Source organism: Rhizobium sp. WSM1328 (genome assembly GCF_057653715.1).
Genome location: NZ_JBYGKO010000005.1, coordinates 283,789 through 395,835 on the forward strand (window position 1 = coordinate 283,789; position 112,047 = coordinate 395,835).

Below are 112,047 nucleotides of genomic sequence, written 5' to 3' on the forward strand. Positions count from 1 at the left end.
CCGTCGTTCGTCCATCGAAGTACTTCGAGGATTTCGCCCAGTAAAACGCACCCGGTACCAAACTTGCTGCAACCATCACGCCTACTCCACTGACTCGTGGACAATAACAGAAATCCGGGAAATGAGAATGCCTAGGAACGTTCACGTCGTCATCTGGTGGATAAGGATCACCCGTCAACCCGGCCGGCTTCCAATTTCGCATCTTCGCCTGTCGACCCTCCGGCTCAGAGACGGTACGGCTACGAAGGCGTGACCGCTGTGGATCGGGAGCTTGCAGCCATCCTTCCCACCGATGTCGCCGGCTTCAGCCGCCTCAGGGCGCTGGACGAGGAGCGCACGGTCCGTGCACTCAATTTGTGCCACGGTCGGATTGCCGAGTTGGTGCGCGAGCACGGTGGCCGTATCTTCGGGCAGCACGAGTGACGGCCTTGTCGCGGAGTTCCGAGCGCTGTCCAGGCGGTCCGGTGCGCGATTGGAGTCCAGCGCGGCGTTGTCAGCCTCTCGCAAGACCTCCCGATCGATCGGCGCTTGAAATCTCGCATCGGCGTTAATCTTGGTGACGTGGTTGTGGCGACCATTCGCTAGGCGATGGCGTCAACATCGCGGTGCGCCTGGCCGCCTCGTCAGGTATCTGCATATACGGATCGGCACGCGAACATCTCGACGACTTACGCGTGGTCGAAGGGACGGTTCGCCGGGGAAGGGATCGGCTGCGTATCTGCGTGCGACTGGTCGATGCCGAGATACGGACCCAGCTTTGGCCCGAGCGCTATGATGGCGCGACTGAGGACATCTTCGACTTCCAGGACAGGATCGCGGCGCATCTCGCGGGCGCAATCCATTTCGACTCCGCCTACGACAGCCATCCGGCCATTGCGTGGCGGGCTAGGTCGTGAAGAGCCAGATCATGAAGTCGGTGAGGGGGATTTTCGTCGCAGACATGCCACGTTCCTTCCTTCGAGATTAGAGGCCGCTTGCCACCAAATGGCATGGCGTCGGCACACATGCGCCGACGAGTTGTGACTGCAGCGGATTCGTGCCCTCGCTGATCCACTGTTAATTCGCTTGACCGCCCTGCGGACCTGGCTTCAGTGCATCGACCTTGGTTACGACACGCTCCTTAACGGCATCGTGGGCATCTGAGGCGATCGAAGCGGCCTCTTCGTAGACCTCCGTCGCCACCTCTTTGCCTTGGTCGACAACGTCGAGGGCTTGAGCGCTGAGCTTGTCTGTGGTCGCGTCGGAAGCCTCGCCGAACACCTCGTCTTCAGTGTCGGTGTGCGGCAACGCTGCGCCGATAGCGGCTCCGACGGCGAAAGCCAGAGCGCCCCCAACCAGCGGCTGATCGCGGAACTGCGTGAGGATTATCTCGTTGAGCTTGCTGGTTTGCTCTTGGAGACTTGTCGCCGCTGAAGACGATTGGGTAGACAGCGAGCTCGCGGCCGCGGACGCACGCGCACTCATCCCGCTTGCGGCGCTTTTTGCCTGCTCCCATCTCTCCGCCGCCCAGCCAGTCGCCGCGTCGAACATCGCACCCGTCTCGTCGGTGATCTGATCGACGTGTCTGCCGGTGGCATCCGCGAACCCGCGATAAGTCTTACCTGCTTCATCGACGAAGTGACCCGCACGGTGTCCGCTTTCATCGGTCAGTGCCTTAAGCCTCTTGCCAGAGCTGTCTGCGAAGTGACTGTAGCGGGATCCGTTCTGGGTCTCGGGTGGGCCAAGACGACGGACCGTGCCGCTCGCCGGATATAGCGGATACTCAGGTTCGGGCTGATGGCTGGCAGCCGGGCTTGCGGGGGTCCCCTTGGCCATGAGCCACGCAAGGCTCACACCCATCAATGCGACGGGCAGTGGATTTGCCTTCAGCGCTTGGCCGAGGTTGCTAACATACTCTCCCCCGCCGCTGCCCTTTGCGTAGGCAAGGACCTCATCGACCAACTGGCCTGGCGACATCCGTTCTTGAATGGCGTCGATGCGATCTCCAATGCGCTGGCGATCCCGATCGATCTCTCGCTGAAGATCGGCGGATGTTTTTTCGGTTGAAGTTTCCATCAGATCTTTTCCTTCACAACGTCGACGTCGCGGCGAAGCGAGGTCGCGGTTCGATCCAGTTTCATGTTGCTTCGACGAAGTGCGGTGAGGCCTCGAGAGACCATCGCCCACGCGATGAGGGCGATGAACACGCCGACGATAAGGGAGGCGAGCGCACCGGCGCTTGTTTCGGTCAAACCCTGAGTGACCAGGAAGGCCGCAACCCCGGCAACCAGGGCGCTCAGCAGGACGCCCACGGCCCCCACCGCCAGGACAAGGCCGAACATGACCACTTCTACGCCGTTGAGCGCTTGCGAGAACTTTTCGGACACCTCGGTCTTCGCGAGATCGATTTCCTTGCGCAACAGACCCGTGACATCGGCGACGAGACCGCCAATCAGTTCTGAAAGGGGAGCAGTCTCGGGAGATTTAGCCATTGGTGTAGCCTCCCGTCGTAGATGATCCCGTAGGCGTCGCCGGGGATGTCCGCCTCTTTGCTTGTGATGGCGCTCGCTTGGCGGAAGCCGTCAAAAATCTGCTTGCGCTCAATCCCGCAAGTGCTGCAATGCCAAGAAACGCTAGCGGCTGCTTGCGGCCGAATTCCTCAGCCATCGCCGCGATTTCGCCGATGTCTTTGTCCTGCATCTGGGTCGCGAAGCCTTGGAAGCTTCGTCCGATCTGCTTGGCATAGCGTCCGACCTCCGGTTGATCGGATGCTTCAAGTTCAGCGCCAACTTTCTCAAGCGCCTTTGCCACGCCGCCAACCTGGCGGGCGGCGAATGTCGTTTGATCGGAAACCACCTCTTTGACCTTCTCGACCGCGGTTTCGGCGCCTTCTTTTATGGTGTTCTTGGCGGCGGTCACGTCATCAGCCAACTTTTCCTTCAATCCCGCGAGTGACGCGGAAGGTTGCGGTGACGACATTGCATCTTTAGATTGTAGTGATGTCTCGGATGACGGCCGTGCCCTGCCATCCATTTCTGTGAATTCGTTTGACACTGAAGCCTCCCATGACTGAACCAGCGGCGATTGCCGCACCCACGAACCTTGAGTGGGCGGCTTTGTTCCCGACTCCGCCCGGAGCAATTTTTTCCAGCCTCACCGTAGTCATTGCTGATTTTGTTTGGTCAACGCGCGGAGTTGGCATTTGGGGACGTTGTCGGTATCTTCGTGGGGCCGTTTCCGATCGGGTTTACTTTCGAGGACGGTTGCGTCGGTCGCCGGCACTCCTGACATGGCAAGATAGGCGCCACTCAGCATCACGACGATGCCAATCACATCCATTGCGGTGATCTGCTCGGCGAAGACTGCGGCGCCAAGGGCGACGGCGATCACCGGTGACACGAAGGCGTAGCTGCCTGCGCGAGATGCGCCGATATCCCGCAAAAGGCGCATGAAGGTCGTGTAGCCGATCAGCGAGCCGAAGATCACAAGGAAAAACCAGCCGAGCCAAGCCACCGTGCCCCAATCGCCCGCGAGGGCGGAAACTGCCCCCGGTTCGAAAGCCAGCGCTGCAATCAGCAGCACGATGCCTCCGACCAAGGTCGTCACACCTGAAACGAACAAGGCCGGATAGGTGCGCAGCAGTGGACGGGCCAGCACCGAGCCGTAGCCATAGGTGAAGGCCGCTGATGCAACCGCCAATCCTCCCCATAGGCTCGCGCCTGGGAAGGCTTCGGGAGCCGGTGGACTTACTTGGGCGGAGGCCGGCCAGAACAGGACGACCAGTCCACAGACCCCCAGAACGATCGCAAGGATGCGACGGCCATCCAACTTCTCTTCGTTGAGGACGAGAGCAAACACCAGGAGCGCGATGGGGGTAAGCGACATTTCCAGAACGGCGGCAGTGCCGGAATCGATATATTGCATGCCCCAGAACAGAGGGCCGTAGCAGAGCGTGATCATCAGGATGCTGACGACGGCGAAGCGAAAGCCGTCTTGCACCTTGAAGCGAGCAGTCTCGCCTTTGGCCAGCGTGTAGAGAAGAAGCAAAATGCCGGCCGCGGTGAAACGGGTGCCGGCGAACAGGAGAGGCGGAACGGCCTCGATGCCCGCCTTCGTTCCGATCCAGGTGCTCCCCCAGATCATGCACAGCATGAGAAAACGCAGGTGATTTTTGTTGACGTCGGCGAGCATGAGGGGCTCCGATCATTGTAACGAGTAAAATTAATTTATCTCGTTACAACCCGCTCTTGTTCAAATCGTTCCGCGGAACGATATTCACGTCATGGACACGCAAAAGACGATCGATGACATCAGCCTTCTTGGCGGTCATCCGGCACTCGACTTCGTCAACACGGTCGATAGTCGCGGTGGACGTTGGGGGCCGGATTTCCTGAATAGCTACGACGACCTCGTGGCGTGGGCCCATCGTCTCGATGTGATCGACGACAAGGAACGCGACGCCTTGCTGGTCAGGGCTAACAGATCCAGGTCGGACGCCGAAAAAGAACTCGGCCAAGCAAAGGCCCTGCGTGAGGCCCTATGCCGACTGTTCCTGTCCGAGTTTGATGAAAGCCAAATTAGTTCGAATGATCTCAAGCTTGTCGCCGACATGGCCAGACGTGGCCTGTCGCAACAAACATTGGGCCAGGTTGGAGGCACCATAGAATGGCGTCGCTCGGACGCCAAGGACTTGGATGCGATCAGCAATCGTATCGCCCTGTTGGCTGCCGGGTTGCTGACGTCGCGAGACGAACGCCGTCCTGTGCGCGCGTGCCAAGGTCGAAATTGCGGCTGGCTTTTCCTGGACCAGTCTCGCGGCGGTCACAGGCGATGGTGCTCGGATAAAACCTGCGGATCAAATGCAAGAGTGCGAAAGTTCCGGCTGAGGTCTACTTAACGAGGATAGCACCACGCACGCCGCGCACATGGGCGTGTCCAAAGGAAGCCCGCGTCGTTGCTAACCACCCGCTATGTCGCAGCGTTCCCGGCCCCTCCAAAGCGGGCCGGGCGTGGCTTCAGCCTTCGCAATGGTCGCGGCAGTGGCGTTGTTCTGACAATGGCAGGACGGGACTGAACAACCGGCGGCCAGATCGTTCCCGCCGTCATTTCGAGGTGAGGCCGCGGATCCGCGTCAAATGCATTCGAAGGTCCGGCAGGATCTTTGCAGCCGTCCGCTTGAGTTGCCCGTCCGGCCCCTGCTTTGAATAGCTGTCGAAGAGGCTCACGGCTTCTTCGTGGGCGGTCACTTGAGTGGAAAGATAGGCCTGATCGAGATTGGCGGCGTCGCTTTGCCGGAGGGCATCCAGTTTCGCAGTGTACTCTGCGTTGAGATCGGCGGGCAGTTCGATGCCGTCGTGTTTCGCGGCATCATTCAGAACAGGCCCGGCCTTGCCGTGATCCCTGATCATGTCATGCGCGAACTGTTTGGCGTCATCAGCCTTTCCGCTCGCGATCTCGATCTTCGCGGCCTCGATCTCGAACATGTTGGACATGGCGGCCTTCGCCGCGAAGTCGGTTGCGTGCTGCTTGACAGCGTCGTCTGCTGCCGTGGCGGAAAATCCAGTCAAGTAGACCAGAAGAGAGGCGAGAACGATTCTCATCGATGTCTCCATTACAAGAATTGCCGTCTCAACCTCAGCGCACGGCAAATGTTCCGGAGATGTTTGCCGAGCCGCGATCAGCGCTGCCCTTCGGCGAAAAGTTTTGGAACTTCCGCATCGGGCCGCGGTTTGGTGCGGTTCACCCTAGGGAGTTTTATGATGACGAATTCGAACCACCAGTCGCAGCGCCAGCCCGAGCAGGTGACCGAGAGCGCGACAGACGCGAGACAGGGGCGATACGGCAAGCCTGTGCTTACGGTACTCGTCTGTGGTCTCGTGCTGGCGATGGCTGCCTGGGGGGCGGCCGAGATCTGGGGAGAAAGCATCGACACCGACACGAAATCCACGGCATCGACGGCCCCCGATCCAATCAACGCCCAGCCTCACGGCGCCGGAACGTTCGACAACAACCCGGCTGGCGGCGGTAGCCGGCCGCCCGAAGCTACCGATCGCGATCCTACGCCTCAAGGCAACGGCGGTGGTCCGACCATGGTGACGACACCCAGTGGCACTGAGAAGATTCGCTAGTGCAAATGCCCTTTGACGCATGCCGGCGGAGTAGAGCTATCCTCCGGTGACCCGACCCGACTAGGAAGAAATGCGATGGCACGAATGATGACGAACCGCGCACGACTGAGCGCAGCTTTGTAGCCACATCCTGTCTGGCGCGAGGACGTGCGGGTGGGTCGACCTGGTAGGCGCTCCGATCGAGACCGACACGAAGGATACCGGCACGAAGGCTAAAGACGCGCCGATGATAGACAGCCCGCGCATGCTCAAAAGGTGGGGCCGGTGTCGATATGAGGTGCGGCTCGATGGGCCATACAATAGCCGTCGGCGAAATCCTGAAGACCTCTTTCGCGAACTTCGCTGCGAGAATTTCGAAATGGCGGCTTACAAGTCGCTGTTGACTGTCGCCGAAGCCGGCGGCCACGGCGCAGCAACTGGCGCCCTTGAGGCGAACCTTGCTGAAGAGAAGGCGACGGCACGGTGGCTTGATGAAAATATTGTCTCCGTGACAACCAAGTTCCTTTCGTCGCGAAGCTGGCGAGAAAGCCAAGGTCTGTGGGAACAACGATCGTCCGGCGTGGTTAAATACCAGCGGATCGGCCCGGCGTCTCTTGAAGTCGGACTAGCAGTATCGCTGATCGGCCTCTCTTCCTTGGCCGGAAAGAGACGGCGCTCCGGCAACGGAGCGCCGATGCATGTCGGAGAGGAACGATCATGACGACGCGGCGTTTACCCCGCGCAAGCCCATGCCACAGGAGGTTTAAACATGGCGACCAACACCACCAAAACCCTTGATGACCTTTTCCTTGATACACTCAAGGACATCTATTTCGCGGAAAAGCAGATCCTGAAGGCGCTGCCGAAAATGGCCCGCGCCGCCCAGTCCGAGGAAGGCAAGGCAGGTTTCCTGCAGCACCGCGACGAAACTCAGGCGCAGATCGAACGCCTGGATCAGGTATTCGAGCTTCTCGGCAAGCCGGCACGCGGCAAGACCTGTGAAGCGATCCAGGGCATCATCGCCGAGGGTGAAGAGATCATGGAAGAGTTCAAGGGGTCGCCGGCGCTTGACGCCGGTCTCATCTCTTCGGCTCAGGCCGTCGAACACTACGAGATCGCCCGTTATGGCACCCTCATCGCTTGGGCAAACCAGCTCGGCCTCAAGGATGCCGTTCCGCTGCTTCAGGCAAACCTTGCCGAGGAAGTAGCGACCGACAAGAAGTTGACCCAGCTCGCACAGGCCTCTGCAAACGCCAAGGGCAAGAGGGCGGCCTAGGCGGCTCGACGATGATGCAAAAAGGCCGTCATCGCTGGCGGCCTTTTCCTATCTCTGCCGCCGTGATCAGATCATGATTTCCCCGCCGGTCACCGGGATGACGGCTCCGGTCATGTAGCTGCCGAGATCCGAAGCGAGAAGTACGTAGGCGCCGGCAAGTTCCGCGGGCTGTCCAGCCCGCCCGATAAGGGTATTTTCTCCAAATTTCGCAGCTTTTTTGGCCGGCATCGTCGACGGAATGAGCGGCGTCCAGATGGGGCCGGGCGCGACCGCGTTGACGCGAATGCCTCGTTCACCGAGCATCTCGGCAAGTCCCGCCGTGAAGTTGGAAATAGCCCCTTTCGTTGAGGCGTAAGCTAGCAGCTGGGGTGACGGCTGGCGCGACTGGATGGACGTGGTGTTGATGATGGCACTGCCGCGCGCCATGTGTGGGATTGCCGCCTTCGCGAGAAAGAACGGTGCGTAGATGTTTGTGCGAAAGGTCTCGTCCCACTCTTCGGCATCGATATCGGCGATGTCGGCATAGGTGCGCTGAAAGGCGGCATTGTTCACCAAGATGTCGATACCGCCCAACTCATCGACGGTCCGCTGCACGAGCATCTTGCAGTGATCCTCCGACTTGATGTCGCCGGGGATTACAACAGCTTTGCGGCCTGCGTGCTTCACCCATTTCGCGGTATCATTGGCGTCCTCGTCCTCGCTTAAATACGAGATGACCACATCGGCGCCCTCCCGAGCAAAGGCGATCGCCACGGCTTTGCCAATGCCCGAATCCGCACCCGTAATAAGAGCAGTCTTGCCTTCGAGCTTTCCGTTTCCCCTGTAGGATTTCTCACCATGGTCTGGCACGGGCCGCATGGCCGCTGTCTGGCCCGGCGGCTCTTGTTGTTGCGCAGGATAGGGCGGTGTCGGGCGGAGCGTGTCGTCGGTCATCGTCATGATCTCCTTGATGGTTGCGAGAGGCAAACATCAAGAAGCGGTAAGGGTTCCCGGCAACTTTTCTTGGAGCCGCGGTCGGAAGTGTCGTGTTCGCGGAAATGATGGCGGCCTGGCGCGCTTCGATCTTGCATGCCGGCCGCTAGACGCGTTCAGGTGTCACTAGCTTTCGCGCCGCCAATAGGATGCTGCCCAAAGCTTGCGAACTCTTTTGCTCGTTCGCGTATCGCAGCAACCAAGGGAGCAAATGGCGCCCGTCCTCCCTGGGCGACATCGGCGGAGAGGAGGCCGTTCGCGCAAGGCCGATCATCATCCCAGCCAGGATGATTGACGATCGGATAAAGGCACAAACCTTCCAACGGCACGCCCGAGCGGATCGCGTCCAGAGCTTGGTCGGCGACGTAGTCCAACCAGGATGCGCGACGGTCATCCTCGATGCCGGTCTCGGCAATAAGCATCGGCTTGCCGTAGCGCGCGAACGTTTCGACCAGAATTCGGCTGAGGGGCTTATAAAGCGGATGCCCAACGTCGATCGGCCGACCGCCGTGAATCCACTGGTTATTGGAATAGTAATTCACACCGAGGATATCAAGATAGCGTTCGCCGCCTCCGATCTGTGGCCACATCCTTCCGCCAATCAAGTCCCAGGCCTGGAACTGCGATTGGCGATGTCCTTCGGCGGTATGCGCATCGTGGGGACGCGACGGGTCCGCGACGACATTGATCACCGGCTCGCAGTGCACGAAGCGGGCCCGGGCATCCACTGAGATGATGGCATCCATCGCCGCGATGGCGGCGCGTGCCATCTGCACCTTGAGTTCGAATCCGCGCCCATTGGCAAATGGGTTCAAATAGCCGACGTCACCACCGCCCCATGAGAAAAACGAGATCTCGTTGACAGGGCAATAAAACGGAATGCCGTCGCTCTCCTCGCGGACCAACTCGGCGCAAGCACGTGCGAACCGCGCGAAGCGATCGACGAAGCGCGGCGACCAGATGTCGAGATCGTCGGGCCAGCCATAATGCAGGAGATCCCAGACAACTTGGGTCTTCGTTAGCTTAGCCGCCTGGAGCATCGGACGGATGCTCGACCAGTCGTATCGGCCATTTTTTTCAATCAGGTGCCATCGGAAGCCATCGCGAACAGTGGTGAGTCCGAAGCCTTGAAGTTGGCGATAGTCCGTCTCGGCATGGCGATCATGACCAGTCGCGGCGATTAAGTCGAGTCGATTGCCCTGCGTCTGACCGTTTCTTGGCCGGAGCCGATGGCTCGAACATTCGAAACCGCCTTGCAGGAATGATTGGAACAGACCTGTAGGACGCGCTGCCTTTCGCTCTCGATGGACATCCGCTAGAAGTCGCTCCCACCGCGGCAGCACTGCCTCGACGGAGTAGTCCATCTCGACCTTCCGTCGCAGGGCGGTGCCGAGTGCGTGACGGCGCGCGGGAGACTCGATAAGCGCGATGATATTGTTCGCGACTATGCCTGGACTGCGATGGGGCACGAAGACACCGGACAGCCCGTCATCGATCTGCTGCATGGCACCGTTGTCAGGCGTCGCAATCACCGGGAGGGAGGCTGCCCCGGCCTCGGCGATAACATGCGGCATGCCTTCGCCGGATGACAGCCAAACGAATATATCGAATGCGGCAAGCAGGGGCGGGATATCACTCCGGTCGCCGAGAAACTGAAGCGTTCCATCGAGCCCGTGCCGGGTGGTCAGGGCTTTGAGCTGCACGGCATATTCCGGCTGGAAGGCATCCGGCCCTCCGACAATAACGAACCGTGCACTTTTCGTGGTGGCATGAACCAGCGCGGCGGCCTCGATAAAATCCTCGACGTTCTTTTTGGGATCGAGCCGGCCGACCCAACCGATGAGAACCTCATCTGTCGCGATCCCGAGACCCGCTCGTGCCCGCTCCCGATGTGCCGGATCGAAGGCCGAGAGATCGATCATCGAGGGGATTTCCAAGGCATGACGGTCGCGCCCGGGCATTCGTGACGCGGCCGCGTCACGGATCGTGCGGCACACGCCCACATAACGCGCCGTCAGATGTTTGGGGCCGGCCAAGGCCTCTGAGACCAGCCCGCCATGTTCAATGAGGGGCGGGCGAAGATGCAGTCGCTCCAATGCCGGATAGATGTCCGCTACGTTCTGACAGGAAACGACAATGTCGTAACCCGAGATTTTACCGGCGAGATATTTTACCGTATCCTCGAAGGACAATTCGTAGGGCGTCGTATCGACATCGATCCCCAGCCCTCGAAGCTGCCGGTGTGTTTGCTCTGGCATGCCGGGTTTCCGGAAGCAGGCCACGACGTCGAGGCGATAGCGACGGCGGTCGAGATTCTTGGCAAGCAGCCGGACTTCCGTCTCCTCGCCCCCGACGACCAGCCAGGCGAAAACGAAAAGGATCCGCAGGGGAGATGGTTCAACCGTCATTCGCCGACCTTGAATATAACCTGGAGGAATTCCGGCCGGTTCTCGATCAGATCGACGAGGAAAGCAGGCGCTTCGTCGATGGGCACGATGTGAGTGATCATGTGCTCGCGGATCGCCGCACCTTCCGTCTTCAAGAGGTCGAGCGTTACGCCTGCAAGCCTTCGACGGTCCCACCGTGGGGCGAGCCCGCGGGGGACGCGGTTGATTTGCGCGCAGCGGATGTTCAGGCCGTTGTGATGGAATTCTTCCCCCAGCCGCAATGAGCTGGCCCCGTTCTGGTAAAAGGCAAGATCGATCACGGTGCCTTGTGGGCGCAAGGCCTTGAGCGCCGTGTGCAGGCTACCCGCATGAGCGCGCGTCTGAAACGCTACATCCGCGCCGCGTCCCATGGTGCCGTCGTGCCAGCGCGCCTTGGCATGCTGCCAGGCTTGATCCTCGGCCATCGCCATCAATCCCATCGCCTCCGCCTTGCCGCGGCGAAATTCGGAGGGATCTGTGATCACGATGTCCGATGCGCCGAGCGAACGGGCAAAAAGCGCCGTCATCAAACCCACGGTACCCGCGCCGAGGACGATTACCGTTCGCCCGCAAACGCCCGCGCCGAGTGCGGGCACGGTTGCGCCAAATGCTTCCGCGTCGGCATGGAGGATGCCGTTGGCGGCGATCGGTCCCATCTGCGCGACAAAGACGCCGAGCAGCGGATCGAGGTCCGGCGGCAGCATGACAAGAAGATCGTGTGAGGGGTCGGCAGTGTGCCCAGTCTTGTGCGCGTAGCTTGCCGCGAGCAACTCGCCATCGGCAAAGCCGCGCGCGCGCGATTGCGAAACGCGTGCGACCTCCATGTACCCGAGGAAAGGCACTGGATAGTTAAGGTCCGGCTCGTTTTCGATGAAGACGCCGCGTTCGCCATCAAAGCGCGCGCGGAAATAGGGGTTGGTGTTCTTCAAGAACGTCAGCTCCGTCCCAGCGGAAAGACCGGTATAGAGCGTGTCGAGCCGCACATGTCCATCGGCGGGCGGGCCTTCCTCGTATTCCAAGAAATAGGCTCGGCCCGGCGCCTCGATGCCGAGCGAGCGGATTTTGCGGTGCCCAGGCCGCGGTTCTTGAGACATCTCGGCACGTGGTTGCGCCAGCAAGGGCGATAGCTCGCTTCGCTTTAGAGCCGGGGCGTCGAGGTGTACCGGCTCCCCGCTGCGTGCCGAAGATACGACGGCCACCGCAAGCCGGTGGGTGGCTAGAGCATCACCATACGGGCAGCGAATGCGGTTTTCACCACCCCGGACGGCGTCGATGAAATCGCGGTCTTCGCGCCATACCGGATCGCCATCGGCGCTTCGCACTGGGCGTCCTCTTCCAACATCCACCATGATGTCGCGATCGGTCAATTCGATCGCCAGTCGGTCGGCGAAGATGTGCAAGCCGACGCGGTGGCTCCAGCCGAGAAGGCAGCTCGCGGCGATATTGGCGACCACGCCCGTTTCGAAGGTCAGGCTAGCTGTCGTGACCGTCGGCACATCGAGGCCGGGAAATTCCACCCTTTCCTTGTATCCCGCCCGGCCGTATACGTCGGTGACCTCGCCCACGAGGAAGCGCGCGAGATCAAGGAGATGCGTCGCCTGCTCAACCATCTGGCCGCCGGATTGATCCTTCTTCCACCACCACTGCGGGGGAGGCGTGGAATCCAGCCAGTATCCCGACAGCAGTTGCGCTGGGTTATCCGCCAGCAGGCTTCGGGCTTCATCGACGATATCGAGATAACGCCAGTGATAGCCAACGCCAGTAATCAAGCTGGCCTTCGACACGCCGGCTGCGATCTCTTCCGCCAGCGCCAGATCGAGCGTGACTGGCTTTTCGACAAAGAATGGAATGTTGCGGTCAATGAGGTCCTGTTCCGGCTCGCCATGGGCGAAAGGCGGAATGCAGATGTAGACCGCGTCGAGCCGTTGCGTGTCGAGCATTTCACGGTGATGGCTGAAAGAGCGGGCGCCAAAGCGCATTGCCGCCGCATCCGCACGGGGAAGGTCCAGGTCGGCAAAGGCGACGAGTTCGACGTCGTCGAAGCCGGTTAGGATATCAAGGTGCCGATGGGCGATGCCACCCACGCCGATGAAGCCCAGCCGCGTTTTTCGCATCTCGGTATCCTTTTGTTTTTGATCCGCATGTGGGGTGAGGAACCGCTCGTAGACGGCGCCGGTCTCATCAGCCATTCGGCGGGCGGAAAAGTTGCGCTCGAAACGCGCGTGGCCGACTCTGCCGGTGGCCTTTAGATGGGGATCGCTCAATGCCTGATTGACGACAGCGGTGATCGACGCTGGGTTGCCGGGCTCCGCGAAATAGGGATGATCACCGCCCAGTGCCTCGACGGTTCCGCCGATCCTCGTCGCGACCACGGGGACGGCAAGCGACATCGCCTCGAGAACCGCGAGTGGAAGGCCTTCGAAGAGCGAGGGAAGCACGAAGAGATCGGCGATCGCCATGATCTCCGCAACATCCGCCCGGTGCCCCAGAAAGCGAACGTGACCAAAGGCTTTTAAATCTTCCGCCAGGGTTTGGACACGATCTTCTTCTGGACCCGATCCGACAAAAAGCAACACCGCTTTGGGGTGAGTTCCAAGTATGTTCGGCAAGGCGCGGACAAGCGACACGTGATCCTTCTGCTCGGTGAAGCGGGCGACCGTCAGCAGCACGGTTTTATCCACCAGGTCGAGCGCTCGCCTTAGTTCAGCCGCTGCTCGCGCAGGCGAAAGTGGAAAGATGCCGTTGCGCACGACTGTCAAACGCGACGGCGCGACGTTTGCATCGCAGAAGCTTTCACGCGAGGCTTCGGAAACGACGATGTGATGCGACAGCCTCCCGGTCTCGCGCCGGTAGAGCTCGATCTGATCAGGATCGGTGAGCAGATATGGCAAATGATCGGTGCGGATGATCGGGATTGCCAGGGCATCCGCGGCGGCGGCTAGGCGGTGTCCCTCCCATCCGATTCCCGCATGAACGTGCAGAAGATCAATACTGGATCGCGCCAACCACTGCTGGAATACGCCCGCATCTTCGCTTAGCTTGATGCCAATTCCGTGGCGCGCAGCCCGCGGCAACAAACCGGTCCTGTCCTCGGTCAACAGGGCTATTGTGACATCCCACCGTTCGCTCAAAGCCCGCCCGAGAGCAAGCATGTGTTCGCCCATCCCGGACGGTTCTGCACTGTCGGTCGCCAGTAGGATGTGCGGCCTCCTATTCATGCCGCGCGCCGGCAAACGCCTTGCCGGCCTCATCCCGGAGCTTCAGGCGTCGGTAGGTCGCCAGTGCTTGGCCGACGACTTGATCCATATTGTAATATTTGTAGGTTCCCAGCCGCCCGACGAATGTCACGTTGGTCAGCGCGCGGGCGAGAAGCTCGTATCGTCTATAAAGTGCCTGGTTCTCAGGGCAGGGGATCGGATAATAGGGATCGCCGTCTGCACGGGCATATTCATAGCTGATGCTCGTCTTTGGGTGAACCTGGCCGGTCAGATGCTTGTATTCAGTCACGCGCGTGTAATGCACCTCCTCGGATGGATAGTTGATAACGGCTACCGGCAGTAGCCGTCTTACGTCGTGCGTTTCATGGTGGAATTCCAGACTGCGATATGGCAGCCGACCCAAACAATGGCCGAAATACTCGTCGATGGGCCCAGTAAAGATCGTGTGGCTGGCCGGCCCATCCTGCTTCAGATCGGCGAAATCCGTGCCGACCATGACCGTTATGTTTTCATGGTCGAGCATGCGTTCGAACATGCGCGTGTATCCATCACGCGGCATGGCCTGGAAGCGGTCGAGGAAATAGCGATCGTCGGTATCGGTGCGGGTCGGCACTCGTGCGGTGACGGACTTGTCGAGCTTCGAGGCATCAAGGCCCCATTGCTTGCGCGTGTAGCCTTCGAAGAAAGTGCGATAAAGCCCAGAGCCGATTTGAGATGTGACGACGTCTCGTGATGTTATCACGGGGTCGCAGGGTTCCGCCCGGTCGGCCAGGAAGCGTGCGGCCGCGAATTCGTCCGTCAGGTCGAGGCCATAGAGCGCGTTCAGCGTTGTGCGGTTGATGGGGATGGGAAGCCGCAGGGCGCCGACCTGTGCAAGCACGCGATGCTCGTAGGGACGCCATGCCGTGAAGCGCGAGAGATAGGCAACCACATCCTCGCTATTGGTGTGGAAAATGTGCGGGCCATATTTATGGACGAGGATCCCGGCTTCATCGTAGTGATCGTAGGCGTTTCCGCCGATATGAGGCCGCTTGTCGCAAACAAGTACCTTCCTCCCACCATCTGAAGCAAGGCGTTCCGCCAGCACCGAGCCGGCAAATCCTGCACCGACGATCAGATAGTCATAGCTTCCCGGCGCGGGCCGTAGGGTGCGAACGGAAAATCTTTGGGGCAGGCCAGGGGACAGAACTTTCTGCGCTGCGGCCTCTTCGACAAGCGCCGACATCCTACGGAAGGTTGTCTCCCAGGATGATCGGGCTAAAATTTCATCGACGGCTTGCAGCCATGTCTGATCATTGCGGGAAATATGAAGGGCAGCATCGCAGGCCTCCGTAAAGGCTTGTGGGTCATTGGCCAGGAAGACGCCTGGCACATCGCCATACCCGCGGACCACGTCGACAATCTTGGTTCCGACGATCGGCCGGCCCGCGGCGAGGTATTCAGGAGTTTTCGTCGGACTGATAAATCGGGTGGCATCGTTCAGCGCAAATGGCATAAGCGTCGCCTCCCAACCCGAAAGGTAGGCCGGCAGATCGCCATAGGCTTTCTGACCGAGATAGTGGATGTTGGCTGCTCGCGGCAAATCATCCGGTGAAATCTTCACGATCGGCCCGAGGAAGATGAAGGAATAGCCGGGCCGCGCCGCAGCTGCGCTTTCGATCAGATCCAGATCGAGCCGCTCGTCGATGACGCCGTAGTAGCCAAGGCGTGGATGAGGAATATCGACTTGGTCCCAGGGTTCCGGCAAGGCGTTCCGCGCCGTGCGGAAGTGATGGCTATCGACGCCGGATGGAAATGGGTGGATGTTGTCGTGCTGGTCACGTTTCGCTTCATACAGGCTTATCCCACCAGTGAAGACGACGTCGGCGGCGGCAATCAACGTCTGTTCGGAGGCCTTGAGGTTGGCGGGCGCGAACTTGAAGTTCGCCAATTCGTCCATGCAGTCGTAGACCACCACCACCGCATCGACATGCCGGGCGAAAGCAAACATCAACGGGGTGTAGAACCAAAGGATCGGGCGCTTTCCGCCATACAGCGTGATGAGTTCGTCAAGCAGTTTGCCAAGAGCGGCTTCACGCTCGGCCTCGCTCCACCCATTTGGAATGCGCGGACGGACCGCCTTGACGCTTGTCCCCTCGAACGGATGGATCTCCAGATAGGCAAGAGGATGGTCGGTCGGGATGAATTCCTCAAAGAAGAACACTGGGCGCTCCCGCGAGAATCGCTGCATCAGATGCTGGGGCCTCTGGAGCACAAAATCCCATCGAAGATGCGAGAAGCAAATGAGCGGAGCGTCTTGCGGCAAACCGCAGCCGGACAACGGCACAGAACTCAGCAGGTTCATCAAACACCTCGCAACCACGATGGCCCCCGAACCTGCGATTGCGGCGAATGTTCCAATCAATTTGGCTAAGTTATCTCGATAAGGCTCTTGAGCGTCCGGAGGCTATGCGGCCATGTCCAGTTATCCAAGACGACCTGACGTGGATCGAAGCTTTGCAGCCCTCCAAGCATGTCGCGGATACCCGCGTGAAATTCATCGGCCGAGGCAGCGCGCCCCGTCTTCGGCGTGATGTATTGCAGTCCGCACCTCAGCTCACTGTTTGCAAGAACGGGTATTCCAGCCAGCATATACTCCGTCAAAATGGCCGGCGCGCCATCATCGACGCCGCAAACGACGCCGATCCGGGCCTGGTTCATAAGCCTGTTCACTTCGGCAAATGGTACACCGGGCGGATCGATGAAATCGACGTCGATGTTGAGTTCTCCTGCGTGCCGGCGTAGCGCTTCCATCATCTCGCCATAGCCGCAGACGCACAATGCACGCAGCGAACGGGGCAGTTGGCTCAGCGCGTTGAACAGAATGTCATGCCGCTTGTAAGCCTGAGCAGCAGCGACGTAGATCACGTCATAGATCTTTTCCAGACCCAGAGGCCTGAACGTTACCTCAGAAGCAAACTCCGGTCCAATCGGCATAACGGCGACGCGCTTGTCGGGATATAAAACGCGCACTGCTTCCGACTGCCAGGCGGCGCCGGTGAGAATAAGGTCGAAATGGCGGCTCACCTCAGATGGCACGCGCAACGCCGGTGCGTCGATCGAATTGTAAATTTTGAAACTGTCGGGGCAGGCCAGCAATATGTCTTCGCTAACGCCAAGGCCCCATACGCACAAGATTGACGGTGGTCCGAAAGCCTCGATATGGCCCAGCATATCATTTGATGCGAATGGCGCTTCAGGCCCATTCATCTGGAACGACCGGCGCGTCAAGAACGGACTGCCATCGGGCCGATGCATCTTTGGCGATGCACCTCGGCTGTGGGTCCAAATTTCGGCGCGGTCGGCAAGGCCTCCTTTGAGAGCTGCAAGAGGGAGCCGCTCGATGTAGCCCCCCACGACCTCGACGTTCTGTCTCGGGGTGACGGTCATCTCTGGGAGAGGCCCGCGATTTCCCGACAACCATTGCTGCCGAAACCAGGCTATCGTCTTGAATTGGGCGTCGCGCCAATCGCCGTTCTGGAAGTCGCTGATGACAACTATTCGGCGTGGTATGTTTGGTGCTTGCATCGCAACCATTTTCGTTGAAGTCCCGCGTTGGAAGCCGATCTAAGTTTGCATCTCATTTGCCGTGAACCCCTCACTTAAATGCGCCTTCGCCCCATGTTGAACATGCGGCGGCTAACGATCGCCGATAGAAAAGCGCGCGGAAATGGCCACTGCGCGATGGTGACCTCAGGAAATTTCTTGATGTCGGCCAGTCACCACGAAAACATGGCGAGAAGTGATTTAAACCCGACAAAATCTCTTCATGGACCACCTGCAGGGGCGATCTGCATTTGCGCAGGCTGGGATTTATCCGCTTGTCCGGGAAGGGGTTTCTGGTCGGTCGGGCGTTCATCTGCCGGGGCTGCCGGCATCTGCGATTGAGGGGTCGAACCCGTCCTTTCGGTTCCGATGCCAGGATTCATATCGGCGGTCCCGCCCGCCGTCGCATCAGTCGAGACTTGCCGATTTGCCGAAACCTGGTCCGTGCCGATGGGCTGCGGCGTAATCTTGCCGTCGGACGAAGCAACGCGCCAGACGGTGTTGCCGGCGTCATCTGCGACGAGCAGAGCTCCCGTCCCGTCGATCCCGACTCCGACCGGCCGTCCCTTCGCTTGGTCGTCCTGGATAAAGCCCGTGACGACGTCCTGCGCCTTGCCGGATGGCTTCCCGGCCTCGAATGGTACGTACACCACCTTGTAGCCATTGAAGCTGTCCCGGTTCCAGCTGCCGTGCTCTCCGATGAAGGCGCCATTGGCGTAGGCGGCCGGCAGCGCTGAATTCATCGAGAAGGCCAATCCAAGGGCCGCGACATGGCTCGACAGGGCATAATCCGGTGGCGTCGCCCTTTCGACCATGTCCGGACGCGGCGGATGCACGCGCGCATCGACATGGTTGCCGTAATAGCTCCAGGGCCAGCCGTAGAAGCCGCCTTCCTTAACCGAGGTCATGTAATCGGGAACGAGGTTCGGACCGAGTTCGTCGCGCTCATTGACGACCGTCCAGAGCGAACCTGTCTCAGGGTTGAAGGCGAGGCCGTTCGGATTGCGCAGACCTGAGGCGAAGACGCGCGCCGCGCCGGTGTGCCGGTCGACCTGCCAGATCGCTGCACGGCCCTTTTCTGCTTCAAGCCCATTCTCGACGACATTGGAATTCGAGCCGACCGAAACGTAGAGCATCTGCCCATCGGGGCTGAGCGCCAGATCCTTGGTCCAATGATGATTGATCGGACCACCGGGCAGGGGCGTGATGGTTTTCGGTTGGGCGGTGATTTCATTCTGCCCAAGTTCATAGGGGTAGGCGAGAATGGCGGACGTCGAGGCGACATAGAGCGTGTTGTCGACCCAGGCGACGCCGAACGGCGAATCGAGTTTCTTCAGCAGATCGTGCCTCTCATCCACCTTGCCGTCGCGGTTGGCGTCACGCAGCAGTGTGATGATGTTGCTTTCCTTCTGCTCGCCGCCGTCGCCATGAGCGATGGACATGATCCAGCCTCTGATCAAATCCTTCGGCCGGGAGGCCGGTTCGCCTGACGGGCCACGCGCCTGAACTACCAGTACGTCGCCGTTCGGCAAGGTGTGGACTGTCCTTGGATTGGCGAGGTCCTTGGCATAAGCAGTGACCGTCAAACCGTTCGGTGCGGCCGGCGTCTCACCATCCTTCCAGCCAACGACCTCCGCTACCTTCAGATCAGGCAGCAGGGAAGGGGCTGGATCTGGGAGCACGGGGTTCGGTCCGATCTGCTGAGAGATGTCAAAATCTCCGCTCTGGGCGTAAGCCGCAAGACCGACGCCGACAGATATCGACAGAACCGAAGCGCCGAGAATCTGGGACTTCTTCATCATATCCTCCAGGCCAGTCTGGCATATTTGCGGGCGGAAATTGCCGCGGCCACCAGGCACAAGACAAAGGTGACGGCCGAAAGCATCAGTCCGTATGGGACGACGGCCGTCCATCCATCGCCGGCATGGATAAGGTTGTTGGCAAAGGCGAGGCTCAGTATGATTAGATAGAGGAGGGCGGACAGGAACGGCGGCCGTAAAGGGCGCGTGCGGCGACGCATCAGATCCATCAATCCGGCCAGAATCGCAAGCGAGCCCAACATAAGCCCAGCGAACAGCAACCATGCAGAGAAATTCTGCCACATCAGATTGCCGGTCTGCCAGAAAGCGATATCGGTCGCAAGCGCGAGCGTGAAGCAGACGAAGGGAAACGGGACAAAGAGCGACTGAAGCGGATAGGCGGCCGAGTCTCGATTGCTTGTAGAAGATATAGCCATGGATGCTCCGTGAAACTGAGAGCTGGGAGATGCCTATCCAACCCGCGGCGAGAGCATATGGTTCCGTTACGGTGCGTGCTGCACGAACTGCCCGCCTGAAAGAGCATGGTCGGCCCCAGCAGAGAGCGAAGAAGAAAGTGCTCCTTAGCCAGCCGGGTTGCAGCTCAGCCGACTTGTTCGATGGAGAGCGGGCCGGGCGGCAGGGCTCGATCAGCGACTTGGCCGAGAAGGCCGGATCGAGCCAATCGGCCCAGGCGTCCCGTTCGAGAATAACAGTTTGCCGGTCGTGATATGGCGCAATGTCTGGCCTGAACTCCATCGTCCACAAGCGGCGTTCGGCGCCTCCGAAAATATTCCTTCCTCATCATCCGATTGAATCCGCTGTCGATTTTTCTGCGTCGCACTCGTGCTCAACTTCAGCGCGTCATATGCGCGTTGACTCATTTACGTCTTGAGAACAGATACAGAACATATTGCTGTTACTCAAGCTGAAAACGGGTTGCCGTTAAAGGAGATCATGAACTCAGCCGTCGCCCCAATCGCTATCCTCGACGGTCTGCGCGAGCAGATAGCGCACCTGGAAAGCGCCAGTCGGCGCAGGCGAGGCGTTTTGCCTTTCGGCGTGGCCCAGATCGACGGGCGGCTTCCGGGCGGCGGATTGGCCCATGGGGCGCTGCACGAATGCGCTGGCGGCGGGGCCGGCACCGTCGATGGCGCGGCCGCCGCCCTGTTCGTGGCCGGCATTGCCGCGCGTACGAAAGGCAAGATCGTCTGGTGCCTGACACGTCCCGATCTGTTCTTCCCGGCCCTGGCGCAGGCGGGGCTGCATCCGAACCGGGTGGTCTTCGTCGAGTCCGACAAGGAAGAGGACGTCCTTGCCAACATGGAGGCGGGCCTCTCGTACGGCGGGCTCGGCGCGGTGATTGGCGAGATCGTCCGCCTGCCGATGGCGGCGTCGCGCCGGCTGCAACTTGCCGCCGAGAAGACCGGCACGATGGCGCTCGCGGTGCGGCGGTGGCGACGGCAGACCGAGGCCAGCGACTTCGGGCAGCCGACGGCCGCGACCACGCGCTGGAGGGTGAGCGTCATTCCGAGTGAGGAGCTGCCGGTTCCAGGCGTCGGGCGGGCGAGGTGGTTTTTGGAACTGATGAGGGTGAAAGCGGGTGAGTGTGCCGAGTTCGAAGTAGGAGCCTGCGATGCCAAGGGTCGTATCGATATTTTTTCCCGATCTGTCGACCGACAGGATCAGGCGGGCCGATCCCGCCATTCCCGTTGAGCAGCCGATCGCCGTCATTTCGAAGAGCGGATCCAAGCGCTGGGTCTCGGCCGCCGACGCCGCGGCCAGGAAGGCCGGACTCCACGTCGGCATGCCGGCCGCCAGGGCGCAGGCGATCCTCCAGGGCCTGCGGATGATCGACGCCGATCCGGCCGCCGATGCCGTGGCGCTCGAGCGCGTCACCATGTGGGCGCTGACGCAGTATTCGCCGATCGTCGCCGTCGATGCGCTGGACGGCATGGTCATCGATACGGAGGGCGCCGACCATCTGCAGGGCGGCGAGGAGCGCATGTTGACGAGCATCGCCAATCGGTTTCGCGCCAAGGGCCTGACGGCACGGGTCGCCATTGCGGACACATGGGGCGCGGCTCACGCATGTGCCCGCGCCATCAATCGCGAAACTGTCATCGTCCCGAGTGGAGAGACCATCCGGGCGGTCGAGCGACTTCCGATCTCTCTGCTGCGGCTACCCGAGAAGATCGTGGGCGATCTGCGCATGCTCGGCTTCCGGACTATCGGCGAGCTCTCGGCGACGCCGCGCGCTCCCTTGGCGCTTCGCTTCGGCCCGGAGATTGGACGGCGTCTCGACCAGATGTTCGGTCGCGTCCGCGAACCAATAGATCCGATCCGTAGCCCAGAACTCGTCGAGGTCGTTCGATCGTTCGCCGAACCGATCGGTGCAGCGGAAACGATCGACAAGTATGTCGGCCGGCTGATTGTTCAGCTCGTCGCTGAACTCCAACGGAAGGGTCTTGGCGTCCGCCGGACCGATCTTATCGTCGACAAGGTCGATGGGACCAGGCAGGCGATCAGAGCGGGAACCGCCAAGCCGGTGCGAGACATCGCCTGGTTGACGAAACTGTTCCGCGACCGGACGCAGACGATCGAGCCGGGTTTCGGGATCGAAAGGCTGACCCTCGTCGCCGTGATGTCGGAACCGCTTGAAGAGAAGCAGAAGGCGTCCTCGCTTGTCGACGACGAGGATGCCGACATCACACCGCTGATCGACGTCCTCGGCAACCGAGGCCAGCGCGTCTACCGGGTCGCGCCGGTCGCCTCCGACGTCCCGGAGCGCAGCGTCCAGCGTATCGCCGCGGTCGGCGAGGACGCGACGGAAGATTGGGTCCACCATTGGCGACGGCCGGTGCGGCTGTTTGCGCGTCCGGATCGGATCGAGGCGATAGCCCTGCTGCCGGATCATCCGCCGGCCAGCATCACCTGGCGCGGTAAGCGTCATCGCGTCAAGCGTGCGGACGGTCCGGAACGGGTCTTCGGCGAATGGTGGAAGCGCGACAGCGAATTCGAGGCTGTGCGCGACTACTTCGTCATCGAAAACGAGAGCGGGGAACGATACTGGATCTTTCGCTCCGGCGACGGCATCGATCCCGAAACAGGTTCCCACAAGTGGTTCATACACGGGATATTCGGATGAGATACGCCGAGCTCCAGGTCACGACGCATTTCAGCTTCCTTCGTGGCGCGTCCTCCGCCGACGAGCTCTTTTCTACCGCCAGGGAACTGGCCATCGAGGCTCTCGGCGTTGTCGATCGCAACAGCCTGGCAGGGGTCGTCCGGGCGCTCGAGGCGTCGCGCGCGACAGGCGTCCGTCTCGTTGTTGGGTGTCGGCTGGATCTGCAGGAGGGCATGTCGATTCTCCTTTATCCCACGGACCGCGGCGCCTATTCGCGGCTCACCCGGCTCCTCACGCTTGGCAAGGGCAGGGGCGGCAAGGCGAACTGCATCTTGAACCTCGACGATGTCGCTCTCTACTCCGAGGGGCTGCTTGCAATCCTTGTGCCCGACCTAGCTGACGAGACCTGCGCCGTCCAACTTCGCAAGATGGCCGAGATATTCGAGGACCGAGCATATGTCTCGCTTTGCCTCCGGCGGCGTCCGAACGACCAGTTGAGGCTGCACGAATTGTCGAACATGGCGATGAGGCACCGCGTGCGAACAGTCGTCACCAACGACGTCCTCTTCCACGATCCTTCCAGGCGGCAGCTTCAGGACGTCGTCACCTGCATTCGAAACAATACCACCATCGACGACGTCGGCTTCAAGCGCGAGCGCCACGCGGACAGATATCTAAAGCCGCCGGAGGAGATGGAGCGCCTGTTCCCGCGCTACCCCGAGGCGCTGGCCCGGACGATGGAGATCGTCGACCGCTGCAGGTTCTCGCTGGAGGAACTGACCTACCAGTATCCCGAGGAGGCGATCCTCCCGGACAAGACCCCGCAGGAATCCCTCGAGCACTATGTCTGGGAGTGCGTGCCCAACCGCTATCCGGAAGGGCTGCCGCCGGAGGTTCTCAAGATCGTCCGTCACGAACTCGATCTCATCCGGACGATGAAATACGCCCCATACTTCCTGACCGTCTTCTCGATCGTCCGCTTCGCCCGGTCGCAAGGCATCCTTTGCCAGGGGCGGGGCTCGGCGGCGAACTCGGCCGTCTGTTACATCCTTGGTATCACCAGCATCGACCCCTCGACCAACGATCTCCTGTTCGAGCGCTTCGTCTCCCAGGAGCGCGACGAGCCGCCGGACATCGACGTCGACTTCGAACACGAAAGAAGGGAGGAGGTCATCCAATGGATCTACAAGACCTACGGGAAGGATAAGGCCGCTCTCTGTTCGACGGTGACCCGTTACAGGGCGAAGGGTGCCATCCGCGACGTCGGCAAGGCGCTCGGCTTGCCTGAGGACCTCATCAAGGCCCTGTCAACGGGCATGTGGGCGTGGTCGGAAGAGCTGGTCAGTGATCGCAGTCTTCGTGATCAGGGCTTGAACCCGCAAGACCGCCGCCTCGCCCTGACGCTTAGGCTTGCGCAGCAGCTCATGGGCGCTCCTCGGCATCTGGGACAGCATCCAGGCGGCTTCGTCCTGACCCACGACCGCCTCGACGATCTCGTTCCGATCGAACCCGCGGCAATGGTTGACCGGCAAGTGATCGAGTGGGACAAGGACGACGTCGAGGCGCTCAAATTCATGAAGGTCGACATCCTGGCGCTCGGTATGCTGACCTGCATGGCGAAGGCCTTCGCGCTCATCGAAGAACACAAGGACGAGCACCTTGATCTCGCCACCATCCCTCAGGAGGACCAGGCGACATACGCGATGATCAGGAAAGCCGACACCCTCGGCACGTTCCAGATCGAGTCGAGGGCGCAAATGGCGATGTTGCCGCGCCTGAAGCCGCGGACCTTCTATGACCTCGTGATCCAGGTCGCGATCGTCCGGCCTGGTCCGATTCAGGGCGATATGGTGCACCCCTATCTCCGCCGCCGGGAGGGCAAGGAGCGGGTCGTCTACCCGACGCCGGAACTCGAAGCCGTTCTCGGCAAGACACTCGGCGTCCCGCTCTTCCAGGAGTCGGCCATGAAGGTGGCGATGGTTTGCGCCGGATTTACCGGCGGCGAGGCAGACCAGCTTCGCAAGTCGATGGCCACCTTCAAGTTCACCGGCGGCGTCTCGCGCTTCAAGGACAAGCTCGTCTCCGGCATGATCAGGAACGGCTACACGGCCGAGTTTGCCGAGAAGACCTTCAGCCAGCTCGAGGGATTCGGCAGTTATGGCTTCCCGGAATCCCATGCGGCGTCGTTCGCCTTGATCGCCTATGCCTCCAACTATGTGAAATGCCACTGTCCGGACGTCTTTTGCGCGGCGCTGCTGAACTCGCAGCCGATGGGATTTTACGCGGCGGCCCAGATCGTCGGTTGCGCTCGGAACCATGGCGTCGAGATCCGACCGATCTGCATCAACAATTCCCGGTGGGACTGTACGCTTGAGCGTATCGGAGATACCGACCATCACGCGGTCCGCCTGGGAATGCGCATGGTGCGCGGCCTTGCCGCCGCCGATGCCGCGCGTGTCGCGGCTGCTCGCATGGACCAACCGTTCGAAAGCGTTGACGATATGTGGCGACGGTCTGGGGTCCCGGCGGCTTCTCTGGTCGAACTCGCCGAGGCCGACGCCTTCCTGCCATCTCTGGGACTTCAGCGGCGCGACGCATTGTGGGCGATTAAGGCTCTGCGTGACGAACCTCTTCCGCTCTTTGCAGCCGCCTCGGAACGCGAGGCGAGGGCGATCGCCGAGCAGCAGGAACCCGAAGTCGCTCTGCGCCAGATGACGGATGGACACAACGTTGTCCAGGATTACAGTCACATCGGGTTGACGCTCCGCCAACATCCCGTCGCATTCCTTCGAAAAGCTTTGGCAGAGCGCCAGATCGTCACCTGCGCGCAAGCCATGAACGCGCGGGATGGTCGCTGGTTGATGACAGCTGGCCTGGTCCTCGTCCGGCAGAGACCCGGCAGCGCCAAGGGCGTCATCTTCATGACGATCGAGGACGAGACCGGTCCGGCCAACGTCGTCGTCTGGCCCAAGCTCTTCGAGCAGCGCCGCCGTATCATCCTCGGGGCATCGATGATCGCGATCAATGGGAGAATTCAGCGTGAAGGCGACGTCGTTCATCTCGTGGCCCAGCAAGCCTTCGATCTGTCGGGCGATCTCTCCGGGCTGGCTGAGCGCGACGCAGGGTTCCGGCTCCCGACGGGCAGGGGAGACGAGTTCGCGCATGGATCGCCCGGAAGTCCGGATTCGCGCGACAGGGTGGCGGGCGCGAGGCCGAGGGACATTTTCATTCCGTTATGCCGAACTCCGCATAAGGGAACTTATCCCGAGCCGGAGACTATGCCGAGCCCGTTTCCCAAAGCCCGAGATTTCCGGTGAAGCCGCGTGGCAAGCTCGGCATATTTTCAAAGCACTGGAAGGCGATTTTCGCCCTTACGGACATCTACCTTGAACGATTATTGCCTACGAGCTAGGGATCAGCGGAAGCCAATCAAGAAAAGATTCCAATGTTTCCCTTCTCCGAAGCCGATCCCGTTCAGCATTCCGATCCCTAATGCCTCCGAGGTGGTGATCATCGGAGGCGGAATTGTCGGAGTGTGCACCGCCATCTTCCTTGCTAATCGAGATGTGCAAGTGACATTGCTTGAGAAAGGACGCATTGCCGCCGAAGAGTCCTCGCGCAACTGGGGCTGGATACGAAAGCAAGGGTGAGACGCTGACGAGCTGCCAATAGTGATCGAAGCCTGCCGCCTCTGGCAACAGTTGGCGGACGAATGTCTTGAAGACATCGGCCTCCGACAAACTGGCGTTACCTATGTGGCCCGGACGGCCAAGGACATGGCTGCGTTCGAAGACTTCATGAAGATCGCCGCTGCCCACGATCTCGACACGCGCCTTGTAGACGGCAACGATGTGTCATCCGTGGCCTCAGGTATGAGTCGGAGGTTCAGCGGGGCAATGACTACCCCGGGGGTCATGCTCGTCTCCGCTAAATTGTAACAGCGGAGCCTGAATATTATGCCGAGCTTGCCACGCGGCTTTACCGGAAATCTCGAGCTTTAGGAAACGGGCTCGGCATAGTCTCCGCCTCGGGATAAATTCCGGATCTGCACATCGACACCCTGAAGGTGAGAGCGCGGAATTTCCAGGCGGCTGCTTGTCCTCCCGCGGAATCCGCAAGCTGTGTAAAATCCTCGCTGCAAGACACGCTTCTGGGAGAGCGAGGGCCATTTGAATACATGTGCAGGTTTCGGTCAGCGCGCGGGCCCGAAGTGGGTCACCCTCTGACGCTTGCCTCCCATCGCCATTCCGACCAGCGTCCTTGTCTCATTCGAGCAAGACGACCGCGGATGCCACAGGTCAACTCGGTCGTCCCGCTGTGGGTCGCGTATCTGTCTTGGTGCGTGCAATCGATACTTACGCTTCAGATAATTGGGAACAGAAGAGTGATCTTGATGTTCGAGGGCCGCAACGTAAACCACGAAGGAAACGAAAAAGATGAATATCAAGCTCATCTGCGCCTCAATGCTCGCGGCCGGTATGGCCACGAGCGCTTTTGCTCAGTCCAGCACCGGAGCTGGAACCACGACGGAACCCAATGCCATTGGTACCGATGGTCGTGCCAATGTTCAGACAATGCAGCCGATGACATCCGATCCAACCTCCACGGGCAGCACGACGAATGGATCAATGGGCGCGACCATGCCAGGCGGTTGCAGCGGCGGCAGTGATCCTGCGAGCTCCACCGCTTCGGGCTCCGTCCAGACCCAAGGTGGTCTAAGCGACGCGACCCCCCAGGGTCAGGCTTGCGCTCAGTAAGCAGCCAAACTTTTCGAACAGGAGAAGAGGTGGCGCTATGTTGATGCCTGTGGGTATCACCCGCCACTTCAGGAGATTGCTTGATCGCCTCCTGGCGGATGACGTGGCCTAGCGGATATGCGGCAAGACTTCCTGCGCCATGAACCGCATGAAGCCATGTTGATCCAAGGAAACATTGTGCAAATAGACTTCCTCGAATCCGCATGATGCCAATTCACTGATGATTTCTAGCAGCTCGGATCCTTCTGTAATTAGTGGGACGAACTCTTCTATGTCCTCGGGCCTGAGGGTGTTGGTCACCTCGTCGAAGTCCTTGGGGCGCTTCAGGTCAGCTAAGACAGTCGGTGGCACGGCCGCATTGCGCCACCGCTCCCAGGCCGCCAGACGCGCTTCCTCCCTCGACATTGCCCACGAAACCTGAAGCTGCAAGACGAGCGGCTTGCCGTGGCCGCCATTATCTTCGAAGCGGCCGACAAGCTCTTGCATGCTCTCTTTGGATTTCCGCACTGTTATCAAGCCGTCGACCCAGTCGCCCATCCACCCTGCCGTCTTGGCGCTCAAGGCGGCGCCAAATATCGCTGGCGGCCGCTCAGCCAGGGACCAGAGCTTGGCTTCCTCCACCGCGAACCAGGGATAACGAACGGTGACCGTTTCTCCGCGAAGGAGATCCCGGACAATCCCGGCACCGGCACGAAGCCGCGCGTCGCGTTCTGCTTTTTCGGGCCAGCCGCTGCCCACGACGCTTTCGTTCAGGGCTTCACCGCTACCGACTGCAATCCATCGAAAACGGTTCGGGTACATCTCGGCGAGGGTGCCGGCCAAATGCGCAAGTAGGGCTGGGTGGTAGCGCCAGCCACCGGGGATCGCGAGACTACCGAACGGCAGCGATGTCGTTGCAAGTGCTGCGCCGAGCCAGGCCCAGTTGTTACCCGAATTTCCCTGCTCCTCGCTCCATGGCGCGATATGGTCGGACGTCATGACGGCACCGAAACCAGCGCGCTCTGCAGCCTGAACAAAGCATAAGAGTTCGCTGGGCGAGAACTGCTCATGCGACGCATGATAACCTATCAGCATTTGGGCTCCCCGTGATCAAGGCAATGCTTTGGCAATCCAGAAATACCTTGCAGCCTATGACATGCAGTCATGAACCGCCGAAAAAACCCTTTGTTCCGCTGCCGTTAGCGGGGTCGAGTTATGCAGCTGGCCCTGAATAGTTCGTGACCGCCTGTTGCGCCGTATCGTTCCACAAACCTACGACAAGAGATTGCGATCATGGGTTTGAAGCTAATCATTGGTGGAGGCCGCGCCGAGGCAGATGCGGCTCATCTCCGCCAGGTGGAAACAAACTCTGCTATTCTTCCAACGGGATTGCGCTGGCCGGGACCGCTCATTGGATGTTGGCCCCGTTGACCTGTCGAATGATCTCGAAATCCTCATGGCGCGGCACGCAAAATGAAGAAGCTTTTCCAGCGTTGACAGCGGCGAGTACACCCCGATCGTCAAGGTCAGGTAGCTGAAGATCCTCGATCAACTGACCACGTCCGCCTTCGGGAGCACGTCCCTCACACGGTCACGCGTGAACTCTAGGATTCCATGGACGGGCTCAGCGGTATCGGAGAATTCCGGATCACAGAAATGGATCCGAGCGGCGCGACCTGGCAATGCGCTTTTCGTGCCGCTGCCCGTTAATGCGATGAACGCCGGTCCGCTTTCGCCCTGCGCGCTGTGCACCAAAAAGAAGCCCCGCCGAAGCGGGGGAGGTTGGGAACGAACGGATCGCACAGGAAGGAAGGGTTGGCGTACGGCCCCGCTAAAAGAGGGGGACCTGTGCGATCCTTGTGGCCCAACGACAGATAGTCAGAAAAGTTCCTGTGCGTTTCTGCACCAGTCGGTAGATGGACCGCCAGTGACACCAGTCGTTTCGCCGCTTCGGTCCAAGGCCGCGAAAAGCTCCCGCGCCTGAAGAATCGCCGTGTCGGCACCTTGTTTCATTCGAAAAAAGAGCACATCTCGATGGGGTAAGCGCCGTCAGGAAAGCAAATGGCCTACGAGCGGGATATGGCTATCGTCTTCGATAGCGTGACAAAGGCGGTGATCGTCAGTTTCCGCGGAGCCACGGTCTATCTGCCAGGTCCCTATGCCGACCGAAAGGAGGCCGTCCTGATCGCCGAAGCGCATTGCCGCCGACTTGGCTGGCGAGATTGATTGCGACTTCTATCAACGATCCACAAACGGCAGATATTCGTATTGTGAATCGCTCGTCCTTTCGCAATGAGCGCGCATGCCGAGGCAAGATGTGCTAAGCTCTCTTGGTCGGCACCGAACGTCGGTGCCGGTCTATCGTCGCTGATCATCAACAATGTCAGTGGCTTATGTGCGGTTTTGTCATAAACGCACACTTTCGCGGGACCTATAGCCAAATCTTTGGGCGTCCCGTAGCTTTCACCACACCCACAGGCGTTTGGCTTGACATCCAAGCTCCCCACGCGGAGCTGCTATGCCCCACCAATCGACCGTCGAGAACACTCTACTGAAATTGTTGAGCGTAGACGGTTTCGCACGCCTCTCGGGAGCGATGGAGCGCATCGACCTTCCATTGCGGCACGTTCTTGTCGCCAGCGACGTGCCGACCACGCATGTTTGTTTCCTGGAAAGGGGCCTGGCATCCATGGTTGTCAGCAGCATCGACGAAGAAGTTGTGGAAATTGGCCACATCGGGCGCGAGGGCGCATCCGGCATGCACGTCGTCCTGGCGGTAGAGACCACCCCCACGCGCACGTTCATGCAGGTCGCGGGGTCGGGGATTATGGTGCCGATGGAGACATTTCAGCGCGCGCTCGCCGATGATCCCGAGATGAAGGATTTCTTCCTTCGCTATGTTCACACAACCGTGCTGCAGCTCGCCCATTCGGCGCTCGCCAACGCCCGCTACAATATGCATGAGCGGCTGGCTCGATGGATCCTGATGTGTCACGACCGCCTCGAAGGCAATGACCTGGCCATTACCCATGAATTTCTGGCATTGATGCTCGGTGTCCGGCGTTCGGGCGTCACCAATGAGCTACACGTGCTTGAGGGCGTCCACGCCATCCGATCGACCCGCGGAAACGTGCGAATAGTGGACAGGGAAAAATTGATCGAAATCGCCGGTGGCTGTTATGGAGTGCCGGAGCGCGAATATGAGAGGTTGCTGGGTCTTCCGCTCGGCGCCAGGTAGATCAGCCCATTGGCTTCACCGCTTCCGCAAAGGGCAACACGAGCAGGATATCGCCTGTTTCGTTTCTGATCTCGACGCTTCTTGACGAAATGTCATATCCAAGCAGCACGGCACTGCTCATCAATGCCCGCGCATCACGCACCGCTTCAACGCGAGCGGCATCCAAATCGGCAAGCTCGGTTCCTTCCCAGTCGTCGAGCGATCCTGCTTCAGACAGAATGTTGAAGTAGAAGCGTGGCATTCGAAATCCCAAAGCCCGGAAGGACAAGTCGCCTATCTTGCCGTTCCGCGGCGTTCAGATCAACAGCATTGGGCATGCTTTCGTCATCGCCGATCTGAACGCGGCAGCCTTGCGGAAACGCACCGGTGGTTGGCGTTGAGAACTTGGTGGGTTACGTGTTCATTTTTGCGGGGCAGTGGAAGTCGATCCCGGCACGCCCAGGGGGGATATGTTCTTCAACGGCCCAGGCTTTCTGCTGGTTCTAGAGCGGAGCTGCTGACAGACTTTCCGTCCAGCTCGATCTGCTTACGACGGAAGAGTTCCTCAGTTCGCTCTGCACGCGGCTGCGGACCGGAAGCCTGCTGCCGCGCTCTGCCACCGGAGAAATGTAAGAGGAGTGCCCTGAGCGTTGGCCCATATTGCGACGAGCACGGCGGTACACCGAGACGACGTGATTCCGACAGATTGCAACCACCACCATCGCATCGCGGCGACTTTTCCAAGTGGTGATCATCGTTGACGCCCTTCGACCATTTATCCCAGGCGGACAGGACGCTTTTCCTAATTTGGCATTTACCAGCTTTCAAACGGGGGGCTGACCCATCTTGGAAATGGCGGCTGTTTTTCGTACGATCGAACAACCAACAAGGATTGCGCTGGGTGCTGTTCATTGCGATTGGCTTTGTCGTTGCTCACATTGCCCTGGCCACGGCGATCTTCGCGCTTCGTGGCGGCGACCAACTATGGGTCCTGGGGTTGGTTTTCGGCTGGTATTGTTTCGCCATGTTCGGTCTCATCGTCTATTTATGGGTTCGCCATAGAAAATCGACCCGGCGAGGATAGTTCACTCGAGGCGATTGCTGTCACGCTCGGCGACGGAACATCTAGGCAGATTCGCTGATCTTCGGCGCTGTCGCGTCTGATCTACGACGACCTCGCGACCCTAGTCCTAGCTAGGCCTAGGCAGCCTGGAAATATACGGCAGTCGATCAAAGGAGCGAGACGTTCTCACATGGACGAACCCCGGCGCGATTCCATTTGCTCGCCCCTATCGAAGCAATGCCGAAGTAGGAATATGACAAATCTCTTAGAAAATCCGGTGGATTGGATGGAACGAGGCTTGCCAGGCATTTGGTCCGCTGGAACGCGCCTTCAGGGCCCCGACAGGTACAGGGTGCCGATTGGGATGCGCGCACACTCGCACTCCCTTCTCAATCTCCGATCGACGCGACAATGGAGGCTGCGATGTAGCGCTCCTCCCCCTCACCGTCGTTGAAGTAGTAGACGGCCAGTATGGAAGCTTGATCGCGCTTGACGACGCGAGGATAACCGAGATCGGCCGTGCCGCCATCGCTTCGGATGATCTTCTCGGCGCCCCATGTCTGGCCGTCGTCGCAGCTCACGCGCATCCTGATGCCAAATGGCGGGTCACGGTAACCGTAGACGAGCAGAAGCATGCCGTCGATCCGCCCGAGCGCGGGCGGATTGCCGTTGCTGCCTGTATTGTCGACGACGCGGCCTTTCCGCGTCCAAGTCTTCCCTTGGTCATCGGAAGTGAAGGCTTCTATCCAACCCTTGTCGCCGCCTGTCCCCATGCAGCGCGTCAGCGTCAGAATGGCGCCACCGGAAAGTGGCGTCGATGCCGGCATGATCGAATAGCCCTCGGGTTCTGGGCCGACAAAGCCTTGAAGGACGAAGCTGCGCCCGCCGTCCGCCGTGCGGGCGCAGAACACTCTGCCTTCCGCGCCATCCTCTTTGGAGGTGCTTAGCATGAAGAGCGCATCGTTCCTCCCCATAGGAACGATATCGGTTCGCGCGGAAATCGGAATGTCCAGACCGGTGAAAGGATATGGACCCCGCCATGTCCGTGCCCGATCCCGGCTGACATAGAACCAACTCACAGCATCGCCCTGCACATCGGTTCTAGCGCACATGACGATCGTCTCTGGATCGAGAAAGTCTATGGGTTGTTCCAGGCAGCGCAGTTCATCATCAGCCGACAGACGGACACCAACCTTGAGATCGGCGTTCAAGTGCTCATCGGCCGAAAGTGACATCCCACCTGGCACGCGACCGGAGAACCGCTCGCTCATCCAGGTCAGACCGCCGTCCAGGCTCCGTGCCTGCCAAGGCACGAATGGGTAATCACGGTCCAGTTCGTGAAGCTCCCCCTTCGCTCCGAGTTTGCCGCGCGCGAAAACGACGACCACCTCGTCACCCCACGACCAGAGACCATAATTCGCCGGCCAGCCTGCGAACTCGTCGCCTTTGCGGTGGACCTCGAGCTTGCGGAATTGCGTCTCCATCGGGGCACCAAGTTGTCAGAGCGCCTCGACAGGAATCGCCCGCACCAGCAATTCATCCTGTCTGAGCAGTTGTTCGAGGTTGCGACGATATCGACGCCACCAGGCCCTATCGAGAGTGTCCACCATGACTTCAACTACGATGACGTCTTCTTCTTCCGCCCCCTCGCCGTTGGACCAAAGCCCCTTTGCTGGCGAGTTGAGGTATGCCGTCGCTCCGCCATGGCGCTCCGTCATCTCGCGTTGAACTTTCGCGATGACGTCTTCTATCTTGATCGTCGATTGCGGCGCTGCCGGTATAAATAGCTGTATCAAGTGCATGTCTAGTTCTCCTTGTCGCCAGACATCGACATAAGACGGCGTTGGATTGGGGTCGGCTTGCGGAGCCGCTGGTGCTCTTTACGATCGCAAGCAGGTCGACGTGAGTGCCAGCGCTGAAAGGGCCCCTCCACCGCGGATCCATGACGACCGCGCGAGCAAGTTTCGTCACTTAAAGATGACGAGGGAGCCACGCCTATAATTGGCCCCGGTCGCTCCTGCTTGCGCCTCTTTACGTCCCCCCAATCACGGTCGAAATTTGCACAACTTCCCAGGCACTTTCCACTTCCCGGCGTCTGGCCCAGTAGAAAAGCTCTGGTTCAAGGCTGGATGACTCAAGCATCGCGAACTCCCAAATCGCCTAACGCGCATGCGACGATGAACCGCTCCTCGGAGCGGAGTCCAAATCAGACAGCCAATCCGACCATCGCACATCGCGGGAATCCCCCAAGCGATCGCGGAGCCGTCCATGTCGAATATATCGCCACGAAAAGCGTTCGCAGGAACGCCTTTTTGTCTTAGGACATGGTGAACTGGCGCCAACCTTGAAAGCATCGGTCGCTAGGATGAGTCACACCTAGCTGTCCACCGTCGATCGATTGCGTTTCACTAGGCTAAGCGCCTATCGACGCATGCATCTGACCGCAGACCGCAAGGCTCTCACGCATTGCCTTCACCCGCATTTCGGCATCTTCGAATGAATACGCCCAGATCTTGGCGGACCAAGTCGATGGCCCCATCTCATATTCCAGTGCGAAGAGATACATTGTCTGCCCGTGTTCGTCTTTTCGGACGAATTGAGCGTCAGGCCGTTCGCGGGTATCGCGCAGTTTATCGAAACTAATTACGCTCATATCCAACTCATCTAGCATTGCGGCGCTTGCCCGATCGCCGAGCCGGGGCACAAGAGCCAAACGATGAACGGCCGCCATGCGGCGGCCGTGAAGGCGCGTCGCCGTATTAGGCCGCGCGCTTTCCCTTTACGTTTGCCGAGGTCTCGGCGATTTGCGTAAGTTTCTTGTCGGTCGCTTCTTCTTCCGCAAGCGTTGCCTGCAGTAGCGGGACGGCCTCCTTGAAGCCAAGCTGCTTGGCCCATGCGATCAACGTGCCATAACGGGCTATCTCGTAGTGCTCCACGGCCTGCGCCGAAGAGATCAGTCCGGCATCCAGGGCGACCGTGCCCTTGAACTCGTCCATGATCTCATCAGCTTCGGCGATGATGCCCTGAATGGCTTCGCAAGTCTTGCCACGTGCCGGCTTGCCGATCATTTCAAAAACCTGTTCCAGACGTTCGACGTGTGCCTGGGTCTCGTCCCGATGCTGCAGGAAACCGGCCTTGCCTTCCTCCGACTGGGCGGCACGGGCCATTTTCGGCAGCGCCTTCAGGATCTGTTTTTCGGCGTAGTAAATATCCTTGAGCGTGTCGAGGAACAGATCGTTCAGCGTCTTCTCGGTTGCCATTTGCGTCCTCCTATGGCGTGTTGATGGGCTCTCGCTCGGTCGAACATTAGCGCGGAGATGACGCCCCCGTAATGGCGGCGCCATCTCTGTCCGGCCAAGGACGAGACCGACTCGGGTTGCGGTCGGCGATTGATCAAACCATTGCCGACGTTTGTTGTTCCTGCGGCGCCTATCTTTTCACGGAATATGGCAGTTACGCACGGAGCTCGCCGGATACGTGAATGTTATCAAAGCTGTGGGGGCATCGCGTGGGAACGATTTTCGCCGGATCGTCGTTTCGAGTCCGGATCGGCGCCTTCCAGCGATGCCTTTGGGCGATCCGCAACAGCATTCCGGCGTCTTCATGCGTTCAGTTGACTTGGAGGCGGTCCGCCGATGAGCGAAAACGAGATTTCGTCCGGTATCGTACAGCAACGATTCAGATGCTTGGAACTTTCCTTTCATCCCAGGAGAGAAAAATGACGGCTCTATCTTCACAACGTCCCGCGTCGCAAGAAACATCCTCGGTCGAGCTGGAGATTGTCGAACTGACACCGGCGTTGCACGCATTTGCCCGAAGATTCCTGCGTAGTGAGGACGACATCGATGATCTCGTGCAAGAAACGCTGCTGAAGGCGTTGAATTCGATCCAGCTGTACCATCCAGGCACTTCTCTCAAGTCCTGGCTCTTCACCATCCTTCGAAATACGTTCTGCAGTAATTATCGTCGGCGGAAGCGCGAGCCGGTCGGAATGGATGTGACCATGGAACAGGTCTCTGTCGCCCCGAGCCAGGAGTGGGCGCTTCGCGAGCGTGAGCTGCGACAAGCAATGACGCGCCTCTCCGACGACCGACGCCGCGCGTTGACGCTGGTGGCCGCCGGAACGAGCTATGAAGATGCCGCCAGGATCTGCGGCTGCCGCATCGGCACCTTGAAAAGCCGCGTCAGCCGGGCCCGCGAAACCTTGCATTCGCTGCTTGGGAACCAGCTGATCGACTGAGCGCTCCTGCTTCCGATACTCGTCACGTCGGGATGGGAAGAATGGGGCCGGCGGGTTCGCATAGCCGTCTCTTTATCGCGGTTGAACATGGCGCGCGCCATGTACAGGATCTGTTGCGGCCTCTGCGTCTCGCACCCTCGCCGGAACATATCTTCGCTTTTCAGGTTCGGTGGCTTCACCTTTTTCCGAAGTCTAGGAGAAGAAACATGGATAAGCATGAACTTGGCAAGGGTCTCGCGGTGGTCACCGGCGCCTCGACCGGCATTGGCTATGAGCTGGCCAAATGCGCGGCGCGGGAAGGCTATGATCTGATCGTCGCCGCCGACGAGGCACGCATTCAGCAGGCAGCGTCGAGCCTGAAGGAGTTTGGCACGTCGGTCCAGGCAATCGAAACCGACCTTTCAACCGAGGATGGCGTCGACCGGCTGATGGAAGCCATCGCAGCTTCCGGACGTTCGGTCGATCTGCTAATGGCCAATGCCGGGCGCGGCCTCGGCAAGGGTTTCCTCGATCAGGATTTCGCGGAGGCCCGGAAAGTCGTCGATACGAATATCGTCGGCACCATCTATCTCGTCCAGCAGGTGGGCAACCTGATGCGCAGCCGCGGCGAGGGTCGCATTCTCCTCACCGGCTCCATCGCCGGCTTCATGCCCGGTTCCTATCAGGCCGTCTACAATGGCACGAAGGCTTTCATCAACAGCTTCTCCTTCGCGTTGCGAGAGGAATTGAAGGAAACGGGTGTGACCGTCAGCTGCCTGATGCCCGGCGCGACCGACACGGAATTTTTCAGACGCGCCGACCTCATGGATACCTCGGTCGGACAGGCAAAGAAAGACGATCCGGCCGAAGTCGCCAAGATCGGCTTCGATGCCATGATGGACGGCGAAGGAGATGTCGTCAGCGGCTGGAAGAACAAGCTCCAGGCGGCCGTCGCCAACGTGACACCCGCGAGCATCCTTGCGCATCAGCACGCCAAGATGGCTGAGCCAGGTTCGGGCAAGGAATAACCACGTTGCGGGCATGCCTGACCGGACCTCTCAATCGATCGACAGGAACGGCGCCGCGAGCGCACGGTTGCCGTTCTCATCGTCGATCTCGTTATCTTGCCCTGAATGGGCTGTCCCTGCATCCAATTCTGCGACCATTTCCCAGGCGGCCATCAACGTTTCCTGCTCGGCAGCCTCAACGTTGCAATTCGATTCCTTCGAGATCCCGTTCCACTTGGTCGCCGTCCCGAATATGAAAATAGAACCCTGTCATCGTCGTTTCGCCAATCCAGTCGCTCACTTCTCACGCGGTTGCTTCAACCGTCTTCCCGCCGCGACCATCTTGCCATTGCGTCGTGAGGTAATTCCCTCCAACAGGGTTCTGGCGGCATTGCGCACCTCTTGCTGAAAAGCGGTGTCCTTTTCGAAGGCGTCGTGGCTGGTGGCGTAGGGCTCCCAATAACCGATGTAACGGTCGACCTCGGCCAAGGCTCCGGCCGGGACGAGGTCCATCGACGTCAGCCAATCCGAGACGCTGCGGCGGACATTTTCGACGCCTTCGGTATCGCCATGGACGACGACAGAAAATAAGCGGCCGGAAAGATGGCGGGGATAGTCCCATCCTTGCATCTCAAGCTCCTTGGCCTCCTTGGCGTGTTTGCCATGCGTGCTCGTCGGATCTGGATTGCCGCCGTCGGCGCAGACAAGCCGGTCGATCATCAGTTTCAGCGGCGAGGGTGTCTGGTACCAGTTCACCGGACTGACGATCATGATGCCGTGCGCCTCGACCCACATTGGATAGATTTCGTTCATCCAATCGTGGATCTGTCCGAGGGAGTAGTTCGGGTAGCAGGAGCACGGCCAGTGACAGAGCACGGCCGATGTCGAGAAGCACGCCTTGCACGGATGGATCTGTCGGCCATATTCGGAAGCGATGCGGCTGAGGTCGAGGACGTTCACGGTTAGGCCGGCTTCGGCAAACACTTCCTTGGCGATCTCGACCATTCGGAAGCTTTTCGAAATCTCGCCCGGACAGGTATGTTCGCTTCGCGACGAGCCGTTGACGAGGAGGACGCGCGATGGCGCGTTTTCGTCCTCGAAGCGCGCTTGCGCAGCGCGGATTTGATCTCTCGCCTCGAGCCAATCGACGCCAAGATCATAGTCGGGATCGGCAAATCCTGGTCCAGCCTTTTTGGTTATCGGGCTCTTTCGCGAATGGGCGTATGCATTCCATGCGGCCGCGGCCACCTTGCCGAGTTCGTTATCCAGTGTGTCGTAAACCCGATCCTTGAACTGGCTTAGGAAACGCCTCTTGAATTCTCGCTCGTCGAGGCGAGGGCTCGGGCTGCCTTTTCGCGGTTCGAGGTCAGATGCGTTCGCGGCTGGTTCGTCGGGCATGGGGCCTCCACGCATTCATGCGCTCGAAACAACGCGGTGAGCCGGCTTCTGTTCCGGTGCCTCCCAGTTGCATCGTCTATCGAGGATCGGTGATCAGCCCGGAACAATCGGCCGTTGTCCCGGTTCGGAAATAAGGCCGATCGGCTACTCCATGCAGCAAGGGCTTCGGGATCATGAATTCTCGCAATCGAGCCATCTTTTCCAGGGAAAGACCCGCCGGCTTCGTCCGGATAAATCGTGCCAGCTGGATCGACACTTTGCGTGTGGTTGCGGCTGTCATGGTTCCGACGGCTGCCAAAGGTGTCATCATTCGCCGCCCGATCATGGAACGCCTGGCACAGCGGCAGGATCTGGACACGGGTGCTGTCAGTCAGATGCAGCGGCTGGTGAAGAAATATGGCAGGGAGCCTCTGCTTTTGCCTATCCCGTTCCGGCCGCAGCTGCTGGTGTTCGACCCCTCCGACGTCTCCACGGTGCTCGAGTGTTCAGCCCAGCCATTTGCCACGGCAACCTGGGTCAAGCGCTCCGCTCTTGCGCATTTCGAACCGAAAAACGTGCTGATCTCAGATGCCGCGCGGCGGGCCGAGCTTCGGCCGATCCATGAACATGCTTTGGCAAGCGCGGACCGGCTGCATCCATCTTCGGCCGGCTTCAAGACAATCGTCGATTCCGAACTCCTGGAGATTTTGGACGGTATCGGTTCCGACCGGCCGAACGAACTCGATTGGTCTGCGTTCTCGCGAGCCTGGTTCCGGATTGTTCGCCGCACCGTACTCGGCGATCGCGCGCGCAACGACGTCACTTTGACGAAGACCTTGAACGACCTTCGAAGTCGGGCGAATTGGGCTTTTGCAGCTTCCATCGATCGGCGCAAGCGTCGGCAGTTTCAGCAGCAGCTCGGCCAATATCTGCGCGAACCGGAGGAGGGCAGCCTGATTGCTCGGCTGCCGAAAGGCAGCGATTTTGATTTAGAAAGTCAGGTGGCCCAATGGCTGTTTGCCTTCGACGCTGCTGGAGTGGCCGTTTTCCGGACGCTTGCGCTGCTTGCCTGCCATCCGAGCTACTGGGCCAACGCCGTTGACGAAGTTAAAGATCCCGACCTTGATCGTCCCTTCACGCGCAATTGCCTGCTCGAGGCTCTGCGTCTCTGGCCGACGACACCCGTCATTCTCAGAGAGCTGACCGAGGATGTCAAATCCGGCGACAGGACCGTGGTGCGCGGCACGGGCGTCATCATTTTCGCGCCCTTCTTTCACCGTGATCCCGAACTGGCTTATGCAAACCGGATGGAACCAAGTATCTGGGGGCGCAACGACACCTTGCCGACAGTCGGATTCGTACCTTTCAGCGCTGGTGCTGCCATTTGTCCAGCCCACAATCTCGTACCAGCGATTGCAAGCTTCGCCATCGGCGCGCTGTTGTCGGAGGCGGATATCACGCTGCTTCAGCCGTCTCTGACAGTCGACGACCTGCCCGGCACCCTCAACCATTTCGATATTCGGCTGCGGCTGAGCAAGCGGCCGGTGAAAGCCCGTGCACCGCATGCTGCGGCAGGCTTTCCGCCTCATTGAAATCCGTGCTTGGCGCAGCTGTGGTCCGACGAAACGAGTCTTTCAAGGTGCGGCCACCGGAGGCGGCTCAACCGCATAATGGCGTTGGCCTCGTCGACACAGATAGACCTCGCGTTCCGGATGGTCGTTGATTCGAAAGCCGGCGCTGCGCAGCATCGCCTCGACCGCCGCCTGGTTGGGGATGAACCAGTTTGTCGGATCCGACGCGTAGCGTTCCTCGACAAAGAAGAGCTTCGGATATTCAGGCTGGTCGAAGATGCTCCATTCGGAAAAGTCGTAATCTTCCCTAAGGTCGGGAACGCGCTCGTCGCCCCGCTGGAGGCATTGGAACAGCATCATGTCGCCGACGGCGTGTTCATAGAGAAGATCCAGCGCCAGCAGGGGGTGGCGCAGGTGGTAGAGCACGCCCATGAAGATCACCAGGTCGAATGTTTCACCCAGTCGGGCGACGTCGTAGACGGACATCTGCCGGAACTCGATCTCCGCTCCCGCTTGTTCCGCCGCGAAGCGGGCCTGCGCGAGGTAGCGTGGGTCGGAATCGATGCCGACGACACGGGCGGCGTTGCGCCGTTTCATCTCGAGGGCATAGAAACCCGCGTTGCAGCCGACGTCGAGCACGCTGAGGCCACTAAGATCGGCCGGCAGGATATGCTGGAACCCTTTCCATTTGAAGGTGGGATAATCTCCGAGGAAATGATCGGCCGCTGTCATGTGGCCGCCGATGTTCAAATTCTGAAACCACGGCCCGAGTTGCTGGATCCGCTTTTGCAGGTTCGGATCTCTCGTCGGCTGTGCTGCATCCATCTCGGCTCTCCTTTGTCTGTTATCGCTCTCGAGTCAGATGCCAATCGCGGCGCGTCCAGCTTTTGCGCGCCGTCGCCAAGTCGAGCGCCGCGTGACTTGCGCGTCATCGAAGTCGCCGTCTGGACGGGCCGCGGCGATGAACCAATCGGCCGTCAGGCGTAGACCTTCGGCAAGCGGAATCGTCGGCTGCCAGCCGAGAAGGTCTTTTGCGCGTGAGATATCGGGCCGTCTGCGCTGTGGGTCGTCTTGCGGCAGCGGCTTGTGGACGACGACGGATGTCGACGGCACCATGGCCAGCACCATGTCCACCAGCCGGTTGATCGTGAACTCGCCGGGATTGCCGAGATTAACCGGGACGCCCGGATTTGGATCGACATCCATCAGCGCCATCAGGCCCGCAACGAGGTCGCTGACGAAGCAGAAGGAACGCGTCTGGTCGCCGCTTCCATAAATCGTCAGCGGCGCGCCTGATATGGCTTGCACCAGCAGATTGGAGATGATCCGCCCGTCACTCGGCTGCATGCGAGGCCCATAGGTGTTGAAGATGCGGGCAACACGTGCGTCCACCTTGCCGGCCCGCAGCATATCGAAGCAAAGCGCTTCCGCCGCCCGCTTGCCTTCGTCGTAGCAGGCGCGCGGGCCTGTGCAGCTGACATTGCCGCGGTAATCCTCTGTCTGCGGATGCTCGACGGGGTCGCCGTAGACCTCGCTCGTCGACGCCTGCAGGAGCGAGGCATGATGCTGTTCGGCCAGCGAAAGCAAATTGCCGGTGCCGGCAACGCAGGTCATCATCGTATGCACCGGGTCCGCCTGATATTGTGGGGGCGATGCCGCGCACGCGAGGTTGTAGATCTGGTCCAAATGCTCGTCGACACCATGGAGATGGCAGATGTCCTTTTCGATCAGATGGAACTTCGGATGGTTGATCAACGGCCGGACATTGTCCTCCGATCCGGTGATATAGCTGTCGACACAGATCACCCGGTCGCCGCGGGCCAGCAGCGCATCGCATAAATGAGAACCGACAAAACCGGCTCCTCCGGCGACAAGCACGGTCTTTACTCTTCCGTTTCGCGTCCTTTGCAGCATCATGCGTCTCCTAAGCTGAAATGGATTGAGGCTGGGGACGATTGTCGTTCTCCCCCTTCTTCTGGCAGTTCTCGCAAGGCGGCGGCGAGTTCACGAGCGCGCACCTCGCCGGTATGGCGTTCAAGCACCGTCGCCCTGGCGGCCGATGCGAGCGCACGGCGCCCCGCGGCGGCGATGGTTGTCAGGGCGTCGACGACATCCCCCGATCCTTTGGCGATGATGATCGCCTGACCGTCGGCGAAGAACTCGTTCAAGCCGCGCCACTCGTCACTGATGATCGGCGTGCCGCACGCAGCGGCCTCGAATAGCCGCACGCTCGGCGACCAGCCCGCTGCGATCATGTCGGTTCGCGTGACGTTGAGCGTGAAACGCTGCCGGCTGTAGAAGCTCGGATGATCGGCAGGCGGCAGGTGTTCGATCCGCTCCACATTCGCCGGCCAGTCAATATTTTCAGGATATTGAGGACCGGCGACCACGAAGCTCAGATGCGGCAGTTGCCTGGCAGGCTCAATCAGCAGCCGCTCCAGCGTTGGCTGTCGGTCGGGGCTATAGGTGCCGAGATAGCCGAAATCCCAGCGGAAGGCTTCGTCCGTTGGCCGATATCGGCTCGCATCGACGGAGCAGTAGAGAGGGATCGCCTTGCGCGCGCCGTATCCGCGCTCGAGACCCGCCAACACGTCACCGCCCGAAAACGAGAAGTAGGCGTCGAAGGTCGCAAGCTGTCGGCGCGCCAGATATTCCTCGTCGCCGCGGTCGAGCTTCGCCAGCGTCACCGGCGTGTCGATGTCATAAAAGCACAGCCGTCGGGGCTTCAGGGCGGCGATCCTGTCGATAACCGCCACGCCGGATGGAACGTAGGACCCGATGATGACCGCGTCCGCCGCCTTGATCCGATCGGCATGGTTTTCGATCATCTCTTCGATGTCGCTGTAATGGACGAGCTGGCAAAAGTCGGGATCGGGAAGATCTCGGTGCGCCGCATACCAGGGCACGTCGCGCTCCAGGAACAACACTCGATGCCCCCCGGCGTGCAAGCCGCCGATGAGGGCGCGATAGGTCGTCGCGTGACCGTTGCCCCACGACGACGACAAGGAGAGGCCGAGGATGAGGATATCGAGCGGATTGGTCATTCGGCCGCCTCCGCTCGCGCGGCATGAGCGCGGAAGATGGCATCGGCGGTCTCGGCGCGATTGCTATAGGTATGCTCGGCAAGCACACGTCTTAGCGCCCGCTGTCCGATCGCCCTGGCCTGCTGCCATGTCAGGCCGGTCAAAAGATCGGCGACATCCTGGCCGTCGCGCGCCACCAGGATTTCTTCGCCGGGCTTCAGAAACAGGTCAATGCCTTGCCAGTAGTCGGTGATCAGGCAGGCGCCGGCGCCTGCGGCTTCGAAAACGCGGGTTGCCGGCGAAAAACCGTTTTCGGCCATGCTGGTACGGGAAATATTGAGCACCGCCTTCGGCGTCGCGTTGAACGCGTTGTGGTCGCGGGTCGGGACATGCCCGACGTGAACGATGTTCGACGACAAGGCTTTGTCGCTCCAGCCGGACCCGCCGAGCAGAAAGCTTTGCCGCGGCAGGCGGGCCGCGGGTTCGAGAAAAAACTGCTCGACCCGCGCTTCACGGTCGGGCAGACGGTTGCCGAGAAAGGCAAGATCCGCGGTGAACCGCGCCTCCTCCTGCACCGGATGATGGGTTTGAGGATCGAGCGCGTTGTAGATCGGCACGCAGTCGGCTGCCCCGAGGCCGCGATAGGCGTCGATCACGGGGTCGCCGCCACCATAGGTGAGGATGAGGTCGATCCGGCTCAAGGACTTGCGAAGCGGGTGCTCGGGGGTCTGCCGAAGCTCGGAAAGCGTTGCCGGCGCATCCACGTCCCAGAAGATCTTCAAAGCCCCTTGCCTGGCATGGCGAAGGACTTCCTGCAGCAGGAGATCGTCCTCGAAGCCGACGCCGCTGGCTTTGACGACGATATCGGCCTCGGCCGCGGCCGCCGTCACCTGCCTCAGCGCCTCGATGGTGCCTTGATAGACGACGACCTTGCACCATTCCGGCGGATCGATGTCGCGGTTTTTCTGCCGGTCGTAAACGTCGGGCTCGTAGAAGGTGATGTCGTAGCCCTTCCGCGCCAAAGCGCGCAGCAGGCCGCGATAGTAGGTGGCGGCGCCGTTCCAGTAGGCGGAAACCAGGCTCGATCCGTAAAAGGCGATCTTCATTCGGCGGCCTCCTTGGCTTGCAACCGCCCGACGACGCCCGCCGTGCCGCATTGCTCCAGAATGGCGAAAAGTTCATCGACGCGATGCCGGCAGGTGTGCCGCGCCCGGATCGTCTCCAGACCGGATGCGATCAGCGAGGCCGCGAGAGCATCATCCGCCGTCACCTCGCGCAGCAGGCGGGTCATCTCGGTCCCATTCCTGGCGGCAAGGTAATCTCTACCCGGCCTGAAAAGCGCCTCGGCATCGTGCCAGGGCGCGCAGATCAGCGGGATGCCGCAGGCGAGCGCTTCGAAGACACGGATCGTCGGAATGCCGGGGAGGTTTTCGACATAGGGGCGTCGCGGTACATGCACGGTCACCTTGTGGTCGGCGAAAGCGAGTGGCGCCTCCGCATTGGCGATCCAGCCGCCATAGGCGATGCCTGCGTCCTCGAGAGCGTCGAGCGCCTGCTTGGGGTAGCGCACACCGCGAACGGTCGCCCTCAGCCCTAGCGCATGCGCGGGACGGACGAGGAATTCCATCAGCTCGGCGGAGCGCTCGTCATCGCCCCAATTGCCGATCCAAATGAGATCGCCTGTCTTTTCGATCTCCGGTCTCGGATAAAACAGCGCGTCGTCGGCCGCCTCATGCCAGGTAAAGACCGATCTGCCCCAACCGGCCCGCAGATAGCGCTGCCGCAGCGTCTCGCCGAAGGCGAGCACGGCGTCATAATCCTCAAGCGTCAGTCCGGCGATGTCGCCCTTCGCCGACACGGCCCGGTGATGCGTGTCGTGGAACAACAGGGTGAAATCGGCACCGTTGCGCCTGGCTCGCCCGATCCGTTCCACCAGTGCTGGCTCCGTCCACTCGTGGACCACGACGACGTCGGCCTCGGCGATCGCCGCCTCGTGATCGAAATGCGCTCCGTAGATTTGCGAACGCAGCTGCGGGAACATGTCGTGAAACTTCTCGACCGCCGTTGGCCCTTGATCGCTGAGCAGGTTGCCGCGGCTCCAGGATTGCTCGGGTTCGAGCGCGAGCGCCTCGTGATGGCGGCGGGTCAGCTCCCGCATGATGCCGCGCAAGAAGTGGGCGTTGCCATGGTTCCAGTCGGAAACCAGCGAATGGGTGTAAAACAGAAATTTCATGATTGCTCCGCCGCTATCGGGGTAAAGTTGTCGTTTATCAGTCGTGCATAGGTTTCGAGGACCGCTGCCGTCTGCAGTTCCAAACTGAAGACTCGCGAGCGCTCCAGCGATCGCACGACGAGTGCGGCGCGCAATTGCTCGTCTTCGCTGAGGCGCATGCACGCGGCTGCCAAGGCCTTCGGATCATGCGGATCGAAGAACAGCGCGCATCCATCCCATAGCTCGCGATAGGTCGGGATATCGGATAGCGCCAGGGCCGCGCCGCATCGCGCCGCCTCCAGGACGGTCAGGCCGAAAGGCTCGTAGATGGATGGCGATACGACGATTTGCGCGCGCCGCATCAAGGCGATGGTCTTCGAATAAGGCAGCGGCCCGCGATCGTCGGCGTCGTCGAGCTGCAGTCGCTGTCCGTTGGGACCCGAGCAGGAACCTACCATGACGACGGGAAGGGGCATCACCGCTGCCGACCTGTCGAGCACCGCGCCATTCTTGCCCTCGTCCCACCAGCGCCCGGCCGCGAAGACGAAAATCTTCTTTGGACGCGGGTCGGACCCGACGCGACTGGCGTTGTGGACCACCTTCAGCCGGGAGAGAGGACCGTAGGCGGCTCGCAGGGCATCCGCATGGCTCCTGCTTGGCGCAAGCACGGCATCGGCGCGGTCGAAACCTTCACGGTTCGCGTCGCGCTGCCAGGCCCAGTCTGGGGGCGCCGGCGTCCCGCGCACCGCGGCAAACCACGTGACGACGCAGGAATGGGAAACCACGACAACGGGCAGCGGCGTATCGATCCCGGCGGCCTGGGACGGCAGGTTGAGATGCAGCAGATCGGCGCCATAGGCTCTGGCGATCCGAGAGATTTCGGCGGGCGCGGCAGATATTTCGGCCCTGCTCGCCGCCATCCAGTCGAGAGGGGCATCGAGCCACACCAGTTGCCCAAGCGCAGTCGCTTCGCTGGTCTGTGTTGCCGACGGTGCGGGTCCGAGGCCCGCGAAGACGATTTCCATCCCCTCGCGCCGAAGCCCGGCACCGAGATCCATCGCATAGCGCCAGACACCGCCAACCGCGTCGAGGGTCATCAATATTCGGTTTCGTCGACGGATCATGCCGAGACCTTTCGATCGCGGCGCAGGATCGGTCGGCCGCCGAAACGGTGTTCGATGAGCCACTCCGCCAGGTGCCGCAGTCCGCTTTCCCATCCCACACGCGCGCTCCAGCCAAGGGTGTGCTGGAGCTTACGTGTGTCCGCGACGAAGAAATACTGATCGCCGGGTCGCCAGTCGTCGAAGGAGGTTTCGACCGGGCGCCCAATCAGCTTGCCGATCTCGCGCAGGACCGCGAGCACGCTAACGGCGTTCGTCGGACCGCCCCCCAGGTTGAAGACGCGGCCCTTGACCCCGTCAATGCCATCGAGGACGCCGCGATAGGCGGCAACCGCATCCGCGACGTGAAGAATATCGCGGACCTGCTTGCCATCGCCGTAGATCGAGACGGGCTCGCCGGCGAGCGCCCGGATCAGGAAATGCGCCACCCAGCCCTGGTCCTCGGTGCCGAACTGGCGTGGGCCGTAGATGCAGCTCATGCGCAGCACGGCCGTCGGTATGGAAAAGGATTTCGCATAGTCCAGCACATACTGGTCCGCCACGCCTTTCGAGCAGCCATAGGGGGTGCAGAAATCGAGCGGTCTGTCTTCGCCGATGCCATATGACCGGACGGTCGCGTCGACCGGCAGGTAGCGATCCTCGGCCTCGCGCATGGCGAGGTCGTCGAGCCCGCCATAGACTTTGTTGGTGCTGGCGAAGATCACCGGCGCACGTCGGCCCGCCTTGCGAACCGATTCCAGCACGTTGATCGTGCCGCGCGCATTGGCCTCGAAGTCGTCAATCGGATGGATGAGACTGGTGGTGACCGCGGTCTGGGCGGCGAAGTGAAAGACCGCCTTGGCATCGGCGAAGGCTGCCTCGATGCTTCTGGCGTCGCGCACGTCGGCAAGCACCGGATGTACGTTTGAGCCATGCCTCTCGGTCAGCCAGCCGAGGTTCTGATCGACGCCTGGCCTCCCGAGATTGTCCAGCACTACGACGTCTTCACCGTCCTGGAGGTAGCTGTCGGCGAGGTTGGAGCCAATGAAGCCGCAGCCTCCGGTGATGACGATCGGGGCGGCTCCCTTGGCGACGTTGGGGGTGGCGAGCCGGGCGACCTGCTCGAGCCGTTCGACGCCGCCTTCAATCAGCAGGCGCGCGAGCAGCTTCGGCTGGTTCTCGTGGGTGACGGCACCGAGATGGTAATGCCGCGGGTCGAACCATAGGCCCTCCTGCACCGGCACGTCCGGCGGCACATCCCGCCAGGAATACCAATACATCCGGTCGGCCGGCACGCTCAGAGCCTTCACGAAACGCCGCGCCTGCTCCATCTCGTCGTTGCGCCAGGTCGAATAACCGGTTTCGGTGATCCAGATCTCGGCCTTGTCGTTGAAGCGTCCGATAATGTTTCGCATCTCGCCGAGATGCATGTCCCAGCCGCTCCAGGTGCCTTCCTCGCTGTCCCATGTGCCGGGAAAACCGTGAAAGCCGACGGCATCGACGACGCCAAGCACGCCGCGTTCGCCCATCAGGTTGAGCCAATAGGGATCGAAAGGGCACGGGCCCCCGAGCACCGGCTTCCAGCCGCGATGCTTGGCCCAATAGGCCGCGGCGCCGACCATCTCGCAAAACAGCAGGAAGTCCTTGTCCTCGCGCCAGTCCCAGTCGAGCAAGTTGTTTGGCTCGTTCCACAATTCGACATGGCTGAAATACCGACCATATCTGGTGAGCACGTGATCGACGAAGTCGGCATAGGATTTTAGATCGGCCGGTGCGCCGGAAGACCGTCCTGTCCGGGACAAGGACGGCGGCGTGTAGTGAATGCAGGGGAGGAGATCGATCTCGCGCCCAAGCTTCGGGATCAGCCAATCAAACCATGCCTCGCCTCCCGGAGCCAGATATTCAGCCCATGACAGATGCGTGCGCAAGTAGCTGGCGCCGCTTGTTCCGACGTCGGCGATCGTCTGCGACGTCCGCTCGTATTCGCCAGGGCGAAACCACTCGACGAAGCCATAGGGTCTCGAGCACGTGCCGGTGCCGGCGGAGAACGCGGTTATAGTCATGATACCAGTCCTCTTTCCTCCAACTGTCGTTTCATCTCCGCGCCGCGATCGATCGCTCCGGCATTTCTCACCCAATCGGCGAAAGGTCCGAGCGTGTTTTCCAGCTTGAAGCGCGGCTCGAAGCCGAGCAGTTCGCGCGCCTTCGCGATGTCGGCAAAGCAGTTGCGGATATCGCCGGAGCGCGCCTTGTTCATGATCTCGGGCCGTATCTCCGGCACGCCCATCGCGTCGGCGAGAAGCGTCGCGACTTCGGTGATCGTATAGGCCTGGCCGCTGCCGATATTGATCACATGTCCCGGCGCGTTGGGTTTTTCGAGCGCCAGGCGGAAGGCGCGCGCCACGTCGCGCACATGCACGAAATCCCGTCGCTGCTCGCCGTCCTCGAAGATCATAGGCGGCTGGCCATTGGCGAGCCTCGAGGCGAAGTTCGCCAACACGCCGGTATAGGGATTGGACAGGGCCTGGCCGGCGCCGAATACGTTGAAGAGACGGAGCGCCACTGCCTCCACGCCATAGGCTTCGCCAAAGATCAGGACCTGTTTTTCCTGCGCGTATTTCGTTAGCGCGTAGATCGAGGCGAGATCGACGGGCTTTTCCTCATCCGTCGCGACCGGCCTCAGGTCATTGCCGTCAGCGCCACGCGGATCCCATTGGGCGGCCCTGATCTGGTCGCTGCGTCGCCTGACCAGATCGAGTTGCGCGCCTTCGGCGGTCTCATATCGGCCCTCGCCATAGACGCTCATGGACGAGGCGACGACAACGCGTTTGGGCCGGCGACCGATCATCGCCTCCAGAAGGACCGCCGTGCCAAGATCATTGCCGCCGACATATCGGGCGATCTCGTACATCGACTGTCCGACGCCGACCTCAGCGGCGAGATGGATGACGCCATCGGCACCCAACAAAGCCCGTTCGACCGCGGTTTTGTCCCTAACGTCGCCGCGCATGATTTCGGCGGCCTCGGGCGGCGCCGTTTCGGCATCGCCGTGAACCTGATCGATCAACGCATCGAGGACCCGCACCTCATAGCCGTTGTCGAGAAGTTCCTCGACAACATGTCTTCCAATAAAGCCGCAGCCGCCGGTTACAAGGATCATCGCCATCTGATTTCCGTTCGCTCAAGTTGAAGATGACCCGCCGAACCAAGCGCGGCGAAGATTGTTCCGGCTTCAATGTCATCTTCTTTGACATGTTCTTTGACATCATCCGGAACATCCGGCGGCGTCGCTGGTTCGGCGGCCAATCCGTGAGCGAAATATTTTCTCGAGGATTGAGAAGCGGCCACCGGCGTCTGTCAGCTAGCAGGCCGGCCCGTGCCAAACGAAGGAGCAATTCATGAACATGTTGGCAAGAGCGGCCGAGGGTGCGACCCGGGCGGCGATCATCACCGGTCCCGGAGACGTGTCCGTCGAAGAGAGACCTCTTCCTCAGCCGAGGCCGGGGCAGGTCAGGATCAGGCTCGAAGGGTCGGGCGTGTGCGCTTCCAATCTTGGCCCTTGGGCCGGCCCGGAATGGATGAGTTTTCCGACGGAGCCGGGCGGTCTCGGGCACGAGGGCTGGGGCAGGATCGATGCGCTCGGGGACGGGGTTTCTGGCCTCAACCTGGGAGACCGCGTCGCCGCGCTCACCTATCACGCCTACGCCACCCACGACATCGCCGATGAAGACATGGTCGTGTCGCTGCCGCGGGCGTTCGATGGCCAACCCTTTCCGGGCGAGCCGCTCGGCTGCGCGATGAACATATTCCGGCGCAGCCGCGTCGAGGCGGGTCAGACCGTCGCCATCATCGGGATCGGATTTCTCGGCGCCTTGCTAACGCAGCTTGTCAGCGGCGCCGGCGCGCGCGTCATTGCCATCTCGCGCCGTCCGTTTTCACTTGAAATCGCCAAGCGCATGGGCGCCGCCGAGACCGTGTCGATGGACGACCACTGGCGGATCATCGAAGCTGTGAGAGAATTAACCAACGGTGCTTTCTGCCACCGCGTCATAGAGGCGGTCGGCAAGCAGTGGCCGCTCGATCTCGCCGGCGAACTGACCGCCGAGCGCGGCCGGCTGGTGGTTGCTGGATACCATCAAGACGGGCCGAGGCAAGTCAACATGCAGCTCTGGAACTGGCGTGGCATCGACGTCATCAATGCTCACGAACGCGATCCCAGGATTTATGTCAGTGGCATGCGCGAGGCGATCGAAGCAATGGTCTCCGGCAGGCTCGATCCGTCATCGCTCTATACGCACGTCTATCCGCTCGAAGGCCTTGGCGAGGCGCTCGACGCCACCCGCGATAGGCCCGATGGTTTCCTCAAGGCGATGGTGACATGCTGATGAATGGGATGATTGAGCGCTCCCCGCGGACGCGGGTCAAGTCCGTTAGGCTCGGTTTTCTCGGTGTCGGCTGGATCGGCAGAAGCCGAATGGAGGCGATCCTCCGCACGCAAATGGCCGAGGCCGCTGCCGTCGCCGATCCCTCGGAGGACATGCTGAATGAAGCCCTGCGTCTTGCGCCGGACGCGGAAATCGTCGGCGGTCTCGATGCGCTGCTGTCACGCGACCTCGACGGCGTCGTCATCGCCACGCCGAGCGCGCTGCACGCCGAGCAGTCGATCCGAGCGCTGCGGGCCGGGGTCGCAGTGTTTTGCCAGAAGCCGCTCGGCCGATCCGGCGCGGAAGCGGCAGCCGTCGTGGCCGCCGCCAGATCAGCCGACAGGCTGTTGGGCGTCGATCTCTCCTATCGTCATACGCAAGGCATGCAGCGCATCCGCGATCTGATCAGAAATGGCGAACTCGGCACCGTCTTCGCCGCCGATCTGGTCTTCCACAATGCCTATGGCCCCGACAAGTCCTGGTTCTACGACAAGTCGCTATCGGGCGGAGGATGCGTCATCGACCTCGGCGTCCACCTCATCGACATGGCGCTCTGGTGCCTCGACTTTCCCCAGGTGGTTGACGTCACGAGTACGCTGATGAAAGGCGGCCAGCCAATCAGCGCAGCGGGGGATGTCGAGGATTTCGCCATCGCCACCCTGACGTTGGCAAGTGGGGCGGTCATCCGCCTTGCCTGCTCCTGGCGGCTGCAGGCAGGATGCGACGCGGTCATCGGCGCCGACTTCTTCGGAACATCCGGGGGTGCATCCTTCAGGAACGTCGGCGGGTCGTTCTATGACCTTGCGGCCTATCGCTTCCGCGGCACGTCCGCCGAAGATCTTGCCCTGCCTCCGGACGACTGGGGCGGCCGGGCGGCGGCCGACTGGGCGGTCCGGCTCGCCAGTGGTGAGGCTTATGATCCGTCCTGCGAACGACTTGTCGAAGTTGCCGACATCATCGATGACATCTATCGGCACGCATGAAGCAGCGGCCTCGGCCCGGCCGGATGAAATTGTTTGCAGTCAGTGGTGAATTGGCTGGAACCGCCGCGCCCTTTCTCGGTTTTGGCGGTCGCAAATCATCTGCGGGATAGACATGGCCTCTCGACCAGCACGGAAGACGTCGAAGCCGCGGACAGCCTCGAGCGATATGCTCGTCCGCAGCAAAATTCCTGTCTGGATCGTCAAGGCGCTTCTTTCCAGCGGCATCAAGCGCGTCAGTAAATTGTCTTCAATGACCGACGATGAACTGCTGGCGCTTCCCGGCATCGGCAAGCGCGCGATCGAACTGATCCGATCGTCTCGGAAGGCCCGCGAAAGCGGCGGGAGCCAGGCTCGGGGATCGCCTCTTCGTCGATGAAGTGAGGGGCGCTGGTCACACGGAACTCTCCGCCTTCGCGGGGGTTTGGATTTGCTTAACATGGAAGCATGCTATGTCGATGCCGAAATCCGAGCAGCAGCAGACCACGATATCGAGACGTCTCGACCGCAACATCGAGGCTCTGTTGAAACGGCGGGAGCAGGAAGCGCGGCAATCGAGCCGGCAGGAGCGGGCAGCCGATGCTATTACCCGTTTCGCGGGATCCTTGATGTTCGTCTACCTGCACCTGCTGGTCGTCACGCTCTGGATCGTCGTCAATATCGGCCTTGTTCCGCTCGTGCCGGCCTTCGACCCCTCTTTGGTCATTTTGGCGATGGTCGCATCCGTCGAAGCCATTTTCATCTCGACATTCGTGCTGATCAGTCAAAACCGGATGGCGGAAGCCGACGACAAGCGCGCCGATCTCAATTTGCAGATTTGCCTTCTGGCGGAGCATGAGGCGACTGAGTTGCTGACCCTGGTCTCGGCCATCGCCGAGAAGCTCGGCGTCGAAATCGAGACGAGCGAGGAGCTTGAGGAACTGAAAGAGCACGTGAGGCCGGAAGAAGTGCTGGACGAAATCGAAGAGAAGATGCAGCGGCGGGGGACCAGAGAGCCGCCGGCGTAAACCGCCATCGCCGGCGTGTCGCCCGCTTCACGACGGTTTGGTCGGAAAGAATTTCGGCGGGCTTGGAACCGCGTCGATTCCGCGCGGAACATCCTTTCCGGAGTTTGGCAGCAGAACCGCGTGACGGTACCGGAGGGCGAAGCGTATCACGGCAGATACCAGCCGCTGATCCGACCACTCGGTGTCAGGGACGGATGCGCCGACGTCAGCCGACGCGACACGGCGTCGGTAAATGCAAGGTAAACTTCAAGACATTCCAGACCATGACGGCAAAACCCAGAAAAACACCGAGAATCGGTTTCCACAGCGCCGGCGGGTGGATGGGGCTCGGCGAGATCGGTGGGAGAAAGTCTTCTCCGAGAACATATCCCGGTCTCCAGCTCGGGGCTCTTGGCGCATCAAAACAAGCCGGCCGGATATATGTGCGTCAGTTGCGCCTGGGCCAAACCCGCCAAGACGCATCCACTGGAATTCCGTGAAAATGGCGCCAAGGCGACGGCCTGCGAGACGACGAACCAACGCGCCGACCGGTCTTTCTTTGAAGCACATACCCTGACCGAACTCGAAGACTGGCGCGACCACGACCTGGAGGAACAGGGACGCCTCACCCATCCGATGCGGCTCGAGCATGCTTGTTGCCGCCCTGCTGGCCTGAACCTGCCGAACGGCGAAGCGAGAGCGAGACCACCGCCCAATTTCAATCGGTCCGGCTGAGCCGGGCGGCGTGACAGGAGGCGCAGTCGGCGGCAAGAAAAACCAGTTTCCCCTTCGTCGCGTCGCCTGCCGTCAATGCAGCATTTTCCGCATCGAGGCGCGGATCAGCCTCGGTCACATGGCGGAACAGAAAAACCACGATCAGGATGCAGATGACAACACCGGCCATCGGGCCTACCGGCGCGCGGACGACAAGGTCTGGCGCAGGCGATGGGCTGCGGCGCGAAAGTCGCCACCGGCTGTAGACAAGCTGTTCATAATACACTTTCCACTCAGTCAAGCGCGGGTCGGCGCCCCTCCTTCGACGGCTCAAGGTATGCCCGGCAAATCGGTCGTGTTTTCGGACAGTTCCTTTTCCTGCTCTCCGGCGTCCATCATCTCGCGAAGCGGCGAGCGCGACACATTCGCCTCGATCGCCCGATGACCCGGCGTCTCCGGAAGAGCCTGGCGAAAGCTCTTGGCATAGTCTTTGGGCATCTTCGGAGGCATCATCGGCTCGTATTGGTCAACCATCGCTTGAATGACCACCGGACCGGCGACGGAGAAAGCCTCCGTCAAAGTCGGCTCTATCTGATCGAAACGCCGAATTGTGAAGCCGCGGCCTCCCATTGCCTCCGCCGCCTTGGCGAAGTCGATGGGCGCCAGTTCGCAGGCAAATTGCGGGTTGCCAAGGAACATCATCTGCTCCCAGGCGATCTGGTTGAGCATGCCGTTGCAGATCACCAGCAATTTCAGCGGGAGAGCCATGCGAACGGGGGTCGAGAACTCGCCGAGCTGCATGCCGAATCCGCCATCGCCAATGACCGCGTAGATTGGCCGCTTCGGATCGGCGGCGCCCGCCGCTATCGCATAAGGCAGGCCGGAAGCCATCGAGGCGAGCGCGCCGGAGACTGCGAACTGGTTTGTCGTGCGGAGGTCGATGTGGCGCGCCGCCAGCTCGGTATTCTGGCCGGAATCGGCCACCAGCACGCCATCGGCCGCGATGCGCCTGCCGAAAGCTCGAACCACCGCCTGTGGCTTTAACGGAGCGCTCCGCTCCGTCTCCATCGTCTCCATCTTTCGGCGCCATTCGGACATCGCCGTTTGCGCCTTTTCCAGGAACGACCGATCTGTTTTCCTGGTCAGCCTAGGCCTAAGGAGCCGTAGCGTTTCCCGCGCGTCCCCCACCAGACCGGCATCGACGGGAAATCGTAGGCCAATTCGCTGAGGATCGCTGTCGATCTGCACGCCGCGAGCGGCTTCGGGCCGCGGGTAATATTCGATGTAGGGAAAGGAGGAACCGACAATCAGCACCGCGTCGCACTGTTCCATGATCTCCTGCGAGGGAGCGGTGCCGAGAATTCCAATCCCGCCGGTCGTCAAGGGATCGTCGTCGGCGAGAGCCGTCTTGCCGAGCAGGGCTTTGGCCACCGGCGCGGCGAGCAGGTCGGCGATCTCGCGCAATTCCTCCGCCGCGCCGACAACACCCCGGCCGGCGAGGATGGCGACCTTGCGGGCATCGTTCAGTATCCGGGCCGCACGATCGAGCTCGATCTCCTCTGGCACTTGGCGGCCGTGGAAATAGCGGTTCGGTACGTGTTTCGGGCGGTTCCGTTTCGATCGCGATTTCCCGTCCATCTCCTGGACGTCGTTGGCGATGGAGAGATGTGCGACGCCCCGGCGCGAGAGCGCCGAGCGGCAGGCGAGGCTGGCGACGTTCTCCATGTGCGACGCGTCACTGACATGCGCATTGTAGAGCGCGACATTGTCGAACACGCGGGTCAAGTCGACGTCCTGCTGGGTAAAGGTTTCGATCAGGTCGTGATACTGCGTCCCGGTGATGGCAAGCACCGGCATCTGATCGAGCTTGGCATCATAAAGTCCCGTCAGCAGATTCGTGCCGCCTGGTCCGGACGTTGCAAGGCAAACGCCGAGATTTCCGGTGAATTTAGCGTAGGCACTCGCCATGAAAGCGGCCGATTCCTCATGCCGGACCTGGATGAAGCGGATCTGGTCCTGGCGCTTGCGCAACGCCTCCATGACCCCGTTAATACCGTCTCCAGGAAGCCCGAAGATGACCTTCACGTCCCATTCAATCAGTGTGTCTATCAATATGTCAGCGGCATTGGGCATCGAAATCGTCCTCTGCTTGTCAAAGACCGCAAACCTGCGTCATTGGGAAAGGTTCCAAAGCCACGCCCCGGAAGAGCTGCGCGGCAGCGAAGCGATGTGGCAGGCAAGTATGCCCGAGCGCGTTCACATCCTATGCGCCAAGCCATAGACGAGGATCGTGACGTAAAGCAGGAAGGCGACGACGGCCACGGTCGCGATCAAGGTGACGGCAATCCGCCCGCCTTTCAGGCTGTTTCGCTGCTGTTCAGTGCTGGGCCGGGTCACCTGGATAGGATCGTGCTCGGGCGCGTCCATCAGGGCTTCGCTTTCGTCGAGATTTTTGCAGGCTCGTCATTTCCGCCGCTTGCGTTAAATGAGACCATCGAGCCGAAAACGATCAAAAGCCCAACTAACGTGATGGCGCCGATGTAGATGAAGGAAGCCCGACCGTCCGATTGCTGGTTCATCTGCCTCTCCCTTGGTTTGCCAAACCAAAGAACAGCGGCAATGTTCCCGCCAGCTGGCCTTATCGCGTCTTTTTGCTTTCCCCGCGGCCATCGACCACGATCGACGTCGGCCCCTGACCTATGCAGCGCATCACTTCCGTCAGCAATATGGAGGGCTCGCATGGTTTTTCCAACCACACGCCCTCGGAAAATGACAAAGCATCCGGGTGCACCTTCCGCTGAGCACCGGTGTAAACAATGAATGGTATATGGCGGCCGCGCAAAGATCTCGCAATCGCTCCAGCGACGCCATCTGTCAATTCGATGTCCATCACCACGAGATCGGGATCGTTCGCTGTCAGCCATTCTTCGGCTGCTCGACAAGACGACACTGTCTCTATCCGATCGAAGCCGGCGCCATGAAGGATGTCTTCCACGTCCATCGCGATGATAATCTCATCCTCCATCAGAAGGATGGACGTCGTTCCTGCAACGCTCATGGCCAAACTCCTAAAATACTGGATTACACAATAGACCTTTCGGGTCAAAATACAGGTTTCGTGCGCTATCGCACAGTTATCCTACCTCGCATGTTTCTCGCGAGGAATACTGGCAAGAGAGACGGGACCACGCAAGTTTTCAAATGGAGCCAAGGCGCGCCGCTGACGCGCCAGATCGTGTCGCCGACGATCTACGGCCTCGTCTTGTGGACGGCAAGTCCGACCGGTCGGCCGTCTGTTTCGTCCTGCATAGTCCGGAACAATCGCTTTGACGAGGAGGTCGGCCGGTTGAGGATTGACCCGGGGATCGACATTCTGGGTCCGGTCGGTTCATGCGTCGCCTGACGAACGAGAATTGCCAGATTGTCGAGGGTGGTGCCATCTCGGCGCGCTCCACGCTGAGACTGTGACTGGCTGCTCAGGCTCGCGATCTCCGTCTGCAAATAGCGGCCCGCGTCGCCCAGCCACTTCCACGCGAAGGAACTGCCGGCCGAGGAAGAGCCGGCTGGCCGTCATTCGAGCGGTTTCGGCGATCGATACCATCGGGCCTCTTTGTTCATAGGGGACAGGGACGCGCGAACACCGGACCGTCTGTACGCTATGGCACAGTGCGTTGCTCAACGATTCGAGATGGTTAGGTTCGCCGCAGCAACGGGCGAAGGACTGCCACATGTGGACGAAACCATGGATGACGAGCAATTGAATTTTAGAAATGAGCTGTTGCGGGCCATGGGCCCACAAGAGCGCGATCTGATCGTGCCTCATATGGAGCCAATAACTCTCGATGTCCCCTTAATCCTTGAGATGGAGGATACGCTGGTCGGCGACATCTATATCCTCGAATCTGGACTTGCTTCGATCGTGGCGAGATTTCCGGGTGGGCGCGATATCGAGGTTGGCATCGTCGGCCGCGAGGGAATGACAGGTGCCGCCGTGATGCTCGGCGGAGACCAGTCCGCCAATCGGACGTTCATGCAGGTCTCAGGCCACGGGTTCAAATTACCAGCCCCGATCCTTTCCGCGGCCATGGAAGAAAGCCGGGCCTTGCGCGGCCTGCTTCTCGCGTATGTCCAGGCGCTGCTCGCGCAAACGACTTCGACGGTGCTAGCCAATGGTCACGCCAAGCTAGAGGAGCGGCTCGCACGTTGGTTGCTGATGGTCCATGACCGAACGGACGGCATGATGATATCCCTGACCCACGAATTTCTCGCCGTGATGCTGGGGGTCCGCCGCGCCGGAGTGACGGTCGCGTTGCATCTGCTGGAGGGCAAAGGTCTGATCCGGTCCACCCGAAGGCAAATCGTCATTCTCAACAGGCGCGGATTGATCGAAGAGGCGCATGGCTGCTACGGTGCGGCGGAGGAGGAATATCGGCGACTGATCGGCAGCCCTCTCGCGCGTTGAGCGAACTTTTGATCAAACCTGGTCGTGCCGCGGTCAGAGGCGGCGCTTGCGGGCCGATGCCAGGCGACCCACCGAAAGCAATTTGTCCTGGTCTGCCACTCCATGTCGGTAGAGGCTGATCAGCAATGCCGCGATCTCCTGCGTTTCAGGCGCTCGCAGAGGCTTGCCCGTCTCGCAACAGATGGTATTCAAAATGGCCCGCAGATGACTGAGGTCATCTGAATCGAGGGCCTTCAAATGAGCAGACTGAGAATCGAGCATAGCGCCGTTCCCGACATAAAGGCTTCGGATCATGCGGCCCCCATCATGAGGTCCGCAAACGCCTAGCGCAACGCTTGGTGCGTAAACGCACGGATCTAATGATAATAGCCGGCACCAAATCCGAACAATGCCTCTACGATGGCGTTGATGTCGGCGGCACGATCGCTGAGGACGAAGCCGGCTGAGAGCGCTTCGGCCGGATGCCCTTGAGCGAAGACGAAGGGTATGCGCCGGATCTCCAGCCATTCATTCATTGCGAGCATCGCCTCGTCCGGGATCGTGACGTCGATGATCGCCGCGTCACATGCAAAGGTTTCCTTTGGACCATGCATCGCGAACATATCGACGCTGCTGGTGACGACCACGGCTTGACGCGCGGCCCATGCCTTCTTGACGCCGTCTGAGAGAAAGCCGGGTTCACCAATGATGACGATCGTCTTGCCAGCGACCGGACTAAGCGATTTCATAGCGGACGCCTGCAAGAGTGGTTGGACCGTCATCATGCTGCCAACCGGCGATTCACCGGCGCTGACAGGCTATCCGTACCATATTCAAGTTTGCGATGCGACGTTCCTCTAATCCGTCCCGAACCCGACCGGGCTGTGTTGGTTCCCCAGCCGATGGCGAGGTGAGGGGGAGGATTTCGTACGATTCCGCACTAGCGGTTGAAATCGAAAATCCAGAATTTTAGGATCGCCTTAAATAACGAGGAGGAAGACGATGACCCAGCACTCGGGAATTACGAAGCCGGCTCTGCAGCCTGGTGACATCGCCATGTTGCAGGCTGTGTTGCAGGGTTGGTGCCAAGAAAAATCATGCGGGATGGCCAGCCTCGCGGCGCAGCATGTGGCGAGGGAACTTGTCTCCTGGTTCGAGTGCGGCATTCGAGACCAGGATAAACTGAGCGGTCTGATGCGCTATATGCAGTTGGATTTCAACAGCTTATCGATCCCGACGAAGCCGCGGCGTCCTGAGCCCCTGCCGTTCGCTGTCAATATTGGCGAAACCAGGGTGCTGTAATGGACAGACTTGTCTATTTCAAAAGGATGGCCTCCGATCCGGCCGCGCTCGATACCGTCGTTCGGCGGATTATTGTGCGAAAGATCGTCGAGGAACTTCAGGAAATCTGCGATAGCGAGCCGAGCGGCGGTGCTGACCGGTACCCGGCGGTCGATGGTCTGCTACGGACGATCCGAGCTTCGATCATATCGATCAGCAAAGCCGACGACCGTTGTTGGCAGAAGATCGTTGACGAGCTCCTACAGCTTCGCGCGACGATGGTTGATCTGAAGGCCGGCCATGGTGGCAAGACCTCCCATTGATAGGGGACTACACACGTCCCGCCGATGCGCTCTCATGGCCTTTGGCCAGGACGCATACTGATCGGCGATTGTTTGGGCGTCACTTGCCCGGCAGGTCCTTCTCCGTCGTCGCGGCAGCCGGAAGCCTTTGCTGCGACTGCTCTCTGTCAGAGGCGCGCACCGGGGCCGTCGGCGCCTTGGCGACATACACGCCCAGTCCCAGCGCGCCGATGGCAACGATGAAAGCGCCGGCTATGGCGAAGACAGACCGTCGTCCGTCCTGCTTGATTATTCCAAAAGCGAGGGCGATCCCGAGAAGGGCTGCTCCTCCTGCCACGGCGAACAGCCAGAGATAATTCATCAGCGTAAGCTCCCAATGTCCGGCCGCCTAACCCCGAAGAACAAGGAAGGTTCCTGGAGCATCCGTTTTTTCCAAATCTCGGATGTTCCACCTCGTTCTCCTGAATTCGCGCAACAGCGGCGAAGGCTATTTGTTCAGGTCCTCCGCCATCTGCAGATGATGTTCAAGCGCAGGCCTCGTGCTTGCCGCCCAAGCTTTCAGCTCAGCATTGTCGCCACCTTCGCCGTAGCGCTTGAAGAGGTCGACCGCGTCCTCGTGCGCGGATTCCTGGTCGGAATGATATTGCTTCATGAAATCATCGCCTTGAAGGCCCTTCAGCTTGTCGAGCATGTCCTGCTGCGCGCTGGTCATGGCGCTCGGCAACTGCGCCTTGACCTTGCCGGCGGAAATCAGCGCCTTGAGCTCGCTGCTCGTCTTCTCGTGATCCGTCACCATCTGCTGGGCGAAGGTTTTGGTCGCGGCATCACCGCGATCGACTGCCAACTTGCTGGATTCGATCTCGAACATATCACTGGTGGCGGCCTCCTGTACGAAGTCCTCTGTCTTCGGCGCAACGCCAATCAGCGAGTTGACTCCGGACTTTTCCGCGGCGGATTGGGCCAGGACAGGTCCAGCAAGCGAAATGGCAAGAGAGGCGATAATGATCTTCTTCATGGTTTGGTCTCCTGGTTGGTGGCTCGATTCGGCCGCTAAACAAGCCCAAGGCGGAATTGTTCCCTGCAAATGGATCCCTCCCGCTTTCCGATGGAACAACTCCTTCCGATCACGGTTTGGCTGTCTTGAGTTTGAAGACCAGAGACGGAAAAATCGTTTCCAAAAACCGAAAGGGTTGCAAGGCGGCGCGTCCGCTCTGCGCTCGGGATCGAAAGGCGGACGACGACATGAAAGCACTTACCTGGCATGGCAAACACGACATTCGATGCGAGAGCGTTCCAGATCCTCAAGTCGAGGAAGGGCGCGATGCCATCATCAAGGTGACGGCCTGCGCGATCTGCGGGTCTGATCTTCACCTCTTCAACGGTGTGATGCCGGACATGCATAACGGCGACATCATGGGCCACGAGACGATGGGCGAGGTCGTCGAAGTCGGCAAGGACAACAAAAAGCTCAAGGTCGGCGACCGTGTCGTGGTGCCGTTCACCATCTCCTGCGGCGAATGCTTCTTCTGCCAGCGCGGCTTTTATTCCGGATGCGAACGCAGCAACCCCGACCCGGCGAAGGTCAAGAAGATGTGGGGGAATTCACCCGCGGGCCTGTTCGGCTACACACATCTTCTTGGCGGCTACAGTGGAGGTCAGGCGGAGTACCTGCGCGTGCCTTACGCGGACGTCGGCCCGATCAAGGTGCCGGACGGACTGACGGATGAGCAGGTGCTCTTTCTCTCCGACATCTTTCCGACGGGGTACATGGCCGCGGACTTCTGCGATATCCAGCCCGGCGACACGATCGCGATCTGGGGCTGCGGCCCCGTCGGACAGATGGCGATCAAGTCGGCCTTCATCCTCGGCGCCGAGCGCGTCATCGCGATCGATACCGTGCCGGAGCGGCTTGCTCTTGCCGAAGCGTCGGGAGCCACCACCCTCGATTTCATGGACGAAGACATCTACGACAAGCTCATGGAGCTGACCAACGGGCGCGGCGCAGACGCGTGCATCGATGCGGTCGGCACCGAAGCCGATCCGTCGGCGAGCTGGGACTCGCGCCTTGACCGCATCAAGGTCGCCACGTTCATGGGAACCGATCGCCCCCACGTTCTTCGCCAGGCAATCCATTGCTGCCGCAACTTCGGTACGGTGTCGATCGTCGGCGTCTATGGTGGTCTCCTCGACAAGATCCCGATGGGTTCGGCGATCAATCGCGGCCTGACGTTCCGAATGGCGCAGACCCCGGTGCAGCACTACCTGCCGCTGCTCATGGAACGCATTCAAAACGGCGAAATCGATCCGTCGTTCATTATCACGCATCGTGCGACCCTCGACGAAGGTCCCGAGCTCTACAAGACTTTCCGCGACAAGAAGGATGGCTGCATAAAGGTTGTTCTTAAGCCGTAACGAACGTCGCGGACGCCCTGGATCCTAGCCGGCATCGAAGAAAGGTCCGATCATGCAGAAGAAATCAAACGACCCTATCGAAGACCGGAATAGGCTTCGCCCACCGGAGATGGAGCTCGAGCCGATCCGGTCCGAAGGTGAAGACCATGGCGCAGCTGTCGGCAAGCGCGATAAAGCTCGAACCGGCCGCCATGCGGAAGGATCGCCTGCGCCGCGCCGCGCCCAGGTGGACAATGAAAGGGTAGAAGGATTGCCCGAAACAGACGCGGCAGAAAGCTTGGCGACGGCGCCACCTGTGATGAAGCGTGACTGAGCGTGGTCCTCCCAGCCGGATGGAGACACAGGAGATCACGATCGCTCCAACTTGCGGGGGATTGGCCGATAACCATGGGGCTCGCCCGCATGACACGGAACCTATTCGTTTTTGGAACTTTGAAGAAAGGCTTTCCTCTCCATGAACAAGGACTTTCCCGCGCCAGCTTTCTTGGAATTTTCCAGACCCGACAATGTTATCCGATGCTGATTGCCGGCCCTTGGTTCGCGCCGATGATGTTCAATGAACCGGGCATTGGCCATCGGGTCATCGGTGAACTTTACGAGCCTGACGATGATACGATAGCAAGCTTGGATCGGCTGGAATCGATAGGCATGCCCGGCAACCTGCGAGTGGTGCTAGACGTGGAACCGGTCGCCGGCGGGCCAATATGTTCAGCACTGGCATACATGAAATCGCGTCGGCTCGCCCACCCTGTTCATTCGACTTATATGCGAGTCTACGAAGACAGGCGGTTTATTCCCTTCGATCGGGGAGGTTTAGACTTGTATCGCGATGGCTGCGATGTTGCCGACATGGAAACGCCCGCGTCACTTCGAGCGCCCTACAAATAGCCCGGCCGCCTGAAGATCCTGTTTGTGGAATTCATGATCCTTCCCGGCCCGGACGTTTCCTAGATCGCGCATGGGAGGGCCTCGGCTTCTTGCGCAACGCGCGCCGGGATAGCCGTTTACGATACCGGCAAGTAATGTTGGGCCATGCGCCTCTCGCGCTTCCAAGGCCAATCGAACCAGCCGCATGCGGGCGACGTCTCTGGGTTTCCCGAATGCGGGCTTAGCGTTTCAACTACTCCTCGGCGTCGGAATAGTTCTTGTATTGCAGCTTCTGGAGCGATGCATCGAGCTTCAGGACGAACCCTGTCGGCGCATAGTCAAGTGCGACCTCTCCAAAGGCGGACAGGCTGGAGCTCACGAGGCGTGTGCCGAACCCCTTCTTGCTCGGAGCTTCCACCGTCGGGCCTCCAACCTCCTGCCAAGTGAAGTGCAGGCGTTGGTCGCCCGCCTCATCGCGTACGGACCATTCGATTTCGACCCTCCCTGTGTCCATCGACAGCGCACCATACTTGCTGGCGTTGGTGACGAGTTCGTGCAGCACCAGGGAGAAGCAAAGGGCCGCCTGTGGACCCAATTCAACCGCGGGACCGCTCGCTTTGAAACGCCCGGACGTCTCAAGTCCGAGATTAATCGCGGTCGCCTCGACGATTGTCGCCATGCTCGTGCCCAGCCAGTTCTGCTGAAGCAAAATGTCGTGCGCCTTTGAATAAGCATTGATGCGTGCCGTGATCGAATGCTCCGCATCCTCGAGAGAACTGGCGTTTCGGAAGGATTGGCTGGTGATGGCCTGAACGACGGCCAGCGTGTTTTTCATGCGGTGAGAGAGTTCGTGCATCAGGATGCGTTGTCGTTCCTCATTCTCTCTCTGCTCGGTGCGATCCCTCAGAATTTTTACGTATCCCTCGACTTTGCCATCGTCCGACGTCAACGCCATCATCTGACCGGACGCCCAGAACAACGAGCCGTCCTTGCGAACGTGCCAGCGCTCATCATTGCCATGACCTTCGGTCAAAGCGGCAGTCATTTCCAACTGGAGAATCCCGGCCTGCCTGTCTTCCTCGGTGAAGATGACCGCCGCAGGCTGGCCGACAATCTCATCCGCATCCCATCCGAGAATCCGGCGGGCGCCCTCATTCCACGTGGTCACCAGGCCATCGAGATCCGTGGAGATGATCGCATACTCGATGGCACTCTGCAGGATGGCTTCGAGAAAGCGCTCTCGAGAACGGCTGGAATTGGAAAAGAGTTTCATGATCATGTGGTGCGCGCGATCCTTTCGGGGCCTGCGGGCTGAAAGGCCTCATCCCGATTTTATACCGGATGCCGTCGCTTTGGCAAAGGCCGCAGCCATCCTGCAAGTCCCGGAGGAGCGATCGCTAAAGGCACGCAACCTTCCTGGAAACAAAGATACGCGAGCGACGTTATCAAGCGACGTCTTAGTGAGCGTGGAAGCATGACTGGCCATTCGAGAGAAAAACTGCATGGGGATTTGCCCTCCGCATCTTCAAAAGCAGCTTCCGCCGATCGGAAAGAGCTGGCAGCGATCGCATTTGAACGGACCAGGATGCCAATGGTCGTCACCGACGCGCGTAAGTCCGATCAGCCGATCGTGCTTGCAAACAAGGCATTCCTCGAGCTGACAGGTTACGAGGCCGAAGAAGTGTTAGGCCACAACTGTCGTTTCCTGCAGGGCCCCGCGACGTCTCCGATCGCCGCCGCTGAAATTCGTGCCGCTATCGCCGGGGAGCGTGAGATCAGCATCGAGATCCTCAATTATAAGAAGAGCGGAGAGCAGTTCTGGAACCGCTTGCATCTCAGTCCCGTCCATGGGGATGACGGAAGGATCCTGTATTTCTTTGGATCTCAAATCGACATGACGGAATACCGGCGGATCGAGGCACTGGAGGCCTCCGAACATCGCCTGCTGATGGAAGTCGACCACCGATCCAAGAATGTCCTGGCGATCGTCGACAGCATCGTTCGCCTGAGCAACGCCGATGACCCCGCCCTTTACGCCGCCGCCATTCAACACCGCGTGCAGGCGCTTGCCCGTGCCCATACCTTGCTTGCCGCACGAAGATGGACAAGCATTTCTCTTGAAGAACTCATTCGCCAACAGGTATCGCCGTTCGCGGCCACCCGCACCTTTTTTAGCGGACCGGATATCAACATGCCTGCGCCGGTCGTCCAGCCCCTTGCGCTCGTGCTCCACGAGCTCGCTGTCAACGCAGCCCATCACGGTGCGCTTGCCGCTGCGCAAGGTAGGCTTTCGATCAGTTGGAAGCCAGGACCGTCCGGAGCCGGCTTCAGGATCCGGTGGCAGGAGGTGGGCGTCGACACTCCGCCTAGATCAGCAAAGCGGGGTTTTGGCACGGTGATTGTCGGCGCAATGGTTGAAAAACAGCTTAACGGACGTCTTGAGAAAACCTGGTCGGACGAAGGGCTGCTTATCGACATTGAGGTCCCGTCCGCGGGCTCTTGATTTCAGGGACGGCCATTGAAATTAGGGAATGCCCCAGTGATTAGGAACTATTGATTGATCGCCCTTGAACAGCCGGGGTCCTGCCCCAATATCATTTTCATTAGGACCATTGGTGGCATGAAAGGAGGAAAAGATGCCGCTTAACGATGTTCCGTGGACCCTGCCGGTGAGAATCCGGTTGCAGTGCGGTTTGGAGCGCACCTTCACAGGCGCATACGACGCCTTGGATTTTCTCGAGAACGAATGGCCGCTGCGTCATGGAAAGCGCCATGAACGCGCAGTGAAGACGTGTCGTGGCGTCCTCAACGGGATCATTCCTAGCACCGTCGCGCGCGAAGCCTTCGTTGCGGCCTGCCTCGAAGCGGGCATGCCGTCCGTGCTGGCCCCGTGGAAGGGAAAGCCGACGACGCATCCGGCTCGGCCAGCACGCCTCGTCGCCCATTAATGCAGAATGCCAGACCTCGCCTCGGACGAGGAGAGGTCTGGCATCAGCGCACTTTTCCCCCGACAGAGTTCGTCTCGAATTGGTTCCGCGCAGCGAACGAGGTCGACAAGCGGACGTCGATCTTCTAGCCGGCATCACCGCGAAACAGACCGGGAAAAGGCAGTGCAAAGGGCTTGCCGGATCAGTCATGGTGCGACGTTCGCACGCCACGCAGGCTCGGTCGCGGAAAAAGACGATCTGGACTGCAACAAACCTAATGCAGCACAGCAAGCTTCGCCTGCCTCTCCAGAAGACCTTCGACGGTGCCAACAAGCCTCGCGGCCCGCCGCAAGAGGTCCGCGCCGGTTTCGCTCATCGCGATGTCGTTGGACATCCTTTCCATACAGCCCGCCACCTCCATCATTGCGGTGCCGAGCTCGCTGCGGCCGAGACGGTCCGCCAGCCGTGCAAGGCGGCGGATGTTCTCCACATAGCGGGAAATCACCAATAGCCGCTCTGGCATCAGATCATGGGTAGTGGTGACATTCCCAGGTTGGGTTTGTCGGACTTTCATGTCGGCCTCCGCTTACCCAAGCAAAACCGGACGGCGCGTGGGCTGCGTTTGCAAGCCCTCGCCTCGCCACTCCTCGAGCTTCTTCAGTGCGTCGAGTATGTCCCTGTATCGAACTGGATGGTGGACGCCCGGCGGATGGCGCAGTTCCGGCAAGGATTCGACCGCGGGAAGATCAGAAGCCCACGAAGCGAGAATTTCTCGTTTCTCGTCTGTCGAAAGCCGCGCTGACACGACCTCCTCCGGGTGGTCAAAGTGTCGGTGCGTGTGAAGAATGTGCGACGCGGATATCGCGTCGACGGCGTTGTGGGGATTAGTGTGGTCAGAGCCTTTCGTTTTCATCTTGCGTCTCCTAAAAACTTCCAGCTAACGGAGCGAAAATCTCCAGGTAAAAAAGAGATTGTTTCAACGAAAACAGCATTCAAGTGGTTTGAAGCGCGACGCTCGAATTTTTTTGATGCGCCTCTTGAATCAAAAAACGCTCGAGACCAGATCATTTTTTCGTCGGTCGCCGGATGGGGCCGATAGCAACCAGGAGACGCCAGATTTCGCGTCTCCATTCCATCTCGCTTTACATCGCCGGCCGCGCCTTCGAGCGCCGCTTCGAGCTCGCCGACCACGTCAAGGTGGAAACCGCCTCCTTGACGAACGGCCTTCTCAGCATCGAGCTCCAGCGGGAGATCCCGGAAGCGATGAAGCCCCGTAGGATTGCGATCGGCGGCAACGCCGAAACACAGGCCCCTCTGCAGATCGAGGGCGAAAAGCACGAAGCCGCCTAATTTGAAGGAGGAGCGGGGGCGCTGTCTTTGACGGCGCCCCCGTCCGTATTTGACCCCCACCCCGTCGATGTAAGGGAGCCGGCGGCCTTTTGACGGGCGTGGTTGCTGCGATTGGCGCGGATCGCTGCCGCAACACAATGCATCACAAGCAGGCGCCGCGACGACGCCTGGTCGCCGATCCAAGCGTCCGTCCGCGCTGCCGCGAGCTCGTACTACAAACGACGTTGTGCCCCATCGGCCGTAAAACTATATTTTGTGTCCAGGTTCCTTAGGCGGCGCTCATGGTGGCAACCGTCATTGCCTTTCCGGCAGACCGATCCGGCCCCATGATTCAGAGGCGCCTGCGTGAAAACCCAGGCAGATGGGAGAGAGCGATGCGGAACTGTTTAGGCCTGTTAACGGCGGCAGTTTTTCTCCTCCAGCCATGCTCCTTCGCCAAAGCACAGGCGCCGAACGCGTTGGAGAGAGCTATTGGAGATGTGCAGCCATGCAGGTCGTTGAAGACCAAGGTATCGAGCTTCGGCATCAGTGTCGAGGTAGGCGTCGACAAGCTCGATTCCGTCAAGATCGAAAACCTGCAATTGTCGGTGAATGGCGACACGGCGGAGGCGAGCGCCCGCGGCACGCTTGCTTGCAAAACCTCGGACGAAGCGCTGGTCGAAGGAGGGTTTTCAGCTACCGCTGAAGTTCGGCTGAAGATCGACCTGTCGACCTGCAAGACGACCGATACCTCCATCGAGATCGTCAAGACTGGTGGCCGGTTCGGCGATGTCGTCAAGGGACTGGAGACCCAGATCTCCAGCGCCCTCCGGCAAAGCCTGGAGAAGAATTTAGCCAAGCTTTGCCAGAAGTGATCAGCGAACCGACGTCGCTGCCAAAAAGCCCCATGACCCGTGAGCGATCGCCGAACCTTGGAAATAGAAATGCCTCAGCTTATCCAGGTCGTCATCGGGTGGATAGTGATCACCCGTCGATCTACCCCGCTTCCAATTCGCGTTTTCGCCCGACGACGTTCCGGCGTGGAGACGTGGCACGGCTCCGAAGCCGCTGTTCGTCGTCGGGCAGAACCTTCATATGGGCGGTTGGCTCGGGCTGCGCACACAAAAGCTTGCCTCGCGCAAGTGGGCCGCGTTCGCCTTGAAGCGAACGTAGACACGAGGCAAGCGCGTGCTACCATCTCGGATCATGTAGCTGCCTTGGTCATCTCTCCGACATCAAGACGCCCATCAGGCCCTATATCGTGGATGCCGTTGCGAACTGCTCCCGATCCGGCAAAGACACGGCAATTCAAGGATCGGTATCCTGCTCAGGTCGTGCATGGGGTCACCGGGCCTTGCTCGACTCAGCTCCCTTCGTCGACGCCGCCGGCCGGGATCAGGCAGCGTTTGATCTTGAACGTGTCCCAGGCATTTCGAGCTCGCCGTGGAACATATGCGCCGCCCGACCGTTGCTCCGCTCAGTTTGAAAGGTTGTCTGAAATGCCAAATCAGCGTGCCAACGATGATGAGCTTCGCGACATTATCGATCAGAAACTGACTGCACTCATCCAGGAAATGGAGGATGCGGATTGGAGCGCCAAGGACGTCGCTTTTGCGATTAACGATGTCCTCAAAAGCAAGTGGCTTGATCGGATGATGGCGCTACAAGACGCACGCGACGCGGTTCCAAAAGGATTCCTGTCAGACGGGAACGAAGGCTAGCGGTCGGTTATCCACGGCGTGAAAAAGGAAAAGCTTTCATGACTGCGACATTCCTGGTCATCGCCATCAGTTCGCTCGATCCGGATGGTAGCGACACCCGTAACGAGCCGATGCTCGTTTACCCCGATGCGCTGAAGACTGCACGGCAACTGAAATCTGAAGGCAAAGCGTTCAGGGTTATCGCTGACGGCGACCAGACGGAGGAACAGCTGCAGTCGTTCCTGGCGCTCGGTGCGCTCGTATAGTCGGATGATGGCGGTCGAGTTTGTGGCAGGCTGAGTTCGAAGCCGTCGAGGCAGGAAACGCCGATCAGGTATCGGCTGCCGAGAGGGATCGGACTGAGGACTGTTCACTGACGCTCTGTCTCGACATTCAGGCGCATGGAGCCCGTGTCGTTCGGGACCTATGCCGGCTCGGTCGAAGATCAGTCTTTTGTTGGCTTGCGGGAAACGCATCCGCGCATCGAGACTCATCTTGGCCATTTCAAGATGCTGACCGTCAGACGGTAAACCGGGCAACGGGTGCTGACGTTGCAAATGAAGTCGAGGCCGGGACGAGGAGGATCGATTGGTGCAGCGCACTGCTGAAGGTAACGCGGCCCGCCGCGCGCGCCGCGCTGAGCGCCGGCAGAAGCAGCGCGACGCCAATGTCGATCGGGCGGCCAAAATGCGTCAGGTACGCCTTGCTGATCCGCAGGCCAACAACCCGACCGAGGATCGACGGGCCGGTCGCACCCATATCGGATGTTCGGGGTGGTACTACTGGCATTGGAAGGGGGCGTTCTATCCTGCGGATGTTCCGTCGAGTCAATATTTCGCAATCTATCAGGGATCCTTCAAGACGGTCGAGCTCAACGCCCCGTTTTATTCGTGGCCGACAATCGGAGCCGTGAAGGCCTGGATCCGCCAGGCCGCGCCGGGTTTCGTCTACACCATCAAGGTCTGCGAGCTGATCACCCATATCAAGCGGTTCGAGCACGCGGAAAGTCTGATCCAGGATTTCGGCTATATCGCCGACCTTCTCGGCCCGCAGATGGGCTGCTTTCTCTTCCAGCTGCCGCCGAGCGTTCGCTACACTCCGGAAATGCTGCAATCCATTTTATCGCAGCTCGACTGCCGCCGCAGGAACGTCGTCGAGTTTCGGCACAAGAGCTGGTGGAATGATGAGGTATTCGAAGCCTTCAACGCTGCCGGGGTGATTTTCTGCTCCTGCAGCGGCCCCCGGTTACCGGATGAACTGGTGCGGACCGCCGATGACATCTACGTTCGGTTTCACGGGATCAGGCAATGGTATCGCCACGATTACAGTGACGCGGAATTGCTCGTGTGGGTCGAGCGCATTAGGCAAAGCCGGGCGAAGACCGTATGGGCCTACTTCAACAACGATCGCGACGGACATTCGATCAAGAATGCCAATCGGCTGTCGGAGTTAATGAATATTTCAGCCACGTAGGACAGCTGCGCGGGACGAGGCTGCGATGGGGCACAGAAATCGCTTCGCGGGATGTTCGCGGTCTCCCGATACTGAACGCGGGACGGTCGGGTCTGCGTCCTGAAGTGCGGCGCATTTGTATCTGTTGCAACAAAATAGCCGGTGAACCCCACTGTTCAAGCGGGCGAATGAGGCACATCCCAGCTAGGTGATAGAAGGTCACAACTAGACTTGGTCGCGGTTGCGACGAACAGCTCGCTCAAAAGCTCGTGTTCCAAGCGTTCTAGCCAATCTCGACGCGCCTCTACAGCCAAATCCCTTTGAAAAGCAACGCCGCTGGCTGACGTGATCGTTTTTTCTCATCATGGTTCGAATTACGCCTTGGGCTTATATCTCAATCGTTGAAAATCCCTGCAGCCCAGTGGTTGTCAAATCGCTGTCACGGCGGTGAGTGGCCTGTCATCCTGATCGCGAAGGCTATGAGCAGTGCTGACTGCGGCGATAACCGGAAACTTCGCCTCAACCTTTTTCGGGCAGACGAGACCGAATTCGGACGTTCCTTGTTCGATACTCGGAATTAACACAGGGCTGGAAAAGCAAGAGACGACAAGCTTGGCTCTTCGGTGGGCTACAAGCCTTTCGCACTGTCCTCCATTGAACCGGATGAGGCTGGACTTTGCCGCTTTAGGACGCGCCGATCCTAAGTTTTGTGCCGAAGCCTGGAGCCTTTCCAGCAATCATCGCGCGATTGTGGCCGCCATCCCACGCCCGCCATTCGCAATTCGACCTGCTGGCGGGCCGCACGAATGCCGCGTTCGCATCTCGCACAATGAAGCAGCGCGGCCGGCTCGGAAACAATTCGTAAAACACGGAAATGTTCAGAGCATGATCGTGCCACGAACCGGTGAGTTACTAGCGGGACGTCCTTCGAAGATTCACCGCCGATTGAAAAAGAGCAAAGGCGCTAACTCGTGGCTGACATCAATATACCGTCTTCTCCGATCCGAAAAAGTGACAGTGCCTATCAAATCGAATGCAAATTCGCGCTGGAGCCCTCACTTACCCGGCTTTTCGAAAAGGCACGCTCCGCCGGCTGGGACCCACAGCACATAGCCCTCGCAGTCGCCGCGCTCAGTTGGGAGCTGCTGGTTGATCAGCGCGATAGTATGCAACGCGATGGATGCGGCATTGAACATTAGGGTTCATCCGCTCCGCAAGACGGATTTAGGGAAGTCCTCGGTCCATGCCGGCTGGATTGCGCATACAGTTCTCCTGCTCACGCTGCTGTCGTCGGCCACATATTGCCGTGCCGAGAATGTCATCAGCGTTACAGAGACCGGTGTGAATGTCACGCGGCATGTCAGCATCGGTCTAAATAAGACGCTCATCGTTGAACTTCCTCAGGACGCTCATGACATTGTTGTTTCAGATCCAGGCGTGTCTGACGCGATAGTGCGAGCGACACGCACCATCTTTCTCTTTGGCAAAAAGGTCGGGCAAACGAATATCTTCATCCTCGATGCGAACAAGCGACCAATCGTCAATATCGATATCGCGGTTGAGAGAGACATTGCCGGGCTGGAGACGGATTTGCGTCGTTTGATACCAGATGCGGCCATCAAGGTTGAGATTATTTCCGATAATATTGTCCTCACCGGCACCGTAAGGTCGGCACAGGACTCGGCACAAGCCGCCGATCTTGCATCCGCTTTCGTCAAAGGCGGGGAGGCGACGACCCGCACCCAAAGTGCGTCGAGCGGGGGTAGTCAAGGATCCGTGGCCCTTGTTGCGGAAGATCGGCAGGAATCCAAAATCATCAACCTTCTTCGCATCGCAGCCGACGATCAGGTGATGCTCAAAATGACGATAGCGGAGGTAAAGCGAGAGATCCTGAAGCAACTGGGCTTTGACAATGAGCTAAAAAACGCTGGTGGCTCAACAATTGCCCAGCTGGGAACGGCATCGACGGATGCGACGACCGCGACCTCCGGCGGCGGCCTATCAGCCCTATTCAGCGGATCCTTCGGCAAGTATGGCCTCTCAACGACATTGAATGCGCTTGAACAAGCGAAAGTGGTTCGAACCTTGGCCGAGCCGACATTGACGGCCGTCTCGGGTCAATCGGCATCGTTTCAAGCAGGTGGCGAGGTCCTCTATTCAAACACCGACAGCGATGGCAATACGACCCAAACCCCGTACAGCTACGGCATCAGCCTCTCATTCAAGCCCATCGTCCTAACGTCCGGTCGGATCAGCCTGCAGATCTCAACCGAGGTGTCCGAACCGGTTACCTCTATATCCGGTTCATCCCCGACCTACGGCAAGCGTTCGACCAGCACCACCGTTGAACTGCCATCGGGTGGTTCGATCGCTCTGGCGGGGCTAATCCGAGATAACTTCAACAGGACCTCCAATCGGACGCCGGTCTTGAACAAGATTCCAGGGTTTGGCGCTTTGTTTCGCCAGACAAGCTTCGAGAGAAACGAGACTGAACTCGTAATTATCGCCACACCCTATTTGGTTCGCCCTGTCGCGGCAAAAGATCTGAATCGGCCTGATGACAATCTTAGCCCAGCTGATGATGCCTCTCAGGGGTTACTCGACCGGATCAACAGGCTCTACGGCAACGGCAAAACCTTGGAGCCGACAGCGCAATATCACGGCACCGTCGGCTTCATATACAAGTGACCGTTGCTGATAGTCTGACGCCCGGAGAGTCCCGGCCTGTCATTCAACCGACCTGCCTCTTCGGTCAGTGCCTTGGCATGCCAGCAGGTGAGCCCGACAAGAACACGGCTAACAAATATCGCCATTGAAGGGGTTTCCCAACGTTAAAAGCTCAGCTCCGAGGTTGGCATGACTTGGACAAACGGGACGCTCACCATCCTTTCCAAACCATCGATCTTGCTCGCGCGCCGGGCGTCCGGGGTCGCACCAGCGGGCACCATCCGTGGTCGGACGTGGCACCCCGGAGCGGTCGCACTCGTCTGCTTTTACTCAATTTTACGCAGCCTTTACGCTGCTTAACGTTGAACCCGCTACCAAGGATGGCGACGTAGTCAGGAACCCGTCCATGGACATCGAAATGAACGACGGTAAATCGCGACAGTCCCTCCTGCCGCGGCGCGGCGTAGACCATCCGCTCAGGACACGGTTGCTTTGCCTGATCGCGGGCCTGGTCGCCTCCGGCTTGTCGACGTCCACATTTGCCGAAGACAGCGCAACCGGCAGTACGTCGCTGTTTCAGGTCGGGTCCAGCATCGCCGACACAGGAACCGGATACTCGCTGTTTCGCGGACCGCAGCACGGCTCCAACGACTATTGGATTGAATGCTCTTGTTCGAACGGCGCATTGGCGGTCAGATCGTGTCCTTCCTTGAGATACAAATGCTATTGCGCAGATAAGCCCTCGATATCTTGCAGCCAATGATCTGTGCGCCCCGCAACCCATCCATGCTCGGTTCTGAGCGCTTCGGCTCAACGGTGTCCGCCAGGATGCCGGCGCCTTGCGACCTAAATCGCGTCGCTCCTTTCCCCGATGCCGGCAACGACTGCCTTCCCGCGACGTCTGTCCCCACCGGTTCCTTTCATTCGGCGTCTGGACGATTTTCGTTCGCGTATATCCGCCATGCCGATCCTGTCGGCAGCCTGGTTGGCGGGCAGAGTTCTCGGGTCGTGGACGGCGACGCCCTTTGCTTCTCCCTCCGCCCCGCCCGAGATCAAGCCGGCCTTTGGGCGATCTATTCATGCGGTGTTTCCGGCCCTGCTGCACTGCGAGGACGGAGGCGAAATCACCCACGATGGGTTCTGCGTTTGGGGATGGGGTTGCTGCAGGTCGCGAGCGAGCGCCGTCGGGAGGTTTGGGTTTGGGGCTGAGACTGGCGAGCGTTTTGGCACTGCTCCTGTCGGGTTTGGTTGGGCCAGAAGCGGCCCAACGAAAAAATTCCGATGAGGCCTCATGGAGAGTGGAAAGTGGGTTCAACCGCGCCGGATCGTTGGCCCTGGGCGCCGCTGCGCCGAGCGGACAGCTCCTCGTCGCCGCCGACGGCATAAAGGAGAAGTACGATGACTGGGGCGTTGAATGCGCGGTCGTCGACGTCGGAAAGCAATGTGCAGCGGGTCAGTTTCATGAAGATCCAAAGAGCGGTTTGGTTGCGTTCGCAATTCAGGTCTACCCTTCTGAAGAGCTGGGTACGAGGGTCCTGATCAGGATGCCGCTCGGCTTGAAGTTGTCGGACGGCGTGCGCCTCGAGCTTGATACGCAACCCTCAAAACAACATGCGGATGTTGCGACGTGCCTGCCCGATGGTTGCGTCGTTCTTCTCATCATGTCCGACGCCACCATAGACATTTTGAAAGCCGCGCAGGTGCTCACGGTCAGCGCCACTTCGTTTGCTTCAGGTGGTAAGCTGACCTTTCGCGTCTCTCTGAAGGGGTTTCCTCGTTCGCTCGAACGGCTGGAGGAACTGCGATGATCGCGACGCTCCCATGGCGGATGCCGTTCCTTACTCCCAACGGCTGACGGACTTGGGCGCATCGAACCATGGCCCAGCGCCGATCTCATGAGATACAGGGCCGCGGCGACAGCACACCATTATTCGGCAATCAAACGCTGCTTGTGACGTTTTCGAATGCAGCGGTTCCAGCAGCTTAACGTTTCTCGGCGATCTCGGGATGTTTCTGGAGGTTTCCCGCAGACGACAACGAGAATTGAAAGCCGGCAGTGGAAGAAGAAATCAATCATCGAGGTGGGCGATATGGACCATATATTAGTCGTTGATGGCGATCTGGAAATCCGCCGGCTACTGACACGTTATCTTGTCGATCAAGGTTTTCGTGTCACCGCTGTTGCATGTCGGCAGGACTGTGAGAGGTGGATCGATACCAGCACGCCTGACCTGATCGTGCTCGACGTCCTGCTTCCGGATGGTTCGGGCCTTGATATCTGCAGGAACCTGCGCGCTAGCCAGTCTCGAATCCCTGTTATTCTGCTGACCGCATTGAAGGAGGAGGTGGACCGTATCATTGGCCTGGAATTCGGAGCGGACGATTATCTTGGCAAGCCGTTCAATCCGCGAGAACTCGTGGCAAGGATCAGGGCAGTCTTGCGACGAGCCGGCGACGCTGAGGACAGTGACACCGACGTCAAGGTCTTCACTTTCGCAGAATTCATCGCTGACACAAGCACCCGGCGGGTATGCAAGTTGCGTGGCCCAGAAATTGAGTTGACCGGAGCGGAATTCGACCTGTTGGTGGTCTTTCTTGAACGACCGGGCCGACTCTTGTCACGAGACCGGCTGCTTGATCTGACACAAGGGCGCAAGAGCGAGCCTATGGACCGATCAATAGACGTCTTGATGAGCAGGCTGCGACGTAAGCTTGGTCAAACCCAAAGCGGCCCCCTTTTCCGGACGATCCGAAATGGCGGTTACCAGTTCACGCTTCCAGTCAAGGCAGGCGTGCCTGACGTGGCAGCTAGCATCGCGGTTCTCACCGGGAACGACAACGTTCGCTCCCTATGACCGCGCTGGAGTCTTTTTTCGTCTCAGCTTGCCAACGAACTGGCCGGTGGCGACCGCATCTGTCAACGGTCGAGATCGCAGGCGCTAACCGCCGGGATGACCGATTCGATGAGCGGTCCAAAAGCAGAGAAGCGGCGATAAACGCAGTTGAGGACATTCTCACTGTTATGATGTCACGTTTCGCTGCGCTGCATCGTCATCACTTACGAGAGCCTTGATTGTTGGAGAAGCGGCAATGGCTGACAGCGATGCCTCGAGCTAGCCGAGGCATTCTTGATCGCCTCGCGCGACGGCGACCTGGCGAAATTGCGGCGATACTCGCGGCCGACGTGGCGGTATACGCCGATGGCGGGGGCGAAGCCGCGACGGTCACGAACGAAGTTGTTGGAATAAGGCGGTTATGCGCCTGCATGCCGGGCTCGCGCGGCTGTTCGATCGCAGCCGTTCGCGCCTGCTGCCATGAGTTTTATGACGCCAGTCTGCGCTCCCGCGCCAATAGCCGCAAGTTCCAGTAGAAGGTCGCGCCATACACCGTGCCCCGGGGAGATCGACAAGGCTAAGGCAGCCGGGGAGGTTTTGCGCTCACGGACAATAGGCGGCGGAACGCGGCTTGACCAGCGCTGAACGCGCGCGTGGCTCTGGTGTCGCCAGGGTATGGACCGCCGGCGCAATAGTCGCTATTTGCAGGACATGCTGCGATGTTGAAAACGTCGCTGAAACATCACCGCAGATACCCAAGGCTTTTTTAAATTGAAAAAAGTGCAGCGCAGCTTTGCCGTCGAGTACAAATCAGGTCGGCGAAAACTCAACTCCAAACCGAGCTCGATCTGGGCAGACACGGATCTCAAGTCCGTTGCACAAGATATGCAGGACGAGGCAATGCCATTTATGTCATTAGCTCCTCAGGCAAGAAGCACCGGAATGCTTGTATCCGAAGAAGAACAGGCCGGGCCGTTATTGACACTGCCGATCGAGCAAGAGACAAATGCATCGGCTTTACAGGAGACCATAATGGCCGACGAAAAAGATACGACAACCAATGCTGACACGCCGGCCGCCGCGGCGCCCGATGGACTGAAGAAGGTGCGCAAACCTCGCGCCAAGAAGGTGGTGCCTGCAACCGCCTCAGCCGCCGTTTCTTTGCAACCGGCAGCGGCTTCGGATGCCAAAGCTGGAAAGCAGACGAGAGGACGCAAAGCAAAGCCTGACGAAGGGACGACGAGTGCCAAGCGTGTACCTGTCAAACGTGCTCCGAAGGCTGTGTCGATAGCGGCTGCACCGTCGGTGGCGGCAGTTGATGAGATTTCGGATCTTCTGCAGCTCGAAGAGGAAAACCAGAAACTGCGCAAGCTGCTGGCGGAGAAGCTCCGCGCTGAAAATGCCGATCTGCGAAAGCGACTCAACCTCGGTTGATCGGCAGCAGACGGTCAAGCGCTGGCCGCATTCTCATGCTTATTGAAGTGAAGATTTTGGCGGCGGTTCGTTCTGCCGCCAACGTTTTTGCTCGCAGTTTGCATACGCAGTAGAATTCGAGGTCAAATAAAATGGCGTCTCCATGGAAACTTCTTGCTGGGCTGGTGTCACGGCGACGCCAGCAGAAGCAAGAACACGGCTCGACCGATGACGTGAAGCCGGACGTATCAGCCATGGCCGAGCCGACTGAAGCGGCGGCCAACAACCGGTCGAAGGCCGCAGACCGTGCGGCCAACGAAAAGCCGGTCACCCACGAACAACACGAGGCGGTGTCGGTAGACCCGCGTCGTCATGCCGAAGAGGCGGCAAGCAGTGCTGATCACACGACAGATGTCGAAAGCGCCACGCTCGAGATAGCGGCTGATCCGGCCTCATCCGATGTGGTGGACATAGCTGCACACGCCGCGCCCAAGCCCTCGCGGACTGACGATGGTCCAGCGCGAAAGCGCAGCAGACAGGCCAGGAAAGCGGACGTCGTCGATGTCGTTTCGCGACCATCTCCACGACTTGCCATCGTTTCCGACGATGCAATCAGCCTTGAGGGAGAAATCAGGATGCTCCGGGATCAGTTGGCGAGGAAGCTTCGGCTGCAAAACGCACAACTGAGGAGGATGCTTGATCGGTTCGAACGCTGAATTGTCAATTCCCGTTGTACCCAATGGGTCCAATGCGCCTTGGCCCGGAACGGCTATGAGCTGCGTTGCTGGCGCATTGCATAAGGTCTATCGGCCCGGCCATCGAATGATCGAGCTAGCAACTGGCGTTTGATATGGCGCTCAATCCGGGTTCTGTCTGCCTTTGCCTAAAACGACTTGGTGGTCCCTCCCGTCTTTACCAGTAGCCCGCCGGACTGGGTTGGCATTGACATGCGTGAAGTCATGCTGGCCAGTCCGCCCGACCACCTTCCCACGAACATTGCCCGGCGTGGCAATAATTGCAAAAAGCCACCTCCCGTCGTCGACGACAAGTTGCCGGCCGGCAGTCGATCCCATTCTCGCGCCCATGCCCGGATGTTCGGGACGAGTATCTCGATTGGCGCGTGATGTCGTATCGCGCGCGCTTCATCCGCGAAGCTGGCGACGGGATCCGGATCGCGGATCAGCCATGTCCGCCTGCGTCAAAACCTCCCCTGCGATTGCGGCCATCGCGTCCTGCCCCGGCTTTTGGTCCTGCCAGGCTCGCGCCGCCGGCAACGGCTTTGCCGTCCTCCACTTCGTTGCGGCCCCGCGGGGTGCAGGCAGCGCTTGCCGCCTGGCTTTCGGACCGCCGTAGCAGGTCGCGATCGCCGCGACCTCGAAACGGAGGTTCCAACATGAGCAGGCAACAATCCAACCAACGATCCGATATCCACAGCCGCATCACCACCACGATCATCGCCGATCTTAAACAGGGTGTGCGGCCATGGACCAAACCCTGGACGACGGGACATGCGACAGCCAGGGTCAGCCGGCCACTGCGCCACAACGGCCAACCCTACACCGGGATCAACGTCCTGCTGCTGTGGTCCGAAGCCATCGCCAGCGGCTTTGCCTCATCACGCTGGATGACGTTCGCCAGGCCATCGAGCTCGGCGGCGCCGTGCGCAAGGGCGAAACCGGCACAACCGTCGTCTTTGCCAGTTCGTTCGTCCGCACCGAGACGACAGACACGGGCAGCGAGATCGAACAGGATGTTCCATTCCTCAAGGCCTACACGGTGTTCAACACCGATCAGATCGCCGGTCTAAAAGGCCGCTTTGACGACGGCGCACCTCACCAGGATCCGATGAGCCGCATCGGCAATGCCGGCCGCTTTTTTGCCAATACCGGCGCACTGATCCGCCACGGAGGATCGGCTGCCTATTATGCCGCTCAGCGTGATTACAACCAGATGCCATGCCTGGATGCCTTTAGGGACGATGCTTCCTATGTCGCCGTCCTCAGCCACGAGATGACGCACTGGACCGCCGCACCGCGACGGCTGGATCGCGATCTCAGCCGCTACGCGAAAGACCGGAGCGACCGCGCCCGCGAGGAGCTCATTGCCGAACTCGGCAGCGCGTTTCTCTGCGCCGATCTCGGCATCGTCCCCGAGCTCGAACCCCGCCCCGACCACGCAAGCTATCTCGATGGCTGGCTCAAGGTTCTCCACCACGACAAGCGCGCCATCTTTTCGGCGGCGGCCCATGCGCAGCGGGCGGTCGACTACCTGCATTCCTTGCAGCCGGAGCGCAACGAGGAGGAGGCGGCGTAAGCCGTCTCTTCTTCAACTGATGAAATGCTCGGATGATCAGGCCGCCCCGCGGGCCTTCCAAGCCTGCATGGTGAAAACCGACGCGCCGCTCCGTAGCCTGATCGCGCCGCCGCCGAGGCCTTGCCCAGACCGAACGGTGAGGTGGCACCAACTGCCTGCTGCACGTTCTCGCATTTTGTTCATGAGCCCCAGACCACTGACTGCTCATGCCGCTTAATCAGGTGCTTGAGGTTATCGAAGCCGGTGCGGATGTGGCGGGCGAAGTTGTCGGCGGCGGGTGTGCGGGGTGCGTCAGAACGCTTCAGCAAGCCGAGCGCGCGTTCCGAATGGGGGATGGGAACGGGCAGGGCGGTGATGGACTTTTCGTTGCGCAATGCGAAGACGACGCTGTGCGGCATGATGGTCAGCGCATCCGCCGCCTTCATGTACTGGACGACGCTCATGAGGGAGCCGCCCGAATAGCGGATCTTGACTTCGGTTGCGCCGAAGGACAGCAGCATGCTGCGCAGATCGGTGAGTAGCGGGCTGCCTGGCGGAGGCGCCACCCAAGGGAAATCGAGCAGGTGCGCCGGCTGAGGGCGCCGCTTCAACAGCAAAGGATGGGTGACCCGGCAGGCGACGACGTTGCGGCCGGGCAGGATTTGCTGAAATTCGAGGCCGGAGCCCTCGTCGAGAATATCGATCGGGCAGATGGCAAGGTCGATCTGGTCGGCATTGAGCGCGGCACGGAGGTCTGGGAAGTAACCATAGCTCTGGTCGATGCGTACGTCTGGATGCAGGTTCTGGAACTCGGCGATCATGCCGGCGATCAACGCATCCATGAAAAAAGGCGTGCCACCGACACGCACTACGCCGCTTCTGCCGGCCCGAAAGCTTTCGACGACATCGGAGGCCTTGCGCGATGCCGACAGCATCGTCTGGCCGTGATCGGCCAGCGCCCGACCCAATGACGTTGGCTGCAACGGCCGCCGCCCCTTGACGAACAGTGGCTCGCCGATGCGAGCCTCGAGCATTGCGAGCGTGCGCGAAACAGCCGGCTGCGATAGGCCGAGCAGGGCAGCTCCCTCGGTGACCCCGCCGGTCTTAACGACTGCCGCAAGCTGGACAAGGTGACGTTCGTCTATCTTCATAACGATATGATATATTAATCGCGAATAAAATCATTACCGGCACATAGCGTTTGGACTAAATTTGTCTCCACCAGCCATTGCCTTGGAGGAGACGCATGACGCCGGGTCCGATGGCGCTGAATTTCAGCGAGGCCACCTCGCATGACATCTTTGCGCAACGACTTCAGCCATCAAAGGACAACATCCTGCCGCAGGTTCTCGCCGCGGCGGTGACGCATCTTCATACCCTGATCCGCGAAGTGCGGCCCACCCAGGCGGAATGGCGCCAAGTCATCGAATTCTTGACCGACGTTGGCCATGCAAGCGACGAGCGGCGCCAGGAGTGGGTGCTCCTGTCGGATCTGCTCGGCGCTTCGACACTGGTCGAGGAGATCAATTCGCGCCGTCCGAAGACGGCCACCCCCAACACCGTGCGCGGACCGTTCTTCCGCGCCGACGTTCCGCAATTGCCGCTCGGCGGCAATATTTCGCTTGATGGTATCGGCGAGCCGCTGGAAGTTTCCGGCCGCGTGCAGGATCTCGATGGCGATCCCATCGCAAATGCCGAGATCATCACCTGGCAGGCCAATGCTCAAGGCCTCTACGAAAACCAGCAGCCGGACCTGCAGCCGGAATTCAACCTGCGCGGCGGCTTCCGCACGGATCCCGACGGACGTTTCCACTATCGGACCATCAAGCCATGCGGCTATGGCGTGCCTGACGATGGTCCCGTCGGAAAGCTTTTGCGGCGGGCGGGCTATCCGCTGCGCCGCCCCGCGCATCTTCATTTCATCATCAAGGCGCCGGACTTCGAGACGATCACCACGCATATCTATGACGGCAGCGATCCGCATCTGGCCGAAGACGCGATCTTCGCCGTCAAGCCCGAGTTGGTGCGAACCTTCGAGCAGCAGGGTAAGCGGTGGTTGTTGAAACTGACGTTCGTCATGGTCCGCGCCAGGCAGGGAGCCGATACATGAGCCGGATTTTCACCTATAGCGGCAGCCCCGCCCATATCGTCTTCGGCGAAGGCAAGAGCGCCGCCGCCGGCGAGTGGGTGGAAAAGCTCGGATGCACCAAGGCCCTCGTTCTCTCGACGCCGCAACAGAAGGCCGACGCCGAAGCGCATGCCACGCGGCTGGGCTCTCTCGCTGTCGGCGTCTTTGCCGGCGCCACTATGCACACGCCAGTCGATGTCACCGAAGAGGCGATGGAGGTGGTTTTCCAAACGCAGGCCGATTGCGTCGTTTCGCTCGGCGGCGGCTCGACCACCGGGCTTGGCAAGGCGATCGCCTATCGCACGGATCTGCATCAGATCGTCATTCCGACGACCTATGCCGGATCGGAAGTGACGCCGATCCTCGGCCAGACCGAGGCCGGGCGCAAGACGACCGTGCGCCATGCGAGCATCCTGCCAGAGGTGGTGATCTACGACCCGGCGCTGACGCTTGGCCTGCCGGTCGGCATGAGCGTCACCTCGGGCCTGAATGCCATGGCCCATGCGGTCGAGGCGCTCTACGCGCAAGACCGCAACCCGATTTCGACGCTGATGGCGGTCGAGGGGCTGCGGGCCTTCAAGACCAGCCTGCCTGATATCATCGCTAATCCCCACGAGCCCGATGCCCGTGCCGATGCACTCTACGGCGCCTGGCTTTGCGGCACCGTGCTCGGCACGGTCGGTATGGCGCTGCACCACAAGATCTGCCACACGCTGGGCGGCACTTTCGATACGCCGCACGCCGACACGCATGCGATCATGCTGCCGCACACCGCCGCCTACAATGCCGCGGCGGTGCCGGAACTTCTGGCGCCGGTCGCCGATATTTTCGGCGCCTCGGTCGGCGGCGGGCTTTGGGATTTCGCGAGACAAATCGGTTCACCGCTGGCGCTGAAGGGTCTGGGCCTGAGCGTTGCCGATCTCGATCGCGCAGCCGAGATCGCCACCGAAAATCCCTACTGGAATCCAAGGCCGATCGACCGGAAGTCCATTCGTGCCCTGCTGCAGGATGCCTGGGAGGGCAAGCGGCCGGCATAAGCTGACGACAGACATCACGCTCTCTGGGAGGAGAGGAAAATGGGAGGAGGAAACATGTTTACCCGACGCGATTTTCTGAAGACGACGGCCGCCACCGGTGCATTGGCGGCGACATCCGGGCTCGCCGCCCCCGCGATCGCGCAGGACGCCGCGATCAAGCTCGGCTATGTCAGCCCGCAGACGGGACCGCTTGCCGCCTTCGGTGAGGCCGACAAGTTCGTCATCGACAGTTTTCTGGCAGTCACCAAGTCGAAGGGTCTCAACTACGAGGTTGTCGTCAAGGACAGCCAATCCAATCCGAACCGGGCGGCGGAGGTCGCCAAGGAACTGATCGTCACCGACGAGGTGAACCTGATCCTCGTCGCCTCGACGCCGGAGACCACCAATCCGGTGGCGACCACCTGCGAGGCTGAGGAAATGCCCTGTATTTCGACGGTGGCTCCCTGGCAGCCGTGGTTCATCGGCCAGCAGGGCAATCCCGGCGACCCGACCTCCTGGAAACCATTCAACTACGCCTATCACTTCTTCTGGGGTCTCGAGGACGTCATCTCGGTCTTCACCAACATGTGGGCGCAGATCGAGACCAACAAGAAGGTTGGCGGCCTCTTCCCAAATGACGGCGACGGCAATGCCTGGGGCGACAAGGTCGTCGGCTTCCCGCCGGTGCTGGAAAAGATGGGCTACGGGCGGATCGACCCCGGCCGCTATCAGAACATGACGGATGATTTCTCGGCGCAGATCAACGCCTTCAAATCGGGCCAGTGCGAAATCATCACCGGCGTGGTGATCCCGCCTGACTTCACCACCTTCTGGAACCAGGCCAAGCAGCAGGGTTTCGCCCCGAAGATCGCCTCGATCGGCAAGGCACTGCTGTTCCCGCAGACGGTGGAGGCGCTCGGCAATGCCGGGCATAATCTGTCGTCGGAAGTCTGGTGGACGCCGAGCCATCCGTTCAAATCGTCCTTGACGGGCGAAAGTACAGCAGAGGTGGCGGCCGCCTTTACCAAGGCGACTAGCAGGCCGTGGACGCAGCCGATCGGTTTTGCCCATGCGCTGTTCGAGCTGGCGGTGGATGCGATGAAGCGGGCCGGAGATCCGACAGACGGGGATGCCGTCGCGCAGGCGATTGCCGCCACCAAGCTCGATACGCTGGTCGGGCCGATTGCTTGGGACGGCAAGGGCCTGCCGCCTTTCGCGGCCAAGAACATTGCCAAAACGCCGCTCGTCGGCGGCCAGTGGCGGTTGAAGGACGGCGGCGGCTACGATCTCGTCATCACCGACAACAAGACGGCGCCGAACATTCCGATCGGCGGCAAGATGGAAGCAATCGCCTGATTTTTTTGCGCGGGGCCTGTTCGGCCCCGCCTGTTCTCGGAGGAATGGGTTTGGCAATTCTCGAACTCGATGGGGTCTCGAAGAAATTCGGCGCATTGACGGTCGCCGAGCAGATTTCCTTTGCCGTCGGCGAAGGCGAGGCGCTTGGCATTATCGGGCCGAACGGCGCCGGCAAGTCGACGCTGTTCAATTTGATAACCGGCAATATCCCCGCCGACAGCGGAAGCATCCGCTTTCTCGGCGGCGACGTGACGCGCACGCCGCCGATGGCGCGCTGCCTGGCGGGCATGGGCCGCACCTTCCAGATCCCGCAGCCGTTCGAGAAGCTGACGGTCTTTGAAAACCTCCTGGTCGCAGGCGCTTTCGGCTCGCGGCGGCGCGAGGTCGAGGTGTCGGACCGCTGCGCCGAAATCCTGGTGGACACCGGGCTGATCGACAAGGCGAATGTTTTGGCCGGAAGCCTGTCGTTGCTGCTGCGCAAACGGCTGGAGCTCGCCCGAGCGCTGGCGACGGAACCGAAGCTGCTGCTGCTCGATGAAATCGCCGGCGGGCTGACCGAGGGCGAGTGCCGGTCGCTGGTGGCCACCATCCGCGCCATTCATGCGCGCGGCGTTGCCGTCATCTGGATCGAGCACGTGCTGCATGCGCTGAATTCCGTCGTCGAGCGGCTGCTGGTGCTGCATTTCGGCAAGGTCATCGGCATCGGCAAGCCCGACGACATCATGGCATCGCGCGACGTGCGTGAAATCTATTTGGGGATCGAGATCTGATGGCGCTGCTCGAAACCAGAGGCCTGACCGCCTCCTACGGCGATTTCCAGGCGCTGTTCGGCGTCGATATTGTGGTCGGCGCCGGCGAGACCGTCGCCATCATTGGCGCCAACGGCGCCGGCAAGACGACGCTGATGCGCTCGATCTCAGGCGTGCTCACCAATGCGGCGTCATCGATCCTTTATCGCGACGAGCCGATCGGCGCGCTGTCGGCGCCTGACATTCTGGCGCGCGGCATCGCCATGGTGCCGGAAGGGCGAAAACTCTTTCCGTCGCTGAGCGTCGAGGAAAACCTGCTGGTCGGCAATTATGGCCGCAAGGTCGATGGCCCGTGGACGCTCGAAAGCATCTTCGCGCTATTCCCAATCCTGAAGGAGCGGCGCGACAATCCGGCCACGGCGCTTTCCGGCGGGCAGCAGCAGATGGTGGCGATCGGCCGCGGGCTGATGTCCAATCCGGCGATGCTGCTCTGTGACGAGATCAGCCTTGGCCTTGCGCCCGTCGTGGTCCGCGATATCTACGCCGCCTTCCCGCGCATCCGCGAGACCGGCGCTTCGATCGTCATCGTCGAGCAGGATATCGCCCAGGCGCTGAAGGTTGCCGACCGCGTCTACTGCATGATGGAAGGGCGGGTAACGCTTTCCGGCCGCGCCGCCGACCTCAGCCGCGACGACATCCACAAGGCTTATTTCGGGACGGATCACCATGAACTGGCTTGATACCATTCTCCAGGGCGTGCTGCTCGGCGGGCTCTACGCGCTGTTTGCGGCGGGGCTCAGTCTCGTCTTCGGCATCATGCGGCTGGTCAACCTCGCCCATGGCGATCTGATCGTGCTTGCCGCCTTCCTGATCCTGGTCCTGGTGACGACGCTCGGGCTCAATCCGTTCGTTGCCGCCGCGATCGCGATGCCGTTGATGTTCGCGATCGGCTGGGGACTGCAATATTTCCTGCTCAACCGCACGCTCGGCAAGGATATCCTGCCGCCGCTGCTTGTCACTTTCGGCCTGTCGATCGTCATCCAGAACGGCCTGCTCGAAGGATTTTCGGCCGATAGCCGCCGTGTCTTTGCCGGGAGCCTAGAAAGCGCCTCCGTCAATCTCGGCCCGGTCACCGCCGGCATCATGCCGCTGATGACCTTCTTTTCCGCCGTCGCCGTCATCGTCTGTCTCAACCAGCTCATCTACCGCACCTCCGTCGGCCGCGCCTTCCGGGCGACCTCGGACGATCCGGTGACGGCAGGGCTGATGGGCATCCGGCCGCAACGTATCTTCGCCATGGCGACAGGGCTTGCCATGGTCGTGGTGACGATCGCTGCCCTCTATCTCGGGACCCGCGCCAATTTCGATCCGACGTCGGGACCGGCGCGGCTGATCTATGCCTTCGAAGCGGTGATCATCGGCGGGCTCGGCTCGCTCTGGGGCACGCTCGCCGGCGGCATCATCCTTGGCGTTGCCCAGACGGTGGGTGCCTCGATCAATCCGGAGTGGCAGATCCTTGCCGGCCACCTGGCATTCCTCGCCGTTCTCCTGTTCAAGCCGCGCGGCCTTTTCCCGCGCGCGGTGGATTGAGGTGCATCGATGACCATGGCCATTCCCTCCTTCACCGTCGAGACGCGTACCAGGGCATCGACATTGTCGGCTGTCGCGGTCGTTGCCCTTCTGCTGCTTGCCTTCGCCGCACCCTTCATCGTCTCGCGCGGCATCATCCAGGACCTTTTCTTCATCCTCACCATGCTGGTGCTGGCGCAGAACTGGAACCTGCTTGCCGGTTATGCCGGGCTGATCTCGGTCGGCCAGCAGGTCTTCGTCGGCTTTGGCGCCTATACGATGTTCGGCTGCGTCATCCTGTTCGGCGTCGACCCGGTCGTGGCCATACTGATTGCCGGCGTATTATCCGCCGCCCTCGCCATTCCCACGGCCTTCTTCACCTTCCGCCTCTACGGTCCTTATTTCGCCATCGGCACCTGGGTGGTGGCCGAGGTCGTGCGGTTGCTGCTGGCCCAGTGGAAGGCGCTCGGCGGCGGCACCGGCACCTCGTTGCCGCGGGAGGCGACCCGCGACATGATGGGCGTCGGCGCGATGCGCGACCTCTTCGGCATGAAGGCTTCCGAGGCGGGCGACACGCTGACTTATTGGCTGGCGCTGATCCTCGCCGTCGCCACAATCGGCTTCATCTATGGTCTTCTGCGCAGCAAGCAGGGTCTCGGCCTAGCCGCCGTCCGCGACAACGAGCAGGCCGCCCGCGCCGTCGGCGTCGATGCGCGGCGGATGAAGACGCTGGTCTATCTGGCGACCGCCTTCATGACAGGCATCGCCGGGGCGCTGATCTACGTGCAGAAGGCGCGCATCTCGCCGGACGCCGCCTTCTCGGTCACCGACTGGACGGCCTATGTCATCTTTATCGTCGTGATCGGCCGCATCGGCACGATCGAGGGACCGATCCTCGGCGTCATCATCTTCTTTCTCTTACAGAACCTCTTGGCCGACTACGGCTCCTGGTACCTGCTGATGCTCGGTCTTCTCGGCATCGCCATCATGCTTCTTGCGCCGCGCGGCCTCTGGGGATTGTTCTCCGAGCGCACCGGCATCCAGCTTTTCCCGGTTCGCCGCGTCCTGAAGGGCGGGCCGCTCAATCTCACGCATAGGGGAGGGCCTCATGGCTGACATTACCACCGACGTACTCATCATCGGCACCGGCCCGGCCGGCTCCGCCACCGCCGCACTGCTCTCCTCCCACGGGGTCGAGAACCTAGTGATCAACCGCTACCGCTGGCTCGCCAGCACACCGCGCGCCCACATCACCAACCAGCGCACCATGGAAGTGCTGCGCGATCTCGGTCGAGACGTGGAGGACGAGGCCTACATGTTCGCGGCCGAGCAAGACCTGATGGGCGAGAACGTGTTCTGTACCTCGCTCACCGGCGAGGAGATTGGCCGGATGAAGAGCTGGGGTAAACATCCGCTATCGCGCGCCGAGCACCAGCTGTCGTCGCCGGCTCATATGAACGATCTGCCGCAGACCTTCATGGAGCCGCTGCTGTTCAAGACGGCCTGTTCGCGCGGTAGCCAATCGCGCATGTCGACGGAATATCTGGGCCATGCGCAGGACGAGGACGGCGTCACGACAACCTGTCTCGACCGGCTGACCGGCAAGGAATTCACCGTCCGCTCGAAATATCTGGTCGGCGCCGATGGCGGCAATTCCAAGGTCGCGGAACACGCGGGCCTCACCTTCGAAGGCAAGATGGGCGTCGCCGGTTCGATGAACATCCTGTTCGAGGCCGATCTGTCGCGACTGGTCGCCCATCGTCCCTCGGTGCTCTATTGGGTGCTGCAGCCGGGTGCTGACGTTGGCGGCATCGGCATGGGGCTGGTGCGTATGGTAAGGCCCTGGAACGAATGGCTGATCGTCTGGGGTTACGATATCAACCAGCCGCCTCCTTCGGTGGATGAAGCGCATGCGAAGAAGGTCGTGCGCGACCTGGTCGGCGATCCGGATCTCGAGATGACCATCAAGTCGGTCTCGACCTGGACCGTCAACAACATGTACGCCACGTCAATGTCCAATGGCCGCGTCTTTTGCATGGGCGACGCCACCCACCGCCATCCGCCGTCAAACGGGCTCGGCTCGAACACCTCGATCCAGGATGCATTCAACCTCGCCTGGAAGCTCGCCTTCGTCCTGAAGGGGGCCGCAGGCCCGAAACTTCTCGATAGTTATCAGGCCGAGCGGGCGCCCGTCGCCAAGCAGATCGTCACCCGGGCCAACAAGTCGATCGAGGAGTTCGGGCCGATCTTCAAGGCGCTGGGGCTGCTCGATTCCATCGACCCGGTGAAGATGCAGGAGAACATGGACGCCCGCTGCAACAACACTGTCGCGGCCGAGGAGCAACGGGCCGCGATCCGCAAGGCGATCGCCGACAAGGTCTACGAGTTCGATTGCCATGGCGTCGAGATGAACCAGCGCTACCGATCGGGCGCGATCGTAACGGATGAGCAGGCGGAACCGGCCTTCGCCCGGGATCCGGAACTGCACTGCCAGCAGACGAGCTGGCCCGGCGCAAGGCTGCCGCATGCCTGGGTGTATTCTGCGACAGGCGAAAAGCTGTCGACGCTCGACCTTGCCGGACATGGGAAGTTTACCGTGCTGACCGGCATTGGCGGACAGGGTTGGATCGAGGCCGCCCGAACCCTTGGAAAGGAATTGGGCATCGATATCGCCGCACATCTGATCGGTCCACGTCAGCCCTGGCAGGACTTTGCCGGCGACTGGGCGAACATGCGCGAAATCCGAGACAGCGGCGTCCTCCTCGTGCGTCCCGACCATCATGTCGCCTGGCGAAGTGAAGCGATCGTCGACGATCCGTCAGCCGAACTGCGGCGCGTGCTGACCAGCGTTTTGGGGAGATAGGGCGATGATTGATGCACATGAAAAGGGTTTCTTCACGGAAGAGAACTCCGTTGAGGTGGTCACGAGCCGCAACGCCACCACCAAGGACCAGCGCCTGAAGCGCGTGATGGAGGTCGTGACACGCAAGCTGCATGAGGCGGTGAAGGAGCTTGAGCCGACGCAGGACGAATGGATGGAGGCAATTCTCTTTCTGACCCGCACAGGACATACATGCAACGAATGGCGACAGGAATTTATCCTGCTGTCGGACGTGCTCGGCGTGTCGATGCTGGTCGACGCCATTAATAACCGCAAGCCCTCAGGCGCCTCCGAAAGCACTGTTCTTGGCCCGTTTCACGTTGCCGACGCGCCGGAACTGCCGATGGGCACCAATATCTGCCTCGATCACAAGGGCGAGGACATGGTGATCGGCGGCAGCATCCGTAGCACGGATGGCAGACCGATTGCCGGCGCTGTCATCGACGTCTGGCAGGCCAACGACGAAGGCTTCTACGACGTGCAGCAGAAGGGGATCCAACCAGACTTCAACCTTCGCGGCATCTTTCGCACCGGCGCGGATGGCCGCTATTGGTTTCGCGCAGTCAAGCCCAAGTATTACCCGATCCCGGACGATGGACCGGTCGGCAAGCTGCTCGGCGCGCTCGGTCGTCACCCCTACAGGCCCGCTCACCTGCACTACATCATCAAGGCCGACGGCTTCGAGACGCTCACGACGCACATCTTTGATCCGGACGATCCGTACATCCACTCCGACGCCGTCTTTGGCGTGAAGGAGAGCTTGCTTGCCAAGTTCCAGCACGTCGAGGATTCGGTACGCGCTGACGAGCTTGGTTTCTCTGGCAAGTTCTGGCAGATAGAGCACGATTTCGTGCTGGCTCGGCCCGAGGAGTAGCATGCTCGCCAGCCGGCGTTCTGACGAAGAAGGCCGTGATAGCCGATGCAATGGAGATGATCTCCCCGGATGGGAAGGCGGCTCGAATTCCGCCGGTCATAGCCGCAGGGGACGCCAGCCAACGCGGCATTTGAGCCGGTCTTTTCGGTGGCATGCGCCCAAACAAAATGCAAGCCGATATGACGCATATAGTTCCATAACGTTGATTACGCCACAAACTATTTAGCCGGCTACTTAAATTGAGGTGCGCCTTGTCGGTTTACGTCGATGACGCCATGCATTCGGGGTTCGCCTTGGGTCCAAGAGCAACCTTTGACTAGCTGACCGCGACGAAGGCGTTCAGCGATGGGCAGCCTCCTGGCATCGACGGCCGTCATCCGTGCCTCGGCCGTTTTGCGTGCGAGCAAGTGGACTGGGTAAGCGGCGCGGCGGTCGAACGCTTCCCCGGTTGGGCCGATCGGTGGCCACTGCTTTGGGGCTGCCTGACTTCGACGATAGACGGCTTGGCGTGACGCATGGATTCTCCGGGCGGCGAACCAGGCTCGGCAAGTCACGTCGATAACAAGGGCAACTGCCCGGTCGGCCGAACTCGTCGCAACCGAATTCGACGCCATGACTTGAGGACAGAGCGCAGGCTTGCCGCTGCAGCTGTTTCGGTACGGAATGCCCTGACGCGGGCCCCCATGCTCAAGTACCTCCCATTGCTGTCGTAGGCCGCTCCTCCGCGGGCTCGATGAGGCATGTCTGACCGGAGACCGGCTGCGCCTCGATCGTCTTCCCGCAACGGCAATTTGCAGATTTCTTACCCCGGACGTCACGTCCTCCTCTCCCGCTAACAAATCTGCGTCTTGCCGCCCTCCATTTCATTTTGGCCTTATCAGGTGCGGTCCGATCGTCACCGGTCTTTGCGACAGCCATCGAGGCCGCGATGGGCGCGGCCCGATACACACGAAAGGAACATGAACATGGCTACCATCGGCATCTTCACCGCAAACGAAAACGGCTTCACCGGCTCGATCCGCACTCTCGCTCTCAACGTCAAGGCCCGCATCGCCCGCGTCGAAAATCCGTCCGACAAGGGTCCGCACTTCCGTATCTACGCTGGCAACGTCGAGCTTGGTGCGGCCTGGCAGAAGCGTTCCAGCGAGAGCGACCGCGACTACCTCTCGGTCAAGCTGGACGACCCGAGCTTCCCGGCCCCGATCTACGCGACGCTTTCGGAGGTCGAAGGCGAGGACGGCTACCAGTTGATCTGGTCCCGCCAAAACCGAGACTGAGATCCCGCTGGCCCCGCCGCTTGAGGCGGGGCCAGCGGCCCGCTTTGAGAAAGCCGACAATAGGCCTCGATGCCGCCCACGACCTTTAGGTCGGATATCAGTGATGCGCGCGTTTAAAAGGAAAACATCATGCAGCAATTCGCCAACTCCCTACCGCGACTGGCCGATATCGTTCCTCATCTAGATCGGCGCGGCATTCTCGAGACCAACGCGCCATCAGGGGCCCGTTTCGGCGGTCGTCGTGACGCTGAAGGACCGAGGCGATCGGATCATCGCTGCAAATACCGGAGAGTTGATCTTGGCCGATAGCCCCGGGCACGTTTTTGTTTCACCAGGGCGAGGAACAGGCGAACCGCTTCCTCCTCCCGCTCGAAGACGTGCTGTTTTTCCTGCCCATGCTGGCCGATGCGTCCCCATCGCCGGATCAGGCAGACCTCTCCAAACATTGTCTGCCCGACTTCCATGGCGTAGTAGCGCGCCATGTTCTTTGCCGCATCCGCGCGTTCGATATAGAGATGGTAGGGCTGTGCAATCATGCTGCCATGATCGCCAAACAGTATCGCGACGTCCAACGACACATTTGAATCAGTCACATGCGACCGATTCAATTTCGTGATGGATGGCAACCGGGCCAGGCGCCAATCGTACCGCGACCGAAGCCCGCAGGCGGTCTTCGCCGATTCCGGTCGCGATCCTCTCGCAACGTAATACAGACGGCGCACGAAGAGGTCGCGTCGAGCTTACCGAACCGTCTTGTGGCCAGCAAAGCTGGCAGGCGGTCGCGTCCTTTCAGGACGCGGTTCTATCTCTCTGACCGCCCATTGTGCACCCGCCGCTCCGGCGTCAAGGACATCACGGCCCCGCCAATTTTCCGCACCGCAGGCGGCACAGAAAATCGGTTCCTCCGCTCGCCGCCTGGCGGCCGCGTACGCGGTCCCTGACCCCTCGCAAGCTACGGTGCAGGCCCCTTTCGTCAGAAAACGAAAAGGAGACTTTGATGACAAGGCGTGAAATCAATCCCATGGATGGAGGAGCCCCCAAGCTGCGGCCTCAACAGTCGGACTTGCTTGAAAATTTGCGTCATAATTTCGATGCGGAAGTCCATCTTCCCTTCGATATCCCACGCGAGTTTCTGTCGGCGGCGCTACTCTTTGCGATCGACAACAAGGTGGATTTCGGCTTGTTCCATGAGGACCACCGGATCATCATCGCATATTTCGGCGGCGACGAAATTTATCTTCCGTCCCGGTGGTCCGATAAGCGCTGGCATATCGGTGTCGAGGACAGAGAGACGTTCTTCGATCCCGCGGATTGAGACCCAGACCAGAGGCGGCAGCCGCCTCTGGTCTTTAGCTTGCCTTATGACCCGGTCCGGCCGGATCGACCGACCGGCCCGGCTGTGAAAGGGGGGCTGCGCCGCCCCTCTCAATCTCACCCCATGAAGGAAGTGCAAGCCCCTCCTTCAAACTTCCTCCCATGAGGAAAGAGGACGGTTCCCTCCTCCCTTTCCCCAAACCCCTATTCCTCTCCCGTCGGGTGGAGGTACTGCCAACTGGCGATCACCGCCGCCCAGACGACGAGTGTCGGAATACCCCGCTGCAAGCGGCCCGACGACCACGGTCTCACCGTTTTCCTGAACGGCGTTACGGTGTTCGTCGCCAGTCGATTTCCCCTAGATCCCGGTAGACGCTACACCCGACGTAGCTTCATCGGTGTTTGCGAGATTTATCGCATTCGAACGCTCCTTCCTGCCGCTGTCCGGTGAATGAAACCGGTTCTCGCCGACGCAAGCCTTCATATCGTCACGACGGAACCAGATCGCACGACCGCATCGAAGCGGCGCATTGCCTGCCGTGAAGACGATCTGCTCGTCGGCCCGCATGCGCAGAACTTCGTGCGGCTGGATGAGCGGTCTGGCGGCAAGCTGTTTCGAGCGCGTGCGCGATGAACCCTTCGACTGGACACTGCGACTGACCTGATCGATCTCGACCGTCGTCATGCCGCAGCGTCGCGAGATGTAGTCGGCCGTTTCCGGATCGTTGATGGCAGCAAACGAGATCCAGCTCGCACTCTCAAACCATTTGCTCGCCGCGTCGCGGCCGCCATAGGTTTCTCGCATCTGGCCGATCGACTGGTAAATCATTGTCAGCGTGATGCCGTATTTTCGGCCGGCGTCACGAGCCGTCTCCAGAATCCGCATGTAGCCCAGGCGTGCCACCTCGTCCAAAAGGAACAGCGCCCTGCCCTTCAATGCTCCATCACGATTGTAGATCGCGTTCAGGAAGGACCCGATGATGACGCGAGCAAGACCCGAATGCGTCTCCAGCGTCTTCAGGTCGATGTTGATGAAGACATCCGTGTTTCCCGCGGAAATGTCGTTGGTCGAAAAATTCGACTCCGAGACAAGCGCCGCATAATTCGGATAGGACAGCCAGTGCGTCTCCTTCACCGCATTCGCGTAAACCCCGCTAAACGTTTCTGGCGTCATGTTGACGAAGGCGGCGACGTTCTCCTTTACGAAGTCGGATCTCGAATTGTCGTAGATCGACTGCAGTCGCGCGCGCAGCTTCGGTTCGGGCTCGGACAGATTCTTGCGGACTTGGCGAAGTGTCTGGTCGTTCTCTTCGGTGCGGCCGGATAGACAGACGTCGGCGATCAATGCGGTCAACAGCTGCAGCGCCGATGCGCGAAAGAAATCGTCGCGCACGCCGCGAGCACCGCCGCTGTCGCTCATGATCCATGAGGCAACGGCGGCAATATCCTCTTCCTTCGTGCGGCCATGAAGCCCGATCCAGTCCAGCGCATTGAAGCCCGTGTCGGCGGTTCTTGGATCGAGGATGCGGACGTCGCGTCCGGCGTTTGTCCGATGCCCGATCACCATGGGCGCGACTTCGTTTGACGGATCCAACAAGACCAATGTACCGCCCCATTTAAGCGCGGTCGGGATCGTCACCGACGTCGTCTTGAAACCGCCTGAGCCGGCAAAGACGATGCCGTGCGAGGATCCGAACGAGCCGTCGAAGCAGAGAAGCGGCGACTTGCCGCCGGCGCCCCACGTCTCCACGCAATCCGCCCTGAACGACCGCATCGCCGTTATGTCCTGGTCGACGCGGTAGCGCTCGCCGACGACGATGCCGCCGGTATCCGGAAAGAGCTTTCCGGCCTCCGTCGATTTCATCCACTCGGCTTCTCCATGCAGTGCGCGCCTTCCTCGAATACGGCGCGGCTCGGAGCGCGCGAACGCCGCGTTGCCGACAAGTGCTACGCGAAGTGCAAAGCCGGCCGACGTCAGCGCCGCCCCTGCCCCGATCATCGTTGCCGGGTCTGCATAGGAGAGCGCCGATCGAACTGCCGGAAAATGGTCGAAAATTGCGGCAAGTCGCACGGTCTCACGCAGCGCGGCGATCACGATCGTCGCACTGCTACCGCCGACAACACCCCATCCGGCGAGCTTGATGTTCGTTGAGCCGGCGCTCGCAAACAGAAAGATGATGCCGGCGGCGGCTGACGCGATATAGGGCAAGGCGATTCCCATCCGACCGAGGGTCAGCCGCGCTGTCTCGGTTTTCCCGAATTCGGAAAACCATTGTTCGATACCCGTCATGCCGATGGTGACGAGCATCATCAGTGCTATGGGCACGCTGACCAGCGCGATCTTATTCGCCGTCATTGCCAAAGGCCTCCGATCCGATCGCCGTGAGCCGAGATCGCTCATCCTCATCGCTCCTGATGCGTCGTGCTGTTTCGATCAGCGCCCCGAGCAGCAGCGCGCGCTTTTCGTATCGTAGGCCCGCCTTGACGATCAGTCCGCCAAGTTCGATCTTCTCGCGTGTGTCCTTCCTGCGGGCGTCGAATGTCTTCGTCCTCGCCATCCGTTCAAGCCTCGCTATCGCCGCCCGCAGCCGTGCCAGACGCGACCGGTGTGGCTTGTGCACCTTTGCGACCATGCTCGTTTGCCCCTTTTCCTTCGGCGGGAACGACTTCGCCCCTGCGAAACCGTTCGGCCAGGTGCTCAAACGCCGCCTGCAGCTCGTTTTCGTCAGTCTCGATCTCGCCAAGGCCAGCCTTGAGCGCGATCCGCCCGATCCGCTCCGCTTCGCGGGTCTCGGCGGTTTTAAGTTGCTCTTGCAGTTTGGCAATTTCGTCGCGGATTTTCGAGGAGTGTTTCTTCATTCCAGATGGTCCCGTGTCTGCCGTTTCGTCTTCGAACGTTTGTGAGGTTCCTCCAGACCGACCTGCCAATCTACCGACACTAATGCGGGTAGGCGCAACCTGCACTTCCGGTCATGATCCCGGCCGTTCCGGAGGAGCGGCTTCCAAGGGCGCAATTATACGTCGCTGACGCGACGCCCTTGCTGGAGGCCGATTTGGCCCGCCGCTCTCGACGAACGCGATGAACTCGTTCGCAACCGGGAAGGAACTGCGCCGTGGCCGTCCCTCATTTCTCCGTCAGCATCGTCGCCCGTGGCTCCGGCCGCAGCGCCGTGCTGTCGGCGGCCTACCGGCACTGCGCGAAGATGGACTATGAGCGGGAAGCCCGGACGATCGACTACACCCGCAAGCGTGGTCTCCTGTATGAGGAGTTCGTCATTCCGGCAGGGGCTCCCACATGGCTGCGTGCCATGATCGCGGACAGGTCGGTGTCCGGAGCGTCCGAAGCCTTCTGGAACAAGGTCGAGGCGTTCGAAAAGCGATCGGACGCGCAGCTCGCCAAGGACGTCACCATTGCCCTTCCGATCGAGCTCTCTGCCGAGCAGAGCATTGCTCTCGTCCGGGATTTCGTGGAGCGGCACATCACGTCGAAGGGCATGGTCGCCGACTGGGTCTATCACGACGCACCGGGCAATCCGCATGTCCATCTGATGACGACGCTCAGGCCGCTGACAGAGCGCGGGTTCGGCGCAAAGAAGATTGCGGTGACCAGTCCGGACGGTAACCCGATGCGCAACGATGCCGGCAAGATCGTCTATGAACTCTGGGCGGGAAGCGCAGACGATTTTAATACGATTCGCGATGGTTGGTTCGCCTGTCAGAATAGGCATCTTGCCCTTGCCGGTCTCGACATCCGCGTCGACGGGCGGTCCTTTGAAAAGCAGGGCATCGAACTGACCCCGACCATCCATCTCGGTGTCGGCACCAAAGCGATCGACCGCAAGGCGGAACAAGCCAACGCAAGGTCGTCGGCATGGTCGCCAAAGCTCGAACGCATTGAACTGCAGGAAGACCGCCGCACGGAAAATGCCCGACGCATACAGCGCCGTCCGGAAATCGTTCTCGACCTCATCACGCGGGAGAAGAGCGTCTTCGATGAACGCGACGTGGCGAAGATCCTGCACCGCTATATCGACGATGCCGCTCTGTTCCAGAACCTGATGGTGAGGATCCTGCAGAGCCCGGAGGCGCTGCGGCTCGAACGTGACCGGATCGACTTTGCGACTGGTATCCGGACGCCTGCCAAGTACACGACGCGGGAGATGATCCGGCTTGAAGCCGAGATGGTCAGCCGGGCTATCTGGCTGTCCGGGCGCGCCTCTCATGGCGTACGCGAGGCGGTGCTGGAGGCGACGTTTGCGCGCCATGCCCGTCTGTCGGATGAACAGCGGACTGCGATCGAACGTGTGGCTGGCGGCGAACGGATCGCCGCCGTCATCGGCCGCGCCGGCGCCGGTAAGACGACGATGATGAAGGCGGCGCGCGAAGCCTGGGAAGCGTCCGGCTATCGTGTCGTCGGTGGTGCGCTTGCCGGCAAAGCAGCCGAGGGCCTGGAGAAGGAAGCCGGTATTCAGTCCCGCACGCTGTCGTCGTGGGAGCTGCGCTGGAACCAGAGCCGCGACCAGATCGACACGAGAACCGTTTTCGTGCTGGATGAGGCCGGCATGGTGTCGTCGCGGCAGATGGCGCTGTTCGTCGAGGCCGTGAGCAAGGCCGGCGCAAAGCTTGTGCTCGTCGGTGACCCCGAACAGTTGCAGCCGATCGAGGCGGGAGCTGCCTTCCGGGCGATCGCCGACCGGATCGGCTATGCCGAGCTCGAAACGATCTATCGTCAGCGCCAGCAATGGATGCGCGACGCCTCGCTCGATCTGGGGCGCGGCAATGTCGGCCAAGCGGTTGATGCCTATCGTGCCCATGGGCATGTCAGGGGGTTGGACCTCAAGGCGCAGGCCGTCGAAAGCCTGATCGCCGATTGGGATCGCGACTACGATCCTTCGAAGAGCAGCCTGATCCTCGCACACCTTCGGCGCGACGTTCGGATGTTGAACGATATGGCTCGAGCCAAGCTGGTCGAGCGCGGCATCCTCGCGGACGGCTTTGCCTTCAAGACCGAGGACGGAACCCGCATGTTCGCGGCCGGCGACCAGATCGTGTTCCTGAAGAACGAGGGTAGCCTTGGCGTCAAGAACGGTATGTTGGCCAAGGTGATCGACGCTGCAGCTGGGCGGCTCGTGGTGGCACTTGGCGAAGGGGAACATCGCCGTCTGGTCACGATCGAGCAGCGCTTCTACAACAAGCTCGACCACGGCTATGCGACGACGATCCACAAGAGCCAAGGCGCGACCGTCGATCGCGTCAAGGTGCTTGCTTCCCTTTCGCTGGACCGTCATCTCACCTATGTGGCGATGACGCGCCATCGCGAGGATCTCGCCATCTATTACGGCCGACGTTCTTTCGCGAAGTCCGGTGGCCTTATCCCGATCCTGTCGCGCCGGAACGCCAAGGAGACGACGCTCGACTACGAGAAGAGCTCTTTGTACGGCCAAGCCTTGCGCTTCGCCGAGGCGCGAGGCCTGCATCTCATGAACGTCGCCCGCACGATCGCCCACGATCGCCTCCAATGGGTCGTACGGCAGAAACAAAAGCTCGCCGATCTCGGCGCCCGCCTGGCGGCAATTGGCGTGATACTCGGGCGCGCCGCCAGCGCCAAAACATCACCCAAATCGAAGGCCAAGGAGTCGAAGCCCATGGTATCTGGCATTTCCACTTTCCCGAAATCCATCGACCAGTCCGTCGAGGACAAGCTCGCAGCAGATCCCGGTCTCAAAAAACAATGGGAGGATGTCTCCACTCGCTTCCATCTCGTCTACGCCCAGCCGGAAAGCGCCTTCAAGGCGGTGAATGTCGACGCGATGCTCAAGGATCAGGCGATCGCCAAAACCACGCTGGCAAAGATCGCCGGCGAACCGGAGCGCTTCGGTGCATTGAGGGGTAAGACGGGCGTGTTCGCCAACCGGGGCGACAAGCAGGACCGCGAACGGGCGATTGCCAACGTGCCGGCTCTGGCCCGCAATCTCGAACGCTATCTTCGCCAGCGGGCCGAGATCGAACGCAAGCATGAAACGGAGGAACGCGCGGTTCGCCGGCAAGTCTCGGTCGACATCCCCGCGCTCTCTGCTCCCGCAAAGCAAACGCTCGAGCGCGTGCGTGATGCGATCGACCGCGATGATCTTCCCGCCGGTCTCGAATATGCGCTTGCCGTCAAAATGGTGAAGGCCGAACTCGATCGGTTCGCCAAAGCCGTCTCGCAACGGTTCGGCGAACGCACCTTCCTCGGCATCGCGTCGAAGGATCCGAGCGGAGAGACCTTCAAGTCCGTCACGGCAGGGATGAACCCCGCGCAAAAGGCGGAGGTACAAGCCGCCTGGAATTCGATGCGGACCATCCAGCAGCTCTCCGCTCATGAGAGAACGACCGAGGCGCTGAAGCAGGCCGAGACCTTGCGGCAGACCAGGAGCCAGGGACTTTCGCTGAAATGATCCCGACAATCAGGCGCCAGTGCCCGACACACGAAAAAATTCACCCCGCCGCGACGCTATTATTGGCCGCGGCCTTGCTGGCGTTTGTCTTGTCCGTCGCCGCCGCCGCCGGTGGGTTCCGCATCAATATGACACCAAGCGAACCGCTCGGCCTCTGGCGGGTCGCAGCACTCGATCGGTCCCCCGCGGTCGGCGATGTCGTCTTCATCTGCCCGCCGGAAAACGACAGGATGCGCGAGGCCCGACAGCGCGGCTATCTGCGCTCCGGTTCGTGCCCGGGCGGTTTTGCCCCGCTGATCAAAACGGTGATCGCCACCGAGGGTCAAAGGGTGGAGATCAGGTCAGCCATGTTCGTCGATGGCATCACCGTGGCAAATTCGGCAGTCGCCAGAGCAGATGGAAAAGGTCGAGCTCTTTCGGCTTTTGCAAGTGGCACCGTGCCAGCTGGACACGCCGTTCTGCATTCCGGTTTCGCGGGCTCCTACGATTCCCGCTATTTCGGTCCTTTACCCGTGTCCGGCATCCTCGGTCTGGCGCAAAAGGTGCTCACCTATGCGCCGTGACCACGTGGGTACCGCAGCGCTGATCGGCCTTGCCCTTGCCGTCGCCTCGATCGGATGGAGCGGCCAGGTGCTTCTCCTACCAGTCGCCCTCGCCTTTCCTGTATTATGGGCTCATGCACCCAATCGGATGGCGGCGGGGCTGGTCTCTGCGGCATATTTCCTCGCAGCCTCACGAGGGTTGCCGCAAGGCGTCGCCACCTTCTATTCGTCCGACCTTTGGCCAGGACTGCTGCTCTGGCTCGCGGCATCGGTCAGCTTTTTCGGGGTCTACACGGTCCTTTGGACATCGGTTCGCACCAAGAGACCCCATCGGTACGTGGCCGCTGGCATCCTGATGGCCCTACCCCCTTTCGGAATTACCGGTTGGGCGCATCCGATCACTGCGGCGGGCGTTCTGTTTCCGGGATGGGGGTGGTGGGGACTGGCTGCCACGACAGCCGGTCTGATCGGCCTCGTAACCCGGCTTTGGCCGGCTGTCGCGATCGCTTTGGCAGGCGCGTGGGTTTGGTCCGGGCTAACCTGGACCGATCCAGAAGTACCTCAGTCATGGCGCGGCGTCGATTGGCAAATGGGTTCTTCGCTCGGACGCGAGGCCGGTCTTCAGCGACAGCGTGACCTGATCGCAACGGTGCAAAAGGTGGCTAGCGATGGTGTCGGCTACATCGTCCTGCCGGAAAGTGCGCTGGGCTTCTGGACGCCCACCATCGAGCGGCTATGGACCAGGGCTCTGGCCGGCAGTCCCGTGACGGTGGTCGCCGGCGCATCCGTTGTCGGCGCCGATGGCTATGACAATGTTTTGGTGGCGGTGTCGGCCGGAGGCGGCCGCGTCCTGTATCGTCAGCGCATGCCTGTTCCCGGCTCGATGTGGCAGCCGTGGTGGGGCGATAGCAAAGGCGCGCGCGCGGACTTTTTTGCAAACCCGGTTGTCGTCCTTAACGGCTACAAGGTCGCGCCGCTGATCTGCTACGAACAGCTCGTTGCCTGGCCCGCCCTGCAATCGATGTTGCACGATCCCGATGTCATCGTCGCCGTCGGCAATGGCTGGTGGACCGCGAATACCTCGATCGTCGCCATCCAGCGGGCCAGTGCCAGGGCCTTTGCGCGTCTCTTCGCCAAACCGCTCGTCCTTTCATTCAACACCTGAGCTGAGGAGGTAGTCATGCTCGATGCCGCGATGATAGAAAAATGCGCCGATCCCTCACTGACGCCTGCCATTGTCGAGCAATTCGTCCAGGCGGCCGGCTCCTCGGACCCGTTAGCGGTTGCCGTCAAAGCCGGTGGCCGGCTGATCCTCGTCCCGAAGCCGAGAACACCGGACGAGGCGATGGACCTCATCCGTAAATATGTTGGCCAGGCGGTGGTTCGCGTCGGGATCACGCAGGTCCCCGCCGGCATCGGCGTCAAGGATGTCTCTGAGCTCAAGCCTGATCTTGTAGAGGCTTGTGAAAATCTGCGCCTCGGCACGGGGATGTTCGCCAAGGTGGTGAGGATTGTCGCCAAGTGGTACGGCAATCCCACCGACAGGCAAGTCTTTCCGCAGATATTCGAAGATGCCGTCTATGCCTGGAAGACCGGCGAGTTCGAGGGCGTGAGCGTGTTTCGAGCCAAGGACCCTGACGTATCTGTGAAACTGACCGTCCCGCCCGTTGCCGAACAAGACGCCGACACCGACAGCGCGCCGGCCTCTTCGAAGCTCAAGGGCAGCGAGAATGGCGGTCCTGTCGGAACAGCGGAAATGCGGATCGATCTGTCCCGGATCGGCGCTAATTGAGCTTTTGGAAAACGCCTAGGTTTCCGGCAGCAGATAGCGCGTCAGAACGGCGGTATCGTCGTCGATGGTCACTTCCAGCACCTCGTTGACGAGATATTGTACCCCTACCAGTTCCCGCGGAATAAGAACAAATAGTTCCCGTTGAAGCGCAGGTAGCACTTGCGGCACGATAATCACGAGACCCGCGTGGAGCCGTTCCTTGACGTAGAGCTTGCGAAAGTCGCGAGCGTTGTTCGTCACGAAGGTGAAATCTTCCGCGACGATCCGAGGCATCAGGTCCCAGTCGGTCTCGCCGCTTAACCCCAACCAGTTGACGTGAAAACAATCGTGGCCGTGATCTTAAGCCACGGCCACGAGTGATGTGTGGAGGCATTCGTCGATCGGAAATTTTAAGAGGGCTTATCCGACGACTGTGGAACGCGCTCATTTGCTAGCCGAAGACGCTTTTCCGACTTCACCGTCAAGCCCAGCTCCGAAAGTTTGCGTGGCCGTCCTCGAACGGGATGGGCTGCAGTCCAGATGTCAGCAAGCCCCACCATTCGCCCCGTCAGCGAAGGATAGCCTTCGACGATTTCCTCGGTGCTCGCGCCTTGGGCTTTCATCGCGGCAATTGTTCGCACCGGAACGCGAGTTCCCTTAAAAACCGGTTCGCCGCCGACAACTCCTTTGACGCTCTGGATCAATTTTCCAGCCTCTCGAAGCGCCTCTGCGCGCGCGGCCAATTGCTCCCTTGCCCGCGCGACGTCGATGATAAGGTAATCGTCGGCCCTTACGGTATCGGCGCCCGGGTTCTCATCGATTGTGTCGAACATTCGTTTACGGCGCTCGGCAGATAGGATCGATCCAACGCCGTACCAGAGCTTCAAGCGAAGCAGATCCTCTTCAGTAAGAGCTCGGCCCTTGGTGCTGGACGGACGATTGGCGACGATCCGCTTGTCGATCGCGTTGTGCACCGACTTTATCGCAATCTCGCTCACAGCGGCGGCCTCGGCAGGCGTGTAGATGTGTGAGACAGGGACCATAATCATTCTCCTTGAGAAGAATATATAAGGCGGCTGATGCGCGCCGTAAAGCGATGATGTTGCGAGGCAACGATCGAAGCTTCGCGATCGTTGGTGCTGGCCAAGAATTGCGGCATCGACATCGCGCCGGAGCGTTTTGCGAGCTTCATCGAGATGGTGGCGCTCGGTTCCGCCTCAGGGTACCGGCGACCATCGCCGTTCCGAAGCCCGTCCTTCCTCGTCTCGCTCACACCAGGCAAAGCAACTCGCGCGGCGAAAGCTGGGCTTTGGGCGGGCAGCGATCATTTCCATTGCACGGATATTCGACGGATAGCGATCCGCGGGAAGACAACGCTGAACGGGATGCGCCGCCAAGCTTCGAGAAAACCACCTTGTGAATGCGAAATCGTCATCGCTGCCATTGTCGGGAGAAAATCGCGATGGCCCCCGATTGATAGCTGCGGGGCAACAATCTTCGACGATCGTTATTGGACCCCCGGCCGCCGGCTGTCCACCATCCCCACGGCAACAACACAAAAAAAGCGAGACGAGCCATGGGAACAAAGCAAAGCCGGATTCTGCTCTCGGCGATCATGACAGCAATCCTGTCCACCCCCCTGCGAGCAGAAACGCTTGTGGTCAACAGCTACGGCGGCCCCTACGAGGAGATCATAGAAAAAGCGATCATCGAACCGTTCGAGGCCAAGTTCGGTATCGATGTCATTTATGATCCGGTCGGCTCGGCCTCGCAGGACTATGCGAAAATCAAGGCGACCGGGGGCCGACCGGGGTTCGATGTCGTCGTCATGACCGCTTCGCAGTCGGTGCAGGGCTGCCGTGACGGCGTGCTGGAGAAACTTGACGCGGCCACGATCCCGAACCTTGCCAAGCTCATGCCGAGATTGGCGGCCGCGGCCGGTCCCTGCGGTGCCGTGCACGAAGTCCAGTACCTGTCGCTCCTCTACCGGAAGGACAAGCTTGCCACGCCGTCCTCCTGGACGGCGCTCCTCGCCCCAGAGCTGAAGGGCAGGATCGTGCTGCCGACGTTTCAAAACATCATGGCCATCTACCTCGTCGAGATGATGTCCGTGATCAATGGTGGCGACCTTGTCGACAATCTCGATCCGGGTTTCAAGGCCATGGAAGCTGTCGCCAGGCAGTCCATTGGATTCGAACAATCGTCTGCCATTCTTGAAAGCTACATCAAGGACGGCACGGTCTGGGCCATGCCTTTCTGGAACGGTCGCGCTCAACTCCTCGTCGATGCCGGCTTGCCCGTTGACTACATCCGTCCCAAGGAAGGCACCATTCCTCTCATCGCCACGCTAAACGTGCCCGCGGGTGCACAAAACAAGCAATCGGCCATGAAGTTCATCGATTTCTTCCTGGAAAAGACAAGTCAGGAAGCGTGGATCGGTGGCTACAAGGTCGGGAGCGCGCGAACCGACGTAGAGGTCCCCGAGGCGATTCGCACGCGGCAGATCACCTCGGAAGCTGACCTCAAGACCCTGCTTCTTCCGGACCTGTCGCTCGTCGCCGAGCGCCTGCCGCGCTGGGCCGAGCAGTGGGACCGCGATGTCGTTCCCCAGGCAGACTGAGAGGTCGCGATGAACACCATCACACTTGCGGTTCCGGCGGCTTCTCTATCTCCAATCAGGAGATCCTACAGTTACATGGCTTTGTCGCCAGCTGCCGTATTCCTGAGCGTCTTTTTCGCGCTTCCGATGGGACTGATGATCGGCATCAGCTTTTCACAAGAGGAAGTCGGTGGATTTTCCGTCGAGAGCTACCGACGGTTTTTCACCGACGGACTTTCGGTTGCTGGATTCTGTCGCACGGCCATCATGTCCGGACTCGTTGCGATCGCGGTTACTGTGCTGGGGTATCCGGTCGCCTATTTTCTGGCTCGTTCCAGGAGCCGGTGGCGCGCGGTCGTCTTTGCCCTTGCGCTGGCACCGGAACTTGCGGGCGTGGTGCTGCGGACCTACGGCTGGCTCATCATTCTGGAAGATCGCGGCTTCATCAACGATGTTCTCCTTGACCTCGGTCTTATTTCGTCGCCGCTCCCGCTTTCGAAGAATCTCTTTGCCGTCGTCGTCGGCCTGACCCACGTCGTGTTGCCGTTCGGCATTCTCTCGCTGATGACCAGCATTCAGGGCATCGACGAAAGTCTCGAGCGCGCGGCGCAGATGCTCGGTGCCTCGCGCGTCTCCGTCGTCCGCCACGTCATCGTTCCGCTTTCCGTTCCGGGAATTGTCAGCTCGCTGCTGCTTTCGTTCACCATGGCCGCGAGCGCCTACGCGACACCAGCACTTCTCGGCGGCGCCGGTTTCAAAGTCCTGGCGACGATGATCTCCGAGCAGGTCCTCTTCTACGTCGACTGGCCCTTTGCCGCCGTCATGGCCAATGCGCTTCTCCTTCTGATGCTGGTGATCTCGTTCGTTGGCGTGCGGTTTGAAACGCGGCACCGTACCAAGCGAAGCGGCGCCGGGAGGGCCACGGCATGAACTGGTTCCTCTCGGTCCTCTTCCGGCTCATGCTGGCCGGTGTGCTCACCTTCATCACGCTGCCACTTGCCGTCGTCATAGCGGCCTCGTTCAGCCCGACCTCCGCGGTGACGTTCCGGCCGTGGGAGTGGACGGCGCGGTGGTACGGCGACCTCGTCTCGCAGCGCTGGCTCCTGCCCTTTCTGCTCAGCGTCAAGGTCGCGGTGATCGTCTCTATCGTCAGCGGCATCATCGGCGTCATGGCAGCCTATGCCATCGTCTATGAAAAGATTCGCGGCAGTGAAGCGGTGATGTCGGTGCTTCTCTCGCCGCTGTCGGTGCCGCAGATCGTCAAGGGCGTAGCGATCGTCCTGTTCCTGTCGCTGGTCGGGCTGCAGTCCTTCCTTGGCACGCCTGCGCTGATCGCCGCCCACATCGTCCTCGCCCTGCCATTCGTCGTGAGAATGGTGGCGACGTCTATTGCGAACTTCGACCGCAATCTGGATCGGGCGGGTCAAATCCTGGGGGCGAGCAAGCGGCAGCGGGTGCAGCACATTCTTTTGCCAGCGATCAGGCCTGGTGTGCTGTCAGGCATGACCTTCGCCTTCATCATCTCCTTCAACAACATTCCGCTGTCGGTGTTCCTGGTTCGACCAGGCGATACGACGCTGCCGATCACCGTCATCAATTACCTCGAATACAGCCTCGATCCGGTGATGGCGGCGGTCAATGTCGCGTCGATGATTTTCATCCTCGCGGTGATCTTCCTTTTTGAAAAGATCGGCGGCTTTTCCGTCAAACTCCATGGTGGCAGCAAATGAGCAGCATCGATATTGAACTCGTCTCCGTCAGCAAGTCCTTCGGGGCGATCTCCGTCGTGAAGGACATCAGCTTGCAGATCCCGCAGGGTGAGTTCGTCAGTATTCTCGGACCCTCCGGCTGCGGGAAGACGACAACGCTCAACATGATCGCCGGCTTCAACCAGCCGTCGTTCGGCGATATCAGGATCCGCGGGAGGAGCCAGGGCCGCGTTCCACCAGAACGGCGAAATATCGGACTGGTGTTCCAGAACTACGCGCTTTTTCCGCACATGACGGTCGCCGACAACGTCGGTTTTGGCCTCAAGATGAAGAGCGTGGCGCGATCGGAGATCGAAAGCGGCGTGGCGTCGGCGCTGCGAAGTGTTCATCTTGAAGACTACGGCGCGCGCTATCCGAGGGAATTGTCGGGTGGACAGCAGCAACGCGTGGCTCTGGCGCGTGCCATTGCGCCACGCCCATCCGTCCTGCTCCTCGACGAGCCGCTCTCGAATCTCGATCTGAAGCTTCGAGAGGCCATGCGGCTCGAACTGAAGGAACTCCAGCAGCAGCTGGGCATGACGTTCGTCTACGTGACGCACGACCAGGAAGAAGCGATGGCGATGTCCGACCGGATCGTGGTGATGTGGCAGGGGGTCATTGCCCAAACGGGCGGGCCTGCTTCGATCTACCGTCATCCGGCGAGCTCATTCGTGGCGGATTTCATCGGGAAATCGAACATCCTCACCATCGAAGGGACGAGTGAGCAGGAAGCCACCCTCGACCTTCACCTGTCCGGGAGCGCGATCAGCTTGCGGGCGAAGCGCCCGCCGAACCGTCAGCAAGCCCGCTTCTGCTGCATCCGGCCCGAAGACATCGCGGTGCTGAACAACACCGGCGACGCCGGCGGGTGCGGCGTCAATCGTCTGTCCGGAACCGTCCGCCGGGTCATCAACCTCGGTCCGTCGCTGGAGCTCGCGGTCGAGATCGATCCGCAGGTCGTCTTGACGGTGCTCACACGCTCATCGCTGTCGGCCTCACTTCCAGTTATCGGCGACGTCGTTGCGCTTTCCATCGATCCAGACGACATCCAGGTCCTGCCGGAATAGCCGATGGCGATCGATACGCTACGCCTATCAATCCGATCCAATCGATATTGGTGATGCGTCGCTCGCCTGCCCTACGATCATCGCGACCTTAGAGGAAGGTCAGCAACAGGAGTTTTAGGAATGCTCACCAAAATAAGGCTTCGCGCCGTTCAGCATGCCAGCAATGTCTGCGGCGATATCGAGGGTTTCGACTTCAATGACTATGACGCCGACGACGTCGCGGCGGTGCGAAAGTTCTGGCTGCAATACGGCGTCGTCCGTTTCAAGAAGGCCGGCATCACCGACGCCCAGCAGGTGCAGTTCTCGCGTCACTTCGGCGAGTTCGTCATCCATCCCAAGCAATTGCAGGAAGGCGGTCATCCGACCCACCCGGAAATCCTCGTCATCAGCAATGCGATGAAGGATGGCAAGCCAAGCGGTGCGATGGGCAATAGCGAGGCGACGTGGCACACCGATACGTGGTTCTACGAACGCCCGCCGGCGGGCGCGATCCTGCGTGCCGTCGCTGTTCCGCCTTCAGGCGGCGACACTTATTTCCTCTCGACCTATATCGCTTATGACACGCTGCCGGCTCCTCTAAAGAACGCCGTCGATGGGCGCCAGATCTTCTTCCAGAACGTCTACGACAAGACGGGCAAGCTCAGGCTTGGCAAGTCCACGCCGAAAAGCCAGGACTTCCGCGAATGGAGCGGCATCGTGCATCCGTTGGTGCGCACACATGGTGAGACAGGCCGCAAGGCGCTTTACCTCGGCGGAACGACTGAAGGCGCGTGGATCGTGGGCATGAGCCGCGATGAGAGCGACGCGCTGCTCGCCGAACTGTGGGATCACACGACGAACACGAAGCACATCTTCGTGCAGCAATGGGATGAGGGCGACATCATGATGTGGGACAATCGTTGCACCATGCACCGCCGCGACTCCTTCGATCCCGCGTCCATCCGGATCATGCATCGCACCACCACTTCCGGCGAACGGCCGGTCTGAGCCGATCCAGGCCTACCGACCGAACAGCGAGAAAGCCCAATCGATGACAGCGTTCTATCAGATGATCGACAGAAGCCCTCCCCTGCCCGCTGACCTGATCGAGCGACTGTCATCGGTTGACACGGCGACCATCGGCCATGTCGAGCACCTGGGATTTGTCGGCGGTGATATCCGACCCGTATTTCCTGCCCGCGTGGCCGGTGCCGCCTTCACCGTCGCGGCTCCAGGCCGTGACGGCGTCATCATCTACAAGGCGATCGATCTACTGTTGCCCGGCGACATCCTGGTGATCTCGCGCGTCGATCGCGACGACATCGCCTGTGTCGGTGGTGGTGTCGCTGCCGCCGCAAAGGCCAAGGGGGCTGCGGGCATCGTTATCGACGGTCCGTGCACGGATGTCGATGAAATCATCGCCACCGGCGTTCCCGTCTGGTGTCGCGGCGTCTCCGCCAAAACCACGAACCGCCAGTTTCAGATTGGTGGCTCGCTCAACGTGCCAATCGCCTGCGGCGCGGTCGCAGTTCTGCCTGGCTATGGGGTGCTTGCGGACAATGAAGGTGTGTTCGTGGCCGATCGCAACCGCTTGAGGATCCTTGCTGACGCGGCATTGGAGCGCCAGAAGCGCTCGGTGGCTGTCCGGTCTCATTTGGCCTCCGGCCGGTCGATCTTCGACTTTGACGAGGAGCCGAGGTCTTGAAAATCGCCCTCGTTCAAATGAGTTCGCAGCCCGATCGGGCCTATAATCTTGCCGAAGCCGCGCGGCTGATGCGCGAGGCTATGATCGGCAGACCCGACCTGATCGTGCTGCCGGAACATTTCGACTGGCTTGGCGGGACGGTCGCCGACAAGAGGCGCGCGGCGGACCGCATACCAGGTGGCGAAGCATATGTCCTCGTTCAGCGGTTCGCAAAGGACAACGCGGTCTGGGTCCATGCCGGTAGCCTGATGGAGCGCCGCGGCCAGGATCACCGTGTCTACAACACCACCGTCGTGTTCAACGCCAAGGGCGAGGAGGTCGGCCTCTACCGAAAAATTCACCTCTTCGACATCACCGCGCCCGATGGAAAGACCTATTCCGAGTCTGCTGCCGTGGCGCCGGGGCGCGATCTGTTCATCTATGAACTCGACGGCCATCGGATCGGCTGTGCAATCTGCTACGACCTGCGTTTTTCGCGCCTGTTCGATCGCCTCGCCGAGGAAAAGGTCGATATCTTCGTCCTGCCCGCTGCTTTCACTTACCAGACCGGGCAGGCTCATTGGGAGGTGCTGTGTCGGGCACGCGCGATCGAATTCCAAGCTTATTTCGCGGCCTGCGGACAGTGCGGAAGCTATGCGATGCGGGACGGGGAACTCCGCCGGACCTTCGGTCATTCCATGGTGTGCGATCCGTGGGGGCAGATTGTGGCGCGGGCCGAAAACGACGTCTGCGTCCTTGTGGTCGAAATCGACCCCGCTCGACTGCCTGAGGTTCGGCGCCTGATCCCGATGGCCGAGCACCGCGTTTTGCTCGCGGATAGGCAGGTTCGCCTGTCCCCCGGCACCAAGTCAAGACGTTGAGATATCAACGCCGCGGCTCGTCGATGCGGCCAAGTTCGACGTGACCGACCTCGAGCGCCCGGTCGAGTTCGTGGAGCGTCACGATCATTGGATTGGGGCTTTCCTCTCTCCAGATCGCTCAAAGACCGCTAGCTGAAGCCACGCCGCGATTCGACCTCCTCCGCGTCAGTCCCTTTTTGCGGCGCTGGCGCGCAAAATTCCGGCCGACCGGTTCCGGCGGACGTGCCTCCAACGTCGCCGAAACTTTGCCTTCTCTTTATCGACGATGCTGAAGCTTCATCAAAGCTTGATCTAGCGGTTCGCAGGCAGGTGCTAGGTTCCGCCTCGAGGAACGACGTCTTGTCGTTGGAGGAGACCATGTTCGACAATGCCACGGACTGCAATGTCCGCTTTCTGACCCGCCAGGACCTGCAGTCGGCCGGCGCGGAACTCACGATCGCGGAAATCCATGCAGCCACGGATGCCGCCTGGGCGGATATCAAAAGCGGGAGGACTGTCGGAGGAAAGGCCGTCCTCTCGCTTCCAGAGGAGGAGTTCTGGCAGCGGCAGAGCGTCGCCCCGTTCAGGCGTGACTTCGTCGACGAGCGCCTCGGCTGGAAATTGTCGGCTCTCTATTGCGTCAATCCGACCCATGGCGGCGTCAAGATCATCGGCGCAAACGCCTTCAATCGGCATCTTGGCCTGCCTCGCTCGACGTCGACCTTCGTCCTTTTGGAAAAACGGACGCTTCGGCCCTTGGCGATACTCGACGGGACGGGGATTTCCGCTCTGAGAACCGGCACCTATGCGTCGAAAGTGGCTGAGCTGTTTGTTCGCTGCCGGGTACCTGTGTCGGGCTTCATTTTCGGATCGGGACCCGTCGCCCGAAGTGTGGTCGAGTGCCTTGATTTCGCCTGTTCCGACCTGATCGGAGACATCTTCATCCGCAGCCGATCGATTGAAGGCGTGGAAAGACTGCTGTCGGACTTCGCTGACCGGACGTCGTTTCGGCTTCATGCCGTAACCGACAACCAAAGACTGAAGGAATGCGCCCTGCTGATCACCGCCACGAATGCCCGCCAGCCGCTGTTTGAGGACGAGGAGTTAAACAGGGGGGCTGTGACGCTTCATCTTGGCGGAGACGAAGTGCCCGAAGCCTATCTGCAGCGAGCCTTGAAAAGCGGGACCGTCGTCTGTGACGACATCAAGACGGTCTCGCGCAGGAACTCGCAAAGCATTGCCCTCCACTTCTCCCGAAAAGGGCTTTCTCTGGAGGAGATCGGTCCGTTGCTTGGCGTGAGGGAGCTCTCCGCGCCGAACGACTGGGTCCGGGAGGCGGACACGCCGGTTTGCGTAACCTGCGTCGGCCTGCCGATGCTCGACCTTTATGCCGTGCAAGCGACCTATGAAAAATATCTCGCTCGCACGCAGGAAAACACCTGAAGGGCTGTCTGAGCTTATGAAGACGCCGACAGATCCCATGTACACCACGCACCTCCTCGCCGAGCACGTCCATTCGCTCTCCTCAGCTCCGCCCCCGGTCAGCACCCGTGATACCGCCTTGCGTTGCATTCTCGATCTTATCGGGGCGGCGGTTGCTGGTGCTGCGCTTCAGTGCAGTCGTGCGGCCCGTAATAGCGCTACCGCCCTCTTCGGCAAAGGCGAGGCGGCCATTTGGATGACGGATCGGACCGTGATGCCCATCGCAGCCGTGATCGCCAACGCGACCGCGGCCTCTGCGCTCGACCTGGACGACGGACATCGCGCAGCGCGCGGACATCCGGGCGCCTGTGTCGTTCCCACCGTCTTGACCTTGGCGCCGTTTGCCGGCGTCTCAGCCGATGATGTCCTGTCGGCAATCGTTTCGGGTTATGATGTCGGCGTCAGAGTGGCCGCGGCCCAAAATGCCGAAGGGATTCAGACCCGGCAGTCGGGACGGTGGGCCGCATTGGCCGCGGTTGCGGCAGCGGCGTCACTCTTCAAGGTCGAGCCGGCCTTGATCGCGCAGGCGCTTTCGATCGCCGGCGTGCTTGCCCCCAATCAACAGGCCAATGGAAGTTCAGGCTACTCCCGGCTCACGGGCAATGACGTCAAGGAAGGGATTCCCTGGAGTGCCGCCACCGGTCTTATGGCGCTCGACCTCGCCCGCAACGGCTATACCGGGCCGGAAGATCTCCTCGATCATCCCGGCTATTACGACCGGCAGAGGATACTGGAAGGACTGGGGCAGCGTTTTGAAATTTGCGGCACTTATTTCAAGCCCTATGCCTGTTGCCGCTATATACACCCGGCGCTCGATCGCCTCTTCGATCTTGTGAAGGCTCACGAACTGAGGGCCGCGGACATTGTCTCGGTGGAGGTAGAGACTTTCGGCTGGGCGCTCAAGCTCGGCAACCTGCTTTCGCCCGCGAACCTTGTCGACATTCAATATAGTCTTCCCTATTGCGTCGCCATTGCCGCGATCGAGGGCCGCGGCGCCCTTGCTCCCGTCAGCGAGAGCCTTCTCAATCGGCCGGACCTCACTCACCTCGCGCGTCAGGTGAGGATCACCGTCAATCTTGAGATCGACGCGCTCTTTCCCGCCGAGACTCTGGCGAAGGTGACTGTCGAGACACGGCGGCACAAATACGTCTCGGCACTGGATGGCCCGTCCGGCGATCCCCAGCGTCCGATGGACTGGCGGGCGATCGAAGAAAAGTTTTTGCGCGTCACGCGGCATGTCCTGTCGCCTTCCAAGCAGGGGGCGATCATCGATGGCGTCCTCGGCCTCGCGGCTGGAGAGCTGGACCCACTTCTGCGGCATCTGCGTTCGCCAGGCTAGGACACGGCATCGAGCCGATGCCGACCACTATCCTTGTCGTCAGATGAAACTGACGCAATGACGGGCATTGCCCTCGGCGGTTGACACCCAATTGCGCAAGCGGTCAAAGGCGCCGAGGTCGGCGTCCAACGCCCCGTTAACGGCCCGCTGCCATGGCGTAAGCGTGCAAATCCCCAACCCCCATCGCCGCGTTGAACACCACCAGCTCTCCGTTTGCCACGACATGGCGGACTCGACCGAGATTGTGGTTCTCAACGATGACCACGTCGGCGCGTTTACCCGTTTCCAGCAAGCCACGATCGGCTGCAAGCTCCGGGAGTGTTTTCGAGACGTTGCCGGTCGC

The 112,047-nt window shown here is 60.5% G+C and carries 109 protein-coding genes and 7 pseudogenes (2 of these 116 cut by a window edge); 65 read left to right on the forward strand and 51 right to left on the reverse strand.

Annotation, left to right across the window (positions count from 1 at the left end; genetic code table 11):
* Nucleotides 1-76, reverse strand: the 5' portion of a protein-coding gene (locus tag AC2444_RS35750; protein WP_003554751.1) for a hypothetical protein. 152 nt of this gene lie to the left of the window's left edge; 76 of the gene's 228 nt are visible here — the first part of the coding sequence; its start codon is at nt 74-76; the stop codon falls past the left edge of the window.
* A 173-nt stretch (nt 77-249) separates the two neighbouring features.
* Here AC2444_RS35750 and AC2444_RS35755 point away from each other — a divergent pair, with 173 nt between their 5' ends.
* On the forward strand, nt 250-423 hold the full coding sequence (locus AC2444_RS35755) for a hypothetical protein (RefSeq protein WP_245460407.1): 174 nt from the start codon (nt 250-252) through the stop codon (nt 421-423).
* 245 nt (nt 424-668) lie between these two features.
* On the opposite strand, the gene AC2444_RS35760 is transcribed toward AC2444_RS35755, so the two are convergent.
* From AC2444_RS35760 to AC2444_RS35780, 5 genes are all read right to left on the reverse strand, one after another.
* Nucleotides 669-842, reverse strand: a complete 174-nt coding sequence (locus tag AC2444_RS35760; protein ID WP_017997545.1) for a hypothetical protein — start codon at nt 840-842, stop codon at nt 669-671.
* A gap of 214 nt (nt 843-1,056) precedes the next feature.
* Nucleotides 1,057-2,055, reverse strand: a complete 999-nt coding sequence (locus tag AC2444_RS35765; RefSeq protein WP_012760348.1) for a DUF3618 domain-containing protein — start codon at nt 2,053-2,055, stop codon at nt 1,057-1,059.
* Entirely contained in the window at nt 2,055-2,471 is a 417-nt protein-coding gene (locus tag AC2444_RS35770; RefSeq protein ID WP_003554747.1) for a phage holin family protein, read from the reverse strand. Before AC2444_RS35770 ends, AC2444_RS35765 begins: the two co-directional genes overlap by 1 nt.
* On the reverse strand, nt 2,464-3,033 hold the full coding sequence (locus AC2444_RS35775; RefSeq protein WP_128405694.1) for a nutrient deprivation-induced protein: 570 nt from the start codon (nt 3,031-3,033) through the stop codon (nt 2,464-2,466). Before AC2444_RS35775 ends, AC2444_RS35770 begins: the two co-directional genes overlap by 8 nt.
* 108 nt (nt 3,034-3,141) lie before the next feature.
* Nucleotides 3,142-4,170 (reverse strand): DMT family transporter, encoded by a 1,029-nt coding sequence (locus AC2444_RS35780; RefSeq protein WP_128450100.1) that lies wholly within the window; start codon nt 4,168-4,170, stop codon nt 3,142-3,144.
* 91 nt (nt 4,171-4,261) lie between these two features.
* Here AC2444_RS35780 and AC2444_RS35785 point away from each other — a divergent pair, with 91 nt between their 5' ends.
* A complete protein-coding gene (locus AC2444_RS35785; protein ID WP_012760346.1) occupies nt 4,262-4,876 on the forward strand; it encodes a CGNR zinc finger domain-containing protein in 615 nt (204 codons plus the stop codon).
* A gap of 205 nt (nt 4,877-5,081) precedes the next feature.
* On the opposite strand, the gene AC2444_RS35790 is transcribed toward AC2444_RS35785, so the two are convergent.
* Nucleotides 5,082-5,579, reverse strand: coding sequence for a DUF4142 domain-containing protein (locus tag AC2444_RS35790; protein WP_012760345.1), 498 nt, complete (start codon nt 5,577-5,579; stop codon nt 5,082-5,084).
* A 159-nt stretch (nt 5,580-5,738) separates the two neighbouring features.
* Here AC2444_RS35790 and AC2444_RS35795 point away from each other — a divergent pair, with 159 nt between their 5' ends.
* The 3 genes and pseudogenes from AC2444_RS35795 (at nt 5,739) to AC2444_RS35805 (ending at nt 7,362) form a co-directional block, all read left to right on the forward strand.
* The gene (locus AC2444_RS35795) at nt 5,739-6,107 is read left to right on the forward strand and encodes a hypothetical protein (RefSeq protein WP_012760344.1); all 369 of its coding nucleotides are present in this window, start codon (nt 5,739-5,741) and stop codon (nt 6,105-6,107) included.
* A 284-nt stretch (nt 6,108-6,391) separates the two neighbouring features.
* Nucleotides 6,392-6,643 (forward strand): annotated as a pseudogene (locus AC2444_RS35800) (DUF892 family protein); the annotation flags it as partial.
* Between the two features lie 212 nt (nt 6,644-6,855).
* Nucleotides 6,856-7,362, forward strand: a complete 507-nt coding sequence (locus tag AC2444_RS35805; RefSeq protein WP_003554734.1) for a YciE/YciF ferroxidase family protein — start codon at nt 6,856-6,858, stop codon at nt 7,360-7,362.
* A gap of 66 nt (nt 7,363-7,428) precedes the next feature.
* Here the strand turns inward: AC2444_RS35805 and AC2444_RS35810 are convergent, their stop codons facing one another.
* The 7 genes from AC2444_RS35810 to AC2444_RS35840 all read right to left on the reverse strand — a co-directional run bounded on the left by AC2444_RS35810 (nt 7,429) and on the right by AC2444_RS35840 (nt 19,799).
* Nucleotides 7,429-8,295: an SDR family oxidoreductase gene (locus AC2444_RS35810; RefSeq protein WP_012760343.1), complete on the reverse strand. Its 867-nt coding sequence runs from the start codon at nt 8,293-8,295 to the stop codon at nt 7,429-7,431.
* Between the two features lie 155 nt (nt 8,296-8,450).
* On the reverse strand, nt 8,451-10,742 hold the full coding sequence (locus tag AC2444_RS35815) for a glycosyltransferase family 4 protein (RefSeq protein ID WP_012760342.1): 2,292 nt from the start codon (nt 10,740-10,742) through the stop codon (nt 8,451-8,453).
* Nucleotides 10,739-13,978, reverse strand: a complete 3,240-nt coding sequence (locus tag AC2444_RS35820; RefSeq protein WP_012760341.1) for a glycosyltransferase — start codon at nt 13,976-13,978, stop codon at nt 10,739-10,741. Before AC2444_RS35820 ends, AC2444_RS35815 begins: the two co-directional genes overlap by 4 nt.
* The gene (gene glf, locus AC2444_RS35825) at nt 13,971-16,322 is read right to left on the reverse strand and encodes a UDP-galactopyranose mutase (RefSeq protein WP_128450101.1); all 2,352 of its coding nucleotides are present in this window, start codon (nt 16,320-16,322) and stop codon (nt 13,971-13,973) included. Before glf ends, AC2444_RS35820 begins: the two co-directional genes overlap by 8 nt.
* A 65-nt stretch (nt 16,323-16,387) precedes the next feature.
* A complete protein-coding gene (locus AC2444_RS35830; RefSeq protein WP_012760339.1) occupies nt 16,388-17,554 on the reverse strand; it encodes a glycosyltransferase in 1,167 nt (388 codons plus the stop codon).
* Nucleotides 17,555-17,784: 230 nt separating this feature from the next.
* Entirely contained in the window at nt 17,785-19,362 is a 1,578-nt protein-coding gene (locus tag AC2444_RS35835) for a PQQ-dependent sugar dehydrogenase (protein ID WP_128405698.1), read from the reverse strand.
* On the reverse strand, nt 19,362-19,799 hold the full coding sequence (locus AC2444_RS35840) for a DUF2231 domain-containing protein (protein WP_003554719.1): 438 nt from the start codon (nt 19,797-19,799) through the stop codon (nt 19,362-19,364). Before AC2444_RS35840 ends, AC2444_RS35835 begins: the two co-directional genes overlap by 1 nt.
* A 517-nt stretch (nt 19,800-20,316) precedes the next feature.
* Here AC2444_RS35840 and AC2444_RS35845 point away from each other — a divergent pair.
* The 4 genes and pseudogenes from AC2444_RS35845 (at nt 20,317) to AC2444_RS35860 (ending at nt 26,424) form a co-directional block, all read left to right on the forward strand.
* On the forward strand, nt 20,317-21,075 hold the full coding sequence (locus AC2444_RS35845; protein ID WP_003554717.1) for an ImuA family protein: 759 nt from the start codon (nt 20,317-20,319) through the stop codon (nt 21,073-21,075).
* Nucleotides 20,996-22,507: a Y-family DNA polymerase gene (locus tag AC2444_RS35850; RefSeq protein WP_012760336.1), complete on the forward strand. Its 1,512-nt coding sequence runs from the start codon at nt 20,996-20,998 to the stop codon at nt 22,505-22,507. Before AC2444_RS35845 ends, AC2444_RS35850 begins: the two co-directional genes overlap by 80 nt.
* Complete coding sequence (locus tag AC2444_RS35855) at nt 22,504-25,803, forward strand: error-prone DNA polymerase (RefSeq protein WP_003554713.1); 3,300 nt, start codon at nt 22,504-22,506, stop codon at nt 25,801-25,803. The genes AC2444_RS35850 and AC2444_RS35855 overlap by 4 nt, the downstream gene beginning before the upstream one ends.
* Before the next feature lie 216 nt (nt 25,804-26,019).
* Nucleotides 26,020-26,424 (forward strand): annotated as a pseudogene (locus AC2444_RS35860) (NAD(P)/FAD-dependent oxidoreductase).
* 927 nt (nt 26,425-27,351) lie between these two features.
* Here the strand turns inward: AC2444_RS35860 and AC2444_RS35865 are convergent.
* A complete protein-coding gene (locus AC2444_RS35865) occupies nt 27,352-28,317 on the reverse strand; it encodes a TIGR03885 family FMN-dependent LLM class oxidoreductase (protein WP_012760334.1) in 966 nt (321 codons plus the stop codon).
* 136 nt (nt 28,318-28,453) lie between these two features.
* Here AC2444_RS35865 and AC2444_RS35870 point away from each other — a divergent pair.
* The 3 genes and pseudogenes from AC2444_RS35870 to AC2444_RS35880 form a co-directional block, all read left to right on the forward strand.
* Nucleotides 28,454-28,693 (forward strand): annotated as a pseudogene (locus AC2444_RS35870) (HNH endonuclease); the annotation flags it as partial.
* A gap of 590 nt (nt 28,694-29,283) precedes the next feature.
* Nucleotides 29,284-29,448, forward strand: coding sequence for a hypothetical protein (locus AC2444_RS35875; RefSeq protein ID WP_012760333.1), 165 nt, complete (start codon nt 29,284-29,286; stop codon nt 29,446-29,448).
* 292 nt (nt 29,449-29,740) lie between these two features.
* Nucleotides 29,741-30,460, forward strand: a complete 720-nt coding sequence (locus AC2444_RS35880) for a Crp/Fnr family transcriptional regulator (protein ID WP_017993235.1) — start codon at nt 29,741-29,743, stop codon at nt 30,458-30,460.
* 1 nt (nt 30,461) lies between these two features.
* Here the strand turns inward: AC2444_RS35880 and AC2444_RS35885 are convergent, their stop codons facing one another.
* The gene (locus tag AC2444_RS35885; RefSeq protein ID WP_003554701.1) at nt 30,462-30,701 is read right to left on the reverse strand and encodes a DUF6894 family protein; all 240 of its coding nucleotides are present in this window, start codon (nt 30,699-30,701) and stop codon (nt 30,462-30,464) included.
* A 495-nt stretch (nt 30,702-31,196) separates the two neighbouring features.
* Here AC2444_RS35885 and AC2444_RS35890 point away from each other — a divergent pair, with 495 nt between their 5' ends.
* A complete protein-coding gene (locus AC2444_RS35890; RefSeq protein WP_244432311.1) occupies nt 31,197-31,523 on the forward strand; it encodes a hypothetical protein in 327 nt (108 codons plus the stop codon).
* 368 nt (nt 31,524-31,891) lie between these two features.
* Here the strand turns inward: AC2444_RS35890 and AC2444_RS35895 are convergent, their stop codons facing one another.
* The 4 genes from AC2444_RS35895 to AC2444_RS35910 form a co-directional block, all read right to left on the reverse strand.
* Nucleotides 31,892-32,986, reverse strand: a complete 1,095-nt coding sequence (locus tag AC2444_RS35895) for a sialidase family protein (RefSeq protein WP_012760330.1) — start codon at nt 32,984-32,986, stop codon at nt 31,892-31,894.
* A 15-nt stretch (nt 32,987-33,001) separates the two neighbouring features.
* Nucleotides 33,002-33,304 carry a hypothetical protein gene (locus AC2444_RS35900; protein WP_003554697.1) on the reverse strand — a complete coding sequence of 101 codons (303 nt, stop codon included), beginning with the start codon at nt 33,302-33,304 and terminating at the stop codon, nt 33,002-33,004.
* Between the two features lie 611 nt (nt 33,305-33,915).
* A complete protein-coding gene (locus tag AC2444_RS35905; RefSeq protein WP_244432310.1) occupies nt 33,916-34,233 on the reverse strand; it encodes a hypothetical protein in 318 nt (105 codons plus the stop codon).
* A 28-nt stretch (nt 34,234-34,261) separates the two neighbouring features.
* On the reverse strand, nt 34,262-34,762 hold the full coding sequence (locus AC2444_RS35910) for a YciE/YciF ferroxidase family protein (protein ID WP_003554693.1): 501 nt from the start codon (nt 34,760-34,762) through the stop codon (nt 34,262-34,264).
* A 458-nt stretch (nt 34,763-35,220) separates the two neighbouring features.
* On the opposite strand from AC2444_RS35910, the gene AC2444_RS35915 reads away from it, so the two are divergent.
* Together AC2444_RS35915 and AC2444_RS35920 are read left to right on the forward strand one after the other, a co-directional pair.
* Nucleotides 35,221-35,742 (forward strand): sigma-70 family RNA polymerase sigma factor, encoded by a 522-nt coding sequence (locus AC2444_RS35915; RefSeq protein WP_003554691.1) that lies wholly within the window; start codon nt 35,221-35,223, stop codon nt 35,740-35,742.
* 206 nt (nt 35,743-35,948) lie between these two features.
* A complete protein-coding gene (locus AC2444_RS35920) occupies nt 35,949-36,749 on the forward strand; it encodes an SDR family NAD(P)-dependent oxidoreductase (RefSeq protein WP_012760329.1) in 801 nt (266 codons plus the stop codon).
* 30 nt (nt 36,750-36,779) lie between these two features.
* Here the strand turns inward: AC2444_RS35920 and AC2444_RS35925 are convergent, their stop codons facing one another.
* Both AC2444_RS35925 and AC2444_RS35930 read right to left on the reverse strand, forming a co-directional pair.
* Nucleotides 36,780-36,902, reverse strand: a complete 123-nt coding sequence (locus AC2444_RS35925) for a hypothetical protein (RefSeq protein WP_003554688.1) — start codon at nt 36,900-36,902, stop codon at nt 36,780-36,782.
* 123 nt (nt 36,903-37,025) lie between these two features.
* Nucleotides 37,026-38,126: a flavodoxin family protein gene (locus AC2444_RS35930; protein ID WP_128450104.1), complete on the reverse strand. Its 1,101-nt coding sequence runs from the start codon at nt 38,124-38,126 to the stop codon at nt 37,026-37,028.
* 173 nt (nt 38,127-38,299) lie between these two features.
* Here AC2444_RS35930 and AC2444_RS35935 point away from each other — a divergent pair, with 173 nt between their 5' ends.
* Nucleotides 38,300-39,697 carry a cytochrome P450 gene (locus AC2444_RS35935; protein WP_128450105.1) on the forward strand — a complete coding sequence of 466 codons (1,398 nt, stop codon included), beginning with the start codon at nt 38,300-38,302 and terminating at the stop codon, nt 39,695-39,697.
* 42 nt (nt 39,698-39,739) lie between these two features.
* On the opposite strand, the gene AC2444_RS35940 is transcribed toward AC2444_RS35935, so the two are convergent.
* From AC2444_RS35940 to AC2444_RS35975, 8 genes are read right to left on the reverse strand one after another with little or no spacing between them, the layout of a single operon-like run.
* Nucleotides 39,740-40,501 carry a TIGR04290 family methyltransferase gene (locus tag AC2444_RS35940; RefSeq protein WP_128450106.1) on the reverse strand — a complete coding sequence of 254 codons (762 nt, stop codon included), beginning with the start codon at nt 40,499-40,501 and terminating at the stop codon, nt 39,740-39,742.
* 33 nt (nt 40,502-40,534) lie between these two features.
* Complete coding sequence (locus AC2444_RS35945; RefSeq protein WP_003554678.1) at nt 40,535-41,590, reverse strand: UDP-glucuronic acid decarboxylase family protein; 1,056 nt, start codon at nt 41,588-41,590, stop codon at nt 40,535-40,537.
* Entirely contained in the window at nt 41,590-42,720 is a 1,131-nt protein-coding gene (locus AC2444_RS35950) for a CgeB family protein (RefSeq protein WP_003554676.1), read from the reverse strand. Before AC2444_RS35950 ends, AC2444_RS35945 begins: the two co-directional genes overlap by 1 nt.
* On the reverse strand, nt 42,717-43,805 hold the full coding sequence (locus AC2444_RS35955) for a CgeB family protein (protein ID WP_128450107.1): 1,089 nt from the start codon (nt 43,803-43,805) through the stop codon (nt 42,717-42,719). The genes AC2444_RS35950 and AC2444_RS35955 overlap by 4 nt, the downstream gene beginning before the upstream one ends.
* Nucleotides 43,802-44,932: a CgeB family protein gene (locus tag AC2444_RS35960; protein WP_128450108.1), complete on the reverse strand. Its 1,131-nt coding sequence runs from the start codon at nt 44,930-44,932 to the stop codon at nt 43,802-43,804. Before AC2444_RS35960 ends, AC2444_RS35955 begins: the two co-directional genes overlap by 4 nt.
* Nucleotides 44,929-46,008, reverse strand: a complete 1,080-nt coding sequence (locus AC2444_RS35965) for a glycosyltransferase family 4 protein (RefSeq protein ID WP_128450109.1) — start codon at nt 46,006-46,008, stop codon at nt 44,929-44,931. Before AC2444_RS35965 ends, AC2444_RS35960 begins: the two co-directional genes overlap by 4 nt.
* A gap of 23 nt (nt 46,009-46,031) precedes the next feature.
* Nucleotides 46,032-48,074 (reverse strand): NAD-dependent epimerase/dehydratase family protein, encoded by a 2,043-nt coding sequence (locus tag AC2444_RS35970; RefSeq protein WP_128450110.1) that lies wholly within the window; start codon nt 48,072-48,074, stop codon nt 46,032-46,034.
* Nucleotides 48,071-49,177 carry an NAD-dependent epimerase/dehydratase family protein gene (locus AC2444_RS35975; RefSeq protein WP_128406515.1) on the reverse strand — a complete coding sequence of 369 codons (1,107 nt, stop codon included), beginning with the start codon at nt 49,175-49,177 and terminating at the stop codon, nt 48,071-48,073. Before AC2444_RS35975 ends, AC2444_RS35970 begins: the two co-directional genes overlap by 4 nt.
* A 232-nt stretch (nt 49,178-49,409) precedes the next feature.
* On the opposite strand from AC2444_RS35975, the gene AC2444_RS35980 reads away from it, so the two are divergent.
* The 5 genes and pseudogenes from AC2444_RS35980 to AC2444_RS36000 form a co-directional block, all read left to right on the forward strand.
* The gene (locus AC2444_RS35980) at nt 49,410-50,396 is read left to right on the forward strand and encodes an MDR/zinc-dependent alcohol dehydrogenase-like family protein (RefSeq protein WP_128406517.1); all 987 of its coding nucleotides are present in this window, start codon (nt 49,410-49,412) and stop codon (nt 50,394-50,396) included.
* A complete protein-coding gene (locus AC2444_RS35985) occupies nt 50,390-51,418 on the forward strand; it encodes a Gfo/Idh/MocA family protein (protein ID WP_003554661.1) in 1,029 nt (342 codons plus the stop codon). Before AC2444_RS35980 ends, AC2444_RS35985 begins: the two co-directional genes overlap by 7 nt.
* A gap of 166 nt (nt 51,419-51,584) precedes the next feature.
* Nucleotides 51,585-51,794 carry a helix-hairpin-helix domain-containing protein gene (locus AC2444_RS35990; RefSeq protein WP_128406518.1) on the forward strand — a complete coding sequence of 70 codons (210 nt, stop codon included), beginning with the start codon at nt 51,585-51,587 and terminating at the stop codon, nt 51,792-51,794.
* 73 nt (nt 51,795-51,867) lie between these two features.
* A complete protein-coding gene (locus AC2444_RS35995; protein ID WP_003554657.1) occupies nt 51,868-52,422 on the forward strand; it encodes a DUF1003 domain-containing protein in 555 nt (184 codons plus the stop codon).
* Between the two features lie 263 nt (nt 52,423-52,685).
* Nucleotides 52,686-53,055 (forward strand): annotated as a pseudogene (locus AC2444_RS36000) (FdhF/YdeP family oxidoreductase); the annotation flags it as partial.
* Nucleotides 53,056-53,072: 17 nt separating this feature from the next.
* On the opposite strand, the pseudogene AC2444_RS36005 reads toward AC2444_RS36000, so the two are convergent.
* The 5 genes and pseudogenes from AC2444_RS36005 to AC2444_RS36025 all read right to left on the reverse strand — a co-directional run.
* Nucleotides 53,073-53,305: pseudogene (locus tag AC2444_RS36005) on the reverse strand (alkylated DNA repair protein); the annotation flags it as partial.
* A 140-nt stretch (nt 53,306-53,445) separates the two neighbouring features.
* The gene (locus tag AC2444_RS36010; protein ID WP_128450111.1) at nt 53,446-55,248 is read right to left on the reverse strand and encodes a thiamine pyrophosphate-binding protein; all 1,803 of its coding nucleotides are present in this window, start codon (nt 55,246-55,248) and stop codon (nt 53,446-53,448) included.
* A 123-nt stretch (nt 55,249-55,371) separates the two neighbouring features.
* Nucleotides 55,372-55,542, reverse strand: a complete 171-nt coding sequence (locus tag AC2444_RS36015; protein WP_003554653.1) for a hypothetical protein — start codon at nt 55,540-55,542, stop codon at nt 55,372-55,374.
* Entirely contained in the window at nt 55,542-55,694 is a 153-nt protein-coding gene (locus tag AC2444_RS36020) for a hypothetical protein (RefSeq protein WP_003554651.1), read from the reverse strand. The genes AC2444_RS36015 and AC2444_RS36020 overlap by 1 nt, the downstream gene beginning before the upstream one ends.
* Nucleotides 55,695-55,753: 59 nt before the next feature.
* Nucleotides 55,754-56,173, reverse strand: coding sequence for a response regulator (locus AC2444_RS36025; RefSeq protein ID WP_003554649.1), 420 nt, complete (start codon nt 56,171-56,173; stop codon nt 55,754-55,756).
* A gap of 684 nt (nt 56,174-56,857) precedes the next feature.
* On the opposite strand from AC2444_RS36025, the gene AC2444_RS36030 reads away from it, so the two are divergent.
* A complete protein-coding gene (locus tag AC2444_RS36030) occupies nt 56,858-57,577 on the forward strand; it encodes a Crp/Fnr family transcriptional regulator (RefSeq protein ID WP_128450141.1) in 720 nt (239 codons plus the stop codon).
* Between the two features lie 33 nt (nt 57,578-57,610).
* On the opposite strand, the gene AC2444_RS36035 is transcribed toward AC2444_RS36030, so the two are convergent.
* Together AC2444_RS36035 and AC2444_RS36040 are read right to left on the reverse strand one after the other, a co-directional pair.
* Nucleotides 57,611-57,838, reverse strand: a complete 228-nt coding sequence (locus tag AC2444_RS36035) for a hypothetical protein (RefSeq protein WP_003554645.1) — start codon at nt 57,836-57,838, stop codon at nt 57,611-57,613.
* Nucleotides 57,839-57,933: 95 nt separating this feature from the next.
* Entirely contained in the window at nt 57,934-58,305 is a 372-nt protein-coding gene (locus AC2444_RS36040) for a hypothetical protein (RefSeq protein ID WP_128450112.1), read from the reverse strand.
* A gap of 253 nt (nt 58,306-58,558) precedes the next feature.
* On the opposite strand from AC2444_RS36040, the gene AC2444_RS36045 reads away from it, so the two are divergent.
* Nucleotides 58,559-58,858, forward strand: coding sequence for a hypothetical protein (locus AC2444_RS36045; RefSeq protein WP_128450113.1), 300 nt, complete (start codon nt 58,559-58,561; stop codon nt 58,856-58,858).
* Nucleotides 58,858-59,160 (forward strand): hypothetical protein, encoded by a 303-nt coding sequence (locus AC2444_RS36050; protein ID WP_003554639.1) that lies wholly within the window; start codon nt 58,858-58,860, stop codon nt 59,158-59,160. The genes AC2444_RS36045 and AC2444_RS36050 overlap by 1 nt, the downstream gene beginning before the upstream one ends.
* A gap of 79 nt (nt 59,161-59,239) precedes the next feature.
* Here AC2444_RS36050 and AC2444_RS36055 read toward each other — a convergent pair whose 3' ends face one another.
* Both AC2444_RS36055 and AC2444_RS36060 read right to left on the reverse strand, forming a co-directional pair.
* Complete coding sequence (locus tag AC2444_RS36055; protein WP_128450114.1) at nt 59,240-59,500, reverse strand: hypothetical protein; 261 nt, start codon at nt 59,498-59,500, stop codon at nt 59,240-59,242.
* Nucleotides 59,501-59,626: 126 nt separating this feature from the next.
* On the reverse strand, nt 59,627-60,154 hold the full coding sequence (locus AC2444_RS36060; protein WP_128450142.1) for a DUF4142 domain-containing protein: 528 nt from the start codon (nt 60,152-60,154) through the stop codon (nt 59,627-59,629).
* 227 nt (nt 60,155-60,381) lie between these two features.
* Between AC2444_RS36060 and AC2444_RS36065 the strand changes: the two genes are divergently transcribed.
* Nucleotides 60,382-61,551, forward strand: a complete 1,170-nt coding sequence (locus tag AC2444_RS36065; RefSeq protein WP_128450115.1) for a zinc-dependent alcohol dehydrogenase — start codon at nt 60,382-60,384, stop codon at nt 61,549-61,551.
* Between the two features lie 64 nt (nt 61,552-61,615).
* Here the strand turns inward: AC2444_RS36065 and AC2444_RS36070 are convergent, their stop codons facing one another.
* The gene (locus tag AC2444_RS36070; protein ID WP_017997495.1) at nt 61,616-61,744 is read right to left on the reverse strand and encodes a hypothetical protein; all 129 of its coding nucleotides are present in this window, start codon (nt 61,742-61,744) and stop codon (nt 61,616-61,618) included.
* Nucleotides 61,745-61,953: 209 nt separating this feature from the next.
* On the opposite strand from AC2444_RS36070, the gene AC2444_RS36075 reads away from it, so the two are divergent.
* Nucleotides 61,954-62,439 carry a gamma-glutamylcyclotransferase family protein gene (locus tag AC2444_RS36075; RefSeq protein WP_245461291.1) on the forward strand — a complete coding sequence of 162 codons (486 nt, stop codon included), beginning with the start codon at nt 61,954-61,956 and terminating at the stop codon, nt 62,437-62,439.
* A gap of 232 nt (nt 62,440-62,671) precedes the next feature.
* Here AC2444_RS36075 and AC2444_RS36080 read toward each other — a convergent pair whose 3' ends face one another.
* Nucleotides 62,672-63,697, reverse strand: a complete 1,026-nt coding sequence (locus AC2444_RS36080) for a sensor histidine kinase (RefSeq protein ID WP_017997494.1) — start codon at nt 63,695-63,697, stop codon at nt 62,672-62,674.
* Between the two features lie 195 nt (nt 63,698-63,892).
* Here AC2444_RS36080 and lov point away from each other — a divergent pair, with 195 nt between their 5' ends.
* On the forward strand, nt 63,893-64,921 hold the full coding sequence (gene lov, locus AC2444_RS36085; protein ID WP_128450117.1) for a blue-light-activated histidine kinase: 1,029 nt from the start codon (nt 63,893-63,895) through the stop codon (nt 64,919-64,921).
* Nucleotides 64,922-65,054: 133 nt separating this feature from the next.
* Entirely contained in the window at nt 65,055-65,366 is a 312-nt protein-coding gene (locus AC2444_RS36090; protein ID WP_003554625.1) for a DUF982 domain-containing protein, read from the forward strand.
* Nucleotides 65,367-65,619: 253 nt separating this feature from the next.
* On the opposite strand, the gene AC2444_RS36095 is transcribed toward AC2444_RS36090, so the two are convergent.
* Nucleotides 65,620-65,919, reverse strand: a complete 300-nt coding sequence (locus AC2444_RS36095; protein ID WP_128450118.1) for a hypothetical protein — start codon at nt 65,917-65,919, stop codon at nt 65,620-65,622.
* A 12-nt stretch (nt 65,920-65,931) separates the two neighbouring features.
* Nucleotides 65,932-66,258: a hypothetical protein gene (locus AC2444_RS36100; RefSeq protein ID WP_128450119.1), complete on the reverse strand. Its 327-nt coding sequence runs from the start codon at nt 66,256-66,258 to the stop codon at nt 65,932-65,934.
* A 233-nt stretch (nt 66,259-66,491) separates the two neighbouring features.
* Between AC2444_RS36100 and AC2444_RS36105 the strand changes: the two are divergent.
* From AC2444_RS36105 to AC2444_RS36160, 12 genes and pseudogenes are all read left to right on the forward strand, one after another.
* Nucleotides 66,492-66,695: pseudogene (locus AC2444_RS36105) on the forward strand (Hsp20 family protein); the annotation flags it as partial.
* Nucleotides 66,696-67,069: 374 nt separating this feature from the next.
* Nucleotides 67,070-67,549 (forward strand): LBP/BPI/CETP family protein, encoded by a 480-nt coding sequence (locus tag AC2444_RS36110; protein WP_128439549.1) that lies wholly within the window; start codon nt 67,070-67,072, stop codon nt 67,547-67,549.
* Nucleotides 67,550-68,173: 624 nt separating this feature from the next.
* The gene (locus tag AC2444_RS36115; protein ID WP_128439425.1) at nt 68,174-68,395 is read left to right on the forward strand and encodes a hypothetical protein; all 222 of its coding nucleotides are present in this window, start codon (nt 68,174-68,176) and stop codon (nt 68,393-68,395) included.
* A 38-nt stretch (nt 68,396-68,433) separates the two neighbouring features.
* Complete coding sequence (locus tag AC2444_RS36120) at nt 68,434-68,640, forward strand: hypothetical protein (RefSeq protein ID WP_003554614.1); 207 nt, start codon at nt 68,434-68,436, stop codon at nt 68,638-68,640.
* Between the two features lie 322 nt (nt 68,641-68,962).
* The gene (locus AC2444_RS36125) at nt 68,963-69,847 is read left to right on the forward strand and encodes a DUF72 domain-containing protein (protein WP_128450120.1); all 885 of its coding nucleotides are present in this window, start codon (nt 68,963-68,965) and stop codon (nt 69,845-69,847) included.
* 1,155 nt (nt 69,848-71,002) lie between these two features.
* The gene (locus AC2444_RS36130) at nt 71,003-72,514 is read left to right on the forward strand and encodes a type II and III secretion system protein family protein (RefSeq protein WP_128450143.1); all 1,512 of its coding nucleotides are present in this window, start codon (nt 71,003-71,005) and stop codon (nt 72,512-72,514) included.
* Nucleotides 72,515-72,899: 385 nt separating this feature from the next.
* The gene (locus AC2444_RS36135) at nt 72,900-73,256 is read left to right on the forward strand and encodes a hypothetical protein (protein WP_128406538.1); all 357 of its coding nucleotides are present in this window, start codon (nt 72,900-72,902) and stop codon (nt 73,254-73,256) included.
* Between the two features lie 460 nt (nt 73,257-73,716).
* Nucleotides 73,717-74,301, forward strand: a complete 585-nt coding sequence (locus AC2444_RS36140) for an invasion associated locus B family protein (RefSeq protein WP_245461292.1) — start codon at nt 73,717-73,719, stop codon at nt 74,299-74,301.
* 282 nt (nt 74,302-74,583) lie between these two features.
* The gene (locus AC2444_RS36145) at nt 74,584-75,348 is read left to right on the forward strand and encodes a response regulator (RefSeq protein WP_003554601.1); all 765 of its coding nucleotides are present in this window, start codon (nt 74,584-74,586) and stop codon (nt 75,346-75,348) included.
* A 750-nt stretch (nt 75,349-76,098) separates the two neighbouring features.
* Nucleotides 76,099-76,761 carry a transcriptional regulator gene (locus AC2444_RS36150; protein ID WP_128450121.1) on the forward strand — a complete coding sequence of 221 codons (663 nt, stop codon included), beginning with the start codon at nt 76,099-76,101 and terminating at the stop codon, nt 76,759-76,761.
* 131 nt (nt 76,762-76,892) lie between these two features.
* Nucleotides 76,893-77,456 carry a hypothetical protein gene (locus tag AC2444_RS36155; RefSeq protein WP_128450122.1) on the forward strand — a complete coding sequence of 188 codons (564 nt, stop codon included), beginning with the start codon at nt 76,893-76,895 and terminating at the stop codon, nt 77,454-77,456.
* 677 nt (nt 77,457-78,133) lie between these two features.
* A pseudogene (locus AC2444_RS36160) lies at nt 78,134-79,053 on the forward strand (ArdC family protein).
* 179 nt (nt 79,054-79,232) lie between these two features.
* On the opposite strand, the gene AC2444_RS36165 reads toward AC2444_RS36160, so the two are convergent.
* Nucleotides 79,233-80,183: a LysR family transcriptional regulator gene (locus AC2444_RS36165; RefSeq protein ID WP_003554594.1), complete on the reverse strand. Its 951-nt coding sequence runs from the start codon at nt 80,181-80,183 to the stop codon at nt 79,233-79,235.
* A gap of 95 nt (nt 80,184-80,278) precedes the next feature.
* Here AC2444_RS36165 and AC2444_RS36170 point away from each other — a divergent pair, with 95 nt between their 5' ends.
* The 10 genes from AC2444_RS36170 (at nt 80,279) to AC2444_RS36215 (ending at nt 90,882) form a co-directional block, all read left to right on the forward strand.
* On the forward strand, nt 80,279-81,142 hold the full coding sequence (locus tag AC2444_RS36170) for a dioxygenase family protein (protein ID WP_017997480.1): 864 nt from the start codon (nt 80,279-80,281) through the stop codon (nt 81,140-81,142).
* Nucleotides 81,139-82,197: a maleylacetate reductase gene (locus tag AC2444_RS36175; RefSeq protein ID WP_128439429.1), complete on the forward strand. Its 1,059-nt coding sequence runs from the start codon at nt 81,139-81,141 to the stop codon at nt 82,195-82,197. The genes AC2444_RS36170 and AC2444_RS36175 overlap by 4 nt, the downstream gene beginning before the upstream one ends.
* Before the next feature lie 54 nt (nt 82,198-82,251).
* Nucleotides 82,252-83,532 carry an ABC transporter substrate-binding protein gene (locus tag AC2444_RS36180; RefSeq protein ID WP_128450123.1) on the forward strand — a complete coding sequence of 427 codons (1,281 nt, stop codon included), beginning with the start codon at nt 82,252-82,254 and terminating at the stop codon, nt 83,530-83,532.
* A 50-nt stretch (nt 83,533-83,582) separates the two neighbouring features.
* The gene (locus tag AC2444_RS36185) at nt 83,583-84,302 is read left to right on the forward strand and encodes an ABC transporter ATP-binding protein (protein ID WP_128439431.1); all 720 of its coding nucleotides are present in this window, start codon (nt 83,583-83,585) and stop codon (nt 84,300-84,302) included.
* Nucleotides 84,302-85,021: an ABC transporter ATP-binding protein gene (locus tag AC2444_RS36190; RefSeq protein ID WP_128439432.1), complete on the forward strand. Its 720-nt coding sequence runs from the start codon at nt 84,302-84,304 to the stop codon at nt 85,019-85,021. Before AC2444_RS36185 ends, AC2444_RS36190 begins: the two co-directional genes overlap by 1 nt.
* A complete protein-coding gene (locus AC2444_RS36195; RefSeq protein ID WP_128439433.1) occupies nt 85,008-85,871 on the forward strand; it encodes a branched-chain amino acid ABC transporter permease in 864 nt (287 codons plus the stop codon). The genes AC2444_RS36190 and AC2444_RS36195 overlap by 14 nt, the downstream gene beginning before the upstream one ends.
* A gap of 9 nt (nt 85,872-85,880) precedes the next feature.
* Nucleotides 85,881-86,966, forward strand: coding sequence for a branched-chain amino acid ABC transporter permease (locus AC2444_RS36200; protein ID WP_128450124.1), 1,086 nt, complete (start codon nt 85,881-85,883; stop codon nt 86,964-86,966).
* On the forward strand, nt 86,959-88,713 hold the full coding sequence (locus AC2444_RS36205; protein WP_012760289.1) for an FAD-dependent oxidoreductase: 1,755 nt from the start codon (nt 86,959-86,961) through the stop codon (nt 88,711-88,713). Before AC2444_RS36200 ends, AC2444_RS36205 begins: the two co-directional genes overlap by 8 nt.
* A gap of 7 nt (nt 88,714-88,720) precedes the next feature.
* Entirely contained in the window at nt 88,721-89,605 is an 885-nt protein-coding gene (locus tag AC2444_RS36210; protein ID WP_164902805.1) for an intradiol ring-cleavage dioxygenase, read from the forward strand.
* 965 nt (nt 89,606-90,570) lie between these two features.
* A complete protein-coding gene (locus AC2444_RS36215; protein ID WP_012760275.1) occupies nt 90,571-90,882 on the forward strand; it encodes a DUF736 domain-containing protein in 312 nt (103 codons plus the stop codon).
* A 269-nt stretch (nt 90,883-91,151) separates the two neighbouring features.
* On the opposite strand, the gene AC2444_RS36220 is transcribed toward AC2444_RS36215, so the two are convergent.
* Nucleotides 91,152-91,418 (reverse strand): WGR domain-containing protein, encoded by a 267-nt coding sequence (locus tag AC2444_RS36220; protein WP_012760274.1) that lies wholly within the window; start codon nt 91,416-91,418, stop codon nt 91,152-91,154.
* 461 nt (nt 91,419-91,879) lie between these two features.
* Here AC2444_RS36220 and AC2444_RS36225 point away from each other — a divergent pair, with 461 nt between their 5' ends.
* The gene (locus AC2444_RS36225) at nt 91,880-92,197 is read left to right on the forward strand and encodes a hypothetical protein (RefSeq protein ID WP_012760273.1); all 318 of its coding nucleotides are present in this window, start codon (nt 91,880-91,882) and stop codon (nt 92,195-92,197) included.
* Between the two features lie 357 nt (nt 92,198-92,554).
* Here the strand turns inward: AC2444_RS36225 and traG are convergent, their stop codons facing one another.
* Genes traG through traC form a run of 3 tightly spaced genes read right to left on the reverse strand, consistent with a single transcriptional unit; the run spans nt 92,555 to nt 95,055 of the window.
* Nucleotides 92,555-94,552 (reverse strand): Ti-type conjugative transfer system protein TraG, encoded by a 1,998-nt coding sequence (gene traG, locus AC2444_RS36230; protein WP_012760272.1) that lies wholly within the window; start codon nt 94,550-94,552, stop codon nt 92,555-92,557.
* Nucleotides 94,539-94,754, reverse strand: a complete 216-nt coding sequence (gene traD, locus AC2444_RS36235) for a type IV conjugative transfer system coupling protein TraD (RefSeq protein ID WP_012760271.1) — start codon at nt 94,752-94,754, stop codon at nt 94,539-94,541. Before traD ends, traG begins: the two co-directional genes overlap by 14 nt.
* Before the next feature lie 4 nt (nt 94,755-94,758).
* Nucleotides 94,759-95,055, reverse strand: a complete 297-nt coding sequence (gene traC, locus AC2444_RS36240) for a conjugal transfer protein TraC (protein ID WP_012760270.1) — start codon at nt 95,053-95,055, stop codon at nt 94,759-94,761.
* A 254-nt stretch (nt 95,056-95,309) separates the two neighbouring features.
* Between traC and traA the strand changes: the two genes are divergently transcribed.
* Genes traA through AC2444_RS36260 form a run of 4 tightly spaced genes read left to right on the forward strand, consistent with a single transcriptional unit; the run spans nt 95,310 to nt 100,967 of the window.
* The gene (traA, locus tag AC2444_RS36245) at nt 95,310-98,633 is read left to right on the forward strand and encodes a Ti-type conjugative transfer relaxase TraA (RefSeq protein WP_128450126.1); all 3,324 of its coding nucleotides are present in this window, start codon (nt 95,310-95,312) and stop codon (nt 98,631-98,633) included.
* Nucleotides 98,630-99,196, forward strand: coding sequence for a conjugative transfer signal peptidase TraF (gene traF, locus AC2444_RS36250; protein ID WP_012760268.1), 567 nt, complete (start codon nt 98,630-98,632; stop codon nt 99,194-99,196). The genes traA and traF overlap by 4 nt, the downstream gene beginning before the upstream one ends.
* Nucleotides 99,186-100,340 carry a conjugal transfer protein TraB gene (locus tag AC2444_RS36255; RefSeq protein WP_012760267.1) on the forward strand — a complete coding sequence of 385 codons (1,155 nt, stop codon included), beginning with the start codon at nt 99,186-99,188 and terminating at the stop codon, nt 100,338-100,340. Before traF ends, AC2444_RS36255 begins: the two co-directional genes overlap by 11 nt.
* 15 nt (nt 100,341-100,355) lie before the next feature.
* A complete protein-coding gene (locus AC2444_RS36260; RefSeq protein WP_012760266.1) occupies nt 100,356-100,967 on the forward strand; it encodes a TraH family protein in 612 nt (203 codons plus the stop codon).
* 15 nt (nt 100,968-100,982) lie between these two features.
* Here AC2444_RS36260 and AC2444_RS36265 read toward each other — a convergent pair whose 3' ends face one another.
* The gene (locus AC2444_RS36265; protein WP_244432306.1) at nt 100,983-101,273 is read right to left on the reverse strand and encodes a hypothetical protein; all 291 of its coding nucleotides are present in this window, start codon (nt 101,271-101,273) and stop codon (nt 100,983-100,985) included.
* An 83-nt stretch (nt 101,274-101,356) separates the two neighbouring features.
* Nucleotides 101,357-101,989 (reverse strand): DUF433 domain-containing protein, encoded by a 633-nt coding sequence (locus AC2444_RS36270; protein ID WP_012760264.1) that lies wholly within the window; start codon nt 101,987-101,989, stop codon nt 101,357-101,359.
* Nucleotides 101,990-102,079: 90 nt separating this feature from the next.
* On the opposite strand from AC2444_RS36270, the gene AC2444_RS36275 reads away from it, so the two are divergent.
* The 10 genes from AC2444_RS36275 (at nt 102,080) to AC2444_RS36320 (ending at nt 111,704) form a co-directional block, all read left to right on the forward strand.
* Complete coding sequence (locus tag AC2444_RS36275) at nt 102,080-102,565, forward strand: hypothetical protein (RefSeq protein WP_164902801.1); 486 nt, start codon at nt 102,080-102,082, stop codon at nt 102,563-102,565.
* Nucleotides 102,523-103,566, forward strand: coding sequence for an ABC transporter substrate-binding protein (locus AC2444_RS36280; protein ID WP_012760263.1), 1,044 nt, complete (start codon nt 102,523-102,525; stop codon nt 103,564-103,566). The genes AC2444_RS36275 and AC2444_RS36280 overlap by 43 nt, the downstream gene beginning before the upstream one ends.
* 9 nt (nt 103,567-103,575) lie before the next feature.
* Nucleotides 103,576-104,475 carry an ABC transporter permease gene (locus AC2444_RS36285; protein WP_012760262.1) on the forward strand — a complete coding sequence of 300 codons (900 nt, stop codon included), beginning with the start codon at nt 103,576-103,578 and terminating at the stop codon, nt 104,473-104,475.
* Nucleotides 104,472-105,275, forward strand: a complete 804-nt coding sequence (locus AC2444_RS36290) for an ABC transporter permease (RefSeq protein ID WP_012760261.1) — start codon at nt 104,472-104,474, stop codon at nt 105,273-105,275. The genes AC2444_RS36285 and AC2444_RS36290 overlap by 4 nt, the downstream gene beginning before the upstream one ends.
* Nucleotides 105,272-106,360, forward strand: a complete 1,089-nt coding sequence (locus AC2444_RS36295) for an ABC transporter ATP-binding protein (RefSeq protein WP_012760260.1) — start codon at nt 105,272-105,274, stop codon at nt 106,358-106,360. The genes AC2444_RS36290 and AC2444_RS36295 overlap by 4 nt, the downstream gene beginning before the upstream one ends.
* 120 nt (nt 106,361-106,480) lie before the next feature.
* The gene (locus tag AC2444_RS36300; RefSeq protein ID WP_012760259.1) at nt 106,481-107,347 is read left to right on the forward strand and encodes a TauD/TfdA dioxygenase family protein; all 867 of its coding nucleotides are present in this window, start codon (nt 106,481-106,483) and stop codon (nt 107,345-107,347) included.
* Nucleotides 107,348-107,390: 43 nt separating this feature from the next.
* Entirely contained in the window at nt 107,391-108,044 is a 654-nt protein-coding gene (locus AC2444_RS36305) for an RraA family protein (protein WP_012760258.1), read from the forward strand.
* Nucleotides 108,045-108,061: 17 nt separating this feature from the next.
* Nucleotides 108,062-108,904 (forward strand): carbon-nitrogen hydrolase family protein, encoded by an 843-nt coding sequence (locus AC2444_RS36310; protein WP_050786664.1) that lies wholly within the window; start codon nt 108,062-108,064, stop codon nt 108,902-108,904.
* A gap of 357 nt (nt 108,905-109,261) precedes the next feature.
* Complete coding sequence (locus AC2444_RS36315) at nt 109,262-110,326, forward strand: ornithine cyclodeaminase (protein ID WP_012760256.1); 1,065 nt, start codon at nt 109,262-109,264, stop codon at nt 110,324-110,326.
* 16 nt (nt 110,327-110,342) lie between these two features.
* A complete protein-coding gene (locus AC2444_RS36320; RefSeq protein WP_012760255.1) occupies nt 110,343-111,704 on the forward strand; it encodes an MmgE/PrpD family protein in 1,362 nt (453 codons plus the stop codon).
* Between the two features lie 136 nt (nt 111,705-111,840).
* Here AC2444_RS36320 and AC2444_RS36325 read toward each other — a convergent pair whose 3' ends face one another.
* A protein-coding gene (locus AC2444_RS36325; RefSeq protein ID WP_012760254.1) for an amidohydrolase family protein crosses the window boundary here: on the reverse strand, nt 111,841-112,047 show its end. The gene runs 1,188 nt beyond the window's last position; only the last 207 of its 1,395 coding nucleotides appear in the window; its start codon lies off the right edge, out of view — the gene reads right to left on this strand; the stop codon is at nt 111,841-111,843.

Bases quoted from the DNA above. Each gene is read 5' to 3' on its own strand.
- AC2444_RS35760 (WP_017997545.1), bottom strand. From the start codon at position 842: ATGGATTGCGCCCGCGAGATGCGCCGCGATCCTGTCCTGGAAGTCGAA.
- AC2444_RS35765 (WP_012760348.1), bottom strand. From the start codon at position 2,055: ATGGAAACTTCAACCGAAAAAACATCCGCCGATCTTCAGCGAGAGATC.
- AC2444_RS35770 (WP_003554747.1), bottom strand. From the start codon at position 2,471: ATGGCTAAATCTCCCGAGACTGCTCCCCTTTCAGAACTGATTGGCGGT.
- AC2444_RS35780 (WP_128450100.1), bottom strand. From the start codon at position 4,170: ATGCTCGCCGACGTCAACAAAAATCACCTGCGTTTTCTCATGCTGTGC.
- AC2444_RS35785 (WP_012760346.1), top strand. From the start codon at position 4,262: ATGGACACGCAAAAGACGATCGATGACATCAGCCTTCTTGGCGGTCAT.
- AC2444_RS35790 (WP_012760345.1), bottom strand. From the start codon at position 5,579: ATGAGAATCGTTCTCGCCTCTCTTCTGGTCTACTTGACTGGATTTTCC.
- AC2444_RS35795 (WP_012760344.1), top strand. From the start codon at position 5,739: ATGACGAATTCGAACCACCAGTCGCAGCGCCAGCCCGAGCAGGTGACC.
- AC2444_RS35805 (WP_003554734.1), top strand. From the start codon at position 6,856: ATGGCGACCAACACCACCAAAACCCTTGATGACCTTTTCCTTGATACA.
- AC2444_RS35810 (WP_012760343.1), bottom strand. From the start codon at position 8,295: ATGACCGACGACACGCTCCGCCCGACACCGCCCTATCCTGCGCAACAA.
- AC2444_RS35815 (WP_012760342.1), bottom strand. From the start codon at position 10,742: ATGACGGTTGAACCATCTCCCCTGCGGATCCTTTTCGTTTTCGCCTGG.
- AC2444_RS35820 (WP_012760341.1), bottom strand. From the start codon at position 13,978: ATGAATAGGAGGCCGCACATCCTACTGGCGACCGACAGTGCAGAACCG.
- glf (WP_128450101.1), bottom strand. From the start codon at position 16,322: ATGAACCTGCTGAGTTCTGTGCCGTTGTCCGGCTGCGGTTTGCCGCAA.
- AC2444_RS35830 (WP_012760339.1), bottom strand. From the start codon at position 17,554: ATGGTTGCGATGCAAGCACCAAACATACCACGCCGAATAGTTGTCATC.
- AC2444_RS35835 (WP_128405698.1), bottom strand. From the start codon at position 19,362: ATGAAGAAGTCCCAGATTCTCGGCGCTTCGGTTCTGTCGATATCTGTC.
- AC2444_RS35840 (WP_003554719.1), bottom strand. From the start codon at position 19,799: ATGGCTATATCTTCTACAAGCAATCGAGACTCGGCCGCCTATCCGCTT.
- AC2444_RS35845 (WP_003554717.1), top strand. From the start codon at position 20,317: ATGAACTCAGCCGTCGCCCCAATCGCTATCCTCGACGGTCTGCGCGAG.
- AC2444_RS35850 (WP_012760336.1), top strand. From the start codon at position 20,996: ATGCCAAGGGTCGTATCGATATTTTTTCCCGATCTGTCGACCGACAGG.
- AC2444_RS35855 (WP_003554713.1), top strand. From the start codon at position 22,504: ATGAGATACGCCGAGCTCCAGGTCACGACGCATTTCAGCTTCCTTCGT.
- AC2444_RS35865 (WP_012760334.1), bottom strand. From the start codon at position 28,317: ATGCTGATAGGTTATCATGCGTCGCATGAGCAGTTCTCGCCCAGCGAA.
- AC2444_RS35875 (WP_012760333.1), top strand. From the start codon at position 29,284: ATGGCCTACGAGCGGGATATGGCTATCGTCTTCGATAGCGTGACAAAG.
- AC2444_RS35880 (WP_017993235.1), top strand. From the start codon at position 29,741: ATGCCCCACCAATCGACCGTCGAGAACACTCTACTGAAATTGTTGAGC.
- AC2444_RS35885 (WP_003554701.1), bottom strand. From the start codon at position 30,701: ATGCCACGCTTCTACTTCAACATTCTGTCTGAAGCAGGATCGCTCGAC.
- AC2444_RS35895 (WP_012760330.1), bottom strand. From the start codon at position 32,986: ATGGAGACGCAATTCCGCAAGCTCGAGGTCCACCGCAAAGGCGACGAG.
- AC2444_RS35900 (WP_003554697.1), bottom strand. From the start codon at position 33,304: ATGCACTTGATACAGCTATTTATACCGGCAGCGCCGCAATCGACGATC.
- AC2444_RS35905 (WP_244432310.1), bottom strand. From the start codon at position 34,233: ATGGCGGCCGTTCATCGTTTGGCTCTTGTGCCCCGGCTCGGCGATCGG.
- AC2444_RS35910 (WP_003554693.1), bottom strand. From the start codon at position 34,762: ATGGCAACCGAGAAGACGCTGAACGATCTGTTCCTCGACACGCTCAAG.
- AC2444_RS35915 (WP_003554691.1), top strand. From the start codon at position 35,221: ATGACGGCTCTATCTTCACAACGTCCCGCGTCGCAAGAAACATCCTCG.
- AC2444_RS35920 (WP_012760329.1), top strand. From the start codon at position 35,949: ATGGATAAGCATGAACTTGGCAAGGGTCTCGCGGTGGTCACCGGCGCC.
- AC2444_RS35925 (WP_003554688.1), bottom strand. From the start codon at position 36,902: ATGGCCGCCTGGGAAATGGTCGCAGAATTGGATGCAGGGACAGCCCAT.
- AC2444_RS35930 (WP_128450104.1), bottom strand. From the start codon at position 38,126: ATGCCCGACGAACCAGCCGCGAACGCATCTGACCTCGAACCGCGAAAA.
- AC2444_RS35935 (WP_128450105.1), top strand. From the start codon at position 38,300: ATGAATTCTCGCAATCGAGCCATCTTTTCCAGGGAAAGACCCGCCGGC.
- AC2444_RS35940 (WP_128450106.1), bottom strand. From the start codon at position 40,501: ATGGATGCAGCACAGCCGACGAGAGATCCGAACCTGCAAAAGCGGATC.
- AC2444_RS35945 (WP_003554678.1), bottom strand. From the start codon at position 41,590: ATGCTGCAAAGGACGCGAAACGGAAGAGTAAAGACCGTGCTTGTCGCC.
- AC2444_RS35950 (WP_003554676.1), bottom strand. From the start codon at position 42,720: ATGACCAATCCGCTCGATATCCTCATCCTCGGCCTCTCCTTGTCGTCG.
- AC2444_RS35955 (WP_128450107.1), bottom strand. From the start codon at position 43,805: ATGAAGATCGCCTTTTACGGATCGAGCCTGGTTTCCGCCTACTGGAAC.
- AC2444_RS35960 (WP_128450108.1), bottom strand. From the start codon at position 44,932: ATGAAATTTCTGTTTTACACCCATTCGCTGGTTTCCGACTGGAACCAT.
- AC2444_RS35965 (WP_128450109.1), bottom strand. From the start codon at position 46,008: ATGACCCTCGACGCGGTTGGCGGTGTCTGGCGCTATGCGATGGATCTC.
- AC2444_RS35970 (WP_128450110.1), bottom strand. From the start codon at position 48,074: ATGACTATAACCGCGTTCTCCGCCGGCACCGGCACGTGCTCGAGACCC.
- AC2444_RS35975 (WP_128406515.1), bottom strand. From the start codon at position 49,177: ATGGCGATGATCCTTGTAACCGGCGGCTGCGGCTTTATTGGAAGACAT.
- AC2444_RS35980 (WP_128406517.1), top strand. From the start codon at position 49,410: ATGAACATGTTGGCAAGAGCGGCCGAGGGTGCGACCCGGGCGGCGATC.
- AC2444_RS35985 (WP_003554661.1), top strand. From the start codon at position 50,390: ATGCTGATGAATGGGATGATTGAGCGCTCCCCGCGGACGCGGGTCAAG.
- AC2444_RS35990 (WP_128406518.1), top strand. From the start codon at position 51,585: ATGCTCGTCCGCAGCAAAATTCCTGTCTGGATCGTCAAGGCGCTTCTT.
- AC2444_RS35995 (WP_003554657.1), top strand. From the start codon at position 51,868: ATGTCGATGCCGAAATCCGAGCAGCAGCAGACCACGATATCGAGACGT.
- AC2444_RS36010 (WP_128450111.1), bottom strand. From the start codon at position 55,248: ATGCCCAATGCCGCTGACATATTGATAGACACACTGATTGAATGGGAC.
- AC2444_RS36015 (WP_003554653.1), bottom strand. From the start codon at position 55,542: ATGGACGCGCCCGAGCACGATCCTATCCAGGTGACCCGGCCCAGCACT.
- AC2444_RS36020 (WP_003554651.1), bottom strand. From the start codon at position 55,694: ATGAACCAGCAATCGGACGGTCGGGCTTCCTTCATCTACATCGGCGCC.
- AC2444_RS36025 (WP_003554649.1), bottom strand. From the start codon at position 56,173: ATGAGCGTTGCAGGAACGACGTCCATCCTTCTGATGGAGGATGAGATT.
- AC2444_RS36030 (WP_128450141.1), top strand. From the start codon at position 56,858: ATGGATGACGAGCAATTGAATTTTAGAAATGAGCTGTTGCGGGCCATG.
- AC2444_RS36035 (WP_003554645.1), bottom strand. From the start codon at position 57,838: ATGCTCGATTCTCAGTCTGCTCATTTGAAGGCCCTCGATTCAGATGAC.
- AC2444_RS36040 (WP_128450112.1), bottom strand. From the start codon at position 58,305: ATGAAATCGCTTAGTCCGGTCGCTGGCAAGACGATCGTCATCATTGGT.
- AC2444_RS36045 (WP_128450113.1), top strand. From the start codon at position 58,559: ATGACCCAGCACTCGGGAATTACGAAGCCGGCTCTGCAGCCTGGTGAC.
- AC2444_RS36050 (WP_003554639.1), top strand. From the start codon at position 58,858: ATGGACAGACTTGTCTATTTCAAAAGGATGGCCTCCGATCCGGCCGCG.
- AC2444_RS36055 (WP_128450114.1), bottom strand. From the start codon at position 59,500: ATGAATTATCTCTGGCTGTTCGCCGTGGCAGGAGGAGCAGCCCTTCTC.
- AC2444_RS36060 (WP_128450142.1), bottom strand. From the start codon at position 60,154: ATGAAGAAGATCATTATCGCCTCTCTTGCCATTTCGCTTGCTGGACCT.
- AC2444_RS36065 (WP_128450115.1), top strand. From the start codon at position 60,382: ATGAAAGCACTTACCTGGCATGGCAAACACGACATTCGATGCGAGAGC.
- AC2444_RS36070 (WP_017997495.1), bottom strand. From the start codon at position 61,744: ATGGCGGCCGGTTCGAGCTTTATCGCGCTTGCCGACAGCTGCGCCATG.
- AC2444_RS36075 (WP_245461291.1), top strand. From the start codon at position 61,954: ATGACACGGAACCTATTCGTTTTTGGAACTTTGAAGAAAGGCTTTCCT.
- AC2444_RS36080 (WP_017997494.1), bottom strand. From the start codon at position 63,697: ATGATCATGAAACTCTTTTCCAATTCCAGCCGTTCTCGAGAGCGCTTT.
- lov (WP_128450117.1), top strand. From the start codon at position 63,893: ATGACTGGCCATTCGAGAGAAAAACTGCATGGGGATTTGCCCTCCGCA.
- AC2444_RS36090 (WP_003554625.1), top strand. From the start codon at position 65,055: ATGCCGCTTAACGATGTTCCGTGGACCCTGCCGGTGAGAATCCGGTTG.
- AC2444_RS36095 (WP_128450118.1), bottom strand. From the start codon at position 65,919: ATGAAAGTCCGACAAACCCAACCTGGGAATGTCACCACTACCCATGAT.
- AC2444_RS36100 (WP_128450119.1), bottom strand. From the start codon at position 66,258: ATGAAAACGAAAGGCTCTGACCACACTAATCCCCACAACGCCGTCGAC.
- AC2444_RS36110 (WP_128439549.1), top strand. From the start codon at position 67,070: ATGCGGAACTGTTTAGGCCTGTTAACGGCGGCAGTTTTTCTCCTCCAG.
- AC2444_RS36115 (WP_128439425.1), top strand. From the start codon at position 68,174: ATGCCAAATCAGCGTGCCAACGATGATGAGCTTCGCGACATTATCGAT.
- AC2444_RS36120 (WP_003554614.1), top strand. From the start codon at position 68,434: ATGACTGCGACATTCCTGGTCATCGCCATCAGTTCGCTCGATCCGGAT.
- AC2444_RS36130 (WP_128450143.1), top strand. From the start codon at position 71,003: ATGGATGCGGCATTGAACATTAGGGTTCATCCGCTCCGCAAGACGGAT.
- AC2444_RS36135 (WP_128406538.1), top strand. From the start codon at position 72,900: ATGGACATCGAAATGAACGACGGTAAATCGCGACAGTCCCTCCTGCCG.
- AC2444_RS36145 (WP_003554601.1), top strand. From the start codon at position 74,584: ATGGACCATATATTAGTCGTTGATGGCGATCTGGAAATCCGCCGGCTA.
- AC2444_RS36155 (WP_128450122.1), top strand. From the start codon at position 76,893: ATGGCGTCTCCATGGAAACTTCTTGCTGGGCTGGTGTCACGGCGACGC.
- AC2444_RS36165 (WP_003554594.1), bottom strand. From the start codon at position 80,183: ATGAAGATAGACGAACGTCACCTTGTCCAGCTTGCGGCAGTCGTTAAG.
- AC2444_RS36170 (WP_017997480.1), top strand. From the start codon at position 80,279: ATGACGCCGGGTCCGATGGCGCTGAATTTCAGCGAGGCCACCTCGCAT.
- AC2444_RS36175 (WP_128439429.1), top strand. From the start codon at position 81,139: ATGAGCCGGATTTTCACCTATAGCGGCAGCCCCGCCCATATCGTCTTC.
- AC2444_RS36180 (WP_128450123.1), top strand. From the start codon at position 82,252: ATGTTTACCCGACGCGATTTTCTGAAGACGACGGCCGCCACCGGTGCA.
- AC2444_RS36190 (WP_128439432.1), top strand. From the start codon at position 84,302: ATGGCGCTGCTCGAAACCAGAGGCCTGACCGCCTCCTACGGCGATTTC.
- AC2444_RS36195 (WP_128439433.1), top strand. From the start codon at position 85,008: ATGAACTGGCTTGATACCATTCTCCAGGGCGTGCTGCTCGGCGGGCTC.
- AC2444_RS36200 (WP_128450124.1), top strand. From the start codon at position 85,881: ATGACCATGGCCATTCCCTCCTTCACCGTCGAGACGCGTACCAGGGCA.
- AC2444_RS36205 (WP_012760289.1), top strand. From the start codon at position 86,959: ATGGCTGACATTACCACCGACGTACTCATCATCGGCACCGGCCCGGCC.
- AC2444_RS36215 (WP_012760275.1), top strand. From the start codon at position 90,571: ATGGCTACCATCGGCATCTTCACCGCAAACGAAAACGGCTTCACCGGC.
- AC2444_RS36220 (WP_012760274.1), bottom strand. From the start codon at position 91,418: ATGATTGCACAGCCCTACCATCTCTATATCGAACGCGCGGATGCGGCA.
- AC2444_RS36225 (WP_012760273.1), top strand. From the start codon at position 91,880: ATGACAAGGCGTGAAATCAATCCCATGGATGGAGGAGCCCCCAAGCTG.
- traG (WP_012760272.1), bottom strand. From the start codon at position 94,552: ATGACGGCGAATAAGATCGCGCTGGTCAGCGTGCCCATAGCACTGATG.
- traD (WP_012760271.1), bottom strand. From the start codon at position 94,754: ATGGCGAGGACGAAGACATTCGACGCCCGCAGGAAGGACACACGCGAG.
- traC (WP_012760270.1), bottom strand. From the start codon at position 95,055: ATGAAGAAACACTCCTCGAAAATCCGCGACGAAATTGCCAAACTGCAA.
- traF (WP_012760268.1), top strand. From the start codon at position 98,630: ATGATCCCGACAATCAGGCGCCAGTGCCCGACACACGAAAAAATTCAC.
- AC2444_RS36255 (WP_012760267.1), top strand. From the start codon at position 99,186: ATGCGCCGTGACCACGTGGGTACCGCAGCGCTGATCGGCCTTGCCCTT.
- AC2444_RS36260 (WP_012760266.1), top strand. From the start codon at position 100,356: ATGCTCGATGCCGCGATGATAGAAAAATGCGCCGATCCCTCACTGACG.
- AC2444_RS36270 (WP_012760264.1), bottom strand. From the start codon at position 101,989: ATGGTCCCTGTCTCACACATCTACACGCCTGCCGAGGCCGCCGCTGTG.
- AC2444_RS36280 (WP_012760263.1), top strand. From the start codon at position 102,523: ATGGGAACAAAGCAAAGCCGGATTCTGCTCTCGGCGATCATGACAGCA.
- AC2444_RS36285 (WP_012760262.1), top strand. From the start codon at position 103,576: ATGAACACCATCACACTTGCGGTTCCGGCGGCTTCTCTATCTCCAATC.
- AC2444_RS36290 (WP_012760261.1), top strand. From the start codon at position 104,472: ATGAACTGGTTCCTCTCGGTCCTCTTCCGGCTCATGCTGGCCGGTGTG.
- AC2444_RS36295 (WP_012760260.1), top strand. From the start codon at position 105,272: ATGAGCAGCATCGATATTGAACTCGTCTCCGTCAGCAAGTCCTTCGGG.
- AC2444_RS36300 (WP_012760259.1), top strand. From the start codon at position 106,481: ATGCTCACCAAAATAAGGCTTCGCGCCGTTCAGCATGCCAGCAATGTC.
- AC2444_RS36305 (WP_012760258.1), top strand. From the start codon at position 107,391: ATGACAGCGTTCTATCAGATGATCGACAGAAGCCCTCCCCTGCCCGCT.
- AC2444_RS36310 (WP_050786664.1), top strand. From the start codon at position 108,062: ATGAGTTCGCAGCCCGATCGGGCCTATAATCTTGCCGAAGCCGCGCGG.
- AC2444_RS36315 (WP_012760256.1), top strand. From the start codon at position 109,262: ATGTTCGACAATGCCACGGACTGCAATGTCCGCTTTCTGACCCGCCAG.
- AC2444_RS36320 (WP_012760255.1), top strand. From the start codon at position 110,343: ATGAAGACGCCGACAGATCCCATGTACACCACGCACCTCCTCGCCGAG.